Here is a 110452-nt window from a genome sequence, read left to right as displayed (position 1 = left end):
ACTCTTACCACCGGAGTTTTCTCAAGTTCGTGACCGGCCTCACCAACGACCGTCCGGAGAACCTCGCCGACCTGCTCGGACGCTGGGACGAGCCGGAAATGGGCCCGGTCCCGCCGGTCGCCGACGAGGATTTTCCCGAGGTGTGCGCCTTCCTGGACCGCTGGATCGAGGTCATCGACGCGCCCGGCGAGGCGGACCGCGTCCGGCTGCTGAACGCCCTGCTGGCCGAGGCCGCCGCGTACCCGAGGATCACCGAGCACGACGGATACGGCTGGCACCTGCACTACCGGGACGACGGGACGCGCCTGCCCGCGGTGCTGCGAGCGGTCACCTCGGTGGCGGCGGCCGAGTACCTGACCGCGACCAGCCTGCACCGCCTCGGCCGCTGCGCCGCGACGGAATGCCGCCGCGCGTTCATCGACTTCACACGCAGCGGGACGCAGCGCTACTGCACGCACGCCTGTGTCAACCGCGATGCGGTCCGGCGGCACCGTGCCCGGAAGAAGGAAATCCAAGCGCGGTAACGGGTTGTTAGCGGGCTCGCCAAGGTGATCCAGGGAGTCCAGCCGCTCGACTGGCAAGAAAGGCACCATGGCCGGTGCGTTTACGCGGTCTCGGGCTCGCCATTCCCTTCGCCGGGCCGCGCGAGCGCGAACAAGGCAACAGCCGCCACGAGCGCGAAACTCAGCACCACGACCGCGGTGGACAGCGCGGTGGTCGTTCCGGCCGCGCCGGGCAGCGGGGCCGCTACCGCGCCGATCAAGAACTGCGCACCGCCGATCAGGCCGGACGCCGCGCCGGGGGCGTTGCCGCCGATCGCGAGGATGATCGTCGTCGAAGCGGGCAGCACGATGCCGAAGCCGAACGTCGCGCCGAACAGGCAGAGCCAGGTCGTCGGCACGGTGCTGACGCCGGCGAGCAGCAACAGCACCAGCGTCCCCGCCGCGACCGCCATGACGAGCACGCCGCTGGTGAGCAGGGTGTTCAGCCGCACGCGTCCGGCGAGCCGGGCGAATAGCGCACCCGCCAGGACGGTGCCGACGGCGTTCGTCGCGAAGACGAGGCTGTAGGTAGCGGGCGACAAGCCGTAGCCGTCCTGGAAGACGAACGGCGAGCCGCCGATGTAGGCGAACAACGCGCCGATCCCGCAGCCAGCCACGAGAAGATGCCCGATCAGTGCGCGACGCCGGAGCAAGCCGCCCATCGCGACGGCCGCCCTCCGCGCACCTCCGGGCAGCCGCCGCTCGGCAGACAGCGATTCCGGCACCCACCAACCGATCCCGGCGAGCAGCAGCATCCCGGTCACGGCGAGCACCGCGAACACCAGCCGCCAGGAACCCAGCCCGACGACCGCCCCGCCGAGCACCGGGGCCAGCACCGGCGCGGTCGATCCGAGCACGCTCAGCGCGGTCAGTCGCCGAGCCGCGTCCGCGCCGGTGAACAGATCGCTGACCACCGCCCGCCCGAGCACGATTCCCGCGCCGCCGGCCACCCCTTGGCACAGCCGGGCGAGGTCGAACACGGCGAGGTTCGGGGCGAGTGCGCATCCCACGGAGAACGCCGCGAACAACGCGGCCCCGGCGAGCAGCAGACGACGCCGGCCGAACGTGTCGCTGACCGGGCCGAGCACGAGCTGCCCGATCGCGAACCCGACGAGACACGAGGTGAGCGAGAACTGCACCGCCGCGGTGGTGGTCCCGAACGAGGAAACGATCTGCGGGAATCCCGGCGCGTACATGTCGACCGCGAACGGCGACACCGCGGAGAGACCGCCCAGGACGAGAACGAGCCGCCCGGCACGCGGGGGCGCGGTGTCGATGCCGCCGTTCATGAACCTCCATCCCCGTCAGGGCGCGGCCGAGGTGGCCGCCACCCACATCGACGGCCACTCGATCCAGCCCCGGTGACCAAAACGAGCCGCCCAGTACACGGGACCGCGGTGTCACTGCCGCCGCTCATGAACCTCCGCCCGAGTCAGGACACGGCCGAGGTGACCGCTTCCCGCATCGTCGGCGGAGCAACATGACCGTGGTGTGGAGAGCGGTGCGCAGTGTTGTGGAGAGCGTTGCCGGAATGGCGTCAGGTTCGCGCGCGCCGGAAGCGGGCGGGCGAACTTCCGCGATCCCGGCGGAACGCGTAACCGAAATTGCTCGCCGACGCGTACCCGACCTCGGACGCGATTCGCGCGATCGGCCAGTCGGTCTCCACCAGCAGGGTCGCCGCCCGGTCGAGGCAGCGGCGCCGGTGGTGCTCCATTACCGGAATCCCGTACAGGGCCCGGAATCCGGTGGTGAGCCGACGCACCGACATCGCGGACATGCGGGCCAGCTGAGCGAGCGTCGGCGGGTCGTGGCGATGTTGCCACAGCAGGTCCGGCACGCGGCGCAAAGCCGCCGCCTCATGGGCTGCCAGCTCGGGTTCGGCTGGCTTGGCGGCCAGACCGTCGGTCACTGCGGCCAGCGCGGCCAGCAGGCGGGATTCCAGAAACAGCAGGCGGCCCGCGGAATCTCGGCGCTGCGCGAAGATTTCCCGCAGCGGGTCGGCGGCCGGGAGCAACGCCGTCGAGCGGCCCAGATAGCGTTCGCGCGCGACTGGTTCCGGTCCGATCGCGGGCAGCGAGTACGCGCCGAGGTCGCGGAGGTAGGACTCCACCCCGGTCCAGGTCCCGGTCACCGAAACCGCGCGATAGCGCTCCCCCGGCTCGTATTCGACCACTCCATCGAGGGCGCCGCGCGGGCTCAGCGACACCGCGCTGGCGCGCATTTCGCCGGTGCTGCCGGACTCGCGGATGCGCATCCGGCCGTCGAGGCAGTGCTCCAGCTCGAAATGGTCGCCGGGGAACCGGTAGGCGAGCCGGTGCGTTCGGGAGAACTCGACGTCGTAGCGGACGAGCGACAGCCCGCGGCGCAGCGTCGTGACCTCGATCGTGCCGTCCCCGATCTCCGGCCGCAGCTGGTGCCGGACCGTCCCGTCGTGGCCCGGCTCGGCGTGCGCGATCGACGACAGATAGGCGGACTGGCTTTCCTCCGCCTCGGCGGAGCCGGTCTGGCCGCAGAGCTGGTGAGTGTGGACCACAACGGAAATTGTCGCGGTTCCGGTTACCGACGCCGCTGCGGACGCCGCCGGGCCCGCGCCTCCCAGCACGGCCGGTGCCAGTGCCTGCGGTCGGCGACGCCGCCGGTCTCGTCGGCGGGCCAGACGACCAGGTGCGGGACGCCGGGCCGGATCTCGTGGTCGCAGCCAGGGCATCGGTAGGTCTTGCCCGCGTGCGCGCCGGGAACGGTGCGCACCAGCCAGTCCCCGTCCGGGCCGGACTCGGCGCGCGCCCACCCGCTGACCGCGCCGGCGTCCGCACGCACAGCCGGACCGGGACGGCCTTTGCCGGGTCGATTGCGTCGAGGCACGCCGACACGGTAGCCGGAGCCGATCCGGCCGTGCCGCGGTGCTCGGTTCGGGGCGCGGGCAGGCCAGGCGGGCGGTCAGGCAACGCAGCTGCGGTCCGATGTCGTTCCGCGCGGTGAAGCAGCGCAGCCGGCCGGTCAGCCTTGCGCGATCGCCAGCGGGACCAGCTGTTCGGCGGACGTCAGCGAGCCGTGCTGGCCCACCAGGTTCGTCTCCACGGCCTCCGCCAGTTCGCGGACCATGCCGAACGTTCCGGTCGCGGCCGCGACCACGTCGCCGATGCGCGGACGCACCCGGTCGCTCACCGAGGGGCCGAACCAGCCCGCTTCGATGGCCTCGTCGCGGGGCAGCACCCAGGCTCGCGAGCCCAGCACCGAACGCCACGCCGCGGCCACGTCCGCCGTCGCGCCGGGTTCGGTGTACACGTGCCGGGCGCGGACCTCGCCGCCGAAGGCACGCACCCCCTCCAGCAGCTCCGGCGTGTCCTCCAGGTTCAGTTTTTCCTCGACGGTCACCATTCCGTGGTCGGCCACGACGGCGAGCAGGGCACCGGGCGGCAGACCCTCCACAATGGACTCCACGAGCCGGTCGACGTGCCGCAGCTGCATGCGCCAGGCGGCCGAGCCCGGGCCGTACAGGTGCCCCATCAGGTCCAGTTCGCTGTGGTAGGCATAGCAAAACGTCCGCGACGCCAGTGCGGCCAAGGTGCGCGCGGCCAGATCTCCGAGCGCGTGCACCCCGGCATATCGGGCACCGCGCTGGGTCGCCTGGGTGAGCGCGGTGTTGGCGAACTGCGCGGACGACACCACGACCGCCTCGATGCCGGCCGCGGCGGCGCGTTCGAAGGTCGTCGGCAGCGGCTGGACGTCGCACGGGGGCAGGGCGCCGCGCAGGTCGCTGCCGTCGTCGTGGGAGCGCCAGCGGAGCGCGTTCAGCACCCCGGCCCCCGGCATTTCGAAGGTGTAGCCGACCATGCCGTGCTCCCCGGACGCCAACCCGGTGCCTACCGCGGCGAGGCCGGCCGCGGTGGTCGACGGGTAGCCGACCCGCAGCTGGCGGGCCGCGAGTTCGGCGAGGACGGGGGCGTCGGCGGCGTGCTCGGACAGCAATTCCCGGCCGAGGCCGTCGACGAGCAGGACGCAGGCGCTGTGTGCTTCCGGCAGGTCCAAGCCGCCGGATTCGCCGGGCACGCCCAGCGAGCCCAGCACGGACGGGACGATCTGGCTGAGGTGCGGGACATCCGCGTACTGAGGCACATCCACCGGCACAGCTTCCCACCGTTTGGCGAGCCGAGCGATAATCAGTGCCATGCCGACCTACGCCTACCGCTGCCGCGACTGCACGGAAACCTTCGAGCTTCAGCGCCCGATGAGCGAGTCCTCGGCCCCGGCTCCGTGCCCCGAGGGACACACCGACACGGTCAAACTGCTGACGACCGTCGCGCTCACCGGCTCGGCCTCCGCTCCCGCCCCGTCCGGCGGGGGTTGCTGCGGGGGCGGCTGCTGCGGCTGAACGGGAAACCGTGCTGCCCGGCTCGCCGCCGGGCAGCCCGAAGCATTCAGCAGGACTTCAACGCCTGATCCAGGTCAAGCCACAAGTCCTCGACGTCCTCCAGCCCAGCCGAAAGCCGGAGCAGCCCGTGCGTGATGCCGGAGCCAGTGCGGTCGTCCTCGGCGACGATCCGGTGCGTCAGCGACGCCGGGTGCTGGATCAGCGTGTCGACGCTGCCCAGGCTCACCGCGGGCGTGATCAGCCGGACCGCGCCCACCACTGCGTGCGGGTCGCCAGTTACCTCAAAGGCCACCAAAGGGCCGCCCAGCTTCGGGTAGTGCACCGTGCGCACCGAGGGATGCGAAGCGAGCCGCTCGGCCAAGACAGCCGCGGTCTCCGAAGCAGCCTTCACTCGCAGCGGGAGCGTCGAGAGGCCGCGCAGCAGCAGGTATCCGGCGAGCGGGTGCAGCACGCCGCCGGTAGCGAAGCGCAGGGAGCGCAGGCGGGCGGCTTCCTCGGCGTCGCAGGCCACGATGCCGCCCATGACGTCGCCGTGACCGCCCAGGAACTTCGTCGCGCTGTGCAGGACCATTCGGGCGCCTAGCCGGCCGGGGCGCTGCAGGACGGGCGTCGCGAAGGTGTTGTCGACCAGCACCGGGACCTCACCGCACGCGGCGGTCAGGGCGGCGATGTCCAGTTCGCTCAAGGTCGGGTTCGCGGGCGTCTCCACGAAAACCAGGCCGGTGTCGGGGCGCAGAGCGTCGGCGACGTTCTCCGGCTCGGTCCAGGTGACCTCGGTGCCCAGCAGGCCGGTGGTCAGCAGGTGATCGGTGCAGCCGTACAGCGGGCGGACGCCGACGATGTGCCGTTTTCCTTGCGACACCGCGGAAAGCAGGCAAGCCGAAACCGCCGCCATACCGCTGGCGAAAGCCACGGCGTGGTCGAAGCCCTCGAGTTCCGCCAGGGCCTGCTCGAACCGTTCGACGGTCGGGTTGCCGATCCGGCCGTAGATGCCGGTGACGTTCCCGCCCGCGGCGAACTCGTCGATCCGGCGGGCCTCCTCGGCGCTGTCGCGCGCGGGGTAGGTCGTGGAGAAGTCGAGCGGGGCGGCATGCAGGCCGAGGTCGGCGAGATCGTCGCGACCGGCGTGGACGGCTCGGGTGCGCAAGGCGGAAGTCATGGCAGTCACGTTCGGATACGACACGGCCTTGAAGCAACAACATCAGATAAAATTCAGTGATGAGCGAAACTGTCGAACTGAGTCCGGTTGATCTAGAGATTCTGCGAGTACTGCAGAACGATGCCCGGACGTCGAACAAGGAACTCGCGGCGGCGGTCGGGCTCGCGCCGTCGACCTGCCTGGACCGGGTCGCCCGGCTCCGGGAGACCGGGGTGATCACCGGCCAGCACGCCACGGTCGACGCGGCGAAGCTGGGCCGTCCGCTGGAGGCGTTCCTGTTCGTGCAGGTCCGGCCGCATCGCCGGCCGCTGGTCGAGCAGTTCGTGGAACATCTCCTCGCGCTGCCGGAAATCCGCGCGGTCTACCACCTGACCGGGCCGGACGACTTCCTCGCGCACGTCGCCACCACGTCCGCCGCCGAGCTGCAGCGGCTGGTGCTGGACGAACTCACCTCCCGCGACGAGGTCGCCCGCGTGCACACCAACCTCGTCTTCCAGCAGTGGCAGGGCGGCCCGCTGTTGCCGCCGGACGGAGAACCCGCCGAGGGCGCACGCATCCGGCGGCGCAACCGGTGATCAGCGCAAGATAGCCCGGTGGAGATCAACTACCTGAGCGAAACCGACCGCGCCGACTGGGAAATCCTCGCCCGCGGCAAAGACGCCTATTTCGAGGTCGAGCGCACCGCCGACAGTTACGACCGGACCTGGCGGCGGCTGCTCGACGACGACCGGATCCGCGGGGTCGCCGCGCGAATCGACGGCACGATGGTCGGCATCGCGCACTATTTGTTCCACGCCAGCATCTGGTACTCCGGGAAGTGCTACCTCGCCGATCTGTACGTGGCCGAAAACGTCCGGCGAAAGGGCGTCGCGACGGCATTGATCGAGTGGGTCGCACGCGACGCCGAGGAGCAGGGTTTCCCTTCGCTGTATTGGAACACGCTCGAAGACGCCCCGGCCCGCGCACTTTACGACCGCGTGGGCAAATACCACGACGGCTTCATTCTCTACACGTACAAGCGTCAGTAGTCCTTGAAGCCCTTGCCGGTCTTGCGGCCCAATCGTCCTGCCGTCACGAGGTGTTCCAACAACGGCGCCGGCGCGAAGCCTTCTTCGCGGAACTCGTTGAACAGCGTCCGCTCGATCGCCAGCGACACGTCCAGCCCGACTACGTCCAGCAATTCGAACGGCCCCATCGGCAGACCGCAGCCGACCTTCATCGCGGTGTCGATGTCGTCCGCCGACGCATAATGCGCCTCCAGCATTTTCACCGCGTCGTTGAGATACGGGAACAGCAACGCGTTCACGATGAATCCGGCTCGGTCGCCGCACTGCACCGGGTGTTTGCCGACTGCCGCGCACACTGCCGTCGCGGTCGCGGTGACGTCCGGGGCGGTGGCGATCGTCGACACCACTTCCACCAGTTTCATCACCGGCGCGGGATTGAAAAAGTGCAGGCCGACCACGTCGCCGGGGCGCGAAGTCGCCGCCGCGCATTCGATGACCGGCAGCGAGGAGGTCGTGGTCGCGAGCACCGCGCCCGGCCGGACGACCTCGTCCAAAGCCGAAAACACCGCCTGCTTAACGGAAAGCTCCTCCGCCACCGCCTCGACCACCAGGTCGACGTCGGCCAATTCCTCGAATTCCGTGACCGGCCGGATCCGGCCGAGCGCGGCCGCCGCGTCCTCTTCGGACAGTTTGCCCTTCACCACGGCCTTGTCGAGCGACTTCTTCACCTTCGCCACCGACGCTTCGGCTTTCTCCATGCTGCGCGCCCGCAAGACGACGGCAAACCCGCGCTTGGCGAACACTTCCGCGATGCCGGTGGCCATGGTTCCGGTGCCGATCACGCCGACGGAACGTACCTCGCGAGCCGCCGAAGAGTCCACAGTAGACGAAGCGACCGAATCGACCACCACCGGCGAATCCGGTGCGTCGTAAGTGTAAAAGCCGTGCCCGCTCTTGCGGCCCAGCTGACCTGCGGTGATCATTTGCTTCAGCAGCGGAGCGGGCGCGTGCAGCCGGTTCCGGGATTGGTGGTACATCGTGTCGAGGATTTCGTACGCGGTGTCCAGCCCGATCAAATCGAGCAGCGCGAGCGGGCCCATCGGGTAGCCGCAGCCGAACCGCATTGCCGCGTCGAGGTCTTCGCGGGTGGCATAGCGTTGTTCGTACATCCGCACCGCGTGGTTGAGATACCCGAACAGCAGCGCGTTCGCGATGAACCCGGCCCGGTCGCCGATCACCACCGGCGATTTGCCCAGCCGCTGCGCGAATTCCACCACGTCGGACACCACGTCCGGTTCGGTGACCACCGTGCGCACGACCTCGACCAGCTTCAGCACCGGAGCCGGGTTGAAGAAGTGCATCCCGACGACCTTGCCCGGCCGCGCGGTGTGCACGCCGATCTCGGTGATCGACAGCGAGGACGTGTTGGACGCGAACACCACGTCCGGCCGCGTCACCTGGTCCAGCTGGGCGAACACCTCGGCCTTCGCCGCGAGGTTCTCCGGGATCGCCTCGATCACCAAGTCCACTTCGGACAGATCGGAGAGCGAGGTCGTGGTGCGGATCCGGCCCAGCAGCGCCTCCCGGCCCGCCTCGTCGAGCTTCCCGCCGGCGAGCGCCCGTCCGGTCGAATGCCGCACGTGGCCGAGGCCGCGTTCGACCCCGGCCTCGTCGAGTTCCACCCCGACCACGTCGAGCCCGCTGCGGGCGAGCACCTCGGCGATGCCCGCGCCCATCGTGCCCAGACCGACCACACCGACCGTCGAGATTTCCCGTGCCACAGGGCCTCCAGAGGTTACCCGCTGGTAATTGCCGCTCACTGTGCCATGCGGGCCCCTCGAAAGCACATCGGAATCGAGTCAGTCCGGGCGAAGTCACCCGGACGGAATCCGGCGTCACTCCCCGAAGTTCGACTCCACCAGCTCGGCCACCTTCGCCACCGCCTCGGACGCCCGCGGCCCGCGAGCGCGCACCACGATCCGGTCGCCTTGCCGCGCGCCGAGCGACATCAGCGCCAGCACGCTGTGCGCGTCCGCCTCCTGCTCGCCCAGCCGGATCGACACCTCGGCCTCGAATTCCGCCAGGCTGCGCACCACGACCGCGGCCGGGCGCGCGTGCAGCCCGACGTCGTTGGTCAGCGTGAACTCCTTCTCCACCACGCCTTCCTCGCCCGGCCCGGAAAGCTCGACCGCGGCCAGATCGGGGGCGACCCCGGCACTCGCCGCCGCCTCGCCCACCGCCTTGGCGCTCGCGCCGCCCTGCGCCGCGACGGCCGCGGCCACCGCGCCCTCCACCAGCGGCGCGTCGACCACCACCGCGGCGGACGGGCCGGCCAGCGATTCCACCGCCAGCTCAGCGGTCATCTGCGCGCTGCCGAGGTCGTACAGCAGCACCACGCCGTCGCCGGAATCCGCGCGCTGGACGGCCGCGACGACCTCGTCGTAGTCGGTGCCGATGCCGCCGCCGTCGGGCAGTCCGCCCGCCGGGACGATCCGGACGTCCGGGGCCATCTGGGCGGCCAGCTCGGCCAGGCCTTCGGCCAGTTTCGCGCTGTGCGACACGAGAACGATTCCGACGCTCACCGGGCCGCCTCCGCGAACGCACGCAGCAGCAACGCCGTCGAACGGGCACCCGGATCCAGATGTCCGACCGCGCGTTCTCCGAGGTACGAGGCACGTCCCTTGCGCGGGATCAAGTCCACAGTGGACTCCGCGCCGCGGTCGGCTCCGTCCGCCGCCGCGGCGAGCACGTCCGCGATCGTGCCGTCCGCGGCGCCTTCGGCCGCGGAGACAGCCGGGATCAGCGCGTCGACCATCGTCGCGTCGCCGCCCACCGCCTTGCCGCGCGCCTGCACGCCCTCCAGCGCAGCCCGCAGCGCGTCCAGCAGCAGCGGCACGTCCAGCTCCGCCGCGTCGCCCAGCTTCGCCGACGCACGCAGGAAAGCCGTGCCGTAAAGCGGTCCAGCCGCGCCGCCGACCTTGGAAATCAGCGTGGTGGCAGCGAGTTTCACCACCCCGGCCGGCGTTTCCGGCACCGCGGTTTCCAGCGCGGACACAATCGCGGTGAAGCCCCGGCTCAGGTTTTCGCCGTGGTCGGCGTCGCCGATCGCGCGGTCGAGGTCCACCAGTTCAGTGCGGTGTTCGGCGATCACTTCGGCGGCGGCGCGCAACGCGGCCGCGACCCCTTCGGCAGTGCAGGCCATCAGATCCCCCACCGCAGCGCGGGCGTACGCACCGGCGCGTCCCACAGCTGCGTAAGCTCGTCGTCCAATTTCAGCAGGGTCAGGCTGATGCCCTGCATTTCCAGGCTGGTGATGTACGGGCCGACCAGCCTGCGTTCGACCAGGATCCCGCGCTCGGCCAGCAACCGCTCGGCGATGCCGTGCGCGAGGTACAGCTCCAGCTGCGGCGTGCCGCCCATCGAGTTGGTGAACAGCAGCACCTTGTCGCCGGGCGCGAACGGCAGGTCGGACACCACTGCCTCGACCATCCGGGCGACCAGCGCGTCCGCCGGTTCGGCCGGGATCCGCTCGCGGCCCGGCTCGCCGTGGATGCCGATGCCGAACTCGATCTCGTCCGGGCCGAGGTCGAAACTCGGCTCGCCAGCGTGCGGCACGGTCGGCGCGGACAGCGCCACGCCGATCGACCGGACCTGCCCGATCACCTTGCGCGCCAACGCTTCCACCGCGTCCAGCGAATCGCCGCGCTCGGCCGCCGCGCCGGCGATCTTCTCCAGCAGCACGGTGCCGCCGACGCCGCGCCGCCCGGCGGTGAACGTGGAGTCCTTGACCGCCACGTCGTCGTCGATGACCACGGTGCGCACGTCCAGGTCCTCGGCCGCGGCCAGTTCGGCGGCGGTTTCGAAGTTCAGCACGTCGCCGGTGTAGTTCTTCACGATCAGCAGCGCGCCGGCCGGGCCGGTGGCCGCCGCGATCGCGCCCTGCACCGCGTCCGGGGTCGGCGAGGTGAACACCGGCCCGGGCACCGCGGCGTCGAGCATCCCGGGCCCGACGAACCCGCCGTGCAGCGGCTCGTGCCCGGACCCGCCGCCGGACACCACCGCGACCTTGCCCGCCACCGGCGCGTCCGCGCGCACGACCAGCGCCGGATCGTCGCGCACCCGCAGCAGGTCCGCGTGCGCGACCGCGAGCCCTCTCAGCGATTCGGCGACCACGGCCGCCGGATCGTTGATGATCTTCTTCATGGCGGACCTCCGGCACCTCGGCGTCGTGGACGGCCCCCAACCTATGAGGTCGCCGGGCGCGCCGCAAAGCGCCCCACGGGTCACGCCGCGGGCAGTTTCCCGGCCAGCTGCTTGGCCAGCCCGACGGTCTTGCCGCACGGGTCGTCCTTGTCCGCCTGCGCGTCGGAGTTCGAGTACTCCAGCTGGACAACCTCGACGTGGTCTTCCTTCCACTGCCGGTGCTGCCACTTGACCTGGCAGCTCGACCCGGTGCCGCCCTGTTTCGAGTACGCCTGGTTCGGGGTGCCGACGTCGGCCTTCAGCCAGCCGTCGCCCTCGCTCGGCGCGACGCCGGGGAACATCGTCACCCGGACGCTCGGGATGAGGCCCCACTCGCACGAGTGCAGTCCGGACGGCCGCGGCTTCGCGCCCTTCACGACGCCCTCCACGGCGGCCGGGTCGAGCACCGTGCACGGATCGACGGCGAGCAGCGTGCCCGGGCCGGGCGTGTACTTCTGCGGGTTGTTGTGCAGTTTCTCGACCGCCGTCGCGACGAGCTTGCGGCCGGCGGCGCAGGCGTCGCCGCCGGTGTAGTCGATCCGGAACGACACGCCGAAGGACGGGTTCCGCGCGGTGAGCGCGCTGACCACGCAGCCGGATCCGCCGCCGAGGTCGGGCACCTCGACCTGCGGCAGCCCGCCGACCACGCCGGTGGTCTTGTCCGACGCGAACGTCACGATGCCGCCGACCTCGACGCTCGCCCGGATTTCCTTGCCGCCCGGGTCGGTCGCCTTCGCGACGCAGGAGTCGAACTGCGTGCTCGACGCCCTCGCCTCGCCCTGCAAGGCGCCGAGCGGGCTCATCGCGGTCTTGTCCACGAACTGGCACGGCAGCAGGTCGCGCAGGACCGCGGGGGCGACCGCGGGATCGGTGATCGGGCCGGAGGTCGCGGCGCTGTCCCCGGCGGCGGGGACGGTCGTGCGCGCGAAGTTCTCCTTGCCCAGATTCGGGCCGCCGCACGCGGACATCGCGACCGCACCCGCCGCGGCCAGGGCGGACAACTTCAGGAACCGGCCGAACCGGAGATCGTGCACCACGTCCGGCAACCTAGCGGGCCAGGCTGCCGGACGGGGGAACAACCCGGTTATTCGGCGGGTGAGCTTTCCGTCGTTTCAGTGCTCGGCGGCACGACCAGCGGCCGCAGCACCGCCCACAGCACGAACATCGCGGTGACTACCAGCAGGCCGATGCCCGACCAGAGGTTGATGTTCACGTCGGCGGCTTTCTTCAGATCGTCGTCGCTGGTGAACCCGGCACCCATGATCGTGAGGATCACGCCGTAGACGCCGAGCAGCAACGCGATGATCAGCCGGATGTCGAAGGCGCCCGCCTTGTGCGGCCGCGAGGTTTTCTCGGTCATGCGGGCCTCCTCAGAAGATGATGTTCAGCGCGATGGTGAGCACGAGCACGATGCCGGCCAGCAGGCCCGGCTTGCGGTACCAGCCCGCGTTCTCGCCGGTGTTGTCGTGCTTGAGCGCGTCGCGCGGCGTGAGCGAGTAAACCAGCCCGACCAGCTGTTCGTCCGGCTTCGGCTGGGTGGCCAGCGAAACCCCGACGCTCACCACGATGTCGACCACGAACGCGGTGCCCGCGGCCACGAAGCTGGTGCCCTGCCCGGCGAGCGAAAGCACCTCGAACTGCGACAGCAGCCAGATCGTGACCGCCGACGCGGTGCCGGCCACCAAGCCGATCCACCCGGCCGCCGCGGTCATCCGCTTCCAGAACATGCCGAGGATGAACGTGGCGAACAGCGGCGCGTTGAAGAAGGAGAACAGGTCCTGCAGGTAAGTCAGGATGTTCGCGGACTGCATGGCGACGAACGCGGTGCCGATGGCCAGCACGGTCGCGCCGACCGTGGTCTTGCGGCCGAGGTTCAGGTAGTAGCCGTCCGGCTTGTCCTTCTTCACGTACGTCTGCCAGATGTCGTACGTGAAGACGGTGTTGAACGAGCTGAGGTTCGCCGCCATGCCCGCCATGAACGACGCGAGCAGACCGGCGATCGCGATGCCGAGGATGCCGTTGGGCAGCAGGTCGCGCATCAGCAGCAGGAGCGCGTTGTTCGCGGTGACCCCGCTCTTGGCCGGTTCGCCGGCGAGCAGAAGTCCCTTGTCCTGCAGGTACTCCGGCACCACGACGCCGGCGATCATGCCGGGGATGATCACGATGAACGGGACCAGCATCTTCGGGAACGCGCCGATGATCGGCGTCCGCCGCGCGGCGGACATGCTCTTCGACGCCATCGCGCGCTGGACCTCGACGAAGTTCGTCGTCCAGTACCCGAACGACAGCACGAAGCCGAGACCGAACACGATGCCGAGGACGGACAGGAAGTTGTTGCCGAAGCCGGTCAGGTTGTCGCCCGGCCAGGAGTGCAGCTGCGCGGTGCCGCCCGGGCCGTGCGTGATCTTGTCGACCAGGCCCTGCCAGCCGCCGACCTTGACCAGGCCGACGATGGTGAGCGGCAGCAGCGCCACGACGATCACGAAGAACTGCAGCACCTCGTTGTAGATCGCGGCGGACAGCCCGCCCAGCGCGGTGTAGCCGAGCACGATGGCGGCCGCGACGACGATCGACACCCACAGCGGCCAGCCCAGCAGCAGGTTCACGACGCTGGCCAGCAGGAACAGGTTCGCGCCCGCGATCAGGATCTGCGCCGCGGCGAAGCTGATGCCGTTGACGAGGTGCGCGGTCGGGCCGAACCGGCGGCGCATGAACTCGGGCACGCTGCGGACCTTGGAGCCGTAGTAGAACGGCATCATCACCAGGCCGAGGAACAGCATCGCCGGGATGGCGCCGATCCAGAAGTAGTGGACGGTCGGCAGGCCGTAGAGGACGCCGTTGGCGGACATGCCCATGACCTCGACCGCGCCGAGGTTCGCGGAAATGAACGCGAGGCCGGTGACCCACGCCGGCAGCGACCGGCCCGACAGCAGGAAGTCGAGACTGCTCGACACCTGCCTTCGCGCGAGATAGCCGATGCCGAGCACCAGGACGAAATAGAACGCCAACTCGATGTAGTCGATCGGACTCGCGTCGAGCCGCAAGTTCGCGTCGGCGAGGAACGGCACCCCTGCCACCTCCGAATCAAACATTCTCGCACAGGAAACACCATCGTTCCTGTCAGACCGGCACAGTACTGCATGGATTCCGAAGAGGCACCCCGACACCGCGGTTTTTCACCAACCTGCCGCTGACCTGTGCATTCCGCGTGCCCGGAAGCCCCGGTGTTGAGTCCTGTCGCTTCACCCGGCAACTTCTCGACCAGGTCACAGATTCACCCGTTCCGGGGCGGTGCGCGGTCTCTGGCCCCTAAGCTCCCGGCACCTTCGACGCCCCGGAAAGGACCCGCCGCGATGACCGGTCCCGCGCTGCCCATGCCCGGGCGGCTGCGTGCCGCGCTCGCGTTCGCGGCCCTGCACGCGCTCCTGAACGGCGTGTTCGGCGTCTTTGCCCGGCAGCAGATCGACAAGCAACGAGGCGGCGGCGAACAGCCGTTTTCGATTCTGTACGGGCTCGAATACCTGTCGTACGCCTTCGCCGCCGGTCTGCTCGCGGCCGGGATCGCGGTCCTGCTCGGTTACGGCTGGGGCCGGTGGGCGCTGCTGACGTTCGAGGTGCTGTCCGCGCTCGACGGTCTGGTCATCCCGGCGGGCGGCATTGCGGCGTCGATAGGACTGGCGCTGGCCGGGTTGGTGGGGAGGGCGTTGTTGCACGCGGAGACGAGGGCGTGGTTCGCTGCGAAGGCGGCTCAGCGCCGAAGCCCGATCCCGCGCGCAGCGAACTGAGGGCCGGCTGCTCAGAACAGGCGGAACTCGTCGGAATCCGTGCCGCGCAACGCGTCGTAGTCCAGGACCACGCAGCGGATCCCGCGGTCCTCGGCGAGGACGCGCGCCTGCGGCTTGATCACCTGCGCCGCGAACACGCCCTGCACCGGGGCCAGCAGCGGGTCGCGGTTGAGGAGTTCGAGGTACCGGGTCAGCTGCTCGACGCCGTCGATCTCGCCGCGGCGCTTGATCTCCACCGCGACCGAGCCGCCGTCGGCGTCGCGGGCCATGATGTCGACCGGGCCGATCGCGGTCGGGTACTCGCGGCGGACCAGCGTGTAGCCCTCGCCGAGGGTTTTGATGTGCTCGGCGAGCAGTTCCTGCAGGTGCGCTTCCACGCCGTCCTTCTGCAGGCCCGGGTCGACGCCGAGGTCGTGCTTCGAATCGTGCATGACCTCGTCGATGGTGATGACGAGTTTCTCGCCGGCCTTGTTCTGGACCGTCCAGATGTCCGGGTCCTCGATCAGCCAGCACGGCGGCGACATCCAGTTCAGCGGCTTGTACGAGCCGCCGTCGGAGTGCACGAGCACCGAACCGTCGGCCTTCACCATCAGGACGCGGTTGGCCATCGGGAGATGCGCGGTCAGCCTGCCGACGTAGTCGACCTGGCACCGGGCGACGACGAGCCTCATCGGACCCGCCCCGCACGGAGCGGGCTGGCTTGCTGGGAAGGGAGCACGAGACGCACCCGCCGAGGGTAGGACAGGCTCGGCGATACTGGCGAGGTGGACCCCATTCAGCGTGTCGCGACCCGCGAGGTGTACCGGAACAACTGGATGACGGTGCGCGAGGACGCCGTCCGCCGCGCCGACGGCAGCGACGGCATCTACGGCGTGGTCGACAAACCGACCTACGCCCTGGTCATCCCGCTCGACGGCGACCGGCTGCACCTGGTCGAGCAGTTCCGGTACCCGCTCGGGATGCGCCGGTGGGAGTTCCCGCAGGGCACCGCGCCCGACCTCGCCGAGACCCCGCCCGCCGAACTGGCCCGGCGGGAATTGCGGGAGGAGACCGGATTGCGGGCGACGGCGCTCACGGAACTGGGGATGCTCGACGTCGCGCCCGGGATGGCCAGCCAGCGCGGGCACGTGTATCTCGCGACCGGCCTCACCGAGGGCGAGCCGGAGCGCGAACTGGAGGAACAGGACATGCGGACGGCGTGGTTCAGCCGGACGGAGGTGGAGAAGATGATCTCCACCGGGGAGATCTCGGACGCGCAATCGGTGGCCGCGTACACGTTGCTGCTGCTGCACGAACGCCGCTGACCTGCGGCTGCTCTCGCACGAACGCCGCGGACCCGCGACCGTTCATCCGCGAACCCCGCTGACCTGTGGCTGCTCACCCGCGAACCCCGCGGACCCGCGACCACTCACCCGCCAACCCGCGGCCGCTCTCGCGCAAACCCCGCCAACCCGCGACCACTCACCCGCAAACCCCGCTGATCTGTGGCTGCTCACCCGCAAACCCCGCCGACCTGCGACCACTCCCGCGCGAACGTCCAGGCCAGTCGAAGCGTTAATCCGTCCACTCGGGTTTGCGCTTCTCCAAGAACGCCGCCATCCCTTCCCGCGCGCCGGGCAGCTGCGAAGCCGACGCCATCACCTCGACGGCGATCGCGTACGCGTCCGCTTCCGGCCGGTCCAGCTGGGCGTACAGGGTCTGCTTGCCCATCGCCTTGCTGGCGCGGCTGCCGCGGGTCGCGCGGCCGAGCAGGTCGGCGACCGCCTCGTCCAGGGAATCGTCGGGGACTACGCGGTTGACCAAGCCCCAGTCCAGCGCCGTCGCCGCGTCGATCACGTCGCCGGTCAAGGCCAGTTCCATCAGACGTTTCCGGCCGATCGCGCGCGCCACCGGCACCGCGGGCGTGTGGCAGAACCAGCCGCCCTTGCCGCCGGGCAGGGCGAAGCCCGCCGATTCCGCCGCGACCGCCAGGTCGCACGACGCCACCAGCTGGCAGCCCGCGGCTGTCGCCAGGCCGTGCACCCGGGCGAGCACCACCTGCGGCACGGATTCCATCGTCCGCATCAGCGTCGTGCACAGGGTGAGCAGCTCGCGCACGCCCATGAGGTCGCGGGAGGCGACGTCGCCGAAGTCGTGTCCGGCCGAGAACACCGGCCCCGCGCCGGCGAGCACGATGCCGGTCGCGTCGGACTCGCCCGCCTCCCGGAACGCGGCGAGCAATTCGCCGAGATGCTCGGCGGACAGCGAATTGCGCCGCGCCGCGCGGTTCATCGTGATGGTGATCGTGTCCCCGTCCCGCTTCACGAGGAGGTGCTCGTACTCGCCCATGCCCCGACCGTAACCCCGGCCGGCCGGATGCGGAAAGTGCGCCGATACGAATCCGGCCCGACCCCGACCTCCGCCCGCAGCCGGCGCCGCAGGTTCGCCGCGCTGCCGAGCCCCGCGCGTTCGGCCACCCGGGCGACCGGCAGATCCGTGGTCTCCAGCAGCCGCCGCGCGTGCCGCACCCGCTGACCGAGCAGCCACCGCCCCGGGGTGCTGCCGGTAGCGGCAGCGAACTCGCGGTGGAACGTCCGAGGGCTCATCCCCGCGTGCTCGACCAGGTCGGACACCCCGATCTCGTCCGCGAGCCGAGCCATCGCCCAGTCCATTGTGGACGCGATCCCCGGCCGGGAAGCGGTGCCGGGCAACGGAGATTCCGCGAACTGCCGCTGCCCGCCCTCCCGAACCGGAGGCATGACCAGCCGACGCGCGAGACGAGCGGCAACGTCCGCGCCGTGATCGCGGCGAACCAGATGCAGGCAAAGATCGAGGCCCCCGACCACCCCCGCCGACGTGAGTATGCGGTCCTGCTCGGTGTACAGGACGTCGCGCCGGAGATCGGCAGCGGGCGCGGCGGTCGCGAGTGCGTCCAGGTCGCGCCAATGCGTCGTAGCGGGCCGCCCGTCGAGCAGCCCGGCGGCAGCGAGCGTGAAGGCCCCGGAACACAGCCCAGCGACCACCGCCCCCGACCGATGAACCCGCCGAAGCGCGGCGCGGGCCGCGACCGGGACTTCAGCGAGGGGGTCGTCCCGCCCCGGCGCGAGAACCAGGTCGCATCCGTCCAGCCCGGAAAGCCCATGCGTCGCAACGACTTCCCCAAACGGCGACACCCGGATACGCCCTCGCCCAGGCGCGCAAACCCGCACGGTGAACGGCCCGATGGCACTCTCGGTGCGGTCCTGCGCCCACACCTCCGCGATCACCGCCAGGTCGAACATCCGGCTGCCCGGCAGGAGCAGCACCCCGATCGTGCGCATGGCAGAAAAGTACCGCAACGCGCCTCTTCTGCCACTCCCCGCGGAGCACGGTCTCCCGCGAGACTCGAGGTCATGACTACCGCGCTACTGCTGATCGACGTCCAGCAAGGCTTCGACGACGCCAAGTTCTGGGGCCCGCGCAACAACCCCGGCGCGGAAGCGAACATCCAGGCCCTGCTGGAAGCCTGGCAAGCCCGCCGGGCCCCAGTCGTGCTGGTCCACCACGACTCTGTCAAACCGGATTCGCCCCTGCGCCCAGGCCAGCAAGGCAACGACTTCAAACCGGAACTGGCCAACGCCCGCCCAGACCTGGTCTTCGGAAAAAAGGTGAACTCGGCATTCCTAGGCGACATAGACCTGCATGCCTGGTTCACAACCCGAGGAATAACGAGCTTCGTACTGGCCGGAATCCAAACCAACTTCTGCTGCGAAACCACCGCCCGCATGGGTGGAAACCTGGGCTACGACGTGACTTTCGCACTGGACGCCACCTTCACCTTCGACCTGACCGGCCCAGACGGCACCACCCTGACCGCGGAAGAGCTGGCAAAAGCAACCGCCACAAACCTCCACGGCGGCGGCTTCGCCACAGTAAAAAACACCAAGGAAATCCTGGCCTGACTGCCTACCCCCTCACGGCACCCAGCCCCCAACCGCAACCGCCGCACCCACGAGCGAACCACCCAACCCGCGAAAAAACCGCCACCGCTGCACCCAAACATCGAGGCACCCAGCCCCAACCCGCAGCCAGTGCACCTAACGAGCGAGGCACCCAGCCCCTCCCCCAACCCCGATACAAAGCCGCCCTGCGGTTCGGGGGTGCTTGTCAAGGCATCTTTCCCGCCTTGACAAGCACCCCCGAACCGTCAGCACAATGAAAAATCGGGGTGCCCCACGCAACCCAAGACTCGGCAATGTCGCCCGCCAGGGCGACGAGCCGAACCCTCACAACCCATGCCTCTCCCGAACCAACTCCACAATCCCAGCCATAATGTCAGTCAGCTCATAATCCTTAGGCGTAAACACCCGAGCAATCCCCCGCTCAGTCAACAACGCCGCATCATCCGGCGGAATAATCCCGCCCACAATAACCGGAATATCCCCGGCCCCAGCCGCCCTAAGCCCGTCCACTACCAACGGCACGACCTCAAGATGCGACCCGGACAACACCGACAACCCGACCACGTGCACCCCTTCCTGCACCGCGGCCGCGACAATCTGCTCCGGAGTCAGCCGGATCCCCTGATAAACAACCTCGAACCCGACATCGCGAGCCCGCACCGCGACCTGCTCCGCCCCGTTGGAATGCCCGTCCAGCCCAGGCTTCCCCACGAGAATCCGCAGCCGCTCCCCCATCTCGGCCTCAGTCCGGCGAACCAGCTCCCGAACCCGCTCCAGCCCAGGATCCCCCTGCCCAGCAGCAGCCGCGGCGGAAACCCCGGTCGGCGCCCGGTATTCCCCGAACACCTCCCGCAACGCCCCGGACCATTCGCCGGTCGTCACCCCGGCCCGGGCACACGCCAAAGTAGCCTCGAACAAATTGTCCGAAGTCCCCGCAGCTTCCTTCAAAGCCGCGAGAGAAGCAGCGACCGCGTCGTTATCCCGCTCCTCTCGCCATTTCTCCACGGAAGCGACCGCGGCCTTCTCCACCGCCGGGTCGATAGTCTCGATCGCCTTGGCCCCCTCCGCCTGCAACGGCGACGGCTCGGTCGTCTCGAACTTGTTCACCCCGACCAGAATCCGCTCCCCGCTCTCCACCCCGCGCCGGTATTCCGCGAGCGAAGAAACGAGCTGCGACTTCATATACCCGCTCTCGACGGCAGCCACCGCCCCGCCGAGATCCTGCACCCGCGCGATTTCCTCGCGAGCCCCGGAAACAATTTCGTCGACCTTGGCCTGCACCACGTGCGACCCGTCGAAAATGTCCTCGTACTCCAGCAAATCCGTCTCGAACGCGAGCACCTGCTGCATCCGCAACGCCCACTGCTGGTCCCACGGCCGAGGCAACCCGAGCGCCTCGTTCCACGCGGGCAACTGGATCGCCCGCGCCCGCGAACCCCGCGACAGCGACACGGCCAGCATCTCCAGCACGATCCGCTGGACGTTGTTCTCCGGCTGCGCCTCGGTGAGCCCGAGCGAGTTCACCTGAACGCCGTACCGCAGCCGCCGCGCCTTCGGGTTCTCCACGCCGTAGCGCTCGCGCGTCAGCTCGTCCCACAGTTGCGTGAACGCGCGCATCTTGCACATCTCTTCGACGAACCGGACACCCGCGTTGACGAAGAACGAAATCCGCGCGACGACCTTCTCCATGTCGGCCTGGTCGACCTGGCCGGAGTCGCGCACCGCGTCCAGCACGGCGATCGCGGTGCACAGCGCGTACGCGACCTCCTGCGTCGGCGTCGCGCCCGCTTCCTGCAGGTGGTAGCTGCAGATGTTGATCGGGTTCCACTTCGGCACGTGGTGCACGGTCCACGCGATCATGTCGGTGATCAGCCGGAGGCTCGGCCCGGGCGGGAAAATGTAGGTGCCGCGGGAGAGGTACTCCTTGATGATGTCGTTCTGCGTGGTGCCGGTGAGCTTGGCCAGCACCTCGTCGACGTCGCGGCCCTCGGCTTCGGCCTGCTCGCGGGCCACCGAGACGTAGAGCGCGAGCAGCCACATCGCGGGCGCGTTGATGGTCATCGAGGTGTTCGCCTCGGCGAGCGGGATGCCGTCGAACAGCTGCCGCATGTCGCCGATGTGCGAGACCGGCACGCCGACCTTCCCGACCTCTCCGCGCGCGAGCACGTGGTCCGGGTCGTAGCCGGTCTGCGTCGGAAGGTCGAAGGCGACCGACAAACCGGTCTGGCCCTTGGCGAGGTTCCGCCGATACAGCTCGTTGGACGCGGCGGCGGACGAATGACCCGCATAGGTGCGCATCACCCAGGGCCGGTCGCGCTCGTGGTCGGTGGGGTACGGCACGGTGCACCTCTCTTCGCCGAGACGACCGCCCGAGTGTACCCGCCGGTAACTTAATCGGCGGAGTGGATTCGGCCACGCCCGGGTGACGCGCCGGGCCGGACGACCACGACCCCGCGGTCCAGGTCGACGGTACCCAGCGGCGGCGCTCCCTGCGCTTCCTCCTCGAGAGTCATCTCCACCGAATCCCGGTGTTCGAGCTCGTTGCACTTGGTGCCGTAGAGGAACGCGGTGACCTCGTCGAGGTAGGTCGAGGACAGTCGCGCCTTGAGCCGGGACGGCTTCTTCTTCCGCCGCAGCTCCCATCCGCCGACGACCAGCAGCACGATGGTGGCGACCGGCAGCGAAAGACCCAGCAAGGTCAGCAGCATGTTTCACCCAACGACCGGACCGCGCGGAACGTTCCGGAGACCAGCTCGGCGACGTGCTCGGGATCGTCGATCGCGAGCAGTCCGGCACCGGTCCCGGCACCGTGGTCGCGGACCCGCGCGGCCCGCCCAGGCCTGGAGCCACGCCAGCGGACCTCGATGCCGCCCAGTCCGCCCGGGGCGAACCATTGTGACGGAAATCCGCGAGACTACGGCCGGTCCGGGATCTACCGTGGTCAGACGTGACGTGGAGCGGGTACGGCAGTTATCTGGTGATCGTGGTCCTCATCGTGCTCGCGCCGGGGCCGGACACGATGGTGATGCTGAAGAACGCACTGTCCGGCGGGGCGCGCGGCGGGTTGCTGGCCACGGCGGGCATCTTCGCCGGCAACGCGGTGCAGGGCACTGCCGCGGCGCTGGGGCTCGGTGTCGTCATCGCTCGTTCGCAGCCGGTGTTTCTCGCGCTCAAGTGGCTTGGTGCGGCGTACCTCCTCTACCTCGGTTTCCAGGCGCTGCGCGGCGCCTGGCGCGGCAACTACGACGCGGTCGCCGACACCCAGCGCAAGCGCGCCAGCGGTTTCCGGCGGTGGCGCGAGGGGTTCCTGTCGAACATCACGAACCCCAAGGTGCTGGTGCTGTACCTGTCGGTGCTGCCGCAGTTCCTCGACCCGGTCCGCACGACGACCTGGGACGCGCTGGTGCTCGCCTACACGGTCGCCGTGCTGGGCACGATCTGGCTGCTGGTCCTCCTGTTCTTCGTGCACCGCGTCCGCGCGTGGCTCAGCCGGCGCAAGGTCCGCCGCGCGCTGGACGGGGTGACCGGCACCGCGCTGGTCGGGTTCGGCGCGGCGCTGGCCCTGGAATCCTCGTGAGTGCGCACGCCGATTAGAACCGGCATAGACACTCACAAGACCTCACAGCACGTCGTCCAGCCAGTCGTAAATGCGGCCGCTCGCCAACCGCATCGCGCCGACGTGACAATGGGCGTCCGCGCCCTCCTCCGCGGTGAAGTTCAGCAGCTTCTTCGGGCCGCTGATCCGGTCGTACAACTGCCGCGGCTGGCCGGTGAAGAACAGGTCCTCCGGAGCGTCGCAGATCAGCGCCGGACACGTGATGCGCTCGGCCACGCCGTCATACAGGTGGTACTCGAGGTACTTCGCCAAGAACTCGCGATCGCTCGCACCGCCCATCACGTAGCGGCCGTGGCTCAGCGCCCAGCGGACGGTCGGGCTCTGCTCCCGCGCGGCGGCCAGAAAGGCGTCCAGTTCCGGGTCCTCCGGCGCGTTCGCCCGGCGGACGATCTCGTCGCGGTCCCACGGGAGCTGCTGCACGAACGCCGCGCCGGCGTCGAGGAGCCCGTCCACCGCGACGACGGCCGACAGCCTCGGCTCGAACGCGGCGGCACGCGGCGCGAGCATCCCGCCGAGGCTCCAGCCGATCAGGGCGACCTTGTCCGGCAGCACCTCCGGGCGAGCGAGGGCGTAGTCGAGCACCTGGCTCACGACGTGCTCCCAGTCCGGGCGGAACAGCATTCCGTCGCGATGCACGGCGCTGGGCTGGCCGGGGCCGTCGAAGGTCAGCACGTGGTAGCCGCGTTCCTGGCCCGCCGTCGCGCCCATGAAGTGCAGGTCTTCGGCGCTGCCGTCGAAACCGTTGTGCACCACCAGAAGCGGCTTCGGACCATCACCAGGTGCGCGGTAGAAGTAGCCGCGCAGGACGTGGCCGTCGTAGGGGATTTCGATCCGCTCGACATTGTCGATCGTCTCGATCGCGCGCTGGAAGCACTCGACGTTGCGCTCGTAGGCGTAGTTGATTCGCGGGTCGTCCGGGTTGCCGTGCAAGAAAAACTCCGCGCGGCGGTAGTACGTCGAGGCACGCAGGTACGCGTCGCGCGCGCTGACCGGGTGCATGGTGGCCGCTTCGGCGTAGAGCCGTTCGGCCGCGGCGAGCCACGCGTCGTGCCAGCTGTCGTAGTCACCGGACTTGATATTCGACGCGATCGCGACGACCTCGCCGAAATCCGCGCCCCCGTAGGCGATCTGGCCGAGGGCGACCAGGGTTTCGAACCAGAATTGCGGGTCGTCTTCGAACAACAGCGGCTTCATCGGATCTCCTCGTTCGCGAAGGTGCGGAAGTCACGAGCGGGTCGTCCGGCGACCCGCTCGACGGTGTCGGTCACGCGGTCCTCGGAGCCGCCGCGGATCGCCTCGTCCAGCAAGGCGAGCATTTCGGCGTACGACTCGGGCAGGCCTTCGCGGACCAGGAATTGCTGGTATTCCTCAGTGGAAACCGGGGCGTGCCCGACCGGATGGCCGAGCCGTTTCCCGACGATCTCGGCGGCCTCGGCGTAGCTGAGCGCGCGCGGACCGGTGATCAGGTGATCGGTGTTGTGCGGTCGCGGATCGAGCAGCGCGCGGACCGCGACCGCGGCGATGTCGCCCGCGTCCACGAACGCCACCCGGGCGTCGCCGGTCGCGGTCACGATCCGGCCCGCGCGGGCGCTGTCGCCGACCAAGTGCCCGGGCAGGAAGTTCTGCATGAACCACGACGGCCGCAGCACCGCCCAGCCCGGCTGGCGGCGGACCAGGCCGGGCAACTCGCCCACCACCGGCGTGTGCTCGTCCACCGCGGACGAACTCAGCAACACCACGCGGGCTTCCGGCGCGTGCTTGAGGAAGGCTTCGACGAGCGGCCGCGGCTCGGCCGCGACCGGGGCGATCAGGTAGACCGCCGAGACCCCGTGCAGCGCCGGGCCGTACGTCGCGGGATCGTCCCAGTCGAACCGGATCTGGCCGGGCCCGACGGGATTCCGGGTCGCCGCCCGGGCCCGCACCCCGGCGTCGCGCAGCCCGCGCACGACGCGGCTGCCGGTGGTGCCGGTCGAGCCGAGCACGAGAACCTCAGACACCGGGCACCCCGAGAACCTCGGTGACGGCGAGCGGGCTCCAGTAGTCGCGGTAGCGGCGGATCAGGCCGTCGCGGACCGTCAGGACCACGACGTAGCGCAGGCGGTAGGGCTTCTGGGTGGCGACCGCGAGGCCGGCCAGCTCGAACTCCGCGATCGTGACCTCCGGGTCGGTGGTCTGGTGCACGGTCTTCGCGACGATCTCGCGGTGGTCGAGCAGGTTCGGATAGTCGCGCAGGTACTCGGCCAGCGCGGCACGGCCTTCGACGCGCTCCGGCCGTCCCGGCGCGGCGAACGGGAACTCGGTCACGGCGTCCTCGGCGAACAACTGCAGGAAACCGGCCATATCGTGCCGGATCAGCAGGTCCAGCGCGTGATCTATGAGTGTCATCGAGCCCCTCCTCAGGAATGGACGAGACGGTACCGTCTCGTCGTCAACGTACACGGGACGGGACCGTCTCGTCCACCCGTTATGCTGACCGGCATGACGAACCGCCGGACGCCGACCGGAGCTGCCGTGCTGCAGCCCGACGTCACCTACGCCATCACCGAAGCCGTGATCGACGAACTGGCCGACCACGGCTTCGGCAGGCTGTCGATGGAAGCGGTAGCGAAACGCGCGGGAGTCGGGAAAAGCGCGCTGTACCGGCGCTGGCGATCGAAAGACGAAATGATCGGCGCGGTCATCGCGGAATTCAGCCTGGCGCGCGCGGTGGACCCGGACACCGGCAGCCTGCGCGGCGATATCCGGGCCTCACTGGAAGCGCTTTACGGATGGATCACGCACCCGCGGTTTTCGCGGATTTTCCCCGGGCTGATCGCGGAGGGCCGCCGCAATCCGGCCATGGCCGAATTCGCCCGCGAGACCATCGGCGAGCCGCGCCGGGCGATCAGCCGAGCGGTGTTCACCAGGGCGATCGAGCGCGGGGAAATCCCGGCGGACACCGATCTCGAGATGGCTCTGGACATCGGGGCCGGAATTGTTTACTGGCGGCTGATCGTGCGCGGGGCTCCGGCGGAGGAAGGGTATTTGGACAAGGTGACGGATTTAGTGGTGCGCGCGTTGAAAAGCTAACGCGCATCGCTCACCAGAGCGTCGCCAGCTTCAAAGAAACCAGAATCGCGGCGGCCGCGTATTCGGCGGGTTCGTCGATCTGGTCCACGGTAATCGACCCCTGGCGACCTCACCTCGGCGACGAGGACGCGGCCGGACCGGCGGCGTGAACCACCAGGTCCGGCCACCGCTCAAGCCCGCTCCGGCTCCCCGGTCACCCGTTCGATCCGTGCGCCCAGCCGGTTCAGGTTCTCCACGAAATGCGGATACCCGCGGTCGATGTGGAACACGTCCCACACCTCGGTCACCCCGTCCGCGCACAGCCCGGCCAGCACCAACCCGGCCCCGGCGCGGATGTCCGACGCCCACACCGGCGCGCTCGACAGCTTCTCCACTCCTCGGACCACCGCGTGGTGGCCGTCCGTGCGGGCGTCTCCGGAGAGCCGGATCATTTCCTCGATGAAGCGGAACCTCGCCTCGTACACGTTTTCCGTGATCATCGACGTTCCCTCGGACACCGCCGACAGCGCGACCGCGAACGGCTGCAGGTCGGTGGCGAAACCGGGGTACGGCAGGGTCACCCAGTCGACCGCCTTCGGGCGTTCCGGCTGGACCACCCGGAAACCCTTGTCGTCGTAGGTGGTCACCTCCGCGCCGGCCAGCCGTAGTTTGTCCAGGACCAGGTCGAGGTGGTGCGGGTTCACGCCGCGCACGGTCAGGTCGCCGCGGGTCATCGCGGCGGCGAACGCCCAGGTCGCGCCGACGATGCGGTCGCCGATCACGCGGTGCTCGGTCGGGTGCAGCTGCTCGACGCCGTGCACGGTGAGCGTCGAGGTGCCCGCGCCCTCGATTTTCGCGCCCATTTCGGTCAGCATCGTGCAGATGTCCGCGATTTCCGGTTCGCGGGCGGCGTTGTCGATCACCGTCGTGCCCTCGGCCAGCACGGCCGCCATCAGGATGTTCTCGGTCGCCCCGACGCTCGGGAAATCCAGCCAGATCTGGGTGCCCACCAGCGTTTCGGCCTTCGCGACGACGCAGCCGTGCTCGATGGTGCTCGTCGCGCCGAGCTTGCGCAGGCCGGCCTGGTGCATGTCCAGCGGGCGCTGGCCGATCGCGTCGCCGCCGGGCAGCGCCACGACCGCCTGCTTCAACCGGCCGACCAGCGGGCCCAGCACGCACACCGAGGCGCGCAGCTTGCCCATCGCGGCCGAATCGGCGCGGTGCGACAGCTCCGCGGGCGTCGTGATGCGCGCCGTGTCGCCCTCGATCTCCACCTCGCAGCCGACGCTGCGCAGAACGTCGCCCATCAGCGGGACGTCCAGGATCTGCGGGCAGTTCGTGATGGTCGTGGTGCCTTCGGCCAGCAGTGCCGCGGCCATCAGTTTCAGCACGCTGTTCTTGGCGCCGACCACGTCGACCTCGCCGACCAGCCGCGCTCCGCCATGCACGTCGAAGTGCTCGCTCATGGCCGCCAATCATGCCCTCTCGCCCAGTTTTGCCCGAACCCGGGCCGGTAGAGTCGGGCACATGGTGGTTCGCATCAACCGGGTCTACACGAAGGTCGGCGACAACGGCACGACCGCGCTCGGCGACGGCTCCCGGGTGCCCAAGACCTCGGCCCGGCTGTCCGCCTACGCCGACACCGACGAGGCCAATTCCGTGCTCGGCCTGGCGATCGCGCTCGGCGGGCTGCCCGACGAGATCACCGGCGTGCTGCGCCGGATCCAGAACGACCTTTTCGACGTCGGCGCGGACCTGTGCCTGCCGATCCAGGAAGACCCGCCGTACGAGCCGCTACGCATCACCGAGGCGTACCTGGAACGGCTCGAGGGCTGGTGCGACGAGTTCAACGAACGCCTGCCGAAGCTCACGTCCTTCATCCTTCCGGGCGGCACCCCGGGCGCGGCGTTCCTGCACCAGGCGCGCACAGTCTCCCGCCGCGCGGAACGGTCGGCGTGGGCGCTGATGGAGGCCGAGCCGGACACGTCGAACCCGATCGCGGCCAAGTACCTGAACCGGCTCTCGGACCTGCTGTTCATCCTGGCCCGGCTGGCGAATCCCGACGGCGACGTGCTGTGGCAGCCGGGCGGCTGAGGCAGCCGCCCTCCTCCACGGCGAGCTAGCGGGCTACCGGCCCCAGCTCGCCTCCTGAGCGGCCCAATAGCGCTCGTAATCGACGTCCCACGTCGAATCCCGCCCCGGCTCGACGGCCTGGGCGGCACTGAGGTCCTCGAGCCGCACCGGCTCCGGCAGGCGCTGCCAGCGGCGGGCCCGGTCTTCCCGTTCTCGGGCGTCCATCTGCCCAGCGTAGCGCCGCCGAACCCGCGGCACGAGCAGCAAAAAAGCCCGCCACCGCGAACGGTGACGGGCCTTGCCGGAAAACTCACGAAGCTCGCGGCAGCCTTCGCCCCGGCGGAGCCGATTCGAGCCACGACAGGAACCCGGTCAGCGCACCCGGACCCATCGCGATCTCGATCGGTTCCTGGTCCGAGGACTCGCAGCGCAGCACCGTCGAGCCCTCAGGAACCGCGTACGCCTCGGTTCCGGACGGGTCCCGCCGGTCCGCGATCTGCATGCTTTCCCGCTGGAACACGCGATCCGGGCCGGTGCGCAGGCTCCACACGCGATACCAGACGAACTTCTCGCCCTCGTACCGGCCGAGGCCGAGGTGCCAGCTCGACCGCGGGCTGTCCGGACGCCACCGCAGCGCCACGCTGACGCCGCCGCCGCGGCGCATCCGGATCCACCGCTGGCCGTACCAGCCGACCACGACGACGAGCACGATCAGGAGCACTAGCACCACTACAGCGATCTGCACGGCCCGGCTCCTGCCCGTCTACTTCGCTCAGACCGACTGCCCGGCCGCGCGGAGCTGGGCCGTGGCCCTCGTCCGCTCCGCCTCGTCGCCGGTGCTGAGGGCTGCCTTCGCGGCGGCCACGTCGATTTCGTCGGACAGCTCGGCACTCTCCGCGAGCACGCTCACCCCGGTCGCGGTCACGGACAGGAACCCGCCGTGCACCGCGGCGGTCAGCACGTCGCCGTCCGTCGTGTTCACCTTCACCACGCCACCCTCGACGAGCTGGCCCAGCACCGGCTCGTGTCCGGGCATGATGCCGATCTCGCCCTCGGTGGTCTGCGCCACCACGAAGGTGGCGGTACCCGACCAGAGCCGGCGCTCGACGGCAACCAGCTCCACGGACATCTCAGCCACGTAGCACTCCTTCGCTCGGGGTGTCACCACCGAGTGTAATAGGTCTTGCTTCGGTTACGAGAACGGCGGGGGCCGTTGTCCATTGTGGACAGTGCCCCCGCCGGTCTCACGCACTCACTTGCCGGTGATCTCGTGGTACTTCTTCTCGAGGTCCTCGAGCCCGCCGATGCCCAGGAACGCCTGCTCCGGGTAGTGGTCGAAGTCGCCCTTGGTGATCCGGTCGAACGACTCGATCGTCTCGGCCAGCGGCACCGTGGAGCCCGGGATCTGCGTGAAGGCCTCGGCCACCAGCATGTTCTGGGACAGGAACCGCTCGATCCGGCGCGCCCGCTGCACGGTCAGCTTGTCCTCTTCGGAAAGCTCGTCCATGCCGAGGATCGCGATGATGTCCTGCAGCTCCTTGTACTTCTGCAGGATCCGGATGACCTCGGAGGCGACGCGGTAGTGGTCCTCGCCGACGATCGCCGGGTCGAGGATCGTCGAGGTCGACGCCAGCGGGTCCACCGCCGGGAAGATGCCCTTCTGGAACACCGACCGGGAAAGCTCGGTGGTGGCGTCCAGGTGGGCGAACGTCGTCGCCGGCGCCGGGTCGGTGTAGTCGTCCGCGGGCACGTAGATCGCCTGCATCGAGGTGATCGAACGGCCCCGGGTCGAGGTGATCCGCTCCTGCAGCTGGCCCATCTCGTCCGCCAGCGTCGGCTGGTAGCCCACGGCCGAAGGCATGCGGCCCAGCAGGGTCGACACCTCGGAACCGGCCTGGGTGAACCGGAAGATGTTGTCGATGAACAGCAGCACGTCCTGGTTCTGGACGTCGCGGAAGTACTCCGCCATGGTCAGCGCGGACAGCGCGACGCGCATACGCGTGCCCGGCGGCTCGTCCATCTGGCCGAACACGAGGGCGGTGTCGTTGATGACGCCGTCCTCGGACATCTCCAGGAAGAGGTCGTTGCCCTCGCGGGTGCGCTCGCCGACGCCGGCGAACACCGAGGTGCCGCCGAAGTTCCGGGCGACACGGGTGATCATTTCCTTGATCAGCACCGTCTTGCCCACGCCCGCGCCGCCGAACAGGCCGATCTTGCCGCCCTGCACGTACGGGGTCAGCAGGTCGACGACCTTCAGGCCGGTCTCCAGCATCTCCGTCTTGCCCTCGAGCTGGTCGAAGGCGGGCGGGTTGCGGTGGATGCCCCAGCGCTCGAGGTCGTCGCCGTAGCCGGGCTCGTCCAGGCACTCGCCGAGCGCGTTGTAGACGTGGCCCTTGACCTTGTCGCCCACCGGGACGGTGATCGGGCCGCCGGTGTCGGTGACCTCCGCGCCGCGGACGAGGCCGTCCTGCGGCTGCAGCGAAATCGTGCGCACGAGGTTGTCGCCCAGGTGCGCGGCCACCTCGAGGGTGACCGTCTTGCGCAGCTGCTCGAACTCGATCTCGACCTTGAGCGCGTTGAACTGCTCGGGAACGGAACCGCGCGGGAACTCGACGTCGACGACCGGCCCGGTCACCGAGACGATGCGCCCCTTGGCGCGCGGGGCTTCAGTACTGGTCATCAGTCATCACTTCCTGCTGCGGTGAGCGCGTTCGCGCCACCGACGATTTCGGAGATCTCCTGGGTGATCTGCGCCTGCCGGGCCTGGTTCGCCTCCCGCGTCAGCGTGTTCACCAGTTCGTTCGCGTTGTCCGACGCGGCCTTCATCGCCGTCCGGCGGGCGGCCAGCTCGGACGCAGCGGACTCGAGCAGCGCCGCGTACAGCCGGGTGTTGATGTACTTCGGCAGCAGCGCGGCCAGCAGCTTGTCGGCACTGGGCTCGAACTCGTAGCTCGGCAGCAGACCGGCCGGCTTCTCGTCCTCGCCCTCGGAGTACTCGACCTCGAGCGGCGCGACCCGCTTGGCGACCGGGCGCTGCGTCAGCATCGACACGAACTCGGTGTAGACGACGTGGATCTCGTCCACGCCGGTGATGCCGTCCGCATTGCCCGAAGCGTCGTCGACCCCGGCGTTGAAGGACTTCACCAGCGTCTCGGCCGCCGCGACCGCGTCCGGGTAGGCCGGCTGGTCGGAGAAGCCCGTCCAGCTGCCGGCCACCGGGCGGTTGCGGAACCGGTAGTAGTTCAGGCCCTTGCTGCCGGTGGTGTAGACGTCGACCTCCTTGTCCTCGCTCTTGAGGAGGGCAAGCAGCTCTTCGGTCGCCTTCAGCACATTGGAGTTGTAACCGCCGCACTGGCCCTTGTCACTGGTGACGACCAGGACGGCGGCGCGCTTCGGGTTCGGGCGCTCGACCAGGAGCGGGTGGTCGAGGTTGGCCGCCGCGCCGGCCAGCGCCGAGAGCACCTTGGTGATCTCGTCCGCGTACGGCCGGGAAGCGGCGACCTTCGCGCGCGCCTTGGTGATGCGCGCGGTGGCGATGAGCTCCATCGCCTTGGTGATCTTGCCGATCGACTTCGTCGCCTTGATGCGCGAGCGAAGCTCCCGGAGTTGTGCGGCCATGGGCTACCAGCTCACTTCTTCGGGGCGGGCTTGTTGACCTTGACGGTCTCCTGCCCGACCTTCTCGGCGGCCATCGCGTCGGCGTTCGACTCGAGCGGCTTGCCCTCGGAGGTGGTGAACTCCTTCTTGAACTCGTTCACCGCCGCGATCAGCGCGTCGCGGGTGTCGTCCTCGAACTTGCCGGTGTCGCGGATCGCGCCCAGCACCTCGGCGTGCTTGCGCCGCGCCGAGTCGAGGAACTCCTGGTTGAAGCGGCGCACGTCCTCGGTCGGGACCGAGTCGAAGTAGCCGTTCGTGCCCAGGTACACCGTGGCGACCTGCTCCTCGACCGGAACCGGGGAGTACTGCGGCTGCTTGAGCACCTCGTACAGCCGGGCGCCGCGCTCCAGCTGCGCCTTCGACGCGTCGTCCAGGTCCGAGGCGAAGGCGGCGAACGCCTCCAGCTCGCGGTACTGGGACAGGTCGATGCGCAGCGAGCCCGCGACGTTCTTCATCGCCTTGACCTGCGCGGCACCACCCACGCGGGACACCGAGATGCCCACGTCGATGGCCGGGCGCTGACCGGCGTTGAAGAGGTCCGACTGGAAGAAGCACTGGCCGTCGGTGATCGAGATGACGTTCGTCGGGATGTAGGCCGACACGTCGTTGGCCTTGGTCTCGATGATCGGCAGCCCGGTCAGCGAGCCCGCGCCCAGCTCGTCCGAGAGCTTCGCGCAGCGCTCGAGGAGACGGGAGTGCAAGTAGAAGACGTCGCCGGGGAACGCCTCGCGGCCCGGCGGGCGGCGCAGCAGCAGCGAGATCGCGCGGTAGGCGTCGGCCTGCTTGGTCAGGTCGTCGAACACGATCAGGACGTGCTTGCCCTCGTACATCCAGTGCTGGCCGATGGCCGAGCCGGTGTAGGGGGCGATCCACTTGAAGCCCGCCGAGTCGGACGCCGGGGCCGCGACGATGGTGGTGTACTCCATCGCGCCTGCCTCTTCGAGCGCCGACTTCACCGAGGCGATCGTGGAGCCCTTCTGGCCGACCGCGACGTAGATGCAGCGGACCTGCTTCTTCGGGTCGCCGGTCTCCCAGTTGGCCTTCTGGTTGATGATCGTGTCCACCGCGACCGCGGTCTTGCCGGTCTTGCGGTCGCCGATGATCAGCTGGCGCTGGCCGCGGCCGATCGGGGTCATCGCGTCGATCGCGGTGATGCCCGTCTGCAGCGGCTCGGACACCGGCTGGCGCTCGACCACCGAGGCGGCCTTGAGCTCCAGCGCGCGGCGGCCGGTGGTCTCGATCTCGCCGAGGCCGTCGATGGCCTGGCCGAGCGGGTTGACGACCCGGCCGAGGTAGCCGTCGCCGACCGGCACCGAGAGGACCTGGCCGGTCCGCTTGACCTGCTGGCCTTCTTCGATGCTTTCGAAGTCGCCGAGGATCGCCGCGCCGATGGAGCGCGCGTCCAGGTTCAGCGCCACGCCAAGGACGCCGCCCGGGAACTCGAGCAGCTCGTTGGCCATGGCCGAGGGCAGCCCTTCGACGTGGGCGATGCCGTCACCGGCGTCGGCGACGACGCCGACCTCTTCCCGCTCCACCGAAGGGGCGTAACTCGAGACGTAATTCTCGATCGCGTGGGCGATCTCGTCCGAGGAGATCGTCAGCTCCGCCATTTCGTTCCCGCTCTCGCTTCTCTTCTGTCCAGTGTGCAAAGTCTGTGGTGCCGCTCAGGCCCGGCTCAGCGTGCGGCGCACCGCCGCCAGCTGCCCGGACGTGCTGCCGTCGATGACCTCGTCCCCGACGCGGACGACGAGCCCGCCGCCGAGTGCCGGGTCGATCTCGACGTGCAGCGCGATCGGCCGCCCGTAGATGCCGTCGAGCTTGGTCCCGAGAAGGGCCCGCTGCTCGTCGGTGAGCGCGTTCGCCGAGGTCACGTACGCGACCGAGCGTTCGCGCCGCTCGGCGGCCAGCGTGACCAGCTTGTCGAGCGCGTTGCCGATGCCGCGCCCCTTGGCGCGCTGCACGGCCTGCTCGACCAGGGTCTCGACGACCGCGTCGACCTTGTCCGCGAACAGCCCGCGGACCAGGGTCCGCTTCGCGTCGGCGGGAGCGGCCAGGTCGGACAGCGCCGCCTCGAGTTCCGGGGCGCCCGCGACGATCCGCGCGACCTGGAACAGCTGAGACTCGACGGTTTCGATGTTCCCGGCCTTTTCGGCGGCGGTGAGCAGCGCCGAACGGCCGATCGACTCGAGCCCGTCCACCAGCTCGCGGGGACTGGACCAGCGGCTGCCCGCCACGGTGTCGAGCACCTTCAGGGCCTGCTCGCTCAGCTTTCCGTCGAACAGGCGGCGGACCAGGCCCTGGCGGCTCTCCGGAGCGACCGAAGAATCGCCGACCGCGCGGCGCAGGCCGATTTCGCGGTCAAGGAGGTCGACGACCGAGAGCAGCTCGTCCCCGACCTTCGCGGGATCGGCGCCCGCTCCGGCCAGCACCTCGCCGAGCGTGCGCTCGGCGAGGTCGAGCGCTTCACGGCTCGCAGCATGCAGCGTCATCTCTGGTTACTTCCCCGCTCCGTTAGTGGCCCCGGCGGTGTCCAGCTCCGCGAGGAACCGGTCGACGGTGCCGCGACGGCGCGCCTCGTCCTCGAGCGACTCGCCGACGATGCGGCCGGCCAGCTCGACCGCGTTGCGGCCCATTTCGGCCCGCAGCTCGGCGACGATCTGCGCCTTCTGCGCCTGCAGCTGGGCGTGGCCCTGCGCCACGATCCGCTGGGATTCGGCCTCGGCCTGCTCCCGCAGCTCCGCCTTGATCTGCTCGGCTTCGAGCCGGGCGTCGTCGCGGATCTTCGCGGCCTCGGAACGAGCGTCCGCCAGCTGCGCCTTGTACTCCGACAGCGCCTTCTCGGCCTCCGCCTGAGCCTTCTCGGCCTTCTCGATCCCGCCTTCGATCTTCTGCGCCCGCTCCTCGTACGCCTTCTCGAAACGAGGGACGACGTACTTCTTGAGGATGAACAGCAGGATCAGGAAGGCGACGATGCCGAGGATCAGTTCCGACCACTCCGGAACGATCGGATTGTGGGCTTCTGCTGCCAGCGCCACTTGGTTCTTCAGCACAACGTCTCCTTAAGCGAGAGCGGACGACTCAGGCGGAGGCGATGAAGTAGATGACGATACCGATCAGAGCCAGCACCTCGGTGAGCACGAAGGTGGCGTAACCGATGCCCTGCAGCTTGCTCTGGGCCTCCGGCTGACGCGCGGTGCCGTTGATCACCGCGGCGAAGATCAGGCCCACACCGATGCCGGGGCCGATCGCGCCCAGGCCGTAGCCGATCGCGGCGAGGCCCTTGTTGAGGTTGATGGTCTCGGCGGCGGCCTGGGCCAGAACGATGTTGCTCACGTGCGTTTCCCTTCACTTCGGTCCGCGCACTCACGCGGATCGGGGTCTGTGTGTGTTCTCAGTGCTCCGACGCCAGCGCGGCGCCGATGTACCCCGCGGAAAGCAGGGCGAAGATGTACGCCTGGAGGCACTGGATGAACGCCTCCAGGAACGTCAGGCCGATGGCGAAGATCCACGCCACCAGCGACACCGGCTTCAGCGCGATGCTCGAGGTCTCGGTCAGCAGGAAAGTGCCGCCGAGGGTGAAGACCGCCAGGATCAGGTGTCCCGCGAACATGGCGGCGAAAACCCGGATGGCGAGCGTGAGCGGGTTGAGGAAGAACTTCTCCGCGAACTCGATCAGCGCGTACAGCGGCAGCACCGGACCGGGCACGCCGGCCGGGGCGAGCTCCTTCTTGAAGTACCCGCCGAGGCCGTGCTTCTTGATCCCGACGTAGTGGTAGACCGGGTAGACCACGAGCACCGACAACGCGATCGGGAACCCGAACCGCGCCATGGTGGGGAACTGCAGGAACGGGATGACCCCGTACAGGTTGTTCAGCAGGATGAAGGTGAACAACGCGAAGATGACCGGCACGAAGCGCTTGAAGTCCTTCGAGCCGATCTGCTCGCGGGCGATGTTGTTGCGCGCGAAGTCGTAGATGCCCTCGGCCACGAACTGGCCTTTGCTCGGAACGACCTTCAGCTTGCGCGTCGCCAGCAGGAAGTACCCCGCGATGATGATCACCGAGAGCACCACCAGAAGCATCGGCTTCGTGACGAAGCCGAACAACGGCGGCAGCTCAAAGCTTTCGGCGCCAGGGGGCGCGAAGGTCGCACCCTCGGTCAGTACCAGCGCGGCCACTGGGCTCCTCCCGGTTCTCCCGGCCGGCGTTCACTCCGCCGGGGGAATCGTCACGATCTGGACTTAACGTACCCGATACGCATCGGGACGCCGGAGGCGGCGGTACCCACCGTGCGCGGAGCCAATTCGCCGGTCTGCGCCCGAGGGATGTCTCGCGTGAACACTGCCCTGCGGTCTACTTCGGACCAGCTGTCGGGAGAGGCGGAACCATCCGGTCGCCACACTGCTGATCGCGGTTCGTCGTCGGGAGTGCGCGGCCGAGGCCGCCACCCATGACGCGGACCATACCAGCAGGTCAATCACTGCCGTACAGGCGTACTCCTTACCAGCCGAACGGTCCAGGACCTAGGTCCCGGATCCGGCTGGGACCCTTGTCCCGAACCCGTCAATTCGAGGCGGGAATGATGGTCGGAATACGCGCTTTGCGGAATGCCGCGAACTCCGCGGCGGCGGCCACGAGAATGGCGACGATCATCGTGATACCCAGCGAAAGCGGGTGCAGCACGGTGACGCCCTTGAGCAGAGTGAGGGCGAGGAACAGCAGGATGACCTTCGCCGCGTAACCGCCGAGAGCGATGAGCATCACCAGCGACGGGTCCTGTCCGGCGGATACCTTCATCATGCCCAGCGTCGACAGCGAGGCGACCATCGCGAGCACGCCGCCGACCACCGCGCCGAGGAAGCCGTGCAGTCCGTTGAGGACGGTGAAAAGCACAATGCAGACCAGGATGAACGGCGGCGTGAACAGCAGCGAGGCACGCGTCATCGAGCGCGCGAGCTGGCGCACCGGAGCGGCGTGCGGGTTCTCCGGAGCTGCGGCCTGAGCCGTCTCGGGCGTCTCGGTGTCGCTCACTGCATTCGCTCCTCGTTCGGTTCGACCCGCCAGTATAGACCGGCCGCGGTTTCAGACGCCGTGCCGGTGCCGGGAACGCAGCCGGGGCACCAGCGAAACCAGCACCGCGACCGCCAATGCCGCGCCGATCGCCCAGAACACCACCGGGCTGTCGAAAATCGTGATGGACACCGCGCCGAAAGAAAGAATCCCGGCCCACAAATAGATCAACAGCACCGCGCGCCGTTGCGAATGGCCGATTTCCAGCAACCGGTGGTGCAGATGCATTTTGTCGGCGGCGAACGGGCTCTGCCCGCGCCGCGTGCGCCGGACGACGGCCATCACCAGGTCGAGCACCGGCACGAAAAGCACCGCCACGACGACCACCAGCGGCGACAGCAGGGCCAGCGCGTCCGAGGCGGAGAACCGGGTGTAGTTGACCCGTCCGCTCGCCGAGGTGGTGGCCCCGGCGAGCATCAGCCCGATCATCATCGATCCGGAGTCGCCCATGAAAATTTTGGCCGGCTGGAAGTTGTACGGAAGGAAACCGAGACAGGCCCCGGCGAGCGCGGCGGCGATGAGCGCGGGCGGGTACGAGCCGAAGTCACCGCCCGCGCTGTCGAGAAGGCCGAGGGAGAACACGCAGGTGGCCGCCGCGGCGATGAAGCCGAGCCCGCCGGCCAGCCCGTCGAGGCCGTCGACGAAGTTCATCGCGTTGACCATCACCACGACCATCACGACGGTCAGCAGCGCGCCCTGATTCTTGTCCAGCACCAGCACCGAGCCGATGGAATCGCCGTTGCCGCCCCACGGCACCCAGAACGACACCCACTGCACGCCGAAGATGACGAGGATCCCGGCGCACATGACCTGTCCGGCGAGCTTCGTCCACGCGTCGAGTTCGAACCGGTCGTCCAGGATGCCGATGAGCGAGATGACGCCCGCCGCGAGCAGCACGCCGACCGCGTCGTAGGAGACGTCGAAACCGTGGCTGAGCGCGGGAAGCTGGTGTGCGAGCCCCATCGCCGCGGCGATCCCGAGGTAGATGCCGACGCCGCCCATCCGCGGGATCGGCTTGACGTGCACGTCGCGCGCGCGGGGGTTGGCGATCGCGCCGATCCGGATGGCCACCCGCCGCACGACGCCGGTCAGCAGATAGGTCACGGCGGTCGCGGTCAGCGCGACGAGCAGGTACTCCCGGATCGGGAGAAGTCCTTGGACTACAGGCATGACCGCGTCACGCCCGCCGGGAGGTCGGAGTCACCGCGCCACGCTACCGCGCCCGCGTGCGGTCCCGGTGAACGGCAGTCACTTCCCCGGCTCAGTCCAGCGTCTCCTCGGCGACGCCGAGCACCTCGGCGATGGCGGCCTTGGTGACCGTGCCCTCGCGCAGCACCAGCGGCTTGTCGCCGGTCAGGTCCACGATGGACGACGCCACCGTTTCCCCGCTCGAACCGCCGTCGAGATACACCGACACCGCGTCGCCGAGCTGCTCCTTCGCGTCCTCGACGGTCGAGGCCGGCGAACGCCCGGAGACGTTCGCGCTCGACACCGCCATCGGGCCGACGTCGCGCAGCAGTTCGAGCGCGACCGGATGCAGCGGCATCCGCAGCATCACCGTGCCGCGGGAGTTGCCGAGATTCCACTGCAGACTCGGCGCGTGCGGCAGCACGATCGACAGGTCGCCCGGCCAGAACGCCTCGATGAGCGCCCGCGCCTGCGGCGGAACGCCGAGCACCAGACCGTCCACAGTGGACCAGGAGCCGACGAGAACGCCGACCGGCATGTCCGGGCCGCGGTTCTTCGCCCGCAGCAACGCTTGGACGGCTCCGGAATCGAACGCGTCGGCGCCGATGCCGTACACCGTGTCCGTCGGCAGGACGACCAGCCGGCTCGACCGCACCGCGGCGGCCGCCGCGGACAGGCCTTCGGCTCGGGATTCGCGCTTGCCGCAGTCGTAGACCGCACTCATGACCGGAAGCCTATCCCCCGGCGCCCCGGGCAGGCGCTGCCGAGGTGCGTGAGGGGAACCCTGAAGGAATCAGAGTCGATGAGGGTTCCCCTCCACGGACAGTCGGCGGTCAGGCGCCGTAACTGGCCTGCTTGACCGCGAACACGTTCCGGTTCCCCTTGCCCTCCTGCAGGGACCACAGCAGATCCGCGCCCGCCGGGTCCTCCCAGTACGAAATGCTCTCGCCGCTGCTCACCCAGGCGTGCGTGGCCGGGCCCGCGGCCGGGGTCCAGTAGTAGAGCTGCTTCGCGGCGGAGGAGTTGAACCACCAGCGGCCGTTGTGCGAGGCGACGCCGTTGAGGTTGTACCAAGGCAGTTGCAGCGCCTGGCTCGCCGTCGTGGAGGCGGCGAACGTCGTCGCTCCCGAGGCGAACGGGAAGCGCACCGCGCGGGGGGCGCGGTTCGGGTAGTCGGTGCAGTCGGCCTTGCAGGTGTACTCGGTCATCACGATCGATTTGCTCACCCGGTCCAGCGAGATGCTCGACCAGGCCAGGTTGGTGCCGGACGTCGTGTGCGCGGCGACCGTGCCGACCTGCGGCAGGACGTAGCGGTAGTTGTGCGCGTAGTACTGGCCGCCGGAAAGGCCGATCTGGTCCGCCGTGCCGCCCGAGTTGACCTCGAGGATCTTGCGCATGTCGAAGACCCGCATGCCGCCGCCGGTGTCGGCGACGTACAGGTAGTCGCCGTACCAGGAGACGCCGCCGGCGTGGATCGGGATGTCTTTGTAGTTCGGCGAAGCGCTCGTGCCGGTCGGTTCGACCAGCAGGATCTTGCGGTACTTGTTCGGGTATGTCGCGTCCCAGTCGGCGAGCGTGATCCGGCTGCGGACCTGTTTGCCGCCGCACGCGTCGCGGGTGTACCAGCTGACCGCGACGAGCTGGTGCCCGTCGTAGTTCCCGCCGTTGCCGCCGCCGACCGCGTCGCGGCTGGTGGTGATGCCCTGCGGGTAGTTGGTGCAGTCGTCGTTGTCGCCGTCGTCGAACCGGAAGCCGCCGGTGAGCCCGGCCGGGGTGAAGGTGGACGGCAGCGGTTGGCGGTCGTGGTTCGCGTTGTCCATGACGGTGTGCACCGGCACGGTGTGCAGCTTGGCCGAAAGGCCGGAGTAGACCGCGTCGTATTTGTGGTAGTCCGAGGTCAGCGTGTATTGGCTGGCCGGGAGGGTGGTCGGGCCGGCCGCGGCGGACGCGCTGGCCGCGCTCGCGGTGAGCGCGCCGGCGGCGATGAGCACCGCGCAGCAGGCCGCGGTGATGCGTTGACGCAAGAACATGACTCCCCCAGAAGTCTGATTGTTCGGCTGCCCCACGGTAGGGGGTGGCTCGATAGCGGGCAACCCAGTCAAAAGGCGCCATCCGCCGCCGCGGGCGGATGGCGCCTTTACTGGCTTCAGAACCCGATCGCGGTGCAGGCGGTCGTCGTGGTCTTCGCCGGGTCGGCGATCGACGTCGCGGTCAGCCGCACGCGAGCGGTGTGCGGTGCGCCCGCCGACCGTTTCGCGTACGCCTGGATTCGCGTCGAGCCGCCGAATTTCGCGGTGGCCAGCGCGTTCGGGAGCCGGACCTCCCAGCCGCGGGTGTCGGTGGACGCGGTCAGCCGGTAGGTGTCCTGGTCGTACGGGGCGGTCGCGCCGCGGGCCGAGCCCTGGTTCGAAAGGCGGAAATCGCAGGTAGCGAGACCGCCGTTGGCGAACGCGGGCAGTGCGGGCCACAACCACGCGCCGCGCGTCTGCGGTCCGGCACCGTCGAGCGACGCGACAGTGACCGTGTACGACAGCACGCCACGGCTGTCCCGGTCGAGGTCGGTGACGAGGAACCGCAGCCGGTTGGCCTCGTCGGTGTACTCGTAGCCGCTGGACGCGCCGGTGCCCGCCTTGAACGTGGCGTCGTTGAGCTGCCGGTAGTCGCCGACGGTGATCTTGACCGGTGTGCCGTCCGGGCGGACGTAATCGGTCAGGTTGATGTCCTGCGGGTTCGCGTCCACGATCCATTCGAACGGTGCGGCGTCGCGGTTTTTGGTCTTGGCCAGCAGAACTCCGGAGTCCGGGGCGAACGAGTCCGAGCCCATCCGGTCGACCACCTCGACGCTGTAGTGGTCGTACCCGCCGCCGTCGCACTTCGGGTCCTTCGCCGGATCGCACTTGGGCGAACGGTCACCGCCGGTGAGCGCGATCGTGATGCCCGCGTACGCGCCTTGCTGCGGCTCCGCTTCCCGCGCGGTCACGCGTGCGGTGACCGGACCCGTCGTGGCGAGCTGGTTCCGGTCGAGGCTCAGCACGGACTTCGGATCGACGATGCCGAGCTTGAGTTTGTTGCGCAGCATGTGGTGCGCGCCCATCGAACCGCCTTCGGTGGCCGGGATCTGCCACCGCGTGTGCGGGCCGCCGGGGCCGTTGAAACTGCCGCGCGACAACATTTCCCACGGTCCGGTGTAGGACCGCCGGGGCGGGTTGCCGAACGGGTTGTTGTAGTTGTCGCCGATGCCGAGGATGTGGCTGAACTCGTGCGCGAACACGCCCTGGCCGGAGCTTTCCGCCTGGGTCGAGGATCCGTTGGCCGCGTTGGGCCAGATGCTCGCCGCCGAGGCCCACGACGTCCACGGCACGTACCGCGTGTGCGCCCAGTTCTGGTCGCCGGGTTTGCTGCCCGGCGGACCGAATTCGGCGGGCACGTTCTCCTTCGCGCCGAACTTCATCTCGCCGAATTCCTGCCACGTCGAGCTTTCGTCCTGGCCCGCGGAAAGGAAGAAAATGAAGTCGAACTGGCCGGCCACCGGCCCGACGTCGGCCCGCCACGCGTCGCCCGCGTCCTTGCGCAGGTCCCGGGTGCAGTCGGCGTCCGCCGGGCAGTCCTGCGGCTGCATTTCCATGCCGTACTCGAAGGATTTGCCCGGCATCCGGTAGGGGCCGAACGCGGTGAGGTCGACGCCGAACCGGCCGCCGGAGTCCTCCATCCAGTACTCGTTGATGGTGTGGCCGTGGTTGAGCGGTTCGGGTTTGTTGAGGAAATCCTGGTAGTGCTGGGCGACTTTTTCCCGCGGCAGATTGCTCGCCGACGGCGACGGATTGCCGAAAACGGTCGAATGCGGCGATTTGGTGACCACGAAATCCGCGTCCGGGTAGTCGGCCAGCACGACGGCGCCCTTGAACTTGCGCACGGTCGGTTTCAACGACGGGTCGGCCCAGTTGGTGCCGGGCACCTGGCGGTAGTCCTGCCAGGTCATGCTCGCCTGGTCGGCCCAGTGCGCGGAGTCCAGCGGCGCGGGCCAGCCCCGGGTGAGCGGATCGGCGGCGGCGCTCCCGGCGAGCAACGCGGGAGCCAGCGCCGCCACCGCCACGACGACGGCGGCCCGGGTGGTCCGGCTTCGGGTGATCCGGGTGCGGTGATCCCGGCGGGGTAAGGGGGATCTCATCTCGCTCCTCGCTTCTCCGCCGGTCCGCCCGGCGGTCCCGAGGCCCGACGCTAACGGTGATCGTTAGGCGAGCGAACGAAAGCCACCCCGCTGCCGCACGACGAAAGTCGGGCAGGATCAACGCAAAGGTGCGAATGGCGCAGCGCGAATCCTCAGCCGAGACGGCGAGCGGTGACGAACCGCGGCCGCCCGCTGTAGTCGGGGTGGTCCTCCACCCCGGTCAGCACCCGCCGCGCCCGCACCAGCGCGGGGACCGCCGAACCGTGCGTGTCGTCGTGTTCGATGGCCAGTCCGCCGCCTGGTCGCAGCAATCGGGCGCCGGCCGCGATCGCGTGCCGGATCACCGCCAAGCCGCTCTCTTCGGCGAAGACCGCGCGTGCCGGGTCGTGTTCGCCGACCTCCGGCGGGACCGGCGTGCCCTCCGGCACGTACGGCGGGTTGCAGAGAACCAGGTCCACGAGACCGTCGAGTTCGGCGAACATCGTCGGGTCGGCGATGTCGCCGGAGTAGAGCCGGATCGGGGTGTTGCCTGCCGCGCTGTGCACGTCGGCGTTGTGCCGGGCCCAGGCGAGCGCCTGCGGGTCGACGTCCACCGCGTAGACCACCGCGTCCGGGCGTTCGTGCGCGAGCGCCAGCGCCAGCGCGCCGGAGCCGGTGCACAGGTCGACCACCACCGGGTATTCGCGGCCCTGCAGGAATTTCACGCCCCATTCGAGCAGCAGCTCGGTTTCCGGACGGGGGACGAACACGCCCGCGCCGACGTTGACCGTGATGTTGCCGAGCGCGGCCCATCCGGTCAGGTACTGCAGCGGGATCCGCTTGGCGCGCTGCGCGACCAGCTGGCCGATCGCGTCGATCACCGGCGGGTCGACCAGCGGCACCATCGGCAGCCTGCCCCGGTCGACGCCGAGCACGTGCGCGGCGATGAGATCCGCGTCCGACCGCGGCGATTCCACGCCCGCCTCGGTGAGGATCCGGGTGGCCTCCATGATGGCCAGGCGCAGCGGCTGCCGATTCACTGGTCGTCCTTCACTCGTCGAAACTCCCCCGGAGGGGGTGCTGCTTAGCGTATCGACCCCCGGCCGCCCGGGCCTCACGCCTGGCCGAGATACCCGGACAGGACTTCGCGCCGCTGAGCGAGATCCCCGATCCGGCGCTCCACTTCGGCCAGTTCCCCGCGCAGCCTGCGCACCAGATCGGGGCACAGGTCGAGGTGCGCGGCGGGACCGCTCGCGCAGTCGAGCATTCCGGCGATCATCTCCGTGGTCAGGCCCGCGGCCAGCAGTTTCCGGATCTGCGCCACCCGGACGACGGCCTCCTCGTCGTACACCCGGTACCCGCTCGAATTGCGCGCCGAGGGCAGCAGGCCCTGTTCGCCGTAGTACCGCAGCAGCCGCGGCGCGACGCCGGTGCGCTGCGCGAGTTCGCCGATCAGCATCCGATTTTCCCCCGCTTCTGGCCTTCACACTGGTGTCAATCCTTAACGTCGCGACCATGACAGAACATTTCGATCCCCTGGTCGCCGGAAAGGGCCCCGGCCTGCTGCTCGCGCACGGCGCGGGCGGCGGGGTGACCGCCAACTTCGGCCCGCTCCTGGACGACCTCGCCCGCACGCACACCGTGGTCGGGGCCGATTACCCGGTCGCCGGCGGCACCCTCGACGAACTGGCCGACGGACTGGTCGCGACCGCCGTCGACGCCGGGGTCGAGAAGTTCACCGTGCTCGGCTACTCGCTCGGCACGGCCGTCGCGGTCCGCGTGGCCACCCGGCATCCCGAACGCGTGACCGGACTCATCCTCACCGCTGGTCTCGCCCGGCCGGACGCGCGGATGGAGCTGGCGCTGGACCTGTGGGCGCACCTGCTGGACGGCGACCGCACCCTGCTCGCCAAGTACCTGCTGCTCGTCGCCGCCAGCGAGCCGTTCCTCGATTCGCTCACGCCGGACCAGCTCGCCGCGGCGGTCGACGGGCTGGCCGCGTCGGTGCCCGCGGGCACGGCGAAGCAGGTCGAGCTGGTCCGCTCGGTCGACACCCGGGCGGAACTGGCGTCGATCGCGGTCCCGACGCTGGTGATCGCCACGACGCTGGACTCTCTCGTTCCGCCGAGGCATTCGCGCGAGCTGGCCGAGGGCATTCCGGGAGCGGACCTGGTCGAGATCGCTTCCGGGCACGGCATCGCCGACGAAGCGCCGGAAGCCTGGCTCGCCGCGATCCGGAAGGCGCTGGGATGAGCCGCCAGGCGGTCCTGCCGAACGAATCGCCGGACCTGACCCCGCGCCGGCTCGCCGACCTCGCCCGGCTGGCCGAGGAGCTGGGCTACGAATCCGTCTGGCTGCCCGACCACGTGCTGCCGCCGGAACCGTTCGGCGAGGTCTTCGGCGGCGTGTACGAACCGCTCGCCACGCTCGCCTACCTGGCCGCCGCGACCGAACGCGTCCAGCTGGGCGTCTCGGTGATCATCGTGCCGCTGCGCGAACCGCACCTGCTGGCCAAACAGGCCGCGACGATCGACCGGCTGTCCGGGCACCGGCTGGTCCTGGGCGTCGGCGCGGGGTGGAACGAGCCGGAGTTCGCCGAGATCGGCGCGGATTTCTCCCGGCGCGGGGTGACGCTGGACGACACGCTTTCCCTGCTGGACCAGCTGTTCACCACCGGACGGGGCCGCGCTGGCGGGTACTTCGAACCGCGGCCGGAGGGGCGGATCCCGATCCTGGTCGGCGGGAACTCGCCGGTCGCGCTCCGCCGGGCGGTCCGGGCCGGGGACCAGTGGCTCAGCGCGGGACTCTCGCCGGAGGCGTTCGCGGAACGGGTCGCGAAGCTGGATCAGCTCGATCCGGAGCGGCGGGTGCGGCGGATCGCCCGGCAGCAGTTCGACGAAACAACCGCCGTCGAGACCTACCGCGCGTATCGGGCGGCGGGAGCGGACGCGGTGGCGGTGCACTTCGGTGCGCACGAGGGCTACGAGGAGCGGATGGCGGCGTTCGCGGCCGCGACCGAGTGAAGCGGACCGGGCCTGGTGCGCGTTCCCGCCGGTGAGAACGCTCACGAGGCCCGCCGCCCCGCCCCCTCGCCCGCGGCGGGGTCCCCTCTAGACTCCGCCCGGTGAGATCCAGGGACCTGCGCTTCGGCCTCGGGGTATTCGTCGCCTCGCTCGGACTGTTGCTGCTGCGGTTCCTGGTGCCCCGGCCGGTCGGGATGGCCGACAACGGCGACGGCTGGCGGTTGCTGTGCCAGCTCGGCGGGCGGCAGCTGGACCGGCCGTCGGAAGGGTTCGTCCGGTTCAGTTACGGGTCCGCGCCGCCGTGCGATTCCGCCTACGTCTCGAGCCAGGCGTGGCTCGACTGGGCGGCGGGCAAGATCGGCGCGCTGTTCGGGGCGTCCGGCGTGCTGAACCTGCTGGTGCTCGGCGTGCTCACCAGCGTGCTGGTCGCGGCGGCGATCACGGTCACCGTGCTCGGCCTCGACCTGAACCGGCGAAACCGGCTGCTCGCCACGGCGTTGCTGCTGCTGGTGATGGCCGACTCGGCGTTCTTCGGCTACTTCGCTTCGGTGCTCAGCGAAGGCGCCGCCTTCCTCGGCATTCTGCTGATCTGCGGCGGACTGTTCCTGGTGCACCGTCCCGGAAAACTGCGCTGGGCCGGTGCCGCGGTGACTGTCCTCGGCGGACTGATCGGGATCAACGCCAAATCGCAAACCCTGTTGCTCATCCCGCTTTTCGCGCTCGCGCTGCTGCTGACCCGGCCGTCCGGCGCGCGCGGGCGGAACCGCTGGGCGCTGCCGCTCGCCGTGCTCGCGCTCGTGGGCGCGGGCACCCTGGCGGTCCAGTCGCAGGGCGATCCGGCCAACGCGGAATACCGCGAGGCCAACATGTACCACGCGATCTTCGATTCCATTGTGGACGGAAAGCACGACACGAAGGCCGACCTCGCCGCACTCGGGCTGCCGGAATCGTTCGAGCAGTACGTCGGCACCGGCTGGTGGGGCGAGCGCGCGGCCTGGCACGACCCGCTTTACCCGCAATACAAGGACAAAATCAGCCGCCGCAACGTGCTGCACTACTACGCCACGCACCCGGGCCGGACGGCCGAAATCCTGCAGCAGGGCGGCGTCGACGCGCTCACCGCGCGTCCGGCGAACCTCGGCAGCTTCGGCGAACTGTCCGGACAGCCGCGGCTTTCGAAGGAATACCGGGTGCCGGTGTTCTCCGGGCTCGCCGCGCTGGTCGCGCCGCTCGGCCTGTTCGTGCTGATCCCGATTTGGCTGCTCGTCGGCTGGGCCGGGGTGCGCGCGTTCCGCCGGGGCAGGCGCGAGTACGGGATTGTCGCGTTCCTGCTGGTGTTCTTCGCCGCGGGACAGCTGGGGCTGTCCGCGCTGGGCGAAGGCATCGAAGGCGTGAAACACCAGCTGCTGACGCTGTTCCCGACCGTGCTGGCCGTGGTGTTCGCCGTCCTCAGCCTGCTCCCCCGCGCGGACAACGCGCCGGAACAGACCGAGGACCGAAGCGTCGAGGAACTCCCCGCCGCCGTGTGAGAAGCCGGGTGCGGCTCAGCCCGACTGCGCGGCGAGCCGCTCCTCGCGGTCGGCCGCGGCCAGCGCGTCCAGCACGCCGTCGAGTTCGCCGTCGAGCACCTGGTCCAGGTTGTACGCCTTGTAGTTGACCCGGTGGTCCGAAATCCGGTTCTCCGGGAAGTTGTACGTCCGCACCCGCTCGGAACGGTCGACCGTCCGCACCTGCGAACGACGCGCGTCCGACGCCTTGGCCGCCGCCTCTTCCTCGGCGATCGCCTGCAGCCGGGCCTGCAGCACCTGCAGCGCCCGCGCGCGGTTCTGGATCTGCGACTTCTCGTTCTGGCACGACACGACGATCCCAGTCGGCAGGTGCGTGATCCGCACCGCCGAGTCGGTGGTGTTGACGCTCTGCCCGCCAGGGCCGGACGACCGGAACACGTCGATGCGCAGGTCGTTCGGGTCGATTTCGACCTCGACCTCCTCCGGTTCCGGGTAGATCAGCACGCCGGAGGCGGACGTGTGGATGCGGCCCTGCGATTCGGTCGCGGGCACGCGCTGCACGCGGTGCACGCCGCCCTCGAACTTCAGCCGGGCCCACACGCCTTCGACGTCCGCGGTCTTGCTCTTCAGCGACAGCGTGACGTCCTTGTAGCCGCCGAGGTCCGACTCGGTCGCGTCGAGCACCTCGGCCTTCCAGTTGTGCCGCTCGGCGTAGCGCAGGTACATCCGCAGCAGGTCGCCCGCGAACAGCGCGGATTCCTCGCCGCCCTCGCCGGATTTGATCTCCATGACGACGTCGGAACCGTCGTACGGGTCGCGCGGCAGCAGCAGTTCGGTGAGTTTCGCTTCGAGCTGCGGGATTTTCGCCGTCAGCTCGTCGGCCTCGGCGGCGAACGTCGCGTCCTCGGCCGCGAGTTCCTTGGCCGCGGAAAGGTCGTCGCGGGCCTGGTCCAGCTCGCGCACCGCGCGCACGACCGGGCTCAGCTCGGCGTAGCGGCGGCCCAGTTTGCGGGCCCGGGCCTGGTCGGCGTGCACCGCCGGGTCCGCCAGCTCCTGTTCCAGCCGGGCGTGCTCGTCGAGCAGCCCCTTGAGCGAACTCGAATCCACTTCGCCGTCTCCCTCTCGCGAACAGGCCCGGACAGAACGACGGCGCCCACCCGGGCGTGCGGGTGGGCGCCGTCGGACAAGCTACTTGGCGTCGGTCTTCTGCTGACGCTTGCCGTAGCGCTTCTCGAACCGGGCGACCCGGCCACCGGTGTCCATGATCTTCTGCTTGCCGGTGTAGAAGGGGTGGCAGTTCGAGCAGATCTCGACGTGGATCTGACCCGACTCCTTCGTGCTGCGGGTGACGAAGCTGTTCCCGCAGTTGCACGTGACGGTCGTGGTCACGTATTCGGGGTGAATACCGCTCTTCATGGTGTCCTCTCTCGTTGGCCCCGGGTCCCCAGTGCGGGGTGAACCGGTGCCGGACTTCAGCGGGTCATTCTGCCAGACGCGCTGGCAAGGACTTCAACACACCCCGATGACCAGGTATTCCGCCGCACGCCGCGACGGTGGGTAGTGAAGAACCTTCGCATTGTACGGATTTTGTACCCGCTGACGGGAACCTGGCCGAGTTCGTGAATCGCTCACTTACTGGAGGTCCGGACATGCGCACGACCGACCTGCTCACCCGGCTCGCGAAGCCGGCCGCGGTGCTCGCACTGGCCGCTTCCGCCGCGGTCTTCGCACCCGCCGCGAACGCCGCCGACGGCATCACGGCCGCGGACGTCAACCCCGCCGCGGGCACGTTCACCGAGCTGTCCGAGGCAAACCTGACCGGGGCCGGCGACGGCACCCCGGCCGGCGCGGTCGCCTGGTACAAGGCGCACGCCGGAAGCACCGGATGGGAGCACTACTGCGAGAAGGCCGCCGAGAACTCCTACGGCGTCACCGGGGTCTGGGCGTCGGCCAACGCGCATTGGAACGGGGCCAGCCCGAAGCACACCAGCGGCAAGCCGCCCGCCGGTTCGTTCGTGTACTGGAACATCAGCGCCTACGGCCACGTGGGCATCGCGGACGGCAACGGCGGGTTCTACGCCACCAGCGTCGGCGGCAAGATCGGCCACGGCAGCTCCACGAGCTACTTCAACAACTACCGCGGCTGGACGCCGGCCGCTGTCCCCCGCCACTGAGCCGGTGCTCGTGCCCGCCATCCCCCGGCACGAGCATCTGAAACCGGCGGAGCGTTCCTGGTCGCGCCTGGGGTCGGCGAGGAACGCTCCGCCGGTGCGAGAAACCCTTACTGCAACGCAATTACCGTGAAGCGGTCACGCGGCGGTAGCCGTCCGCGGACATGCGGCCGACATCGTGCGGGACATGCGCATTCGATCTTCCGCGCTGCTGCTCGGTACCGTGCTGGCCGCCACTGTGGTCCAGGCCAGCCCGGCCTCCGCGATCGTCGGCGGCACCGAGTCTTCGCAGCCTTACTCGTTCCTGGTTTCGCTCCACTACGACGCACCCCGGCCGGACGGCCACCGGTGCACCGGAGTGCTCATCGGCGCGCAATGGGCGTTGACCGCCGGACATTGCGCCAACACGCCCACCGGCGCGACCACCGCGGTCCCGCGCGGCTGGAACGTCCGGGTCGGGTCGCTGGACACGAAATCCGGCGGCGAACTGGTCGCGGTCGACAAGTTCTATCGCCGCCACGCCAGTTACAACCCGCCGGGCGAGGACCTGACCGTGCTGCATCTGGCCCGGCCGGTCCGGGCGAAACCGGTCCGGCTGACGACCAGCACCCCAGCCGTCGGCAGTTCAGTCCGGATTCTCGGCTGGGGCGCTACTTCCCTGTCGTGCGGGGACTTCGCCGATCCAGTCTGCTTTCCCCGGAAGCTGCACGAAGCCGACACCGTGGTGCAGCCGTTGGCGCAATGCTGGGACGACAACGGAATCTCGCCGCCGCTGTGCATCGGGAGTCTGCGAGACGGCGTCGGGCCGGGAGTGACCGACTCCGGCGGACCGGCGCTGGTCCGGGACGGTGCCGGATGGGCGTTGGCCGGAACGGTGGTCGGCTCGGGCATCCGCGGCGCCGACCTGCCAGACCTGTACGTCGACGTGACGCGGAATGCCGGATGGATCAACGGGATCGTGTCCGGCACCGCGGTTCCACCGGACACGGTCATTCCCAACGTGGAGGGCACCGCGAAGATCGGCGAATGCATGGGTTCGGTGATTCGGCCCCGTACTGCGCGGGATTCGGATCCGGCGCTGGCGTTGACGAACGGGCATTGCGTGCCGGGTAACCGGCCGGAACCGGGGAAAGCGTTGGTGGACCAGCCTGCCGGGCTGGATAAGGCAATCGCCATCGCCGACCGGCAGGGCTATCCGAAGACCACGGCCCGCGCCACTCGGCTGGCGTACGCGACGATGACCGGCACCGATATCGCGCTGTACCGGCTGGACCGGACCTACGCGCAACTCGCGGCCGCCGGGGCCAAGGTGTTCCGGCTGTCGTCCTCCCCGATGCGCGCCGGGGACCGGCTGCAGATGGCCTACCAAAGCCACCGGCCGCAGTGCGAAGTCGCGGCGGTCGTGCCGCATCTGCGGGAAGGCGATTGGCAACAGGACCAGTCGGTGCGATACGCGGACAGCAACGAATGCGTCAGCCTGCCCGGCTACTCCGGGACGGCGCTGCTGTCGCCGGACGGGAACACCGTGGTGGGAATCAACAACACCCACAACCGCGACGGCGAGTCGTGCACCGAGGGCAACCCGTGCGAGGTCGCGGCGGACGGGACGGTCACCGCGGTCAAGGGCCGCAGTTACGGGCAGCAGGTGTCGGCGATCGGCGGATGCCTCGCTCCGGGGAACCGGATCGACCTGGACCGGCCGGGATGCCGGTTGACCGGAAGCCGCGCCGGAGCCGCGTGAAACGACAACGGCCCGCCCCGGAAAACCCGGGGCGGGCCGTTTCGCGCGCAGCGGCTCAGTCGTCGTCTCCGCCGCCGAGGGCCGTCTTCGAGACCTGCATCAGGAACTCGATGTTGGTCTTCGTCTTGCGCAGGCGCGAGATCAGCAGGTCGATGGCCTGCTGGGAGTCCAGCGCGTGCAGCACGCGGTGCAGCTTGTGCGTGACGGCCAGCTCGTCCGGCGAGAGCAGCAGCTCCTCCTTGCGGGTGCCGGACGGGTTGACGTCGACCGCCGGGAACACGCGGCGCTCGGAGATCTTGCGGTCGAGCTTGAGCTCCGCGTTGCCGGTGCCCTTGAACTCCTCGAAAATCACCGTGTCCATCGTGGACCCGGTCTCCACCATCGCGGTCGCGAAGATGGTGAGCGAGCCGCCGTTCTCGATGTTGCGCGCGGCGCCGAGGAAACGCTTCGGCGGGTACAGCGCGGTCGAGTCGACACCACCGGACAGGATCCGGCCGGACGCCGGCGCGGCCAGGTTGTACGCGCGGCCCAGCCGGGTGATCGAGTCCAGCAGGACGACCACGTCGTGGCCCATTTCGACCAGGCGCTTGGCCCGTTCGATGGACAGCTCGGCGACCGAGGTGTGGTCGGACGGCGGGCGGTCGAAGGTCGAGGCGATGACCTCGCCCTTCACCGACCGCTGCATGTCGGTGACCTCTTCCGGACGCTCGTCGACCAGCACGACCATGAGGTGGGCCTCGGGGTTGTTGGTCGTGATCGCGTTCGCGATGTCCTGCATGATCGTGGTCTTGCCTGCCTTCGGCGGGGACACGATCAGCGCTCGCTGGCCCTTGCCGACCGGCATGATCAGGTCGATCACGCGGGTGGTGAGCTTGTGCGGCTCGGTCTCCAGCCGTAGTCGCTCGTTCGGGTACAGCGGGGTCAGCTTGGTGAAGTCGGGACGGCGCTTGGCCTCGTCCGGCTCCAGGCCGTTGATCGAGTCGACGCGCACCAGCGGGTTGAACTTCTGCCGCTGCTGCTCGCCCTCGCGCGGCTGGCGCACCACACCGGTGATCGCGTCGCCGCGGCGCAGGCCGAACTTGCGGACCAGCGACAGCGACACGTACACGTCGTTCGGCCCGGCCAGGTAGCCCGAGGTGCGGACGAACGCGTAGTTGTCGAGCACGTCCAGGATGCCGGCGACCGGCAGCAGGACGTCGTCCTCGCGGATCTCGGTGTCCGGCGCGCCGCCCTCGGCGCGGCCGCCCCCGCTGCCCCGGCGGCGGCGGTCGCGGAAGCGGCGCCCGCGGCGGCCGCCTTCCTCGTCGTCGTCCTGCGGGCCGTTGTTCCGGTTGTCGCGGTTGTCCTGCTGGTTCCGCTGCCGGTTGTCCTGGCGGTCCTGCCGGTCCTGGCGGTTGTCCTGGCCGCCGCGGTTGTCCCGGTTGCCGTCGCGGTTGTCGCGGTTGCCCTCGCGGTTGTCGCGGCCGTTGTCCCGGTTCTCGCGGTTGCCGCCCTGGCGGTCGCCGCGCTGGTCGCGCTGGCCGTCGCCCCGGTTCGCGCCGCCGCGGCGGCGGCGGTTGCGGCCGCCCTCCTCGGACTGGCCGTCGGACTGGCCCTCGGACCGGTCGGCGCGCTCGGTGCGCTCCTGCGCGGCGGGCTTGCCGTCCTGCGCGGTCTCCGCCTTCGGAGCCTCCGCCGGGGCCGCTTCCGCCTGGACCGGCTCGGCCTTCGGCTCCGCCTTGGGCGTCTCGGCCTTGGGAGCCTCGGCCTTCGGCGCGTCGGCCTTGGCCCGGCGGGCGGGCTTCTCGGCCTTCTCCGCCTTGACCGGCTCGACGCCGTCGAGCGGCAGCGTGTCGGCGGCCGCGGCGGCGCGCTTCTTGCTCTTGCCCTGGCGCTCGCGGATCGCGGCGATCAGGTCCCCCTTGCGCATGCCGGTGGTCTCGCCCACACCCAGTTCGCCCGCCAGCTGGCGGAGCTCGGCGATGACCATCCCGGACAGGCCCCCGGTGCGGCGCTTCGGAGCGGCCGCGGCCCCATTGGTCTCAGCGGCCGCGGCGGGGGTCTCCACGTCGCCGCTCAACAGATCGGTGTTGCTCACACATGTCCTTCCTGACCGATCCACGTTCCAGGTGGATCAGCGGACTGCCGCCGGTAGCGAGACGGCTTCTGCCTCCGATGCGGACGGCTCGCGCCCAGCCGTGCGAGACACACAGCGAAGCGCCGCCAGCACAGGGTGTTTGCCCCCTCCGGACGGAGAAAGCGGAATTCGGCACCGCCGGAACCGGAAACCCGCCTGCGTCCCTCCGCGTCCCGCGTGCCGGGCGGTGCGGAATCGGCGGATCGACGAAGGATGCGGACCGGAGCCGCCGCTAGGGGCGAACAGGCCCGGCATCGGGTGCGGAAACGCACGGTGATCGAACGCCCCCGAGGGTAGACCGCGCCCTGTCCGGGTGCAACAACCACCCCCCGCGTGGCGCACGCTGCCGTCCAGCCTGTGACCAGGTCGTCACCTGGCCACCACCTGCACGCCATCGCGGTCCGCGGGCAATTCGGCGACGTCGAAGCCCGTAACGTCGACGCCCGCGGGGAGTATTCCCGTCAGCGTGAGAGCGAGCACAGTCGGCCCGGCCCCGGAGATCGCGGCGGGCACGCCGTGGGCACGCAGCGTGCGCACGAGTTCGGTGCTCGCCGGGTACGCCTCGGCGCGGTAATCCTGGTGCAACCGGTCCTCGGTGGCCGCCATCAGCAGGTCGGGCCGCTCGGTGACGGCCAGCACGGCGAGCGCCGCCCGTCCCGCGCTGTGCGCCGCGTCGGCGTGCGGAACCTGCGCCGGAAGCAGCCCGCGCGTGGTGTGGGTGGACGATTTCTCCGCCGGCACCGCGACCACCGGCCGGATCGCCGGGTTCGGCTCCACCCGCTCCGCTCGGAACCGGCCGTCCTCGGCCCACGCCACCACGAACCCGCCGAACAGGCTCGCCGCCGCGTTGTCCGCGTGGCCCTCGAACTCGGCCGCGAGCTGGAGCGCGTCGGCGTCGAGCGGACGCTCCGCCAGCGCGTAGCCCAGCGCCACGCCGGTCACCACCGCGGCCGCCGACGACCCCAGGCCGCGCGCGTGCGGAATGCTGTTGTGGCATCGAAGATGCAGCCCGGGCGGCCGCACGTCCAGGTGTTCGCAGGCTCGCCGGAGCGCGCGGACCACCAGATGGGATTCGTCGGTCGGCACGTCCTCGACGCCACCTGCCCCCGCGTCGAGCACCTCGATCTTCAGCCCGCCCTCGGTGACCTGCAGGTCGACCACGTCGTAGCGGGACAGCGCGAGGCCGAGCGCGTCGAATCCCGGGCCGAGGTTCGCGCTCGACGCCGGGACCGTCGCGCGGAACGCGGGCAGCGCCGTCATGACCGAGCCCCCGCCAGGTCGGTCGCGTTGTGCGCGGGCGGGGCCAGGAGGGTCCCCGGCGAGCGGCGGCTCATCGCAGGTCCAGCGCCGCCGCGACGGCCGTCGGGTCGACCGCGAGCGGTTCCACCTCGACGTTGCCCTCCAACGCCGTGGCCGGGTCCTTCAGGCCGTGCCCGGTGACCGTGCAGACCACCGTCGCGCCCTTCGGCAGCCGTCCGTCAGCGGCGGTGGCCAGCAGGCCGGCCACGCTCGTCGCGGACGCGGGCTCCACGAACACGCCCTCGCGGCGGGCCAGCAGCCGGTACGCCTCAAGGATCTTCTCGTCGGTGATCGCCTCGAACAGCCCGTCCGACTCGTCGCGCGCGGAGACCGCGCCCGCCCACGAAGCCGGGCTGCCGATGCGGATCGCGGTCGCGATGGTGTCCGGGTCGGAAACCGGTTCGCCGTGCACCAGCGGCGCGGCGCCGGCCGCCTGGAACCCGAACATCCGCGGGGTGTTCTTGACCACACCGTCGGCCGCGTACTCCGAATAGCCCTTCCAGTACGCGGTGATGTTGCCCGCGTTGCCCACCGGGAGGCAGTGCACGTCCGGGGCCTCGCCGAGCACGTCGCAGATCTCGAACGCCGCGGTCTTCTGCCCGGCGATGCGCACCGGGTTGACCGAGTTGACCAGCGTGACCGGATAGTCCGCCGCGGTCTTGCGGGCGAGTTCGAGGCAATCGTCGAAGTTGCCGTCGACCTGCAGGATCCGCGCGCCGTGCAGCACCGCCTGGGCGAGCTTGCCCATCGCGATCTTGCCTTGCGGCACCAGCACCGCGCAGGTGAGCCCGGCCCGCGCGGCGTACGCGGCGGCCGAGGCCGACGTGTTGCCGGTGGACGCGCAGATCACCGCTTGGAGCCCGCTGGCGAGCGCGTGCGTGATCGCCACGGTCATCCCGCGGTCCTTGAACGAGCCGGTCGGGTTCGCGCCCTCGACCTTCAGGTAGACCGTGCAGCCGGTCAGCTCGGACAGGTGCGCGGCGGGCAGCAGCGGGGTGTTGCCCTCGCCGAGCGTGACCACGCGCGCCCCGTCGGGGACCGGAATCCGGTCGCGGTACGCCTCGATAATCCCCGGCCAGGAACTCATGCTGCCGCCTCGATTCGGAGTTTCACCATGCTGATCGACGAGGCGGGAGCATGAATATCCACGATTCGCTCGCAAGCTGCGCTCATGCGTCTTCGCCTTCCACGCGCATCACGCTGACCACCTCGTGCACCACGTCGAGTTTCGCGATTTCGTCCACAGTGGACTGCAAAGCCGCGTCGGGTGCGAGATGAGTGACCACGACGAGGCTCGCCGTGTCGTTCGCGTCGCGCTGGCGCACCGCGGCGATGCTCACGCCGTGCGCGGCGAACGCTTGCGCCACCTGGGCGAGCACGCCCGCGCGGTCCGCGACGTCGAGGCTCACGTGGTAGCGCGTCGGCGTCTGGCCCATCGGCCGCACCGGCAGCGCGGCGTGCGCCGATTCGCGCGGGCCGCGTCCGCCGAGCACCTGGTTGCGCGCCACCGCGACGAGGTCGCCGAGCACCGCGCTGGCCGTCGGCGCGCCGCCGGCGCCCTGCCCGTAGAACATCAATTCGCCGGCCGCGTCCGCCTCGACGTAGACCGCGTTGAACGCGCCGCCGACGCCAGCCAGCTGGTGGCTGCGCGGAATCATCACCGGATGCACGCGGGCGGACACCGATTCCGTGCCGTCGTCTGCCGTCACGCGTTCGCAGATCGCCAGCAGCTTCACCGTGCGGCCGAGCGTGCGCGCCGCGGCGAGGTCGGACGCCGTGACGTCGGCGATGCCTTCTCGGTGCACGTCTTTCGCGGTCACCCGGGAGTGGAATGCCAGCGAGGCAAGGATCGCCGCCTTCGACGCGGCGTCGTACCCGTCGACGTCCGCTGTCGGGTCCGCCTCCGCGTAGCCGAGGCGGCTCGCCTCGTCGAGCGTTTCGGCGTAGCCCGCGCCGGTGGCGTCCATCGCGGAGAGGATGTAGTTGGTGGTGCCGTTGACGATCCCCATCACGCGGGTGATCCGGTCGCCCGCCAGCGATTCGCGCAGCGGGCGCAGGAGCGGGATGGCCCCGGCGACGGCGGCCTCGAAGTACAGGTCCGCGCCGCTGGCGTCGGCCGCCTCGAACAACTCGGCCGAATGCTCGGCGAGCAGCGCCTTGTTGGCGGTGACCACGGATTTGCCCGCGTTCAGCGCGGCGAGCAGCCAGCTGCGCACCGGGTCGATCCCGCCGACCAGCTCGACCACCACGTCGACGTCGTCGCGGGCCACCAGCGCCGCGGCGTCGTCGGTCAGCAGTTCGGCGGGCAGTTCCGGGTGCTTGTCCGGACGCCGCACCGCGATGCCGACCAGCTCCACCGGCGCGCCCGCGCGGGCCGCCAGCTCGCCGGCCTGTTCGGTGAGCAGCCGGGCGACCTCGCTGCCGACCGTGCCGCAGCCGAGCATCGCGACCCGGATGGGCGCCCGATCGGCGGGAGACGGGCTTTTCGGAGACACAGTGGACACTTCTCAAACCTCCAGGCGCAGCATGTCGTCCGTCGTCTCCCTGCGCAGCAGCAGCCGGGCGGCGCCGTTGCGCACGGCGACCACCGCGGGCCGCGGCAGCCGGTTGTAACCGCTGGCCATCGCGTAGCAGTAGGCGCCGGTCGCCGCGACGGCCAGCAGGTCGCCGGGAGCCAGCGTGTCGGGCAGCCAGCAGTCTCGGACGACGATGTCGCCGGACTCACAGTGTTTTCCCACCACGCGAGACAACGTCGGGGTCACCGGCTCGTCGCCGTCCGCGGCGGAACGGGAAACCACCCGGCAGTCGTACACCGCGTCGTAGAGCGCCGTGCGGATGTTGTCGCTCATGCCGCCGTCGACGCTGACGTACCGGCGGGCGGTCTCGTCGCCGAGCGCGACGTCCTTGATCGTGCCCACTTCGTACAGGGTGAACGTGCCCGGACCGGCGATCGCGCGGCCGGGTTCGCCCGCGATGCGCGGCACCGGGAGATCGGCGTACGCGCATTCCTTGCGGACGATCTCGCGGATCTGCGTGATCATCTGCGAGGGCGGCGGCGGGTTGTCCTTTTCGGTGTAGGCGATGCCGAAACCGCCGCCGAGGTCGACGACGTTCATCTGGTCCAGCAGCTCCCGGCCGTGCTCCTTGGCCAGGTCCGCGAGCAGTCCGACGACGCGGCGCGCGGCGACCTCGAACCCGTCGGCGTCGAAGATCTGCGAACCGATGTGGCTGTGCAGGCCGACCAGCTTCAGCGACGGCGCGTTCAGCACCCGGCGGACCGCTTCGGCGGCGTCGCCGGAAGCCAGCGAGAACCCGAATTTCTGGTCCTCGTGCGCGGTCGCGATGAATTCGTGGGTGTGCGCCTCGACGCCGACCGTCACCCGGACGAGCACCTTCTGCTCGATCTCGTGCGCGGCGGCGATTTCGGCGAGCCGGGCGATCTCGTAGTACGAGTCGACCACCACGGTGCCGACGCCTGCCTCGACGGCCGCGTCGAGTTCGGCGACGGATTTGTTGTTGCCGTGGAACGTGATCCGCTCCACCGGGAAGTTCGCGCGCAGCGCGACGGCCAGTTCGCCGCCGCTGCAGACGTCGAGGCTCAGTCCCTGTTCGGCCACCCACCGGGCGACCTCGACGGACAGGAACGCCTTCGACGCGTAGTGCACGAGCGCCGGGTCGTCGAACGCCTCGGCGTAGTCGGCGCAGCGGGACTTGAAGTCCGCCTCGTCGACCACGAACAGCGGCGTGCCGTACGTCTGGGCGAGGTCGCGCACGTCGACTCCGGCGATCCGGACGACCCCGTCCGCGGCGCGGTAAACGTTGCGCGGCCACACTTTCGCGGGCAGCTGGTCGAGTTCGCCCGCACTCGCGGGCGGGAACCCGGAGGCGTCGGCATGGGGGTAGACGTCGGCGTGGCGGGGGCCCGCGGGGTGCGCCATGGTTTACATCCGTTCCGGAGCGGAGACACCGAGCAGCGACAGGCCGTTCGCCAGCACCTGGCGCGCGGCTTCGCACAGGGCGAGCCGGGCGTACGTGAGGGGAGTGGCCTCCTCGTCGCCCTGCGGGAGGACCCGGCCCACGGTGTAGAACTTGTGGTACGCGCCGGCCAGTTCCTCGAGGTAGCGGGCCACGCGATGCGGTTCGCGCATCTCCGCCGCCCGCCGCACCACGGACGGGAATTCGCCGATGGTGCGGATCAGGTCGCCTTCAGCAGGCAGGGTGAGCAGTCCGAAGTCGACGTCCGAATCGGCCTTGAGCCCCAGGTCCGCCGCGCCGCGCCGCAGCGACGACAGCCGGGCGTGCGCGTACTGCACGTAGTAGACCGGGTTGTCGTTGGAATGCTTGCGCAGCAAGTCCAAATCGATGTCCAAAGAGGAATCGACGGAGTACCGGATCAGCTCGTAGCGGGCCGGGTCGACGCCGACCGCCTCCACGAGGTCCTCGAGCGTGATCACGGTGCCCGCGCGCTTGGACATCCGCACCGGCTTGCCCTCGCTGACCAGGTTCACCATCTGGCCGATCAGCACCTCGACCGTCGCCGGGTCGTCGCCGAACGCCGCGGCGGCCGCCTTGAGCCGCGCGATGTAGCCGTGGTGGTCCGCGCCGAGCATGTAGATGCACAGGTCGAAACCGCGGTTGCGCTTGTCCTTGAAATAGGCCAGGTCGCCCGCGATGTAGGCCGGGTTGCCGTCCTTTTTGAGGACGACCCGGTCCTTGTCGTCGCCGTACTCGCTGGAGCGCAGCCACCAGGCGCCGTCGGCGAAGTAGAGGTTGCCGGAGTCCTTGAGCTGCCGCACCGCCGCGTCGACCGCGCCGGATTCGTGCAGCGAGTTCTCGTGGAAGTAGACGTCGAAATCGGTGCCGAACTCGTGCAGGCTCTGCTTGATCTGGCTGAACATCAGCTCGATGCCGATGCGCCGGAAGGTTTCGTGCCGCTCGTCCTCGGGCAGGCTCAGCGCGCTCGGCTCGGCCTTGAGCACCTCGGCCGCGATGTCGCTGATGTATCCGCCGGAGTAGCCGTCCTCCGGCGCGGGCTCGCCCTTCGCGGCGGCGATCAGCGAACGCACGAACCGGTCGATCTGCGCGCCGGCGTCGTTGAAGTAGTACTCGCGGGTGACGTCCGCGCCCTGCGCGCCGAGCACCCGGCCCAGCGCGTCGCCGACCGCCGCCCAGCGCGTGCCGCCGAGGTGGATCGGGCCGGTCGGGTTCGCGGAGACGAACTCCAGGTTGATCCGCCGTCCGGCCAGCGCGTCGCCGCGGCCGTACTCCGCGCCCGCGGCCAGCACCTGGCGCACGACCTCGCCCTGCGCGTCCGCGGCCAGCCGGAAGTTGAGGAAGCCCGGCCCGGCGACCTCGGCCGCGGCCACGCCGTCCGCCCCCGCGACGACCTCGGCGAGCGCCTCGGCGAACTCGCGCGGCTTCAGCCCGGCCTTCTTGGCGACCTGCAGCGCGAGGTTGGTCGCGTAGTCTCCGTGGTCCGGGTTGCGCGGGCGTTCGATGGTCACGGTCTCCGGCAGCACGGCGGCGTCGACGCCCCGTGCGGCGAGGACCTGCACGGCGGAGCTGCGGACCAGATCGGCGAGAGCGGCGGGAGTCACTCGCCGAATTCTAGGTGCGCTTCGGCCGCGCGCTTCCAGCGGTACGCGCTCGCGAGACGGCGGGCACACCGGAGGCGGATGTTCCGCTCGCCGGGGCGCCTCGCGGGTGTTCACGGTGATCGCACGCCCGGTCTCTACACTGGGCTACCGGCAGGGTCCGTCCGGATCCCTCCCCCGCTCTCACGAGGAGATCTCGGCAATCATGGCCAACGGGACCACCAAGAAGAAGGGCACGTCCGCGTCCGCGGTGAAGGCGGCGAAGAACCGCTCGGTCGTCGCGGGCAAGCGTACGCCCTGGGGCACCATCATCGGCGTCGTCGTGGTGGTCGCCCTGCTGGCCGGCGTCATCGTCTACTACCTGCAGGCCTCCGCGCCCAAGCGCGACCAGGCCTCCCGGGACGAGGCCGCCGCCTCCTTCGCGCCGACCGCGAGCAATCCGGACCCGTCGAAGAAGATCCCGGGCGTGGTCACCAAGCAGTACGCCGGATCGGTGCACATCCTGCCCACCGAACGGGTGGCCTACGACCAGAGCCCGCCGTTCGGCGGCCCGCACGACGGCTACTGGGCCGCGTGCACCGGCATCGTGTACCCGGAAGCGGTGCGCAACGAGAACATGGTGCACTCGCTCGAGCACGGCACGGTGTGGATCGCCTACAACCCGGACCAGATCAAGGGCGACCAGCTTCCGCTGCTCGAGGCGCGGGTCAAGGGCAAGCCGTACACGATGATGTCGCCCTACCCCGGCCTCGACAAGCCGATCTCGCTGCAGTCGTGGGGCCACCAGCTGAAGCTGGACAGCCCCGACGACCCGCGCATCGACCAGTTCATCGCCGCGCTGCGCACCAACCCGAACGGCGTGTACCCGGAGATCGGCGCCTCGTGCGACGCGCTCGGCAAGGGCATGTTCGACCCGGCCAACCCGCCGAAGTTCGACCCGAGCAAGCCGGGCAAGGACGCGAAGCCGATGGACTACAAGGGCAGCACCGGGGCGCAGAGCGAGCAGGGCGGCATGCCGGGGACCCCGCCGGCCGGGCGGTGACCGTGGGCCGCTCCGAGGACCAGGCCCCGGCCGATACGGGCGGTGCCCCGGCCGAAGCCGCCGAGTTCGCCGAGGAGTCCGCTCCGGCGGAACGGACCGGCTGGTCCCGGTGGGTGGTCATCGGCGGCGCGCTGATCGCGGTGCTGCTGGTCGGGGCCGCGATCGGGGTCTTCGCGACGCGGCTCACCGACGGCGGCGACGCGGTGCCCGCGACGCCGGGCGCGGGTTCGGTCGAGGTCGGGTTCGCCCAGGACATGTCGGTGCACCACCTGCAGGCGGTCACCATGTCCGGCTGGGCGCGCGACCATTCGACCGACCCGGAAATCCGCCAGCTCGCGTTCGACATCGAGCGCACGCAGACCGAGCAGGTCGGGCGGATGAAGGGCTGGCTCATGCTGTGGGACCAGCCGGAGCAGGCGACCGGCGCGTACATGACGTGGATGACCGAGCCGATGGGCCACGCGGGCATGCGAATGCCGACCAGCAGCCCGGCCGGCGGCGCGCCGATGCCCGGCATGGCCACCGACGCGGAACTCGCCAAGCTGCGCACGCTGTCCGGCCGTGAGCTGGACGTCGAGTTCCTGCAGCTTATGCTGCGGCATCACCAGGGCGGTGTCGCGATGGCCGAGTACGCGCAGGACCACACGGCGAACGACGCGGTGAAAGCGTTGTGCCGCAGCATGCTGGTGTCCCAGGGCGCGGAAATGGACCAGATGAAGATCATGCTGAAGGCACGGAACGCGCAGCCGCTGCCCGCTCCGTGACCAAGCTCGTGAGTGTTGATCCCGGTTCTAACCGTGATTAACACTCACGAGCTTTTGTACGCCGGCCGCGCCAGTTCCTTGATGTCGCCGAGCGTCCCCCACTCGTCGCGCCCGAGCCGGGACAACGGCCGCAGCCGCTCGATCATCGGGTGGTCGCCGTCGAGGACGTCCTCGTTGACCGCGAGGTGCACGACCCGGCCGAACACCACCGTCGAGCGGCCGAAACCGACCGTGCTGTGCAGTTCGCATTCGAACGCCACCGGCGATTCCGCGACCCGCGGCGGGCGGACCTTGAGACTCGGTTCGCGGGTCAGCCCGGCCTCGTCGAATTCGCTCAGTTCCGGCGGGAAATCCGCGCTGGTGGCGTTGATCTGCTCGAACAGCGGCTCGGGCGCGAGGTTGACGACGAACTGCCGCGTCGCCTCGACGTTGCGCAGGGTGTCCTTCCGCCCGACCGAGGTGAACTGCAGCACCGCGGGCGCGGCCGAGGCGACGGTGAAGAACGAATGCGGCGCGAGGTTGTCCACCCCGTCGCGGGAAACGCTCGACACCCAGGCGATGGGCCGCGGCACGACGGTCGCCGTCATCAGGTGGTAGAACGCGTTCGGGGCCAGCTGGGCGGGGTCGAAGTCCTTGCGCATAGCCCCCGGTCTACCAGGAGAGCTCAGCGCACCGGCGGGCGCATTGCGGTCCCTCGACCTGAAGCGTCGCGTGTTTGATCTCGTAGCGGACCGACAGCAGGTCCTGCGCCTTGGTGAGCACTGTGGACTGTTCGGCGTCGGCCTTCACCGTCAGGTGCGCCGAGGCGACTTCCATGCCCGAGGTGAGGGTCCAGACGTGCAGGTCGTGCACGTCCGCGACGCCCGGCAGCGCGGCGAGTTCGCTGCTGATCTCGCCGACGTCCACGCCGGCGGGTGCGTGCTGGAAGAGGATGCGCAGCGCGCGGCGGGCGAGCGTCCAGGTGCGCGGCAGCACGAACAGGCCGATCGCGACACCGATGATCGGGTCTGCGTAACGCCAGCCGGTGGTGAGCGTGATCGCGCCGCTGAGCAGCACGCCGACGGAACCGACGAGGTCAGCCAGCACTTCGAGGTAGGCGCCGCGGACGTTCAGGCTCTCCTTCGCGCCCGAGCGCAGCACCAGGAACGACACGACATTGGCCACGAGCCCCGCGGCCGCGGCGAGCAGCACCGGCAGGCCAGGCACCTCCGGCGGGTCGGTGATCCGCCCGATCGCCTCGACCGCCACGTACCCGGCGACGCCGAACAACAGCACCGCATTGGCAAGCGCGGCAAGGACTTCCGCGCGGTACATGCCGAACGTGCGGCTGGGCGTCGGCCCGCTGCGGCGCGCGAGCACGATCGCGGCGAGCGCCATTCCGACGCCGAGAACGTCGGTGAACATGTGCGCGGCGTCGGAGATCAGCGCGAGCGAGCCGGTGGCGAAGCCCACCGCGAACTCCAGCACCATGAACCCGGCACCGACCGCGAGAGCGATCAGCAGCGCGCGGACGTAGCGGCCGGACGCGCTCGCCGGAGCGGCGGTGTGCCCGTGGCCGTGCCCGTGTCCCATCGCTCGCCTCCCTGTCTCGGTGTCAGGAGAAATATATAGTGACATGCGCATATGTGCAATACAGGGTAGCCTAACTTCACTCTAACGCCTGGTGGCGAGTTTCTCCCAGCCCTGTTCCGCGAGGTGGGAAGGTCAGCGCACGAGCCGGAAGAACCCGCGGATCTGCTCGACGAGCGAGCCCGGTTGTTCCATCGCCGCGAAATGCCCGCCGCGCGGCAGCCGCTCGAACCAGCGCAGGTCGGTGTACTTCAGCTCCGCCTGCCGCCGCGACGGGCGGACGATGTCGCGCGGATAGACGGAGATGCCGGACGGCGCGGTGACGCGATCGCCGAAGCTGCGGTAGCTCTCCCAGTACAGCCGCGCGGACGACGTCGCCGACGCGGTGAACCAGTACACCGAGATCGCGTCGAGAAGCTGCTGCCGGGTGACCGCGTCCTCGGGGTGGCCGTTGTTGTCGGTCCAGGCCCAGAACTTCTCGGCGATCCAGGCCGCCTGCCCCGCCGGAGAGTCCGTGAGGCCGTAGCCGAGCGTCTGCGGACGCGTGCCCTGCTGCGCCGAATACCCCTGCCCGGTGCGCCGGAACTCGGCAGCGGCCTCCGCGCCTTCGCGCTCCTCGTCGGTCTCGTCCGGGAACTGGCCTTTAGGCGCGGGCGCCATGTTGACGTGCACCCCCGCGACCCGCTCCGGGGCCACCTCGCCGAGCGCCCCCGAGACCGCCGAACCCCAGTCGCCGCCCTGCGCGCCATAGCGTTCGTAGCCGAGCGAGACCATCAGCCGATCCCAAGCCGTCGCGATCCTCTGCACACCCCACCCGGTGCTGTCCGGCTTGTCGCTCCAGCCATACCCCGGCAACGAAGGCGCGACGACGTGAAACGCGTCCGCCGGATCGCCGCCGTGCGCCCGCGGGTCGGTCAGCGGACCGAGAATGTCGAGGAATTCGAGCACCGACCCCGGCCAGCCGTGCGTGATCACCAGCGGAAACGCGTCCGGCTCCGGCGAACGGAGGTGCACGAAGTGAATCCCGAGGCCGTCGATCTCCTGCCGGAACTGCGGGAAGACGTTGAGCCGCTCGCCGAACCCGAAGTCGTAGTCCTCCGCCCAGCTCCGGCACAGCTCCCGGGCGTACGCGAGAGGCACCCCTTGCCTCCAGCCGTCGACGGTCTCCGCCTCCGGCCACCGAGTGCGCCGCAACCGCGCCCGCAAGTCCTCGATGTCCGGCTCAACCACCCTGACCTGGAACGGCTCGGCGCCCACCGCCGCCTCCCTCCGCGTCGACAACCCGACGGTACCGCGCTTCCTACCCGCTGCGAGCGGTTCTCAAGGCATGCGCTAGGCTCTGTTCAGTCGCGCAAGCGAGCCCTCGTAGCTCAGGGGATAGAGCACTGCCCTCCGGAGGCAGGTGTCGCAGGTTCGAATCCTGCCGAGGGCACATCTTCTTCAATTTCAGCGTGCGTTGACCGGCCGCTGCGACTGCCTTTGCGTTCAAAGGCAATTTCCTTCGCCAAATCAATCTCGTCGTGCTCACGGACCCACTAGCATCCCCCACGCCACGTAGCGGACGGGGAGGATGCGCGTGCCAACGAAGATGCTGGTGTGCCTGGCGAATTCGTACAAGCACAGCGAGCGCTGTGTAGCGGGGATCGAAATCAGCTCGCGAAAGTGGATCCGGCCGGTCAGCAGTCGGCCGAGCCGGGGAGTCTCCGCCACTGAACGGCATTACGCCGGAGGCAGTGAACCGCGAGTGCTCGACATCGTCGACGTGCCGCTGCGCGGGCCTCAGCCCCTCGGATTTCAGCAGGAGAACTGGCTCCTGGATGCCACCCGGAAGTGGCGCAAGGTCGGCCGTCTCGGCTTGACCGCGCTCGCCGCGCTGGAGAGCCCGCGGGAAAGCTTGTGGCTGAACGGGGCCAGTACGTCGCGCGGCTCCAACGACCGCGTCCCTGACGCAGCCGCGCAGCCGATCCGGGACTCGCTCAGGCTCGTCGGAGTCGATCGCGCGACCGTACAGGTCATGCCGGACCCGTGGTCTCCAGGCGGCCATCCCTCCGTCCGCATTCAGTTCGCGTACGCGAGTTTCGCGTACAACTTGAAAGTCACGGACCCGGTTTACCGGGCCAAATTCCAGGCTAAGGGAGTCGGCAGCTATAAGCTGGGGAAGTCCTACCTGACGATCAGCCTCAGCGAGGCGTACGATGACGGCTCCTCCTACAAGCTTGTCGCGGCCATCGTCGAAGCTGCCGGACTAGACTCAAGGACCGCATGATGAGATCCGGAGCCGTCTTCACCATCGGCCATTCCACACATGACTTCGCGACCCTGGTCGATCTGCTTCGACAGCACGAAATCACCGCCGTAGCCGATGTCCGCTCGGTACCGGCCAGCCGTTTCACCCCGCAGTTCAATCAACGCTCGATCGCGCCTGGTCTGCGCGAGGCCGGAATAAAGTACGTGTTCATGGGCAATGAGCTCGGCGCTCGCACCGACGACGCCAGCTGCTATATCGACGACACCGTCCAGTATCGCCTGCTCGCGAAGACGCCGAAGTTCGCCGAAGGCATCGAAAGACTGGTAACCGGTGCCCGCACGGAACGAATAGCTGTCATGTGCACCGAAGGCGAACCGCTGGATTGCCATCGGACAATCCTCGTCGCCCGGGTGCTCAGCGAGCGCGACACCACAGTCGACCACATTCACGGCGACGGGTCGATCGAAAGCCATGCGGCAGCGATGGAACGACTCATGGAGAAATTCGGGTTGGCGGAGGACGATCTCTTCCACACGCGCGCAGAGCGCTTGGAAGCCGCCCTGCTTCGCCAGGAAAGGCGCATCGCCTACGTCCGGGAGAATCTTCACACCACCGAGGAACCAGGCACGTGAAAATATACACGGTTGGATTCACCAAAAAGTCGGCCGAGAAATTCTTCGGGTTCTTGCGAGCCACGGACGCGACAACCCTCGTCGACGTCCGGCTCAACAACGTCTCCCAGCTGGCGGGTTTCGCCAAGAGGGACGATTTGAAATACTTTCTCAACGAACTCTGCGGCATGCAGTACGCACACCGACCCGACCTGGCTCCGACGCAGCCGATGCTGGACGCCTACAAAAAGAAGCACATCGAGTGGCCGGAATATGAAGAACTATTTCTGGAGTTAATGCGGAGCCGGGCCATTGCGGACCACATCCCACCGGATCTCCTGGACAAGTCCGTCCTGCTGTGCAGCGAGGACAAACCGCACCATTGCCACCGTCGGCTGGTCGCAGAGCACCTTGCGCAGCATTGGGATGACGTCGTCATCGAGCATCTCTTCTGACGGCGCAGCCGGATTCCCCGGCTAAGAACGCCCCCCAGTGATGGTGGTGACGCTAGACGGTCACCCAGCCTTCCCGCCCTCAGCGACCCGCAGCAGCGCCTTCGCGATCACCGTCGCCTCCTCGTCGCTCACATGCGCTGAGAAGTGCCTCTCAATGCTCCGCAGGTACACCGGTGCTGTCTTGCGCAGCGCGCGGATTCCCTCGTCGGTGATCACCGCCCAGCTGACCCGGCGGTCTTCCGGTTCCGGACGCTTCGTCACCAGACCGGCGCGCACCATCTCGTCCACCAGCCTGCTCACCCGCGTTCGACTGAGTACCACCCGGTCGGCTACCTCCGCCATTCGCAGGCCCTTCTTGCCCGCCGCGTTCAGTTCCAGCAGGACGTCGTACCAGGCCAGCGGCACGGTGCCGCCGCGTTGCACGTCGGTTTCGATGGCTCGTACCGCGGCGCTGTGGGCCAGCAGCATCGCCCGCCACGCTTCCAGGCCGATCTTCGGGTCGCTCACGGGTTTCAGTCTAGGACATTGCGTGCGGGCGCACCTAATGAGTAGAGTGCGTGCGTACGCACTTAAATCCCGAAGGAGGCACTGATGGTCGAGCCCATCACACGCGACGAGGTCAAGAAGCGGATCGACGCGGGGTCGGCGATCGTCGTCGAGGCGCTGCCCGCCGAGTACTACGCGAAGGCGCACCTGCCGGGCGCGCTCAACTTGCCGGTCGATGAGGTCGAGCAGCTCGCGCCGAACCTGTTGCCGGACAAGGACTTCGCGGTGATCGTCTACTGCGCCGACTCGCCTTGCCAGAATTCGGCCACCGTCGCGAAGCATCTGGCTGAACTCGGGTACCGCCAGGTCTTCGACTACGACGAGGGCAAAGCCGACTGGATCGCGGCCGGGCTGCCGACCGAATCCGGCCGTTGAGAGCAAAGGACTCGTGATGACAGAAGCAACTCGGGTGGTCGGCGGAAGGGAACTGCCCGCCGCGGGGACCTGGAAGGTCGACCCCGGGCACGCCGAGGTCGGTTTCGTGGGCAGGCACTTTCTGCTCACGAAGGTCCGCGGCCGGTTCACCGGCGTGGACGCGACGGTGGAAATCGGCGAAAAGATCGAGGACACCACGGTGCGCGCGGTCATCGAGATGGCCACTGTGGACAGTGGGGACCAGACCCGGGACGACCATCTCCGTTCCGGCGATTTCTTCGACGTGGAACACCATCCGCGGGCCACGTTCGAATCGACATCGGTCACCGTGAACGGCAATGCGGCGACCATGGTCGGGAATCTGACCATCAAGGACGTTTCGCGTCCGGTCACCCTCGCCGTGGAGTATCTCGGGTACGCGCGCGATCCGTGGGGAAACGACCGCGCGGTGTTTTCCGCGCGCGGCAAGATCAACCGCGAGGATTGGGGGCTGGTCTGGAACATGGTGCTGGAGTCGGGCGGACTTCTCGTCTCCAAGGAAATCGAACTTGTCCTTGAGATCGAGGCGATCCGCGCGTCCTGAGTGGACAGTGGACGGCCGGGTTGCCCGCCGGGCCAACCCGGCCGCTCAGTTCGCTTCAGCCGGCACCGCGGCAGCGAGGTCGAACTGCTCCCGCGCCGCCTCTTCGTCGCCCCTGGCCTGATGACAGGCACCGAGCCGGTTCCGGACCTCGACCTCCGCCCACGGCGACATCTGGTCCGTCAACGCGTCCAGCGCCCGCAGGTGATACGAAAGCGCGAGATCCAGATTCCCCAATTCCTGCTCGGCCGTACCGAGCCGCGAAAGCGAACTCACCAGCAGCAGCCGGTCGTCGACCCGCTCGGCCAGCTCCACCGCCTCGCGCAAGGGTTCCGCCGCTTCCTCTGGCCGGCCCGCATGCAGCCGGACGCTGCCGATATGACTGGAAACCCGGCCCAGCATCGCCGGGTTTCCAGTCGAGACCGCGACTTCCCGCGATTCGGAGAACCGGGCGAGCGAGCGTTCGTATTCGCCCTGTTTAAAATGCACATAGCCGAGCCCGGAAACCGCCCGTTCGACCAGCCAGCTGTCGGCCACCTCGGCGGCCATGGCCCGGGCCTCGTTCAGCACCCGTTCCGCTTCGTCGAGCGGTCCGGCGAGCATGGTGACCATTCCCAGTCCGCACAGGCCCCGCGCGGTTTCCCGCCGGTCGCCGTTTTCGCGGCTGATCCGCAGCCCTTCCTCGCACCACTGCCGGGCTCGCGCGGAATCCCCCAGCGCGAGGTGCGCCCAGCCGAGCCCGAACCGCAACGCCGTCACCATCCGCCGGTCCGCCGCTTTGTCCACTTCGGACAACGCGAAGTCCAGCAGGGCAACACATTCGCGGTACCGGATGCGCCGCACGAGATAGTCGACGGCACCCTCGGCGATCCAGCACGCGTAGTCCGAATGGCCGGCGGCGACCGCGGAGGACACCACTTCCATCAGGTCGCCCGCTTGATCCAGCCACGCCGACGCGTCCACCAATCCGGCGAAGGGCGAATCGGTAGGCGTCGGCCCACTGGGAAAACCGGGTCCGTCCCATTCGCTCGCGGCGCGGCAGGCGTGCAGGTACACCCCGAGCCCGCTGGCGACGTCGGGTTCGTCCCCGGCGAGGCGGCGCGCGTACACCGCGACCAGGTCGTGCATCCGGTACCGGCCCGCGGCGGGCGCCTGCACCAGGTTCGCGTCGACCAGGTCCTCGAGCACGGTTTCCGCCTCGCTCCGGGAACAGCCGAGCATCGCGGCCAGCACCAGCTCGTCGGATTCCGGCGCGGGCGCGCGGCCCAGCGTGCGGAAGGCGCGTTGAGTTTTGGGCGGAAGCTGGTCGTAGGAGAGCCGGAACGCGGCCTCGACACTGCGTTCCTCCGCGGTCAGCTCGCCGAGCCGGCCGGTGTCGTCGGCGAGCCGGTCCGCCAGGTCGCGGAAAGTCCACATCGGACGGTTCTGCAGCCGGGCTCCCGCGATGCGCAGGGCGAGCGGAAGCCGTCCGCACAGGCTGGCCAATTCGCGGACGGCCTCGCGTTCGGTGTTCGCGCGCGCCGGGCCGACAATGCGGCTCAGCAATCCGGCCGCGGCGGCGGAAGTCAACGGGCCCAAGGAGATCCGGCGTTCAACGTCCAAACCGGGCAGTCGGCGTCGGCTGGTGATCAGCACCCGGTTTCCGGTCCCGCCGGGCAGCAGCGGGCGGACCTGTTCGGCGCTGACGGCGTCGTCCAGCACCAGGACCAGGCGCAGCGGCGCGGTGGCGGCCCGCCAGTTCGCGGACAGTTCGTCCAGGTCGTCCGGAATGTTCTGGTCGTTCACGCCCGCCGATCGCAGCAACCGGCGCAGCACCCGGACCGGAGCGAGCGGAGCCCGGCCAGTGCTGTGCCCGTGCAGGCCGACGAACAGGCAACCATCGGGATGTTCCTCGCGCAGCAGCTGGGCCGCGCGCACCGCCAGCGCCGTCTTGCCCGCCCCGGGCACCCCGTCCACCGCCGAGACCGCGCTCCCCGGCGCGACGAGCCGGGCCAGTTCGTCGTCGCGGCCGGCCAGCTCGCCGACGTCGTGCGGCAGCTCGTCCCGGATCCGGGGCGCCGCAGCTGGCCGGGGTGCGACGCCGAGCGTCCCGGCGTCGCCGCGCAGCACCGCCTCGTGCACCCGCCGCAGGTCCTCGCTGGGTTCGAGCCCCAGCTCATCGCGCATCCGGAGGCGGAACTCGCGCCAGGTGTCGAGCGCGTCGCTCTGCCGGCCGGCTCCATAGAGGGCCCGCATGAGCAGCCCGGTCAGCGATTCGCGATCGGGATGCTCGGCGAGCAGCGCCGTCACCTCGCTGATCGCCGACGCGTAGTCGCCCAGCCGGATCAACGCGTCCGTCCGGCCCTCGACCAGCCCGACCCGGCGTTCGACGAAGCGGCGCCGCTCCCGTTCGGCGAACGGACCGGGCAGTCCGGCCAGCGGAACGCCCTCGTAGAAGGCCAGCGCCTGGCCGTACCCGTCGGCCGCGGCGGCGAGCGCACCGGCCGCGGCGGCTTTCTTGGCCCGGGCGGCGAGCTGTTCGACCCGCACCGCGTCCACGCCGACGCCCGCCCCGGCGAACCGGTACCCGCCCGGGTCGGTCCGCAGCACCGATTTCGCGTCCGCGCCGGCCGCGGCCAGCGATTTCCGCAGCTGGTAGATGTAGCCGGGTACGCCGTCGCTCTCCGGCGGACGCTCGCCCCACACCCGGTCGACCAGCTCGGCCCGGCTGACCGTCACGTCCGGCCGCAGGAGCAGCGCGATCAGCATCGTCGTCCGCAGCACCGGCCCGAGTTGCAGCGGCTGCCCGCCGTACCAGCCGCGGACCGGCCCGAGCACCGCGAACTCCAGCCCGCGCGCCGCTCCTACCGCGTCCCCCGATGACATACCAGGAGTTTAAGCCAGCTCCCGCCGGTGTCCCCCGCGAGAGCTACGCACAGGTGTCCACCGCGCGGGGACGATTCCGCACCGCCGGATCAGTAGCTTTTTCCGGGCCCGGCACGGTCTTCGTGGCTCCGGGATTCAGTCGTAAGAGAGGTTGGGAATGCGCAAGGTAGCGGGGGCCGCGGCACTGGCGGCGTGTCTGGTGCTGACCGGATGCGACGAGGACTCGGACGGGGATTCGGGCAGCGCACCGGCCAGCCAGTCCGCGTTTACCGGGGTGAAGAAAATCACCGTCGACGGAAAAGCGGTGAATGTGTCCTGTGCCGGTGCTGCCGAAAAGGGGAAACCCGTCGTCATTCTGTTGCCGGGAGCCGGCGACGGACTGGACAAAATGGCCGGACTGCAGGAAACGCTCGGAAAGAAGAACCGCGTGTGCTCCTACGATCGGCTCGGCGCGGGCGCCAGCGATCAGCCGGACGGACCGCAGACCTTCGAGACCACCGGGAAGGTGCTCACCGGCGTCCTCGGCCAGCTCGCGGCGGACTCTCCGGCGGTACTGGCCGGGCACTCGCTCGGCGGCCTGATCGCCGCCCGCTACGCCCCCGGCCACCAGGACAAAGTCAAGGGGCTGGTGCTGATGGACGCCACCTCGCCGACGCAGAACGCCGATCTGGTCAAGGAGATCCCGGACACCGCAACCGGGGACGCGGCCGCCCTGCGCACCCAGAACCTGGCCGTTTTCAAGGGAGAAAACCCGGAAAAACTGGTCGTCGCCGACGCCGAGGTGAAATCGGCCGGGGACATTCCGGTCGAGGTGATCAAGCACGGCCAGCAATACCTCGCGCAACTGCCGCAGTACGGACCGGGTCTGGAGCGGGCATGGACCGAGGGTCAGCAAAAATGGCTCGCGCTGTCCAGCCGGGCGAAACTGGTCATCGCGCAGAACAGCGGCCATTACATTTATGTCGACCAGCCCGAAATCGCGGTGCGGGAAATCGAGGAGGTCGCCGCCCGGGTCTCGGGTTAATCGGCCAGCCCGTGCCGGTACGCGTAAACCACTGCTTGCACCCGGTCGCGGACGCCGAGTTTGGCGAGCATGCGCGAAACGTAGGTCTTGACCGTTTCCTGGCTGAGCACGAGCGTCGCGGCGATTTCGCTGTTGGACAGCCCTTCCGCGACCAGGCGGAGGACCTCCAGCTCGCGCGGGGCCAGCGGCAGTGCACCCGGATCCGCGGGAGCGGGGCGGATCCGGGTGGCGTACCGGCCGACCAGCTGGCGCGTCACCTCGGGGTCCAGCAGCGCCGCGCCGGACGCGACGGTCCGGATCCCGTGCAGCAGCTGCTCTGGCGGAGCGTCCTTGAGCAAGAACCCGGCGGCCCCGGCACGCAACGCCTGATAGACGTTCTCGTCGAGGTTGAAATTGGTCACCACCAGCACTTTCACCGGCCGGGCGACGTCGGCTCCGGCGAGCAGGCCCGTCGCGGTGATGCCGTCGAGCACCGGCATCCGCACGTCCATCACCACGACGTCGGGCTCCAGCTCGCGGGCCAGCTTGACCGCGGCCTGCCCGTCGCCGCATTCGCCGACGACTTCGAGATCCGGCTGCGCGTCGACGATCGTCACCAGGCCGGTGCGGACCAGCGCCTGGTCGTCGGCCACGAGAACCCGCAACGGCGCGCTCACGCCGGGATCCGTGCCCGGACGTAAAACCCGCCGTCTTCTGCCCGGCCGGCGCTGAACTCGCCGCCGGCGTCGTCCACCCGCTCGCGGAGGCCGGCCAGCCCGCGCCCGCTGCCGCCGATCGCCGCGTCCGCCCCGCTGCCGGTGCGCACTTCCACGGTGACGCCCTCCTCGCCGTGCCGGACCTGGACCGAGGTGGGGCTGCCGTGCGCGTGTTTGAGTGCGTTGGTCAGAGCCTCCCGCACGACGCCATATGCCACCGGCGCCGCACTGGAATCCGCCGGCGCGGGAGTGCCCTCCTCGGTGAACTCCACGGGCTGCCCGGCTCGCCGCGTCTGCTCGACCAGCGTGTCCAGTCCGAGGCCGGGCTGGGCGCCGGGGTTGAGCAGGTCGAGCAGATTCCGGAGTTCGGCGATGGCCTGCCGGCCGGTGCTGGTGACCGAGGAAAGGGTCTGCTCGAGCCGGTCGCCGGTGAGATATCGGGCCGCTTCGGTTTGCACGACCATCGCCGTCACGTGATGTGTCACGACGTCGTGCAGTTCACGGGCGATCCGCGACCGCTCGGCCGCGCGGGTTTCCTCGGCGACGCGGCGACGCCGTTCGGCTTCGGCCGCCCGGGTCGAGCGCAGCCACGCCCCGATCCCCCACACGACGACCAGCGAGAGGTAGAAGGCGATCACCCCGGCCGCTGATTCGCCGCCGCCGCGCAGCGGAAACGCCGCCACGAACGCCAGATACGCCGCGGTGAACCCGACCGCGGCGGCGCGGCGTCCCCGCTCCGCCCGCCAGCCGACGTTGAGCACCGCGACCGGCAACGCCGAGCCGGCGAACGAGTGGTAGCCGCACAGCTGGTCGATCGCGAACCCCGCGGACACCAGCGCGAGCACGCCGATCGGCCACCGGCGGCTTCCGGCGAGCGACAGCGACTGCAACGCGACCGCCACGACGGCCAACGCGTCGAACGGCCGGGAGGGCAGCCCGCCGAACTGCGTGCCGAACGTCTGCAGCGACGGCAGCAGCGACCCGGCGAAAACCAGCAGGCCGAGCAGGGGAAACCACACCGCGCGCCGCGTTTTCGAGACCCACCGGAGGTTGATCACCCGGTGAGTGTATTCCGGACGAAAAGGGTGCCGTACCGCCTCGCCCCGCTACTCTCCGGCGGCCCACCGGTCCCGGGTCAGCTCGTACTCGACCTCGCCGTGCTCGGTGCCCGGCAGCGGATCGTCGAAGTGCAGGTGGAACGTGCGGACGTAGGTCAGCCCGGCCCGCTCCATCACCCGGCGAGACGGAGTGTTCACCGCCATGGTCTGCGCCCACACCCGCTCGGTGCCCCACTCGGCAAATCCTTTGTGGATCGCCGCCCGGGCGCCTTCGGTCGCGTAGCCCCGGCCCCAGGCCTTCGCCATGAGCCGATAGCCGAGTTCCAGCTCCGTCGTGCTGCCGTCTTCCGGTGGTTGCAGGGAAATCCAGCCGAGGAACTCGCCGGTCAGCTTCTCGACCGCCGCCCACCGACCGGCCGGCCCGCGCGCGTAGTCGCCGAGGATGGCGGGCAGCACCTTCTGCTCGATCTCCGCACGAGGCGTCGGCTCGCCGGTGAGGAACCGCATCACGCGCGGGTCGCTGTCCAGCTGGACCAGATTGTCCAGGTCCGCTTCGGTGAAGCGCCGCAACAGCAATCGGTCCGTCTCGAGAATTTTCACCCTGCCCCCAATCCTGGCGCGATCCGGTCGCGCGATTCCGGCAACCGGCCGTTCCGCTTGACTGCCGACGCTAATACTTCCCGTCCGGCTTCCTCCGCCACAGGTCCGAGCACCGTCCACAGTGGCGGCCTCAAGCTATTTCGGCGCCGGGCGACCGGACGCTACCGTAGTCCGAAGATGACTACAGGTATCCGAAAGGTTGATGTCGGATGAGCGAATCCTCGGGCAAAGCAGCCTCGCCAGCCGCGGACCGGACGTTGACGGTACTGGAGGCGCTCGTGCGCGCCGAGGAACCGCTGACGCTGACCGCACTGGCGAAGGCCGCCGGGGTGCCGCTCGCGACCTGCGCGTCTATCGCGTACACGCTGGAGCAGCGGGGATATGCCGTGCGGCGGGTCGTCGGCCGAAGTCACTTCTGGCGGCCCACCTTGCGCCTCTACGGGCTGGCCATCGAACTGGTCCGAAAGGTCGACCTGCCGTCCCTGGTCCAAGCCGACCTGCGGCGGCTCGCGGAAAGCCTCGGAATGCCCGCACATGTGGGGATTCTGGAGGATGCTTCCGTTGTTTATGTCGCCAAGGCTTCTACGCCAGGGTTTGTGCAGTTTGATACTTACCGGGGGAAAGTCGCGCCGTTCGACCTGACTGCTTTGGGGCGGGCGATTGCCGCGCATCTGCCGGAGGCTGAGTTGAAGCCGTTGCTGTCCCGGCTTTCGCGCGGGGTGGGGCCTAAGGCCGCGGCTCCGGACGCGGGTCGGTTTTTGGCTTTGCTGGCCAAGGTGCGAGCTGATGGGTATGCGCTTGAGAGCGAGGAAGAGCAGGCGGAGATCGCTTGCCTTGCCGCGCCGTTCTTTGACGCCGAGGGGGCTGTCGCTGGGGCGGTTGGGGTGACCGGGTTTGCGCGGCAGTTGGTTGGCGAGAAGAGGAGGGCTGCGGCGCGCGGGGTGGTGCAGGTGGGGCAGGAGGTTTCGCGGCGGTTGGGTTTTGCGGGGTGAGCGTTCAGTTCGCCGCACCGCGCTCCCGTCACTTTCTCACCGGGGAATTTTCGCGCCGCCTTGCTTGCCAATGGAAGCGCTCTCCAGCCTTCTTCACCGATTCTCGACACCACGTATGCAGCCGACCTCGAGAACCCATGCTTGCGGTCACCTCGACCAGCAAGGCGCGAAGGTCCGGTTCCACCACGGGTCTGGTCGCGTCACTGACCAAGGACGCTGGCCCGCTCGCGCTCTTGCCGTCCGGGCAACGGCATTGCTTCTCCTCCTTCGATCGACTATCTTCCTGAATCAGGAAGACTTCTACGAAATACCGGAGGATAGGCCAACCGGAGTATCGGGGAGACGTCGTGGGCGCACTGGTGCGCTGGGCGGAGGCCGACCGCGCTGCTGTGCGTCGGGTGCTTGCTGAGGCGCTCGTCTTGGTGCCCATCGGGGCGACCGAGCAGCATGGGCCGCATTTGCCTGCTGGGACGGATGCGCTTCTCGCGGCTGCGGTGTGCGAGCGGGCGGCTGAGTTGGCCGCACCGGGCAGCGGACGGGACTTATTGCTCGCGCCGCCCGTTCCGTATGGGGCTTCCGACCATCATTTACCCTTCAACGGCACGCTTTCTCTTTCGCCGCAAACGTTGTTGCACGTGCTGGACGATCTGGCTCGCTCGATCGCGGTGCAGGGCGGACGGCGGATGGTCGTGGTCAACGGGCATGGGGGCAACGTCGGCGTCTGTCATGCGTTCGCGGGTGCGGCGTCGACTCGGCATGGGCTTGCGGTCGCGCATACCGACTATTGGCGGGTTCTCGAGCCGGACGACATTGTGCCTGGGCATGCTGGTGAGTTCGAGACCTCGCTGATGTTGGCGGTTCGCGGGGAGTTGGTTCAGGAGCGGACCTCGCGGGAGCAACCAGCACCGGCCAGTGTGTCTGATGTGGACATTCATTCTGCGCAGGTGTGGCGGAGCATTGACGGGTATACCGATCAGCCTGAATTAGCTACGGAGAGCCGGGGGCGCAGGTGGTTCGAGGAGATCGCCAGCGGGCTCGCGGATCGGTTCGGAGCCCTGGCGGAGGTGTTGTGAAGCCATGATCGTGGACGTGCACACTCATACTCCGACTCACCAGACTGCGGTGCCGGAGAACGAGCGGCGCGTTTACGACGGGTGGCGGACCGATCGTCCGGTGGTCACCACTAATTCCTGGGCGGACTACGACCGGGCTACCGAGACCGCGGATTTGTCCATTGTCTTCAATATCGCGGTCGAGAGCCCGGAGGAAGCGTCTGGGCTGCCGTATCGGGCGGAGGACACCAATACCGCTACCGCGGCGTTCGTGACTGCTGATCCTCAGCGGCGGATCGGGTTCATGTCGGTGAATCCGACTGCGCCCAATGTGTTCGAAGAGGCTGAGCGGTGCCGGGAACTGGGGTTGGTGGGGGTGAAGCTCGGGCCGAATTACCAGAACTTCGATCCGCTATCGCAGCCGGCGCTGGAGTTCTACCGGTATTGCGAGCGGCATGGGTTGCCGATCCTGTTCCACCAGGGTGCGTCGCCGATTCGGCAGGCACCGCTGCGGTACACGTATCCGCTGGTCACGGACGAGGTTGCGCTGCAGTTTCCGGAACTTCGGATCGTCATGGCGCACATGGGACATCCTTGGGGGCGCGAGACCGTGGTGACGATCCGCAAGCATCCGCACGTCTATGCCGACGTTTCCTCGATTTACCTCCGGCCTTGGGTCTGTTACGAATCGCTGCTCGCGGCGCAGGAGTGGGGCGTGCCGCACAAGCTGCTGCTTGGTTCGGACTTTCCGATCGCGACTACCGCGGAGGCGATCGCGGGGATACGGCGGGTCAACGACATCGTCGCGGGCACTGCGTTGCCGAAGATTTCCGCTGAGTTGATCGAGGGAATCATCCACGCCGACGCGGTTGGTGCGCTTGGCCTTCAGAAAGGCATGCGATGACGCCTGTTCGCGGAGTGTCTCCCGTTCTCGAAGTGCCTTTCACCGACGACGGCGAGGTCGATGTTTCCGGCTTTCGCCGGGTGATCCGGCACGTGCTCGGGACCGGGGTCGGGAGCGTCATGTTCCCTGGGTTTGCTTCGGAGTTCTACAAGCTCGCGGAGGACGAACGGCAGACGCTCACCGAGGTGTTGCTGGCCGAGACGACGCCGCGGGCGGATGTTTTGGCCATTGTCGCGGTTCAGGATCACGCGACTCGGCTCGCGGTGAAGCGGGCTGCCGAGGCGGTGGCGGCGGGGGCGGATTTGATCAATCTTCTGCCGCCGCATTATCTGCGGCCGTCGCGGAAGGCGTTGGTCAAGCATATCCGGGAGGTGCTGGACGCGGTCGCGCCGACTCCGGTGGTGTTGCAGTACGCGCCTGCGGAGACGGGGACGCGTCTGGACGCGGACGTGCTGCGCAAGATCGCGGCCAAGCATGCGAATCTGCGGCTGGTCAAGGTCGAGTCGAGTCCGCCGGGGCCGTTGATCGCCGAGCTGGCGGCTGGGGATCCCCCGCTTCCGGCGGTCGAGGGGTACGCGGGCGTGCAGTTGCCGGACGCGATCCGGCGGGGCGCGGTCGGGACGCAGCCGGGGTGTTCGTTCACCGAGATCTACGTGGAGATCTGGCGGCGTTTCGAGAACGGCGACGACGCGGGCGGCGACGAGCTGCACCGTCGCCTCCTCCCCTACATCTCCTACTGGATGCTCGACACGGAACGGATTATCGCGGCGGAGAAGCTGATTTCGGTCCGCCGGGGGTGGTTCGGGAGCCCGTACTGCCGCGCGCCCGCACACCGGCTCGATGCCGAGGACCTCCGGATGATCGACCGGTTTCTCGACGAGTTCCGCGAGTTCCTGTGAATACCGTCGAGGACCTCGAGGTCGTCGCGGTCAGTCCGGTCGTGCGGCCGGAACTCGTGGTAGCCGGGGCTCGCGGGACGCATGACCGTTCCGACTTCCTGCTGGTCCGGGTGACCACTTCGGACGGTGCGACCGGTCTGGGCGAGGTCAGCGCCACGCTTCAGTGGAGCGGTGAAGACGCTGGCACGGCGGAGTATCTCATCGAAAAAGCGCTTGCTCCGGCGGTGCTCGGGCAGCCGCTCATTCCCGTTGCCGACCTTGAACGGCGCATGGACGAGGCGGTAAATGGGACACCGTTCACCAAAGCGGGGATATCGACGGCGTTGTGGGACGCGTACGCGCGCACGCTCGGAGTCCCGCTCGCGGTGGCGCTCGGCGGTCCATTAAGGACTGAGATACCAGTCAAATGCTCGCTCAGCGGCAGTGGGCAACGGCTTCATGGGGTCTACCAGGCGGCCTACGAGGCGGGATTTCGCAGTTATAAGCTGAAAATCGGCTTCGAGCCGCAACAAGACGCACGTCGTCTCAAAGAGGCCCGGAAGCTCGTGGGAGCGGACACGTTCCTCGGCCTGGATGCGAACGGTGGCTACCGGCCTGCGGACGCTGCCAGGGCGATCGAGTTGATGCGCGACCAGGATCCGGCTTTTCTCGAGCAGCCGGTGGCATCCGGAGACCTGACCGGGATGCGGGCGCTGCGCGGGCGTGGATTGTCCATTGTGGCGGATGAAAGCGTGTTCGGCACCGACGATCTGGTCTCGGTAATCCGGGCTGAAGCGGCAGACGCGGTCAGTTTGTATATCGGCAAGGCGGGCGGTCCGGGACGGGCGGTGTCGATGGCGCATCTCGCGAACGCGTTCGGGGTGGACGTCGTGCTCGGGTCCAATGGGGAGCTGGGAATCGGTGCGGCGGCCCAGCTGCACGCGGCGTGCGCTGCGCCGGGGCTGTCGGCCCGGATCCCCTCCGACATCATTGGTGCGCATTACTACGAGCGCGACATCCTAAAGACGCCGTTGGACAGTGACGGCCGAACAATCCGGCTCGGCGACGCGCCAGGGCTTGGCATCGAGGTGGCCGACGACATCGCCGCTGGGTTCAGGAGCGTCCGGTGAACCGGTCGAGGACGTTCGCCGTCACCGCGGCGACGCCGTCGTCTACCAGCACCGCGGAGGGCCAGGCGATCGAACCGACCGAGAAGACCTCGCCGCCGCTTTCCGTGGAGTAGCAGGCGAGCTCGCCGCCGCCGTTGCCGGGGTTCAGGCCGCGGGCGAGTATACGAGTCCCTGGTGGACTGTGTGGTCCGGTCTTGTCGGTTTCGTGGCCGGAAGCGCCGCCTGGGCACCGTTCGTGCAGGCTCCGGACACCGAAGAGGTCTCCTTTGCGCAATCCGGTGCCGCGGAAAGCCCAGTGGCCGGGATCGACGACCTCGTACGGTGCGCCGGTCATCGCCCCGGCGCTGGTGAAGACCACGCCGAACAGTTCCGAGGTGGGGCGGAAGGTGCGGTGCATCCGGCTCTCGTGCGGACCCGATTCGACGGCCTGGGTACGGAATCGCAGGGCGCCGGCGGTGAAAACCACTTCGCAGTCGGCGACATTGCCACCGAAGTTGGCCAGCTTTCCGCCGCGATCGTGCACCCAGGAATAGACTGCCGAATACATCTCGCGGGACCAATACTCCGGATGCGTGCTCAGGACCAGCACGCGGTAGCTGTCCAGCGGCAGGGTTCCGTCGTGCAGGTGCGCGTCGGAGTAAAGATCGTATTCGTAACCGTTGCGTTCCAGCCAGCTGAGCAGTCGCCATTCCGCGGCGGCCAGGTGGCACGGCTGCCTGCCGCGGATCGGCTCCTCCGGCCGGGCGTCGGCGCTGAGCTGGTTCAGCGGTTCCGGGCGCTCGAAGGACAGCGGCGGGTACGCGTCGTCGGGCAGCGCGTGTTCGCTGAAGCTTGATTCCCGGTAGCGCGGCATTTCCAGGCGGGACACCAAAACCGGCGCGGCGGGCAGTCCGGAGGCGTTGAGGTAATTGCTGCGGCCTCCGAAATTGTTGTAGGCGTTCCAGGTGTTGGTGGACGCGATCACGGCGATCGGCGCGGTCGGCTGGCTCGGCGCGACCACCCATGGGAACGAGAAGCGGGCTCCGGATTCGCCTTCGACGTGGAAATAGTACAGGCCGCTGCGGTCCGGAGCGGTGGCGTACTGGCGGTGTGCCGGATCGGCGTAGCCCTTTTCGTTGAATCGCACGCCGGTTTGCGTGTAGTCGCCATCGGGTGTCACCTGCACGGTGGCGCGCGGCGCGTGTTCGTCGAACCAGCCGAGCAGCGCCGTTTCCTCGGCCGCCGCGCCGTGCCGCCACAGGCTCAGGCGGTACGGCTCGGGGCTGTGGATCCGGAACTCGCCCTCGTCGCCGCTGCGGGCCCATTTCGGCCAGACATAGCCGAAAATCCGGTCGGACAGCAGCCGGAACTGGTGTGGTTCGCCAGTGCCGAGTGTGACGTCGACGTGCTTGGCGCCGTAGCCGTCCTTGGCGAGGGTGACGCGGTATTCGCCGGGCGGGAGGTCGGCGTGGACCGCGCCGGACGCGGTGGAGCGGGCGGTCCAGTACGAGCCGGGCGCGCTGATCTCGACAGCGACGTCGGGCAGGGCGAGATAGCGTTCGTCGCTGACATATCCCAGCAAGGTCATACTGTCGCGGCTTTCGGTTCGGCGCTCGGTTCCGGCAGCGGTTTTCCGGCGCGTTCGGGCAACCGCAGCATCGCGAGCGCGCTGAGCACGCAGCCGGCGATCACGTAAATGCCGACGCCCCAGACCGCGCCGGTCGCGCCGACCAGCCACGCGCTGAGGTACGGCGCGAATCCGCCGCCGAGCACCGCGGTGAGTTGATATCCCAGGTTGACGCCGGTGACCCGGGAGCGGGTGTCGAACAATTCGGACAGAATCGTCTGGGACAGCGCGGACATCGCCATCACGAACACCGAGAAGCCCAGCACCATCGCGACCGCCACGAGGACCGGGTTCTTCGTCTCGAACAGCCAGAACACCGGGAAGATCACCACGGCCAGCCCGACGCAGCCGCCGAGGAAGACCGGTTTCCGGCCGATCCGGTCGGACAACGCGCCCCACGTCGGCGCGAGAACGATTTGCGCACCGGCGGCGACCATTGTCGCGGTAAGCGCCACCGAGGCAGGCATGCCGAGATCTTTTTTGACATACGACGCGCCGTAGGTGGTGATCACGTAACCGCCGATGCTGTTGGCGAAACCGAAAAGAACGCCGTAGATCACATTGCGCGGCCGGCGCAGCACGGCAACCAGCGGAATGCGCCCGCCGACGGCCTTCTCGCGGGCGCGTTCGAACTCCGGCGTCTCGCCTACTCGCAGCCGGATGACCAAACCCGCGACCAGCAGCACGACGCTCAGCAGGAACGGAATCCGCCAGCCCCAGGCCAGGAAATCCCGGTCGGGAAGCAACGCGAACAACGCCATCAGCCCGGAGGAAACGAGCAGCGCGACGCCCGCGCCGGAAAGGAGCAGGGCTCCGTAGAGACCGCGTTTGCGCGGCGCGGCATGCTCGACGGCCAGCGAGATCGCCCCGCCCATTTCGCCGCCGGTCGAGAAACCCTGCAGCAGCCGCAGAATCACCAGCAGAATCGGGGCCGCGACGCCGATCTGGCGGTACCCGGGCAGTGCGCCGATGAGAATCGTGGCGATCCCCATCAGCACAATGGTCAGGACCAACGCCTTCTTGCGGCCGAACCGGTCCGCGATGTGCCCGATCACGATGCCGCCGACCGGGCGCAGCACGAACCCGACGGCGAAGGTGGCGAACGACGACAGCTGGCCGCTGAGCGGGTCCGCGGACGGGAAGAACACGGCCGGGAACACGACGGCGGCGGCTAGGCCGAACAGGTAATAGTCGTAGTACTCGAGCAGGGTGCCGATACTGGAAGCCAGCACCGCGGACCGGCGCGCCGGGGCCGGGACGGGACCGCCAAGGTCGGAGCTGTCTGCACCCATGCCGCCCGCACCTCCTGATCCGATGGCGGATCAAGGCCGGTCGACCTCGACCCCGCGCCCCCCGAATCACGCATTTTCGAAATACCGAAGATACGTCTTCTATTTCGGAAAGATTAGTCTATGCTGGCGGCGTCGGACAAGGGGAATCTCGGGGCGGGCCGACGGGTTTCTTGCCATCCGCGCGGGCCGCCGAGCCGTGGAGGGGTCGTCCATGACGTTGAGCCGTCGTCGTCTTTTGCAGTGGTCCGCGGTCGCGGCGGGCGCGGCCGCGCTCGGCACCGGAACCGTTGCGGAGGCGGCGGAAAAGGACCCGGACTGGACGGCGTTGCGCAAGCGGCTGCACGGCGCGCTCCTGCTGCGAAACGACGCTGGCTACGAGGAAATCCGCCCTCCGTTCAACCTCCTTTACGATGATCGTTATCCACCGGCGATCGCCCGCTGCGTCGACGCAGACGACATCCGGAAATGCGTGGATTTCGCCGGGGCGAACCACCTCAGGTTCGCGGCGCGCAGCGGCGGGCACAGTTACGTCGCGTATTCCACTCCGGGCAACGGATTGGTCGCGGACCTCAAGCTGATGAACCGCGTGGAGGTCCGCCGGAACGGCACCGCGGTCGTCGGCCCGGGCGCCCGGTTGATCGACGTCTATCACGCGCTCGCCGCCGAAGGCCGCGCATTGCCGGGCGGCACGTGCGGTTCGGTCGGCATTTCCGGGCTGGCGCTCGGCGGCGGAATCGGCGTGCTGATGCGGAAATACGGACTGACCTGCGACCACCTCGTCGGCGCGAAAGTGGTGACGCCGCGCGATCTTCGGGTGCGTTCGGTCGATCCGGGTTCGGACCTCGGCTGGGCGCTCACCGGCGGAGGCGGCGGGAACTTCGGGATCACCGCGGAATTCACCTTCCGCACCGTACCCGCGCCGCCGCGGGTCACCGTGTTCGTGGTGAACTTCCCCGAGGGCTCCGGCGCCGACGTCTACGGGGCGTGGCAGGACTGGATCACCGCCGCGCCAAGGGAATTCTGGTCGAACATCTCGGTGCTCGGCGGCCCGAACCCGGCGGCGGGGGTGCCCGGCTGCCTCCTCGGCGGCGAACGGCGGGCCCGCGAACTCATCGCGGACCTGGAACGCCGGGCCGGGGTCAAGGGCGCCGTCAGCGGTTTCCAAGAGACGGACTATCCGGGCGCGATGGATTTCTGGTCCGGCAACCTCGGCCGCCGCCGGTTCATGGCCGCCTCCCGGGTGCTGACCCGCAAGGCGGACCCGGCGAAGCTGAGCGCGCTCGTCACCGGCGAGACCAAGGTCGCGCTGGAGGTGAATCCGCTCGACGCGGCGGTCTCGGACGTCCGGCCCACCGACACCGCGTTCGCCCACCGCGGCGTGTTCGGCGACGTGCAGGTCTACCTCTCCGCGGCCCCGGACGTCGACCGCGAGACCGCGAAACGCGAGGTGAACGACGTCCAGACGCGGCTGGCGGAATTCGCCACCGGCGGCGCTTACGTCAACTACCTCAACGACGACCAGAAGGACTGGGCCACGGCGTACTACGGGGTGAACCTTCCGACGCTCCGGGCGGTAGCGGCGAAGTACGACCCGAGTGGGGTGCTCGCGTTCGAGCAGGGTCTCTCGCCGTGCCCGGGGTGAAAGCCGGTCTGCGGCCGGCGCAGGACTCCGGCCGCAGACCGGTGGGCCACACGTCCGGTTCCCTTCCGGACCGGCCCGAAGACTAGGCGGCGACCTGCAGAATCCAGGTGACCCCGAACCGGTCCCGGAGCATTCCGAATCCCGGGGCCCACTGGGACGGGCCGAACGGCTCGATCACCGTCGCGTCCTCGGCCAGCTTCTTCCAGAACTCGCCGACCTCGTCGACGGAATCGCCGCCGACCGACAGGAAGAACCTCTCCGTCGTGATGGTCATCCCGTTCTCGCGGGTGGTCTCGCCGGCCGGTGCGGGCGCGGCGGCGCCGGGCACGTCGTAAGCCATCACCTGGAATCCGTTCTCCCCCACGACCTGGCCGAACACGACCTGGTCCGCACCCGGCGCGTCCTGGGGCATGCCGAAGTCGCCGTATGTGGCGATCTGGATTTCCCCGCCGAACACCGACCGGTAGAACTCGAGCGCCGCCCGGGCCTCGCCCCGGAAGTTCAAGTGGGCGACGGCGTGCACTGCCATGATTTCGACTCCTCGATTCCCGCGCCGAACCCGTTCCGGCGCTGGCACCGAGGTTCGCAGCAGTAGCGGTCAGGCAGTGGCCGCTACTTCCGGCATGATCGAAACCATGCGAAAGGTGACCGACGACGAGCGACGGGACCGGATCGGGCTGCGGCACGCCTTGGCGACCGCCGCGACCGGGGTGGAGGCGGCCGTCCGCGCGGTCACGTGCTTGCACGCCACTGAGGCCAGCAGCAGCTACCTCTCCGCGTACGCCCGCTCCCGTGCCGACCGAGAGTCCATTTCGGACGCATTGTTCGGCCAACGGACGGTGGTGCGGCAGTTGGCGATGCGCCGGACCGTGTTCGCGTTTCCGGTCGATTTGCTCGCTGCCGCAAGGGGAAGCGCCTCCGCCCGGGTGACGCGGCAGCTCACCGCGCGGCTGGCCAAGGACGCCGAACTCGCCGGAATCGACGACGGCCCGGCTTGGGTCGACAACCGGTGTGCGGAAGCGCTCGAAGCAATCCGCGAAGAACCCGGGACCACCGCGCAGCTGCGCGCCAGAGTCCCCGAGCTGAATACACGGATCGCCGCCGAGGGACGGCCTGCAGTCCTCGCCCCGGCGGGATCCCGGGTGCTTTCCGTGCTCGCCGCGAGCGGTTCGGTGGTTCGCGGGAACAACGCGGGCCGCTGGCAGGTGTCGCGTCCAGTGTGGACAGACATCCAACAGTGGCTCGGCGAGGATCCGGGCGTCCTGGACGAACGGGAGGGCTACCGGGAGCTGGTGCGGCGGTGGCTGTGGTCGTTCGGGCCGGGCACCGAGGACGACCTGGTGTGGTGGCTCGGCGCGACGAAAACCGCGGTCCGCCGGGCGCTGGACGACGTCGGCGCGGCGCCCGCCCTGCTGGAGGACGGGACCCCGGCGTGGCTGCATCCCGACGACGAGGAGGAGGTCCGCCTCGACCGGGATTGGGCGGCGCTGCTCCCCGCTCTCGACCCGACCACGATGGGCTGGCGCCACCGCGACTTCTACCTCGGCGGCCACGGACCGCAGCTTTTCGACGGCGCGGGCAACGCCGGTCCGACCGCGTGGTGGAACGGGCGGATCGTCGGGACCTGGACGCAGCAGCCGGACGGAACGGTGGAGGTCGTGCCGGTCGAACCGGTGCCGGTCGCTGCCGCGGCCGCGCTGGAAGAGGAGGCGGCGAAGCTGACGGCCTGGTTCGATGGGGACGTGGTCGCTACGGGTTACCTGCCGCCGGTCGTCCGCGGCCGGGTCAGCCGGGGGTCCGCGTGACCGGCGTCGTGCTGCCGCCGCGCCTTCGGCCGGGCGACCGGGTCCGGCTCGTCTCCCCGGCGAGCTGGCCCACCGAAGAACTGCTCGCGGAGTCCGTGCGGACGCTGGAAAGCTGGGGCCTGACCGTCGAGGTCGGCGACCACGCCCTCGACCGGCACGGGTACCTCGCCGGACTCGACGAGGACCGGCTCGCCGACCTCAACGACGCCTACCGCGACCCCGGCGTGCGCGCGGTCGTCGCGACCCGCGGCGGGGCCGGGGCGTACCGGATCGCCGACGGGATCGATTTCGCCGCCGTGCGCGCGGATCCCAAGCCGCTCATGGGGTTCAGCGACATCACCAACCTGCACCTCGCGCTGTGGCGGCACTGCCGGATCGCCGGGATCCACGGCTTCCTCGCCAGCGCGCGCTCCGCCGAATCGACCCGGCGGCTGCTGTTCGAGACCGAGCCCGCGACGCTGCGCCGGGACCCGGACGCGCTCACCGCCGCGGTCTCGTTTCCCGGCACGGCCACCGGGAACCTCGTCGGCGGCCACCTCGGCACCGTGATCGGGTTCATCGGGGCCGGGCTGCCCAGCCTCGACGGCGCGATCCTGTTCCTCGAAGCCCCGCGCGCGATCGGGCTGGGCCAGGTCGACCGGCAGCTGACGCACCTCATGCGGTCCGGTTCGCTGCGCGGTCTGCGCGGGGTCGCGCTCGGCCGGTTCCCCGGGTTCGAGGACTACACCGACCGGGGCTGGACCGTGCTCGACGTGCTGTGCGACCGGCTCGGCGCGCTGGACGTCCCGGTGCTCGGCGGCCTCGACGTCGGGCACGGCGACTCGCCGCTGTCGATCCCGCTCGGACCCCTCGCGACGCTCGACGGCGACACGCTCACCGTCGGGCCCGCGGTCAGCTAGGACCCCAGCTCAGGTGCCGGTAGTGCAGGCCGTTCTTCGACTCCTGCCATTCGCCGACGGTGTCCGGTTCCCGGCCGATCTCCGGCGCGTAGACGTCGCCCTCGAAGGACTCGCGGAGTTCGGTCACCTCGATCCGGTCGGCGAACGGCAGCGACTCCTGGTAAATCCGCGCGCCGCCCATCACCCACACGTCGCCGTGGGCGGCCGCGAACGCTTGCTCCAGGTCGGAAAACGTCTCCGCGCCGTCCTGCGGTGTGCGGGAAACCACGAGGTTCCGCCGTCCCGGAAGCGGCCGGAAGCGCTCCGGCAGCGACTCCCACGTGCGCCGTCCCATCAGCACCGTCGCGCCCGCGGTCACCGTGCGGAAGTGCTTCATGTCCTCCGGGATATGCCACGGCAACGCGTTGTCGCGGCCGATGACGCCGTTCGCCGCCTGCGCCCAGATGAGTCCGATCATGGTCACACCGCCACCGGGGCTTTGATGCCGGGATGCGGGTCGTAGCCCTCCAGCGAGATGTCCTCGTAGCGGTAGTCGAACAGGCTGTCCGCCGGCTTCAGGCTCAGCGTCGGGAACGGCCGCGCGTCCCGGGACAACTGCTTGCGCACCTGCTCGACGTGGTTGTCGTAGATGTGGCAGTCCCCGCCGGTCCAGATGAAATCGCCGACGCGCAGGCCGACCTGGTCGGCGATCATGTGCGTGAGCAGGGCGTAGCTGGCGATGTTGAACGGCACGCCGAGGAACAGGTCCGCGCTGCGCTGGTACAGCTGGCAGGACAGTTCGCCGTTGGCGACGTAGAACTGGAAGAACGCGTGGCACGGCGGCAGCGCCATCTGCGGGATGTCCCCGACGTTCCAGGCCGACACGATGATCCGGCGCGAATCCGGGTTCTCGCGCAGCGTGCGCAGGACCTCGCTGATCTGGTCGACGTGCCCGCCGCCGGGCGTCGGCCAGGACCGCCACTGCACGCCGTACACCGGGCCGAGGTCGCCGTCCTCGGCCGCCCATTCGTCCCAGATCGTGACGCCGTGGTCGCGCAGCCAGGTGACGTTCGAGTCGCCGCGCAGGAACCACAGCAGTTCGTACGCGATGGACCGGAAGTGCACTTTTTTCGTGGTGATCAGCGGGAATCCGTCGGCCAGCCGGTAGCGCAGCTGGTGCCCGAAGATCGACCGCGTGCCCGTGCCGGTGCGGTCCCCCTTCTCCGCCCCGGTGTCGAGCACGTGCTGAAGCAGGTCTTCGTACTGCGTATCCGGCATGCCCGAATGGTAGTCGAGCCAGCGGCGTGTCAGCGGGATATCAGCCGCCGCGGTGACGCTGGTCGCACCACCACGGAGAGGGGATCGAAGATGACCCGCCCACCCGGCCTGCCGCTCGAGCGCGACGCGGGACCGTTCGCGCCGCCGTCCGCCATCACCCGGCTGCGGGAGACCCGGCCGGTGAGCCCGCTGAAGTTCCCGGACGGGCACGACGGCTGGCTGGTCACCGGCTACGACGCGGTCCGCACGGCGCTCGCCGACCCGAGGTTCAGCTCGCGCCAGGACCTCGGGCAGGTGCACGTGCCCTACGAAACGCCGAGCATGCCCGAGGCGCAGGAGGAGTTCGGCCCGTCGCCGCAGGTGCCCGGCCTGTTCATCACGATGGACCCGCCGGACCACGCCCGGCTGCGCCGGAAGCTCACCGGCGCGTTCACGGTGAACCGGATGAAACGGCTCGAGGAGCACATCGGCGAAATCGCGCGGCGCCAGCTCGATCATCTCGCGGACTGCCCTAAGCCGGTCGATCTGGTGAAGGAATTCGCGCTTCCGATGCCGTCGCTGGTGATCTGCGAAATGCTCGGCGTCCCGTATTCCGACCGGGAGACGTTCCAGAGGAATTCCGCGCAGATGATGCTGCGGGACCAAACCCTCGAGGACAAGATGGCCGCGTGGAACGAGATCACGGCGTATCTCGGGAAGCTGGCGGCGGGCAAACGCGCGGATCCCGGCTCCGACATCCTGTCCGACCTGGCCCGAGACGAGGACCTGAGCATCGAGGAACTCGTCGGGATCGGGTTCCTGCTGCTGCTCGCCGGACACGAAACCACGGCGAACATGCTGGCACTGGGCACCTTCGCCCTGGTGGAGAACCCGGAGCAGATGGCCGCGCTGCGCGCCGATCCGGACCTGATTCCCGGTGCCGTCGAGGAACTGCTGCGCTATCTCACGGTAGTCGACATCCTGTTCCGGTACGCGTCCGAGGATCTCGAACTCGGCGGCGAAAAGATCAGCAAGGGTTCGACCGTTCTGCTTTCGCTGCTGGCCGCCAATCGCGATCCCGCGCATTTTCCCGGAGGCGGCACCATCGACGTCGAACGGAAAGCGCGCACGCATTTGTCGTTCGGGCACGGCGTGCACCAATGCCTCGGCCAGCAGCTCGCCCGGATCGAAATGCGCGTGGGATTCGCCGGGCTGCTGCGCCGCTTCCCGGCGCTCGCGCTCGCGGTCCCGCCGGAGGAGGTGCCGCTGCGGACCGGCATGAGCATCTACGGCGTCCACGAGCTGCCCGTCACCTGGTGAAGCCCAGACGTCAACCGATCAGTTGACGCATCCAGCGTCAACCTATACGTTGACGTTTATGACCGACCCTGTGCAAGCAATGGCCGCCCGGTACTTCCGGCACCGCGAGAACCCGTTCCTCGGCGAACTGGTGCGCGCGGCGAGATCCGGCCGCCAGCCGGGCGAGGACCTCAGCGCCGAAGACGCGGCCGGGGCGTTGCACCTGGTCCCGGACGTGCGAAGCGACCTGGACCGAGCCGAGGTCACGCTGATCGAATCGGTGCTCGACCGCGGCTGGACCTGGGAGCAGCTGGGGGCGGAGTACGGCAACCGGTCCAAGCAGGCGATGCAGCAGCACTACCGGCGGCGCGGCGGGAAACGTTCCTGGCCGGCCAAGGAACGCCCGCCGCGCACCGAATCGCCGCACCGGCTGACCGACGAGGACCTCGACCCGGCCGACGTGGCGAAGGTGCGCGAGGCGATCAGCGCCTTGCTCGCCACCGCGCACGACGTCGCCGAAACCCACACCGTCGACGGAACGTGGACCGCGGGCGAACCCGTCCTGGAGGAGATCTCGGCGATCGGGCTGGACCCGTTGCCGCGCTTGGAAGTCGCGTGCCGCACGGCGGCGAAGGCCATCGAAGACATGATCGTCGCGGGATGGGAACACCGGGATCCCGGACGCGAGGAGCGGCGGCGGCAGTCGTGGACGGTGCGGCTGGACGACGAGACGCGCGACCTGGCGTCCTGGCTCGACCGGGAACCGCAAGGGCGGCTTCTCCCCCGCGCCGACCGTCCGCTGGTCGTCGGCACGACCACCGCCGTACGGGCGGACCACGTCGAGATCGCCGCCGAGGACGTCGAACAGGTCCAGGAAGCGCTCAGCCTGACCCTCGCCCGGCTCGAAGCCCACCGCGCCGTGGTCGACCAGGTCATCGACGAACTGCGGCGACGGCAGGCGGAATTGTCCTGAGCGAAGGCACCGGGAGCGGAGTCACCGGGAGCGCAGCCACTTGTCCCACGGCCGTTCCTTGTCCTTCGCGAACGGCACCTCCGAGAGCAGTCCGCGCGGAATGAGCACCAGCGCTTCGCCGGCGAAGCTGACGCCGATCGCCAACTGGTGCGGCCTCGCCTGTTCGTGCATGCCGAATTTCACCGCCAGCATGGTGAATCCGACCGAGGCGGCGACGCCGAGCACGAACAGCGCGAGGCTCGATTTCCGGTAGCGCTGCCACAACTCGCCCTTCTTCGCATACAGCCGGATCGTCGCGCCGCGCGCCGCGCCGAAGGCGAGTCCGACCACGCAGCTGCCGGCGATCCACCACACGTCGGTACTGGTCAGCCCCGGGAAGCCGACCACCCCGGCGATGCCGATGGCGATCAGCACGACCGGCGGCGCGACGGTGTCCCGCCAGTTCAGCGGCTCCCCGAGCATCCGGAACACCAGCATCACCACGACGCCGACGACCAAGCCCGCCAGCACCCATCCGCTCATCGCGACCCCTCCCCCAGACCTCTTTTTAGCATCATCATGCTAAATCCATCGTGGCATCGTCGTGCTATAACCGCAACCATGCCGAAGATCGTGGTGCCGGAGGACCGGCGGAAGGCCGTGAGCGAGGCCGTGGTCCGCGTCGTGCGCCGCTCCGGGGTCGAGGGCGCGACGCTCGGCAACGTGGCCAAGGAAGCGGGCCTCGCGATCGGGTCGATCCGGCATTACTTCGCCGACCACGAAGCAATGATGATCTTCACCATGGACCAGCTCGGCCATCGGATCGGCGAGCGGGTCGCGGCGCGCGCGGACGCCCTGCTCGCCGCCGAAACCGGCCGCCGGACGCTGGTCGAAGACCTGCTCGCCGAATTCCTCCCGCTCGACGACGACCGCCGCGACGAAGCGGTCGCCTGGCTCGCGTTCACCGTCGCCGCCCGCACCCGCCCGGCGTTCCGCTCGAGCGCGGAGGCCCAGCACCGGTACCTGCGCGACCTGATCGCGCGGATCCTGCGCGAGGCCGTCGCGCTCGGCCGGCTACCCGAAGAACTGGACCTGACCGTCGAGGCGGTCCGGCTGTCCGCGGTGGTCGACGGACTGACCATGCAGGCGGTGCTGTATCCGGAATCGACGCCTCCGGAACTGCTCCGGGACGCGCTCCGGCGCAGCCTGCCGTAATCCCCCAGTCCCTTGTGGACCGACCTCCTCCGGCCCGGTTCATCGCCTGTGAACGCGCGGTGAATATTGCGAATTACCAGTCGCCGCGGTGAGCGAAACCGCGGCCGGGCCAGTCGTTTTCCCGCGAAACCGGCTGTGAACACTCACACCGCGTGCCGGAGCCGTTGCCCTGCGGGAGCGGGCAGCACACAGTGATGCTCGGCCGGGGCACCCCCGGCAAGCTCCCTTCCCCGTCTGGCACAAGGAGATTCGATGGATTACCGACCCACCCGGCGGACAGTCCGGATAACGGTGGCGACCGGGGCAGCCGCGCTTGCCGTGGCGCTGCTTCCGGGCACCGCGCTGGCCCAGTCGGCCAACGACGCGAACCAGCCGAACGGCCTCATCAAGACCGCCACGCACACCCAGGTGCAGGAAGTCCAGCCGCTCGGCGGACGCGTCGCGCATGCGCTGCCCGCCTCCAAGCAGCTCGAATACAACCAGCAGGTGCAGGAAAACGACCAGTGGTGCTGGGCCGCGGACGGCTCCAGCATCGAGCAGTCGCAGGGCGGCACCGCCACCCAGGAGGAATTCTGCGCGGCGGGCAAGGGCACGCAGGCCGGATACTGCCCGAACGAGGGCGGCCAGATCTACGAGATCGTGCAGGGCTTCCAGGGCACCGGGTTCTCCGCGCAGGACGCGAACGGGCCGATCAGCTACTCCTCGGTCCAGAACCAGGTCAACTCCGGAATCCTGAACCTGACCGGCATCTACTGGACCTCCGGCGGCGGGCACGCCGAGGTGATCTACGGGTACGACAGCTCGAACCAGTCGCTGATGGTCGGCGACCCGTGGCCGAGCTACGAGCGGTACCAGACCTGGGATTACAACCAATACCGCCGCAACGCCCAGTTCACCTGGAACGACACCATCGTCAACATCAAGAAGGGCTGACGAGCCGCCATGGGTGAGATCTGCCGGAAGTTCGCCGCCGGCGCGGCGATCGCGGTCGCGGCGCTCCTGTCCGCCGGTCCCGCCGAGGCCGCCGGGGCCTCGTGGGTCGCGCCGCCGTCGGAGCAGGACGTCGCGGCCGCGGTCAAAGCCGCGGAAACGGCACGCGCGATCAGTTTCGCCAAGTCGAACTTCCGGCAGGTCGGCCACGCCGATCCGGGCCGGATCACCCTCGGGAACCAGGGTTTCCCGGTCTACACGCTCAACCCCGACTTCGTCACCGCGAAACCGGGCGCGCCGGCCGGGGTGCTGCGGGCGATCGCGGTGACGGCCACCGCGGCCACCGGCGCGAAAGCCACCCTCCGCGCCGCGCCCGACCGCACCGCGCCGAACGGCTGGTCGGTCGGGAACGTGTTGTCCGGCAACGACGAGGAGACGCTCAGCGCCCGGCTGCGCCCGGGTTCGGTGCTGCTGAACGAACCGCAGATCAACGGCTGGTACGACCTCGGCCGCGACGGCGTCGTGCTGTTGCAGGCCAGCCTTCCGCAGTCGCCGGTCGGCCAGTTCACCCCGATCGCCGAGTACCAGCGGCAGGTGCATGCCCGCTACGCCGACAAACTGCCCGGTTCGGATTACCAGCGCAGCGGCGGGATCGGGTTCAAGCAGACCCTCCAGCGCGACACCGGACCGGCCGGTTCGCTGACCGTCGGGCTGATCGTGTTCGGTTCCGCAGTGGCCGCCGGCGGCGCGTTCCTGTTGTGGCGCTGGACGAAACGGCGGATCAGTCCCAAATGAGGTCGACCCCGGCGATGCCGACGCCGAGTTCCTCGAAGTAGGCGCTGATCGTGTTCCCCGGCCCGCAGAACAGCGGCTCGCGGACCAGCAGCTCCAGGTCCTCCCGCGGCCGGACGGTCCGCAGGCAGCGCGCGGGCAGCGCGGCCGGGTCGAAGCGCAGCCGCAGCAGGTACGCCGACATGCGGGAGCGCACGACCCGGTGGAAACTCCCCGGCCGGACCGAGGCGGCGGGACGCAGCGTGAAGCCGAACGTGTGGGTCTCCCCCTCGGCGAGGCCCCGGTCGAAGAGCACCTCGAACACCATCCCCGCCGACCGCGCGCTGCGGCGCACCCGCCCGACCCGGCAGCCGTCGACCGCGACGATCTCCGTCGCCGTGACGTCGCTGCCCTCCTCGTCCTGGTGCGTCACCAGGAAGCTGTCCGGACCGGATCTCCGGGCCCGCACCACCATGGTCGAGGAGATCTCCTCGGTCCTGCCTTGCGCGCCGAGCGTCAGCACGTCGACCACCGTCGCGACGTCGAGATCGGCGTTCTCCTCCACACCCGGCGTGCCGCTCAGCTCGTCGCGCAGCGCGAACGTTTCCGCCCAGCTCTGCTGGAGTTCCGGCAGCGACGGACGGCGGTCGGCGTCCGCGGTCCGGTGCGGTCCGATCAGCACGACCAGGCTGTCCGGCGGCAGGTTCAGCACCGACTCCAGAGCGCGCACGACGTCGAGCGAGCGGGGCGCGGACGGGCTGCGCAGACCGCGCTGCCAGTAACTCAGCGTGGACTCGGCGACCGAAACCCCGTGCGCGGCGAGATGGGCGCGCAGCCGCGAAAGGGACAGCCCGCGCCGGTCGACGGCCTCGGACAACGCGCGGTGGAACGGGCCGGACCGGACTGTTCGCGCCGACCACCGGACCGCCAAGCTCTGCTGCTGCATCTGGCTTCCCCTGCTCGTGCCGAATAGCTGTTCAGCATGAGCAGTTCGTGACCGGGCAACAACCGTCCATGGTCGAGAATCGGGCAAATCACCCCGCCTGGGGCGGCTCAGCCGTCCCCGAGATTCCGCCACACGGAGGCCAGAAGGCGCAGCTGCTCGTCGTCCAGCCGGTCGAAGAACAGCGTCCGGAGGTCCTCGTGATGGCGGCGGCGGGCTTTGCGCATCAGCGCCCGGCCCTGCGCGGTCAGCACCGCGTCGAAGCTGCGGGCGTCGACGGCCGATTGGCGGCGTTCGATCAGCCCCCGGCGGACGAGCCGGTCGGCCAGCCGGGTGAAGCCGCCGGTGGACATCAGCCGCCGCTGCGCGAGGTCGGTCATCCGCATGCCCGCGTCGCCCGCCTCGGCCAGCAGGGCCAGCACGCTGTACTCCGCCATGCTCACGTTCAGCGGCGCGAGCCCGTCGGCCAGCGCGCGCCACAGCCGCTCGTGCGTGCGCAGGAACCCGCTCCACGCCTCCTGTTCCAGGTCCCGCAGACCGTCGCTCGCCATGGCCACACGGTAACCGGGGCCCGGCAAACGGGTGATCGCGGCCACCACCGGAAATAGTTGTCTGCGCAGACAGGTTAATTCCGGCAGGCCCGTCCGCGACGCGGCGGCGGGCACCGGAAAGGAGCACCGACCATGGCTGAACCGCAGACCGCCGGGCCGCGGCCGTTCGAGCTCGGCGTCATGACCTTCGGCGAACTGACCCGGGACCCGGTTTCCGGGAAGCTCCCCTCGCCGCGGCAGCGGGTGCGCGAGACGATCGAGCAGGCGCAGGTCGCCGACCAGGTCGGGCTCGACGTGTTCGGCGTCGGCGAGCACCACCGCACCGACTTCGTCGGGTCCGCGCCCTCGATCCTGCTCGCCGCGGCCGCCGAGCGCACCGAACGCATCCGGCTGACCAGCGCGGTGACCGTGCTGAGTTCCGAGGACCCGGTGCGGGTGTGGGAGCAGTTCGCGACGCTCGACCTGCTGTCGGAAGGCCGGGCCGAAATCATCGCGGGCCGCGGGTCGTACACCGAATCCTTCCCGCTCTTCGGCTACGACCTCGCCGATTACGCCGAACTCTTCCGCGAGAAGCTCGACCTCCTGCTGGCGATCCGCGAGCAGAACCCGTTGACCTGGAAGGGAAAGTTCCGCGCGCCGCTCGACGAAGCGGACATCGCCCCGCGTGCGGACGGATTGCCGATCTGGGTGGGCGTCGGCGGGTCCGCGGCATCGGCGGTCAGCACCGGCCGGCGCGGGCTGCCGATGGCGTTGGCGCTGCTGCTGGGGCCGTTGACGCAGCACGAGCAGACCGCCGCGCTCTACCGGCAAGCGGCGCGGGAAGCCGGGCACGAGCCGGCGGCGATCAGCATCAACGTGCACGGGTATGCCGGGCGCACCAGCCAGGAGGCGCGCGAGACCATGTATCCCTATTTCGCGCAGGGCATGCTGGAGAACAACCATCAACGCGGCGAAGGCATGCGGATCTCGCGGGCCGCTTTCGAAGCACAGGCTTCGCCCGGGTCGGGGCTGCTGGTGGGCAGTTCGGCGGAGCTGATCGAGAAACTGCTTGCCTACCACGAGTTCTACGGGCTGAACCGGGTGCTGGTCCAGCTCGGTTTCGGCGGGGTGCCGCAGAAGGAGCATCTCGCCGCGATCGAGCGGTTCGGCGCCGAGGTCGCGCCGGTCGTGCGGCGGGAGATCGCGGCGTGAGCGGGCTGCGGGCGGTGGTCGTCAACGGGAGCCCGAGCCGGCCGTCCAAGACGATGGGGCTGGTGGACGTCATTCTGGACACGCTCGGCGGGCTGGTTCCCGTGGAAGCGTCGCGGATCGACGTCTACCGGCTGGGGCTCGGCGGAATCATCGAACGGCCGGACGCGCCGCCGGAGGTCGAGGCGGCGTTGCGGAGAGCCGAAGAGGCGGACCTGCTGATCGCGGCGACGCCGGTGTTCCGCGGTTCGTATCCCGGGATGTTCAAGCAGTTCTTCGACCTGGTCGACCAGTACGCGCTCGTCGACAAACCCGTCCTGCTGGCCGCGACCGGCGGCGGCGAGCACCACGCGCTCGTCCTGGAGCACGCGCTGCGGCCGTTGTTCGGGTTCTTCCAAGCCCTGACGCTGCCGGTCGCGATCTTCGCCTCCAGCGGGGATTTCGACGGCACCGTGCTGTTGAATCCGCGCGTGCACGGCCGGATCGAGATCGCGGTTTCGTCCGCGGCCCGGTTCCTTCCGGCGCTGACGGTTCAGGAGGCGAAGTAGGCCGTCGCGAATTCCGTCAACCGTTGTGCCGCCGCGGAAAGATACGCGTCCGCGCGCCGCACGACGGTCAACGTCCGAGAGCAATCCGGAACATCCAGCCGCAGCCCGACAGCCGCCTCGTCCTTGGCGGCCTGCCGGGCGACCTCCGGCACCAGGCCGACCCCCAGGCCGCTCGCGATCAGCTGGCCGGTCGCGCCGGGTTCGTCGCTCTCGCAGCAGTAGTTCGGTTCCAGCCCGGCCTCGGCGAAAAGGCGGTCCGCCAGCGTGCGCGGCCAGTAGCCGGGCCGGGTGGTCACCATCGGCTCGTTCGCGAGATCCGCCATCCGGACGCGTTTGCGGCGCGCCAGCCGATGCGTGCTGGGCACGGCGAGCAGCACTTCTTCGCGCAGCAGCTCTTTCGCCTGCAGGCCAGGCTGCCGCAGCGGCTGCGAGGCAAAGCACAGGTCGACCTCGCCCGCGCACAGCTGCTGCGCCATGGTTTCCGCCGACGATTGGTAAAGCCGCAGCTCGATGCCGGGGTACTCGGCGCGGAAGGCGCTCATCAGGCCGGTGAGCGTGAGCAGGGTTTCCGCCGCGACGGCGACCCGGCCGTGGTCCAGACCAGCCAGGTCGACGAGTTCCTGGCGGGCGTCGTCGAGTTCGCGCAGGGCCCGGTCGACGCGGCGCAGGAACGTGGTGCCGAAGTGGTTGAGCCGCAGCCCTCGCCCGGCGCGTTCGAACAGCGGGACGCCGAGATCCGCCTCCAGCCGCGCGATCGCCCGGCTCAGCGAAGGCTGGGCGATGTGCAGCTCGGCCGCCGCCTGGCTGAGGTGGCCGCGGTAGGCGACCGCCTGGAAGTAACGCAGCTGAAGCAGGTCCATTCATAGCTCCGAGGTCATGAATATATGCCGAATTTGGTCTTGGACGGCATGAGAACTTCAGCTTAGCGTCTGAACGGGGGAAGACTTACGCGCACAAGGGGGAACGGTGGCCGAAGCGGCCCTGACACGCGGGCGGACGTTGCTGGTGGTGCTGCGGGCGGTCGTGACGGTGCACGCCATCGCGATCCTCGGCCAGCCGGTGTTCGCCGGACGGTATCTGATCGGCGATTACGCCATGCTGGCGATGCACGAACTCGGCGCGAACATCGTGTCGACGGTCGCGCTGATACAGCTCGTACCCGCCGCGCTGTACTGGTGGCGCGGCGGCGTCCAGTGGCCGTTCTGGGCGAGCCTGCTGCTGGCCGGCGGCGAGACCGCGCAGTACTTCGCGGGCCAAGCCGGTGCGCTCGACCTGCACATTCCGCTCGGCGTCGCGCTGGTCGCGATCGCGCTCGGGACGTTGTTCGGCATCTGGCGGACCGGGGCGCGGCGATGAGCGGGATGTCGCGCCGCCGGTTTCTCGGGCTGGCCGGCGGCGCCGGGGTCGTGCTCACCGCCGGGTTCGTCACCCCGCGGCTGCTTCGCCCGGCCGCCGCCACCGGTGAACTGCTGACCAGCGAAGTGCCGCTGCCGCAACCGTTTCAGGTCCCGTTGCCGCTGCCGCCGGTGCTGAAGCCGGTGTCCCGAGACGGCGGCGTCGACCGGTACGAGATCGCACAACGGGCGAGCACCGCGGAGATCCTTCCCGGACTGCGCACGCCGATCTGGGGTTACGAAGGCATTTTCCCCGGTCCGACGATCGAGTCCCGCAGCGGCCGCACCACGATCGTCCGGCACCGCAACGAACTTCCGGTGCCGACTGTCGTGCACCTGCACGGCGGACGCACGCCACCAGAGTCCGACGGATACGCCACCGACCTCGTCCTGCCCGCCGACGGCCGGTATCTGGCCGGCGCCGGGCACGGCCACGCAGGGATGGCCGATCCGGACGCCGTCGTCACCACCGGCACCCGCGAGTACACGTATCCGTTGCGGCAGAAGGCCGCGATGCTCTGGTACCACGACCACCGGATGGATTTCACCGGTCCGGCCGTCTACCGCGGCCTCGCCGGGTTGCACATCGTCCGCGACGACGAGGAAGACGCCTTGCCGCTGCCGCGCGGGGAGCGCGAACTGCCGCTGGTGATCACCGACCGCGCTTTCGCCGAAGACGGAGCGATGCGGTATCCGTCGCTGGATCCGTCCCTCCGGTCGGTGCCCGGGGTCGAAGACGCTTACGCGGCAGGCGTTCTCGGTGACGTATTGCTGGTGAACGGAGCCCCGTGGCCGGTCGCGGAAGTGTCGGCGACCCGGTATCGGCTTCGCTTCCTCAACGGTTCCAATGCCCGCCGGTACGACCTCGCCCTCGATCCGCCGCCGCCGAGCGGACCGGCGTTCACGCAAATCGGCTCGGACCAAGGCTTGCTCGACGCCCCGCGCGGCCACGAGCATCTGCCGATCGCGCCCGCCGAACGGTACGACGTGGTGGTCGATTTCGGCGCTTATCCGGTGGGTACCGAGGTAACGCTGGTCAACCGGCTCGGCACCGGGTCCACCGCACGGGTAATGCGTTTTCGCGTCGCTCGCCGGGCCAAAGAGGACAGCCGCATCCCGGCGCGACTGTCCGAAGTGGAGCGACTCGACCGGGCACAAGCGACGGTGACGCGCGAGTTCGCGTTCCGAAGTGGACAGTTCAACGGCAGGCACGGCTGGACCATCGGCGGCGAGGCTTTCACTCCGACGCGCATCGCGGCCCAGCCGAGACTCGGCGACGTCGAGATCTGGCGGTTCGTGGCGGACCTGCACCATCCGATCCACCTGCACCTGGTGCACTTCCAGGTGCTTTCCCGCGGAGGCAAGGCTCCCGCGCCGCACGACGCGGGCCGAAAGGACACTGTGGACCTTCAGCCTGGCGAAGCGGTCGAGGTGATCGCGCGATTCGACGGGTACCGCGGGCGGTACATGTTCCATTGCCACAACGCCGAGCACGAGGACATGGGAATGATGGCCACGTTCAAGACGGTCTAACGGGGCCGCACCCAGGATTTCGCGCGCCGCCCCGTCGCGAACGCGCATACCAGCAGCGGTAGCACCCAATCCGCGTCGATCAGGAAGAAACGCACGAGAGACCCGCCGCCGACGCCGTCCAGGTCGAGCACGCGGCTGCCGTCGATCGGCACGAACGCGACCACCAGGGCGACCGCGACTACCAGCAGCCTGCTGCCCGCACCGAGCAGGACGAGCGTGCGGCCGAGCGGGTTGCGCAGGGCCAGCAGCATCGCGCCGGCCAAGCAGCACACCCCGCAGAGGACCTGGCTGACCAGGCCGCCGAGCATGCTGCTCGAGAGGGTGCCGTCGTCGGCGGGCACGTACCCGGAGATCAGCGACCACGCGTCGACCGGGTCCCAGCGGCCGTTCGGCTGAGCCGAAGGGACCGTGGCGGACGGCCAGATCAGGAACGCCGTCTCCCGAACGGCCGCTAGCACCGCGAAGCCGATCGCGAGTGCCGCGCCGGCTGGCAGCCGCCTGGTCCGCTCGACCGTTCGTTCCGCCACCAGACCCCTCCTCCATCGCCAGAAGGCGGCCAAGCTAGCGCGGCGCGGCGGGACCGGTCCCGGATGTCCTGGCTCAAGCTGCGCGAACGCCATCCGGTCGTGCGGGCAAGTACCAGCACTGGACTGCCGTCTAGTGCTATCGTGCAACTAGGGTTACAAGTACTAACGTTCGATTACGTCCTTAACTACGCTGGGCCGCGTCTGTGAGCTGACATGAGCGCATTGCCGGAACGAGTGGCGATCATCGCCCACGACCCGATCAGCGGCGAGGGCGCGGCCGCCTACCTGCGCGGCACGCCCCGCTACGCCGTGCTGGCCCCCGCCGAGGCGCCGCGCGCGGACGTCCTGCTCGTGATCGTGCCGGAGGTCCGCGAGAAAACCCTGCTCGACCTGGCGCGCATCCGCCGGGGCGCGCTGATGCCGGACGTGCGCGCGGTGCTGGTCGCGGACCGGATCGAAAAGGCGGAACTGCCGAGGCTCGGCGGATTCGGCCTGTCCGCGGTGCTGTACCGCGGTTCGGCGACGCGCGAGAAGCTGCTGGAGGCACTGGCCGCCCGGGTGCCGGTGGCGGAACCGGAGGAGTCCCGCGCGACCAGGCTGACCGACGAATTCCGCACCAGCGAGGCCGAGGCCCGGTACCCGCGAGGGTTCCTCGACCGGCACCGGCTGCAAACCCGCGAGGTGCAAATCCTCGGCCTGCTCGCGGACGGTCTCGGCACGGTCGAAATCGCCGACCGGATGGCGTATTCGGAGCGGACGATCAAGAACATCATCAGCACGCTGCTGGTGCGGTTCGACCTGCGGAATCGCTCGCACGCGGTCGCGTATGCGCTGAGGACCGGCATCATCTGAACCGCCTCGCCCGGATTGCCTGGCGCGGTCGCGGGGTGGCTCGGCTTGGCTCGCGCCCGTTCCGGAATACGCAGGCGGCCGCACGCCCGATTGCCGCCTCCGCGATCAACCAGAGCCCCCACCTCAAATCGCGCCATTCCGAAGCGCATACGCCACCGCGTGCGTCCGATTGCGCAAGTCCAGCCGTTGCGACAAATCGTGGATGACCTTCTTCACCGCGCGTTCCGAAAAGTTGATTTTCTCCGCGGTTTCCGCCGTGTCGAGGCCTTCGGCCAGCAGGCGCAGCACGTCGATTTCCCGCTGCGTCAGGCCGGAACTGTGCGTCGGGCGAGGGTCCATCGGGCGGCGGAAATGGCTGAGGAGCGTGCCCAGCGCCGCCGGGGGCAGGATTCCGCCGCCGCGGGACGCCGTCAGCACCGCGGCGGCCAGTTGCTCGCTCGACGTGCGTTCGCGGTTCAGCAGAGCGACCACGTTGCATTCCACCGCGGTCAGCACCGCGGCCCCGGCGGCCTCCTCGTCGACGAGCAGGACCACCGGAGCGTCCACAGTGGCCTTCAGTCCGCGCAACGTCGACGTCACCTCCACTGAGAGCAGCTCGGCCGCGACGACGAGCACGTCCGCCTCGGCGGTCACCACGGAAAACTCCGGCCGCGTCTGCAACCAGCTCCGGATCCCGGTCTCGGTAAGGGGATCCGAGGCTCGAATCAGCACCCGGACCGCTTCGTTCCGCACCGCCGCCCCGTTCATCCCGTTCCCCCTCCCCTTCCGGTCCTCCCGCAACCTAGGGCCCCGGCGGGACGACCGGCGATCCCGCGCGGGGTAAAGATCAGGTACAGCCAGCTGTACCGCCCATGGTCCCGCGATACTGGGGAGGACGAAAGGACGCCGATGGCACGGACGGGACGTCGGCCCGGGCAGACCGAAACGCGGGAGGCCATTCTGGCCGCCGCGCGGGACCTGTTCGGCCGGAACGGGTACGAGGGCGCGACGATCCGCGCGATCGCCGCGGAGGCGGGCGTGAATCCCGCGCTCGTGCACCATTTCTTCGGCAGCAAGGACCAGGTTTTCGCGACCGCGCTGCACCTTCCGGCCGACCCGGGCGTCGTGGTGGCCGCGATTCTGGACGGCCCGCGCTCAGGCGTCGGCGAACGGCTCGTCCGGCTGTTTCTGACCCTGTGGGAAACCCCGGCCTCGCGCGACGCGTTCTTCGGCGTGCTGCGTTCGGTGTCCACGACCGAACAGGCCGCGGACATGCTGCGCGGCTTCATCCAGGGCGCGCTGCTCGACAAGATCGCCACCGCCCTCGACATCCCGCCCTTGCGGGTCACCGGCATCGCCGCCCAGCTCGTCGGACTCGCCATGATCCGCTACGTCATCCAGGTCGACCCCCTCGCCAAGGCCTCCCACGACGACGTCATCGCACTGATCGCCCCCGCCGTCCAGCAGTACCTCGACCACACCTGACCTCGGCCGATCCACCCCGCCCGGCCTTGACAGGGAAATTCCGCGCGCGCAGAATTAACCGCATGATTAATTCCGCGGTGGTCATCGACGGCCTGCGGGTCGTCCGCGGTGGCCGGGAGGTGCTGCGCGACGTGAGCTTCCGCGTCGAGGCCGGTTCGGTCACCGGGCTGCTCGGGCCTAGCGGCTGCGGGAAGACCACGCTGATGCGCGCGGTCGTCGGCGTGCAGGTGACCCACGGCGGCACCGTCACCGTGCTCGGCGAACCCGCCGGGAGCCGCTGGCTGCGCAAGCGGATCGGGTATGCCACGCAAGCACCGGCGGTCTACGCCGATCTCACCGTCACCGAATCCCTGCGCTATTTCGCCTCCGTGCTCGGCGCGCCTGCGCGTTCGGTGACCGACGCGATCGAGCAGGTCGGCCTCGGTTCGCACGCCGACGCGCTGGTCGGGCGGCTCTCCGGCGGCCAGCGCAGCCGGGCGAGCCTCGCCGTCGCGCTGCTCGGCAAACCCGAGCTGCTCGTGCTCGACGAACCGACTGTCGGGCTGGATCCGTTGCTGCGCGAGCATTTGTGGAACGTTTTCCATCGGCTCGCCGCCGACGGCACCACGCTTCTGGTGTCCAGCCACGTCATGGACGAAGCCGCCCGATGCACCCGGTTGCTGCTGATGCGCGACGGCGCGCTGCTCGCCGACGATTCGCCGGACGCCCTGCGCGCGGCCACCGGTGAACAAGACCTCGAACGCGCGTTCCTGCACCTGGTGAAGGCCCAGCGATGACTGTCTCGATCACCCTCGCCACCACTCGCCGCATCCTGACCCAGCTGCGCCACGATCCGCGCACCGTCGTGATGCTCGTTCTCGTGCCGACGCTGCTGATGTTGTTGCTGCGCTTCGTGTTCGACTCGGCCGCGACGTTCAGCCGGATCGCCCCCGCGCTGCTCGGCGTGTTCCCGTTCGTGATCATGTTCCTGATCGCGTCGATCACCACCCTGCGCGAACGCACCGCGGGCACCCTGGAGCGGCTGATGACGTTGCCGCTGCGGAAATTCGACCTGCTCGCCGGGTACGCGCTGGCGTTCGGGCTGGTCGCGGTGCTGCAGGTGGCGGTCGCGACGGCGGTCAGCCTGTGGTGGCTCGGGCTGTCGGTGGCCGGTTCGGTGTGGTCGCTGCTGCTGATCACCGTGCTCGACGCGTTGCTCGGCATGGCGCTGGGCCTGTTCGTGAGCGCGTTCGCGACGAGCGAGTTCCAGGCCGTGCAGTTCATGCCGCTGTTCGTGCTGCCGCAAACGTTGCTGTGCGGGCTTTTCCAGCCGCGCGACCAGATGGGCTGGGTGCTGCACTGGCTGTCGGACGTGATGCCGCTGTCCTACGCCGTCGAAGCACTCACCCAGGTGACGCACAGCGCGGACTGGACGACGACGTTGACCCGCAACATTCTCATCGTGCTCGGCTGCGCGGTACTCGCGCTGGGACTTGGTGCGGCGACGCTCCGCCGTCGCACGCCTTAAAGCCGCCGAGCCGCTGCCTCGTAAGCCGCGCGGTTGCGGTCGAGCCATTTCGCGAAGTACTGGTCGGACTGCGCGTAAACGTATCCCGGCGGGACGAACAAAACGGCGAAGACCGCGAACGTGCCGAGCCCGATGATCGCCAGCTTCAGCTCCGGGTCCGACGGTGGAGAGGACATAAAGGACAGTCCACAGACGACAGCCGCCAAACAACCCATCCCTGCCGCAGCAAAGAAAGCTCCCCGCACGTTCCCCGGTGTTCGGCCAGCAGGCGGATGCGAACCCGGCCGCAACGCCCGTTCGGTCGCGGGCCGACTACGCCAGCTCAAGACCCCGCCGAGCCACAGCACCGCGAAGAACACCCCGCCGCCCGCCAGGCCGAACCCGCCCGCGGCGGAGTGGGCCAGCATGCCGACCAGAAGCCCGCTGACTCCGAACAGCCCGGCGAGGCTGGCCGTCATCACCCGATAAACCCGGCGCGTGGTGACGATCGCCTGCAGCCGCGCGGTGTAGTCGCGCAGTCGTTGCTCCGGCGTGTCCGCGACCGCGCGGACCTGGTATCCACTCACGGCTTCCGGAGGAATCCGGCCGCGCGGAGCCGTTCGGTCTCGCGGACGTCGATGCTCGTGCGCACCCCGTTGGTCACGGTGACATCGCCGTTGAGCACACCGAGCGCGATGATCACGAAGCCGAGCGTGCGGATCAGCATCGCCCAGCCCGCCTTCCAGAGCCCGATCCGGCCGCCGTCGCGGAGCCGGACCAGGCGGATGCCGTTGAACAGCGCGCCGAGGCCGCGTCCGTTGCCGTAGAACCAGCCGTACAGCAGCGGCAGGACAAAGAGTCCAGCCACCCCGATCACGCTCGCCCCGACCGCGGCGTCGACGGCGTTCGACTTGAAGTAGTACGCCACCGCCGCGGCCGCGGAGAGACCGGTGACCAGCAGGAAGTCGACCAGCCAGGCCCAGATCGTGGAAGCGGTGCGCGCCTCGACGTACAACTCGCCGTTCTCGAACGCGCGAATCCGCGCCGCGGCGTCCTTGCCGAGGACGGGTTCGGCCTGCGTGCGGAGGCTGACCAGCACGTCTTGCTGAGTGTTCACGCCCTTCCCGACGCTGATCGGGGGCCGGAGGTTCCCCCGGCCGGCGAACCTCACCCGGATTCGGCGAAGCGGTAATCCTCCAGCGGGAACCGCACGGCCTCCCGGTGCGCGCTGATCGTCGACGTCGGGCGCAGCAGGGTCGCCTCGCCGTGCTGGTTGAAGTAGTAGCTGTTGGCGGTCGCGCACTGACCGAGCGCGAACACCGAGTGCCCGACCTTGTGTTTCATCCGCTCGAGGAACTCGTCGTTCGCCCGCTGGGTCACCTCGAACACGTCCGAACCGCGGGCGCGCATCCCGGTGAACAGCCGGTCGATGTGCTTCATCTGGCATTCGATGGTCGTGAAGTACGACAGCCCGCTGTAGGAATACGGGCTGTTGAGCGAAACCAGGTTCGGGAACCCGGGCACGGTCACGCCCTCGTACGCCTGGAACCGGTTGTCCCGCCACCACTTCCCGAGGTTCCTGCCGTCCCGGCCGATGATCTCGATCGCCGGGAAGTTCGTGTCCCACAGGTTGAAGCCGGTGGCCAGCACGAGCGTGTCGATCTCGGTGCGCTTGCCGTCCGCGGTGACGATCCCGGTCTCGTCGATCCGTTCGATGCTGGTGGTTTCCAGATGCACGTGCCGACGGGTGAAGGCCGGGAAGTAGTCGTTGGAGAAGGTCGGCCGCTTGCAGCCGAACGAGTAGTCCGGCGTCAGCTTGCGGCGCAGCTCCGGGTCGCGGACCTGGCGGTGCAGATGCGCGCGGCACCAGCGTTCGGCGATCCGGTTGGCGCCGCGGAACTGCCGGTACTGCACGACGCCGGAGATCATCATCAGCTCCAGGATCGAACTGCCCGCCAGCCGCACCGCGCGCTGCGCCAGCGGCAGCTTCGCGAACGCCTGCTGCAGCGGCTTCGGCACGGCGTAGTCCGGCTTCGGGCTGACCCAGATCGGCGTGCGCTGGTAGACGGTCAGTTCCGCGGCGACCTTGGCGATCTCCGGGATGAGCTGGACGGCCGTCGCGCCGGTGCCGATCACCGCGGCGCGTTTGCCGGCGAGGTCGTAGCTGTCGTCCCACTGGGTGGTGTGGATGACCTTGCCGGCGAACTTCTCGATGCCCTCGATGTCCGGCATCTTCGGCTGCGACAGGAACCCGGTGGCGGTGAGCAGGTACTTCGCGGTGACCGTCTCGCCGCCTTCGATGCTGACCCGCCAGCCGGAGCCGTCCCAGGTCGCGCCGGTCACCACGGTGCCGAATCGCATCGAGGCGCGCAGGCCGTACTTGTCGGCGACGTGCTCGGCGTACTTCTTCAGCTCCGCGCCCGGCGCGAACAGCCGAGACCAGTACGGATTGGGTTCGAACGAGTAGGAGTAGGTGGACGACGGGATGTCGACGGCCAGCCCCGGGTACCGGTTCACGTGCCAGGTCCCGCCGAGGTCGTCCTCGCGGTCGAGAATCAGCAGGTCGCGGTAGCCGAGGCGGCGCAGCTGGATGGCCGCTCCCATGCCGCCGAAGCCGGCGCCGACGATGACTGCGTCGTAGGGGGAGTCCATGTCCGACCTCTCGTCCGGAACTACTTGTCAGTAACGGAACCGTATGTCACTTCGCCGGGCTTGGCAATACACTGCAGTGCGTGACAGCCCAGGAGAGCCCCCGCACCACGCGCGCCGAGCGCAAGAAGCAGGAACTGCGCCGCGAGATCATCGACGCGGCGTTCGACTGCTTCGCCGACCTCGGCTACCACGCCACCGGCATCTCCGACATCGCCACCAAGCTCGGCATCGGGCACGGCACCTTCTACCGCTACTTCCAGAACAAGCGCGACATCGTCGACCACGTCATCGACGATCTGGTCGCCCGCATCGTCACCGCGCTCACCGCGGAGAACGCGCCGGACGCGGTGTCCACTTTGGACGCCTACCGCGAGCAGACCGCCCGGATCGGCGACGCGCTGGCGCAGATCTTCGGCGAGGACCCGCGCGTCCCGCGGCTGCTGCTCTTCGAAGCCGCCGGCATCGACAAAGCGATGGCGGCGCGGGTGCTCGACTTCTTCGAGCTGGCCACCGAGCTGACCGCGGCGTACCTCTCGCACGGCGTGGAACTCGGGTACCTGCGCGCGGATCTCGACATCGAGAACAGCGCGCGAGCGATCAACGGGATGATCCTGGCGTCGGCGATCGCCTCGCTGCGCAACCCGGATCCCGCCGAACAACGCTGGCTGAGCGAGGCCGTGCGGCGGATGATGTACGACGGGATCGCGGCTAGCCGAGAGTGACCGCGGCCAGCTTGTCGGGATTGCGCACGAAACACAGCGTCGACACGCCCGCTTCGCCCGCACGCACGGTCGCGGTCATCGTCACCGCACCCTCCCGCAGGAAAACCGCGCCGGCTCCGCCGTTGATGACCGCGGGGACGATTGCCACTTCCTCCATAGTGGATATTCCGATGAGGAACTGCGCGATCCGGTCCGGGCCGAACAACGGCTTGCGCGCGGCGAGAACCTTGCCGCCGCCGTCGGAGTACAGGACCGCGTCCGGGGCCAGCAGCGCGGCGACTCTCCCGATCTCGCCGGACAACACCGCGTCGGCCAGCTTCGCCAGCGCCTGGGCGTCATGATTCCCCTGATCTGGCAAGGAATCGCCGATCGCCGAGGTCACCGCCCGTTGCGCGCGCGAGACGAGCTGGCGGGCCGCGGCGGGCGTCGTCTCCAGCACCTCGGCGACCGACGGGTAGTCGACGTCGAGCACCTTGCGCAGGACATACGCGGCTGCCTGCTCCGGGGTCAACGTACTCAGCACGAAGTCGAGCGCCTGGCCCAGACCGTCGCGATGCAGCACCTCCCACTCGGGCGAATCCCCCGCGACGACCGGATCCGGCAGCCAGGGGCCGGGGTAGTGCTCGCGCCGGCGCCGCTGCGCGCGGACCGCATTGAGCGCCAGCCGTGACACCATCACGGACAGAAACGCGTGCGGCTTGCGGACCGTCGCGAGGTCCACCCGGGACCAGGCTTCCCACGCGTCCTGCACGACGTCCTCCGCGTCGTGACGAGAACCAGTGATGTGAAACGCGGCGGCGAGCATCGTCGACCGGTGCGCGGTGAAGACGGCACCATGCTCCATGCTGGCCAACTCTAGGCGCCGGCCGGCCACGAGTAGCGGCCCGCGCGCTCCCGCTCCTGGGTCAGCCAGCGCACGCTCATCCTGCAGATCGTCTCCTTCACCAGCCCGCCGGCGCGCCCGTCGATCGCGATTGCCCGCTCGGTGTCGTCCGGGTGCAGAAACTGGACGCGCCCGCGTCCGCTGCCGAGGTCCGTGCACTGGAGCACGTAGCCCATCCCGAACGCTTCCCCGGGCTTCCCTTGCCGACGCGCGGTGATGACGTCGGCGGCGTGCGCGCCCATCGGCAACGCGGTCGCGCACGCGGCGCGGAGGTAACTGGGCGACTCGAGGTGCACGGCGTCGCCCGCGCCGAGGATGTTCGGATGGCCGGAGACGGTGAGCCGCTCGTCCACCAGCAACCGGCCGAACTCGTCGACCGGCAGCCCCGAATCGGCGGCGAGACCCGGCACGGTGAACCCCGTGGTGTCCACGACGAGCCCGTCGAGCTCGGCTGGATCGACGCGTCGGCCGAGCTCGATCTCGACCCCTTGTTTGGCGAGAAACCGCAGGTGCGCTCGAATCGCGCGGCGGTTCGGGGCGGTGGAGACCAGCTTGACCGCGCGTCCGGCTTCACGGAGCGCACCGGCCAGCTCGACCCCGGTCAGGCCCGCGCCGACGATGGTGACCGGAGCGTCCGGCGCCTCGGCGAGGGCGGCGCGGAGCCGTTCGGCCTCCGGCTCGGAGACGACCCGATAGCCGCGGTTTTCGTTGCTGGCCCCGGATCCGACGGCGTAGACGAGGGTGTCGTAGGGCAGGTTCTCCCCGGAGGCCAGCTGGATCTGGTCGTCGCCGATCTTGGTCACCGCACTGGGGACGACCTCGACGGCCGGATTCAGGACGGTTTCCAGGTCGAGCCGGGCGTTTTCCCGAAGCCGGTCGCGACGCGGTGCAGCCGAATCCGCTCGACAAACCACGGATTCGGGGTGACCAGCACTACCTCCTCGCCGCGTCCGGCCAGCCGGTTCGCGGCCATGACCCCGGCGTATCCCGCGCCGAGCACTGTCGTCGTCATGCTGTCCTCCTCCGCTTTCGGGTGTTCAGCGGATGGACACCGGCCGGGGGAAATCTGTGACAGCTCAGATCTGGCGAGTGAGGTAGGTGCTGTTCGGGTCGTCTCGGTAGCTGCCGAACGGTGCGCACGGGGTGAAGCCCGCTCGCGTGTACAGGGCGCGGGCCGGGGCGAAGAACTCCATGCTGCCGGTCTCCAGGGAGATTCGTTCGATGCCGCGGTTTTTGGCGTCCTGGAGCAGGTGGTCCAGGAGCGTGCGGGCGATGCCTTCCCCACGTCGGGCGGGATCGGTGCGCATGCTTTTCAACTCCTCGTGCCGTGGTTCCAGCGCTGCCAAGGCTGCGGTGCCGACGATGTGCTCACCGTCCTGGACGGTCCAGAGCCGGACGTCCGGACGCTGGAGTGCGGCCAAGTCGAGGGCGTGGCGGCTCTCCGGCGGTGCGGTTGGGGCTAGGTCGTCCAGGTGAGCTTGCAGGAAGGCTCGCAGTCGCGGGTTCGCGAAGTCGGCGCGGTCGATCAGCAGCGGCATGTCCCCCAGTCTGCCGTGCTGATGCGGGGTCCGGCGGTACCCAGGTCCGTGAGGGGAACCCTGAGGGAATCAGCTTCCCTCAGGGTGGCCCTCACGGGCCTACAGCGACAACCTCGGCCAGGACGCCGTGTCGCGCAACAACTGCCGGTCGTGAGTGGCCACCACCACCGCGGCCGGGGTCGTCTGCAGGGCAGCGGTCAGCTCGTCGACCAGCGTCGCGGACAGGTGGTTGGTCGGCTCGTCCAGCAGGAGCACCTGCGGCCGGGCGGCCAGGACCAGTGCCAGATCCAGCCGCCGCCGAGCGCCGGTGGACAGCTCGCCGATCGGGCGGTGCCGGTCGTAGCCGCTGAGCAAGCCGAGGTCAGCCGAGCCCGGGAACCGTTGCTCCAGCAGTTCGGTCGCGGTGCGCCGGGCGGGCAGGTCGGATTCTTGGCCCAGCCACCCGATCCGCACCGATCGGGCGCGCGTGACCGTGCCCGAGGTCGGCTCCAGCGCCCCGGCGAGCACGGTCAGCAAGGTCGATTTCCCCGCGCCGTTCCGGCCGGTGACGACGAGCCGGTCCGCGCCGCCGAGGGTCAGGTCGACCGGCTGGTCCAGCCGTCCGGCGACACTCACCCCAGCGGCCCGCAGCGCGACAGTTCCTTGGTGCCGCGGCAATTCCGGCATGACGAACTTCGCTGGCGGCGGCGGAACAGCCACCACGTGCGCGTTCAACTCCTCCTGCCGCCGGTGTACGGCGCGGACCAACCCGGGCGCACGGGTCGCGCGGGTGTGCTTGCCGTGGCCCTTTTCCGGACGCCAGTTGTCGCGCAACCGGTTCTGTGCGGCGGAAAGGTCGTCCGCCAACCGCTGGCGTTCGGCCAGTTGCTCGGCGTGCAGTGCCTCCCAGCGGGCCCGTTCGGCTTGCCGGGCCTCGACGTACGCCGAGTAGCCACCTCCGTAGCCGCGCGGGCGGCCGTCGCTCGACGGGTCGAGGTCCAGCACAAACGTGGCGACGTCGGCGAGCAACGCGCGGTCGTGGCTCACCAGCACGACCACGCCCGGGTACGCACGCAGCCGCTCGGTGAGGTGTGCGAGACCGGAGGCGTCGAGGTGGTTGGTCGGCTCGTCCAGCAGCAGCACGGAATGGCCCGCGCCGAGCAGGCAAGCCAGCCGGACGCGATGCCGCTGCCCGACCGACAGCGTCCCCAGCGGACGGGTTCGGTCGTCGACCGCGTTCAGCGCGGCGAGCGACACCTCGACCCGCCGGTCCGCGTCCCAGGCGTCGAGGGCTTCGGCGTCCGCGAGCGCGGCGGCGAAGGCGTCGTCCGCGCCGGGTTGTTCTTCGGCGAGCGCGGTGGTCGCAGCTTCCAACTTGGCCAGCGCGGTGCGTACGGCGGTCAGTTCGAGATCGATCAGATCACCAACGGTTTCCTTTCCTCCCAACGGAATCTGCTGGTCGGCGACGCCGATCGTGCCCGCCCGGCGGACCTCGCCGCGGTCGGCAGGCTGGGTTCCGGCGAGCACGCGCAACAGGGTGGTCTTGCCGCGCCCGTTCTCGCCGACGACGGCGATCCGGTCGCCGGCCGCCGCGACCAGATCGACCCCGGCGAGCACCGGACGGCCGCCGAAGGCGACGTGAACGTCGGACAGCCGGACGTGCGCCGCGCGAACGCGCGCGGGCGAAAGCGAAGATGTCATGAGGGAATGCCTCCGAGGAAAAGTGACAGCAGCAAAGGACGAGGGCCGGTGCCGCGAACGCGCGCGGTACCGGTGGAGGCGGTGATCCCTCAGAGGTAGAGCTGGTGCTGTATCACGATCGACAGGATAGGCGCCCGCGAGAAGGCGCGCATCCGCATTTCACGCCGTCAGCAACGGGA

Annotated in this window: 119 protein-coding genes and 1 tRNA gene (1 of these 120 cut by a window edge); 46 read left to right on the top strand and 74 right to left on the bottom strand. The window is 69.4% G+C overall.

Translation table 11 applies throughout. The features are described from left to right. Positions 1-29: 29 nt before the first annotated feature. Positions 30-524 (top strand): CGNR zinc finger domain-containing protein, encoded by a 495-nt coding sequence (locus tag F9C11_RS15055; RefSeq protein ID WP_409185487.1) that lies wholly within the window; start codon positions 30-32, stop codon positions 522-524. 80 nt (positions 525-604) lie between these two features. Here F9C11_RS15055 and F9C11_RS15050 read toward each other — a convergent pair whose 3' ends face one another. The 4 genes from F9C11_RS15050 to F9C11_RS15035 form a co-directional block, all read right to left on the bottom strand. Next, positions 605-1831 carry a multidrug effflux MFS transporter gene (locus F9C11_RS15050; protein ID WP_409185486.1) on the bottom strand — a complete coding sequence of 409 codons (1227 nt, stop codon included), beginning with the start codon at positions 1829-1831 and terminating at the stop codon, positions 605-607. A 248-nt stretch (positions 1832-2079) separates the two neighbouring features. Then, positions 2080-3075 carry a helix-turn-helix transcriptional regulator gene (locus F9C11_RS15045; protein ID WP_409185485.1) on the bottom strand — a complete coding sequence of 332 codons (996 nt, stop codon included), beginning with the start codon at positions 3073-3075 and terminating at the stop codon, positions 2080-2082. A 23-nt stretch (positions 3076-3098) separates the two neighbouring features. Continuing rightward, positions 3099-3404, bottom strand: coding sequence for a hypothetical protein (locus F9C11_RS15040; RefSeq protein ID WP_409185484.1), 306 nt, complete (start codon positions 3402-3404; stop codon positions 3099-3101). A gap of 135 nt (positions 3405-3539) precedes the next feature. After that, complete coding sequence (locus F9C11_RS15035; RefSeq protein WP_409185483.1) at positions 3540-4664, bottom strand: alkaline phosphatase family protein; 1125 nt, start codon at positions 4662-4664, stop codon at positions 3540-3542. A gap of 46 nt (positions 4665-4710) precedes the next feature. On the opposite strand from F9C11_RS15035, the gene F9C11_RS15030 reads away from it, so the two are divergent. Further along, on the top strand, positions 4711-4914 hold the full coding sequence (locus F9C11_RS15030) for an FmdB family zinc ribbon protein (protein WP_409185482.1): 204 nt from the start codon (positions 4711-4713) through the stop codon (positions 4912-4914). Between the two features lie 46 nt (positions 4915-4960). Here the strand turns inward: F9C11_RS15030 and F9C11_RS15025 are convergent, their stop codons facing one another. Further along, positions 4961-6073, bottom strand: coding sequence for a trans-sulfuration enzyme family protein (locus tag F9C11_RS15025; protein WP_409185481.1), 1113 nt, complete (start codon positions 6071-6073; stop codon positions 4961-4963). Positions 6074-6132: 59 nt separating this feature from the next. Between F9C11_RS15025 and F9C11_RS15020 the strand changes: the two genes are divergently transcribed. Together F9C11_RS15020 and F9C11_RS15015 are read left to right on the top strand one after the other, a co-directional pair. Continuing rightward, on the top strand, positions 6133-6648 hold the full coding sequence (locus F9C11_RS15020) for an Lrp/AsnC family transcriptional regulator (protein ID WP_409185480.1): 516 nt from the start codon (positions 6133-6135) through the stop codon (positions 6646-6648). A gap of 18 nt (positions 6649-6666) precedes the next feature. Continuing rightward, complete coding sequence (locus F9C11_RS15015) at positions 6667-7101, top strand: GNAT family N-acetyltransferase (RefSeq protein WP_409185479.1); 435 nt, start codon at positions 6667-6669, stop codon at positions 7099-7101. On the opposite strand, the gene F9C11_RS15010 is transcribed toward F9C11_RS15015, so the two are convergent. From F9C11_RS15010 to F9C11_RS14980, 7 genes are all read right to left on the bottom strand, one after another. Then, entirely contained in the window at positions 7095-8861 is a 1767-nt protein-coding gene (locus F9C11_RS15010) for a 3-hydroxyacyl-CoA dehydrogenase family protein (RefSeq protein ID WP_409185478.1), read from the bottom strand. The genes F9C11_RS15015 and F9C11_RS15010 overlap by 7 nt on opposite strands. A gap of 114 nt (positions 8862-8975) precedes the next feature. Next, positions 8976-9662, bottom strand: a complete 687-nt coding sequence (gene dhaM, locus F9C11_RS15005; RefSeq protein ID WP_409185477.1) for a dihydroxyacetone kinase phosphoryl donor subunit DhaM — start codon at positions 9660-9662, stop codon at positions 8976-8978. Beyond that, positions 9659-10282 (bottom strand): dihydroxyacetone kinase subunit DhaL, encoded by a 624-nt coding sequence (gene dhaL, locus F9C11_RS15000; RefSeq protein ID WP_409185476.1) that lies wholly within the window; start codon positions 10280-10282, stop codon positions 9659-9661. Before dhaL ends, dhaM begins: the two co-directional genes overlap by 4 nt. Continuing rightward, positions 10282-11283 carry a dihydroxyacetone kinase subunit DhaK gene (dhaK, locus tag F9C11_RS14995; protein ID WP_409185475.1) on the bottom strand — a complete coding sequence of 334 codons (1002 nt, stop codon included), beginning with the start codon at positions 11281-11283 and terminating at the stop codon, positions 10282-10284. The genes dhaL and dhaK overlap by 1 nt, the downstream gene beginning before the upstream one ends. 80 nt (positions 11284-11363) lie before the next feature. Further along, positions 11364-12359: a hypothetical protein gene (locus F9C11_RS14990; RefSeq protein ID WP_409185474.1), complete on the bottom strand. Its 996-nt coding sequence runs from the start codon at positions 12357-12359 to the stop codon at positions 11364-11366. Positions 12360-12406: 47 nt separating this feature from the next. Then, complete coding sequence (locus F9C11_RS14985) at positions 12407-12682, bottom strand: hypothetical protein (RefSeq protein WP_409185473.1); 276 nt, start codon at positions 12680-12682, stop codon at positions 12407-12409. A gap of 10 nt (positions 12683-12692) precedes the next feature. Continuing rightward, positions 12693-14390 carry a sodium:solute symporter family protein gene (locus F9C11_RS14980; protein WP_409186911.1) on the bottom strand — a complete coding sequence of 566 codons (1698 nt, stop codon included), beginning with the start codon at positions 14388-14390 and terminating at the stop codon, positions 12693-12695. A 285-nt stretch (positions 14391-14675) separates the two neighbouring features. Between F9C11_RS14980 and F9C11_RS14975 the strand changes: the two genes are divergently transcribed. Beyond that, entirely contained in the window at positions 14676-15107 is a 432-nt protein-coding gene (locus F9C11_RS14975; RefSeq protein WP_409185472.1) for a hypothetical protein, read from the top strand. 11 nt (positions 15108-15118) lie between these two features. Here the strand turns inward: F9C11_RS14975 and nucS are convergent, their stop codons facing one another. Then, on the bottom strand, positions 15119-15778 hold the full coding sequence (nucS, locus tag F9C11_RS14970; RefSeq protein WP_409185471.1) for an endonuclease NucS: 660 nt from the start codon (positions 15776-15778) through the stop codon (positions 15119-15121). A gap of 93 nt (positions 15779-15871) precedes the next feature. Here nucS and F9C11_RS14965 point away from each other — a divergent pair, with 93 nt between their 5' ends. Continuing rightward, positions 15872-16411, top strand: a complete 540-nt coding sequence (locus F9C11_RS14965; RefSeq protein WP_409185470.1) for an NUDIX domain-containing protein — start codon at positions 15872-15874, stop codon at positions 16409-16411. A 250-nt stretch (positions 16412-16661) separates the two neighbouring features. On the opposite strand, the gene F9C11_RS14960 is transcribed toward F9C11_RS14965, so the two are convergent. Continuing rightward, positions 16662-17435, bottom strand: a complete 774-nt coding sequence (locus F9C11_RS14960) for an enoyl-CoA hydratase-related protein (RefSeq protein ID WP_409185469.1) — start codon at positions 17433-17435, stop codon at positions 16662-16664. After that, a complete protein-coding gene (locus tag F9C11_RS14955) occupies positions 17408-18406 on the bottom strand; it encodes a GlxA family transcriptional regulator (protein ID WP_409185468.1) in 999 nt (332 codons plus the stop codon). Before F9C11_RS14955 ends, F9C11_RS14960 begins: the two co-directional genes overlap by 28 nt. A gap of 72 nt (positions 18407-18478) precedes the next feature. Between F9C11_RS14955 and F9C11_RS14950 the strand changes: the two genes are divergently transcribed. Beyond that, complete coding sequence (locus tag F9C11_RS14950; protein ID WP_409185467.1) at positions 18479-19027, top strand: cysteine hydrolase family protein; 549 nt, start codon at positions 18479-18481, stop codon at positions 19025-19027. 324 nt (positions 19028-19351) lie between these two features. Here F9C11_RS14950 and F9C11_RS14945 read toward each other — a convergent pair whose 3' ends face one another. Next, positions 19352-21367: a protein meaA gene (locus tag F9C11_RS14945; RefSeq protein WP_409185466.1), complete on the bottom strand. Its 2016-nt coding sequence runs from the start codon at positions 21365-21367 to the stop codon at positions 19352-19354. A 50-nt stretch (positions 21368-21417) separates the two neighbouring features. Further along, positions 21418-21735: a DUF6191 domain-containing protein gene (locus F9C11_RS14940; RefSeq protein WP_409185465.1), complete on the bottom strand. Its 318-nt coding sequence runs from the start codon at positions 21733-21735 to the stop codon at positions 21418-21420. A 239-nt stretch (positions 21736-21974) separates the two neighbouring features. Here F9C11_RS14940 and F9C11_RS14935 point away from each other — a divergent pair, with 239 nt between their 5' ends. Further along, entirely contained in the window at positions 21975-22604 is a 630-nt protein-coding gene (locus F9C11_RS14935) for a LysE family translocator (RefSeq protein WP_409185464.1), read from the top strand. Between the two features lie 42 nt (positions 22605-22646). On the opposite strand, the gene F9C11_RS14930 is transcribed toward F9C11_RS14935, so the two are convergent. The 3 genes from F9C11_RS14930 to F9C11_RS14920 are packed head-to-tail and all read right to left on the bottom strand — an operon-like array spanning position 22647 to position 25028. After that, complete coding sequence (locus F9C11_RS14930; RefSeq protein ID WP_409185463.1) at positions 22647-23837, bottom strand: alpha/beta hydrolase family protein; 1191 nt, start codon at positions 23835-23837, stop codon at positions 22647-22649. Next, positions 23834-24640: an NmrA family NAD(P)-binding protein gene (locus tag F9C11_RS14925; RefSeq protein WP_409185462.1), complete on the bottom strand. Its 807-nt coding sequence runs from the start codon at positions 24638-24640 to the stop codon at positions 23834-23836. Before F9C11_RS14925 ends, F9C11_RS14930 begins: the two co-directional genes overlap by 4 nt. Continuing rightward, positions 24633-25028, bottom strand: coding sequence for a nuclear transport factor 2 family protein (locus F9C11_RS14920; RefSeq protein ID WP_409185461.1), 396 nt, complete (start codon positions 25026-25028; stop codon positions 24633-24635). Before F9C11_RS14920 ends, F9C11_RS14925 begins: the two co-directional genes overlap by 8 nt. Positions 25029-25121: 93 nt before the next feature. Between F9C11_RS14920 and F9C11_RS14915 the strand changes: the two genes are divergently transcribed. Then, positions 25122-25712: a TetR/AcrR family transcriptional regulator gene (locus F9C11_RS14915; RefSeq protein WP_409185460.1), complete on the top strand. Its 591-nt coding sequence runs from the start codon at positions 25122-25124 to the stop codon at positions 25710-25712. Positions 25713-25882: 170 nt separating this feature from the next. Here F9C11_RS14915 and murA read toward each other — a convergent pair whose 3' ends face one another. After that, complete coding sequence (gene murA, locus F9C11_RS14910) at positions 25883-27157, bottom strand: UDP-N-acetylglucosamine 1-carboxyvinyltransferase (RefSeq protein ID WP_409185459.1); 1275 nt, start codon at positions 27155-27157, stop codon at positions 25883-25885. A 61-nt stretch (positions 27158-27218) separates the two neighbouring features. Between murA and F9C11_RS14905 the strand changes: the two genes are divergently transcribed. Continuing rightward, positions 27219-27785 (top strand): cob(I)yrinic acid a,c-diamide adenosyltransferase, encoded by a 567-nt coding sequence (locus tag F9C11_RS14905; RefSeq protein WP_409185458.1) that lies wholly within the window; start codon positions 27219-27221, stop codon positions 27783-27785. Positions 27786-27818: 33 nt separating this feature from the next. Here the strand turns inward: F9C11_RS14905 and F9C11_RS14900 are convergent, their stop codons facing one another. The 17 genes from F9C11_RS14900 to F9C11_RS14820 all read right to left on the bottom strand — a co-directional run bounded on the left by F9C11_RS14900 (position 27819) and on the right by F9C11_RS14820 (position 43284). Continuing rightward, positions 27819-27989: a hypothetical protein gene (locus F9C11_RS14900; protein ID WP_409185457.1), complete on the bottom strand. Its 171-nt coding sequence runs from the start codon at positions 27987-27989 to the stop codon at positions 27819-27821. An 85-nt stretch (positions 27990-28074) separates the two neighbouring features. Next, the gene (locus tag F9C11_RS14895; RefSeq protein ID WP_409185456.1) at positions 28075-28509 is read right to left on the bottom strand and encodes a DUF2550 domain-containing protein; all 435 of its coding nucleotides are present in this window, start codon (positions 28507-28509) and stop codon (positions 28075-28077) included. A 27-nt stretch (positions 28510-28536) separates the two neighbouring features. After that, positions 28537-28902, bottom strand: a complete 366-nt coding sequence (locus F9C11_RS14890) for a F0F1 ATP synthase subunit epsilon (protein WP_009082582.1) — start codon at positions 28900-28902, stop codon at positions 28537-28539. Positions 28903-29016: 114 nt separating this feature from the next. Next, entirely contained in the window at positions 29017-30444 is a 1428-nt protein-coding gene (gene atpD / locus F9C11_RS14885) for a F0F1 ATP synthase subunit beta (protein ID WP_409185455.1), read from the bottom strand. Further along, positions 30444-31382 carry a F0F1 ATP synthase subunit gamma gene (locus tag F9C11_RS14880; protein ID WP_409185454.1) on the bottom strand — a complete coding sequence of 313 codons (939 nt, stop codon included), beginning with the start codon at positions 31380-31382 and terminating at the stop codon, positions 30444-30446. The genes atpD and F9C11_RS14880 overlap by 1 nt, the downstream gene beginning before the upstream one ends. 11 nt (positions 31383-31393) lie before the next feature. Further along, a complete protein-coding gene (gene atpA / locus F9C11_RS14875; protein WP_409185453.1) occupies positions 31394-33031 on the bottom strand; it encodes a F0F1 ATP synthase subunit alpha in 1638 nt (545 codons plus the stop codon). A gap of 54 nt (positions 33032-33085) precedes the next feature. Next, positions 33086-33910 (bottom strand): F0F1 ATP synthase subunit delta, encoded by an 825-nt coding sequence (locus F9C11_RS14870; protein WP_409185452.1) that lies wholly within the window; start codon positions 33908-33910, stop codon positions 33086-33088. A gap of 6 nt (positions 33911-33916) precedes the next feature. Beyond that, on the bottom strand, positions 33917-34471 hold the full coding sequence (locus F9C11_RS14865) for a F0F1 ATP synthase subunit B (RefSeq protein ID WP_409185451.1): 555 nt from the start codon (positions 34469-34471) through the stop codon (positions 33917-33919). Between the two features lie 28 nt (positions 34472-34499). Next, complete coding sequence (locus tag F9C11_RS14860; protein WP_009082593.1) at positions 34500-34754, bottom strand: hypothetical protein; 255 nt, start codon at positions 34752-34754, stop codon at positions 34500-34502. A 58-nt stretch (positions 34755-34812) separates the two neighbouring features. Then, positions 34813-35598, bottom strand: a complete 786-nt coding sequence (atpB, locus tag F9C11_RS14855) for a F0F1 ATP synthase subunit A (protein ID WP_409185450.1) — start codon at positions 35596-35598, stop codon at positions 34813-34815. 385 nt (positions 35599-35983) lie between these two features. Further along, the gene (locus tag F9C11_RS14850) at positions 35984-36451 is read right to left on the bottom strand and encodes a hypothetical protein (protein WP_409185449.1); all 468 of its coding nucleotides are present in this window, start codon (positions 36449-36451) and stop codon (positions 35984-35986) included. Positions 36452-36502: 51 nt separating this feature from the next. Then, complete coding sequence (locus F9C11_RS14845; RefSeq protein WP_409185448.1) at positions 36503-37660, bottom strand: glycosyltransferase family 4 protein; 1158 nt, start codon at positions 37658-37660, stop codon at positions 36503-36505. Between the two features lie 91 nt (positions 37661-37751). After that, on the bottom strand, positions 37752-38402 hold the full coding sequence (locus F9C11_RS14840) for an L-threonylcarbamoyladenylate synthase (protein ID WP_409185447.1): 651 nt from the start codon (positions 38400-38402) through the stop codon (positions 37752-37754). Between the two features lie 109 nt (positions 38403-38511). Continuing rightward, on the bottom strand, positions 38512-39708 hold the full coding sequence (locus tag F9C11_RS14835; protein WP_409185446.1) for a hypothetical protein: 1197 nt from the start codon (positions 39706-39708) through the stop codon (positions 38512-38514). Positions 39709-39824: 116 nt separating this feature from the next. Next, complete coding sequence (locus tag F9C11_RS14830) at positions 39825-41846, bottom strand: M6 family metalloprotease domain-containing protein (protein WP_409185445.1); 2022 nt, start codon at positions 41844-41846, stop codon at positions 39825-39827. Between the two features lie 152 nt (positions 41847-41998). Further along, positions 41999-42865 carry a peptide chain release factor N(5)-glutamine methyltransferase gene (gene prmC, locus F9C11_RS14825; protein ID WP_409185444.1) on the bottom strand — a complete coding sequence of 289 codons (867 nt, stop codon included), beginning with the start codon at positions 42863-42865 and terminating at the stop codon, positions 41999-42001. Positions 42866-42939: 74 nt separating this feature from the next. After that, the gene (locus tag F9C11_RS14820; RefSeq protein ID WP_409185443.1) at positions 42940-43284 is read right to left on the bottom strand and encodes a MerR family transcriptional regulator; all 345 of its coding nucleotides are present in this window, start codon (positions 43282-43284) and stop codon (positions 42940-42942) included. Positions 43285-43340: 56 nt separating this feature from the next. On the opposite strand from F9C11_RS14820, the gene F9C11_RS14815 reads away from it, so the two are divergent. From F9C11_RS14815 to F9C11_RS14805, 3 genes are all read left to right on the top strand, one after another. Then, on the top strand, positions 43341-44078 hold the full coding sequence (locus F9C11_RS14815) for an alpha/beta fold hydrolase (RefSeq protein ID WP_409185442.1): 738 nt from the start codon (positions 43341-43343) through the stop codon (positions 44076-44078). Further along, on the top strand, positions 44075-44848 hold the full coding sequence (locus F9C11_RS14810) for a TIGR03619 family F420-dependent LLM class oxidoreductase (RefSeq protein WP_409185441.1): 774 nt from the start codon (positions 44075-44077) through the stop codon (positions 44846-44848). The genes F9C11_RS14815 and F9C11_RS14810 overlap by 4 nt, the downstream gene beginning before the upstream one ends. 101 nt (positions 44849-44949) lie before the next feature. Continuing rightward, entirely contained in the window at positions 44950-46377 is a 1428-nt protein-coding gene (locus F9C11_RS14805; protein WP_409185440.1) for a hypothetical protein, read from the top strand. 15 nt (positions 46378-46392) lie between these two features. Here the strand turns inward: F9C11_RS14805 and prfA are convergent, their stop codons facing one another. Continuing rightward, the gene (prfA, locus tag F9C11_RS14800) at positions 46393-47463 is read right to left on the bottom strand and encodes a peptide chain release factor 1 (RefSeq protein WP_409185439.1); all 1071 of its coding nucleotides are present in this window, start codon (positions 47461-47463) and stop codon (positions 46393-46395) included. A gap of 81 nt (positions 47464-47544) precedes the next feature. Further along, complete coding sequence (gene rpmE, locus F9C11_RS14795; protein WP_009082617.1) at positions 47545-47772, bottom strand: 50S ribosomal protein L31; 228 nt, start codon at positions 47770-47772, stop codon at positions 47545-47547. Between the two features lie 233 nt (positions 47773-48005). Here rpmE and F9C11_RS14790 point away from each other — a divergent pair, with 233 nt between their 5' ends. Both F9C11_RS14790 and F9C11_RS14785 read left to right on the top strand, forming a co-directional pair. After that, positions 48006-48530, top strand: a complete 525-nt coding sequence (locus F9C11_RS14790; RefSeq protein ID WP_409185438.1) for a CHAP domain-containing protein — start codon at positions 48006-48008, stop codon at positions 48528-48530. Between the two features lie 184 nt (positions 48531-48714). Next, entirely contained in the window at positions 48715-50268 is a 1554-nt protein-coding gene (locus tag F9C11_RS14785; protein WP_409185437.1) for a S1 family peptidase, read from the top strand. 55 nt (positions 50269-50323) lie between these two features. On the opposite strand, the gene rho is transcribed toward F9C11_RS14785, so the two are convergent. The 6 genes from rho to argS all read right to left on the bottom strand — a co-directional run bounded on the left by rho (position 50324) and on the right by argS (position 59280). After that, on the bottom strand, positions 50324-52345 hold the full coding sequence (gene rho / locus F9C11_RS14780; RefSeq protein WP_409185436.1) for a transcription termination factor Rho: 2022 nt from the start codon (positions 52343-52345) through the stop codon (positions 50324-50326). A 408-nt stretch (positions 52346-52753) separates the two neighbouring features. After that, complete coding sequence (thrB, locus tag F9C11_RS14775; RefSeq protein WP_409185435.1) at positions 52754-53644, bottom strand: homoserine kinase; 891 nt, start codon at positions 53642-53644, stop codon at positions 52754-52756. Positions 53645-53714: 70 nt separating this feature from the next. Beyond that, the gene (thrC, locus tag F9C11_RS14770; protein WP_409185434.1) at positions 53715-54770 is read right to left on the bottom strand and encodes a threonine synthase; all 1056 of its coding nucleotides are present in this window, start codon (positions 54768-54770) and stop codon (positions 53715-53717) included. A gap of 82 nt (positions 54771-54852) precedes the next feature. Then, positions 54853-56178: a homoserine dehydrogenase gene (locus F9C11_RS14765; protein WP_409186910.1), complete on the bottom strand. Its 1326-nt coding sequence runs from the start codon at positions 56176-56178 to the stop codon at positions 54853-54855. A gap of 12 nt (positions 56179-56190) precedes the next feature. Beyond that, positions 56191-57621: a diaminopimelate decarboxylase gene (gene lysA / locus F9C11_RS14760; protein ID WP_409185433.1), complete on the bottom strand. Its 1431-nt coding sequence runs from the start codon at positions 57619-57621 to the stop codon at positions 56191-56193. A gap of 3 nt (positions 57622-57624) precedes the next feature. Then, positions 57625-59280, bottom strand: a complete 1656-nt coding sequence (argS, locus tag F9C11_RS14755) for an arginine--tRNA ligase (RefSeq protein WP_409185432.1) — start codon at positions 59278-59280, stop codon at positions 57625-57627. A 202-nt stretch (positions 59281-59482) separates the two neighbouring features. Between argS and F9C11_RS14750 the strand changes: the two genes are divergently transcribed. After that, a complete protein-coding gene (locus F9C11_RS14750; protein WP_409185431.1) occupies positions 59483-60319 on the top strand; it encodes a DUF3105 domain-containing protein in 837 nt (278 codons plus the stop codon). A 113-nt stretch (positions 60320-60432) separates the two neighbouring features. After that, on the top strand, positions 60433-61083 hold the full coding sequence (locus F9C11_RS14745; RefSeq protein WP_409186909.1) for a DUF305 domain-containing protein: 651 nt from the start codon (positions 60433-60435) through the stop codon (positions 61081-61083). Positions 61084-61127: 44 nt separating this feature from the next. Here the strand turns inward: F9C11_RS14745 and F9C11_RS14740 are convergent, their stop codons facing one another. The 3 genes from F9C11_RS14740 to F9C11_RS14730 form a co-directional block, all read right to left on the bottom strand. Then, a complete protein-coding gene (locus F9C11_RS14740; RefSeq protein WP_409185430.1) occupies positions 61128-61724 on the bottom strand; it encodes a flavin reductase family protein in 597 nt (198 codons plus the stop codon). A gap of 10 nt (positions 61725-61734) precedes the next feature. Then, a complete protein-coding gene (locus tag F9C11_RS14735; protein ID WP_409185429.1) occupies positions 61735-62655 on the bottom strand; it encodes a cation diffusion facilitator family transporter in 921 nt (306 codons plus the stop codon). 132 nt (positions 62656-62787) lie between these two features. Further along, entirely contained in the window at positions 62788-63909 is a 1122-nt protein-coding gene (locus F9C11_RS14730) for an epoxide hydrolase family protein (RefSeq protein ID WP_409185428.1), read from the bottom strand. A gap of 102 nt (positions 63910-64011) precedes the next feature. On the opposite strand from F9C11_RS14730, the gene F9C11_RS14725 reads away from it, so the two are divergent. The 4 genes from F9C11_RS14725 (at position 64012) to F9C11_RS14710 (ending at position 65966) form a co-directional block, all read left to right on the top strand. Continuing rightward, positions 64012-64084 (top strand) — tRNA-Arg (locus F9C11_RS14725). A gap of 138 nt (positions 64085-64222) precedes the next feature. Continuing rightward, entirely contained in the window at positions 64223-64918 is a 696-nt protein-coding gene (locus F9C11_RS14720; RefSeq protein ID WP_409185427.1) for a dual OB domain-containing protein, read from the top strand. Beyond that, the gene (locus F9C11_RS14715) at positions 64918-65532 is read left to right on the top strand and encodes a DUF488 family protein (RefSeq protein ID WP_409185426.1); all 615 of its coding nucleotides are present in this window, start codon (positions 64918-64920) and stop codon (positions 65530-65532) included. Before F9C11_RS14720 ends, F9C11_RS14715 begins: the two co-directional genes overlap by 1 nt. Continuing rightward, positions 65529-65966: a DUF488 family protein gene (locus tag F9C11_RS14710; RefSeq protein WP_409185425.1), complete on the top strand. Its 438-nt coding sequence runs from the start codon at positions 65529-65531 to the stop codon at positions 65964-65966. Before F9C11_RS14715 ends, F9C11_RS14710 begins: the two co-directional genes overlap by 4 nt. 60 nt (positions 65967-66026) lie before the next feature. Here the strand turns inward: F9C11_RS14710 and F9C11_RS14705 are convergent, their stop codons facing one another. Further along, positions 66027-66473, bottom strand: coding sequence for a MarR family winged helix-turn-helix transcriptional regulator (locus tag F9C11_RS14705; protein ID WP_409185424.1), 447 nt, complete (start codon positions 66471-66473; stop codon positions 66027-66029). An 84-nt stretch (positions 66474-66557) separates the two neighbouring features. On the opposite strand from F9C11_RS14705, the gene F9C11_RS14700 reads away from it, so the two are divergent. Both F9C11_RS14700 and F9C11_RS14695 read left to right on the top strand, forming a co-directional pair. Beyond that, positions 66558-66887 carry a rhodanese-like domain-containing protein gene (locus F9C11_RS14700; RefSeq protein ID WP_409185423.1) on the top strand — a complete coding sequence of 110 codons (330 nt, stop codon included), beginning with the start codon at positions 66558-66560 and terminating at the stop codon, positions 66885-66887. Positions 66888-66903: 16 nt separating this feature from the next. Further along, complete coding sequence (locus F9C11_RS14695) at positions 66904-67470, top strand: YceI family protein (RefSeq protein ID WP_409185422.1); 567 nt, start codon at positions 66904-66906, stop codon at positions 67468-67470. A 45-nt stretch (positions 67471-67515) separates the two neighbouring features. On the opposite strand, the gene F9C11_RS14690 is transcribed toward F9C11_RS14695, so the two are convergent. Further along, positions 67516-70332, bottom strand: coding sequence for an AfsR/SARP family transcriptional regulator (locus tag F9C11_RS14690; protein ID WP_409185421.1), 2817 nt, complete (start codon positions 70330-70332; stop codon positions 67516-67518). Between the two features lie 157 nt (positions 70333-70489). Here F9C11_RS14690 and F9C11_RS14685 point away from each other — a divergent pair, with 157 nt between their 5' ends. Further along, entirely contained in the window at positions 70490-71356 is an 867-nt protein-coding gene (locus F9C11_RS14685; protein ID WP_409185420.1) for an alpha/beta fold hydrolase, read from the top strand. Here the strand turns inward: F9C11_RS14685 and F9C11_RS14680 are convergent. The 3 genes from F9C11_RS14680 to F9C11_RS14670 are packed head-to-tail and all read right to left on the bottom strand — an operon-like array spanning position 71353 to position 73709. Beyond that, positions 71353-72012 carry a response regulator gene (locus F9C11_RS14680; RefSeq protein WP_409185419.1) on the bottom strand — a complete coding sequence of 220 codons (660 nt, stop codon included), beginning with the start codon at positions 72010-72012 and terminating at the stop codon, positions 71353-71355. The two genes, F9C11_RS14685 and F9C11_RS14680, sit on opposite strands and share 4 nt — an antisense overlap. Next, a complete protein-coding gene (locus F9C11_RS14675) occupies positions 72009-73109 on the bottom strand; it encodes a sensor histidine kinase (RefSeq protein WP_409185418.1) in 1101 nt (366 codons plus the stop codon). The genes F9C11_RS14680 and F9C11_RS14675 overlap by 4 nt, the downstream gene beginning before the upstream one ends. 48 nt (positions 73110-73157) lie before the next feature. Beyond that, positions 73158-73709, bottom strand: a complete 552-nt coding sequence (locus F9C11_RS14670; protein WP_409185417.1) for a GNAT family N-acetyltransferase — start codon at positions 73707-73709, stop codon at positions 73158-73160. A 209-nt stretch (positions 73710-73918) separates the two neighbouring features. Between F9C11_RS14670 and F9C11_RS14665 the strand changes: the two genes are divergently transcribed. The 5 genes from F9C11_RS14665 (at position 73919) to F9C11_RS14645 (ending at position 78665) form a co-directional block, all read left to right on the top strand. Beyond that, positions 73919-74701 carry an IclR family transcriptional regulator gene (locus F9C11_RS14665; RefSeq protein ID WP_409185416.1) on the top strand — a complete coding sequence of 261 codons (783 nt, stop codon included), beginning with the start codon at positions 73919-73921 and terminating at the stop codon, positions 74699-74701. 347 nt (positions 74702-75048) lie between these two features. Beyond that, on the top strand, positions 75049-75774 hold the full coding sequence (locus F9C11_RS14660; protein ID WP_409185415.1) for a creatininase family protein: 726 nt from the start codon (positions 75049-75051) through the stop codon (positions 75772-75774). A gap of 4 nt (positions 75775-75778) precedes the next feature. After that, positions 75779-76657 carry an amidohydrolase family protein gene (locus F9C11_RS14655; protein ID WP_409185414.1) on the top strand — a complete coding sequence of 293 codons (879 nt, stop codon included), beginning with the start codon at positions 75779-75781 and terminating at the stop codon, positions 76655-76657. Beyond that, positions 76654-77556: a dihydrodipicolinate synthase family protein gene (locus F9C11_RS14650; protein ID WP_409185413.1), complete on the top strand. Its 903-nt coding sequence runs from the start codon at positions 76654-76656 to the stop codon at positions 77554-77556. Before F9C11_RS14655 ends, F9C11_RS14650 begins: the two co-directional genes overlap by 4 nt. Continuing rightward, on the top strand, positions 77553-78665 hold the full coding sequence (locus F9C11_RS14645) for a mandelate racemase/muconate lactonizing enzyme family protein (RefSeq protein WP_409185412.1): 1113 nt from the start codon (positions 77553-77555) through the stop codon (positions 78663-78665). Before F9C11_RS14650 ends, F9C11_RS14645 begins: the two co-directional genes overlap by 4 nt. Here the strand turns inward: F9C11_RS14645 and F9C11_RS14640 are convergent. Further along, the gene (locus F9C11_RS14640; protein WP_409185411.1) at positions 78649-80232 is read right to left on the bottom strand and encodes a N,N-dimethylformamidase beta subunit family domain-containing protein; all 1584 of its coding nucleotides are present in this window, start codon (positions 80230-80232) and stop codon (positions 78649-78651) included. The genes F9C11_RS14645 and F9C11_RS14640 overlap by 17 nt on opposite strands. Beyond that, the gene (locus F9C11_RS14635) at positions 80229-81563 is read right to left on the bottom strand and encodes an MFS transporter (protein ID WP_409185410.1); all 1335 of its coding nucleotides are present in this window, start codon (positions 81561-81563) and stop codon (positions 80229-80231) included. Before F9C11_RS14635 ends, F9C11_RS14640 begins: the two co-directional genes overlap by 4 nt. Positions 81564-81774: 211 nt before the next feature. Between F9C11_RS14635 and F9C11_RS14630 the strand changes: the two genes are divergently transcribed. Then, on the top strand, positions 81775-83205 hold the full coding sequence (locus F9C11_RS14630; RefSeq protein WP_409185409.1) for an FAD-binding oxidoreductase: 1431 nt from the start codon (positions 81775-81777) through the stop codon (positions 83203-83205). An 82-nt stretch (positions 83206-83287) separates the two neighbouring features. Here F9C11_RS14630 and F9C11_RS14625 read toward each other — a convergent pair whose 3' ends face one another. Beyond that, complete coding sequence (locus tag F9C11_RS14625) at positions 83288-83734, bottom strand: VOC family protein (RefSeq protein ID WP_409185408.1); 447 nt, start codon at positions 83732-83734, stop codon at positions 83288-83290. Positions 83735-83840: 106 nt separating this feature from the next. On the opposite strand from F9C11_RS14625, the gene F9C11_RS14620 reads away from it, so the two are divergent. Continuing rightward, entirely contained in the window at positions 83841-85010 is a 1170-nt protein-coding gene (locus F9C11_RS14620; RefSeq protein ID WP_409185407.1) for a winged helix DNA-binding domain-containing protein, read from the top strand. Continuing rightward, on the top strand, positions 85007-85909 hold the full coding sequence (locus F9C11_RS14615) for an LD-carboxypeptidase (RefSeq protein ID WP_409185406.1): 903 nt from the start codon (positions 85007-85009) through the stop codon (positions 85907-85909). Before F9C11_RS14620 ends, F9C11_RS14615 begins: the two co-directional genes overlap by 4 nt. Here F9C11_RS14615 and F9C11_RS14610 read toward each other — a convergent pair. Both F9C11_RS14610 and F9C11_RS14605 read right to left on the bottom strand, forming a co-directional pair. Continuing rightward, entirely contained in the window at positions 85902-86366 is a 465-nt protein-coding gene (locus F9C11_RS14610; RefSeq protein ID WP_409185405.1) for a dihydrofolate reductase, read from the bottom strand. The two genes, F9C11_RS14615 and F9C11_RS14610, sit on opposite strands and share 8 nt — an antisense overlap. A gap of 2 nt (positions 86367-86368) precedes the next feature. After that, the gene (locus F9C11_RS14605; RefSeq protein ID WP_409185404.1) at positions 86369-87166 is read right to left on the bottom strand and encodes a thymidylate synthase; all 798 of its coding nucleotides are present in this window, start codon (positions 87164-87166) and stop codon (positions 86369-86371) included. Between the two features lie 90 nt (positions 87167-87256). On the opposite strand from F9C11_RS14605, the gene F9C11_RS14600 reads away from it, so the two are divergent. Together F9C11_RS14600 and F9C11_RS14595 are read left to right on the top strand one after the other, a co-directional pair. Then, a complete protein-coding gene (locus F9C11_RS14600) occupies positions 87257-88465 on the top strand; it encodes a cytochrome P450 (protein WP_409185403.1) in 1209 nt (402 codons plus the stop codon). 58 nt (positions 88466-88523) lie between these two features. Beyond that, positions 88524-89417, top strand: a complete 894-nt coding sequence (locus F9C11_RS14595; RefSeq protein ID WP_409185402.1) for a hypothetical protein — start codon at positions 88524-88526, stop codon at positions 89415-89417. 21 nt (positions 89418-89438) lie between these two features. Here F9C11_RS14595 and F9C11_RS14590 read toward each other — a convergent pair whose 3' ends face one another. Further along, positions 89439-89939 carry a DUF1453 domain-containing protein gene (locus F9C11_RS14590; protein ID WP_409185401.1) on the bottom strand — a complete coding sequence of 167 codons (501 nt, stop codon included), beginning with the start codon at positions 89937-89939 and terminating at the stop codon, positions 89439-89441. 78 nt (positions 89940-90017) lie between these two features. On the opposite strand from F9C11_RS14590, the gene F9C11_RS14585 reads away from it, so the two are divergent. From F9C11_RS14585 to F9C11_RS14575, 3 genes are all read left to right on the top strand, one after another. Next, on the top strand, positions 90018-90611 hold the full coding sequence (locus tag F9C11_RS14585) for a TetR/AcrR family transcriptional regulator (protein ID WP_409185400.1): 594 nt from the start codon (positions 90018-90020) through the stop codon (positions 90609-90611). Between the two features lie 252 nt (positions 90612-90863). Then, positions 90864-91544 (top strand): papain-like cysteine protease family protein, encoded by a 681-nt coding sequence (locus tag F9C11_RS14580; RefSeq protein ID WP_409185399.1) that lies wholly within the window; start codon positions 90864-90866, stop codon positions 91542-91544. Between the two features lie 9 nt (positions 91545-91553). Then, positions 91554-92336 (top strand): hypothetical protein, encoded by a 783-nt coding sequence (locus F9C11_RS14575; RefSeq protein WP_409185398.1) that lies wholly within the window; start codon positions 91554-91556, stop codon positions 92334-92336. Here the strand turns inward: F9C11_RS14575 and F9C11_RS14570 are convergent. Together F9C11_RS14570 and F9C11_RS14565 are read right to left on the bottom strand one after the other, a co-directional pair. Then, on the bottom strand, positions 92323-93258 hold the full coding sequence (locus tag F9C11_RS14570; RefSeq protein WP_409185397.1) for an XRE family transcriptional regulator: 936 nt from the start codon (positions 93256-93258) through the stop codon (positions 92323-92325). The genes F9C11_RS14575 and F9C11_RS14570 overlap by 14 nt on opposite strands. 107 nt (positions 93259-93365) lie before the next feature. Beyond that, positions 93366-93806 (bottom strand): MarR family winged helix-turn-helix transcriptional regulator, encoded by a 441-nt coding sequence (locus tag F9C11_RS14565; RefSeq protein WP_409185396.1) that lies wholly within the window; start codon positions 93804-93806, stop codon positions 93366-93368. Positions 93807-93938: 132 nt separating this feature from the next. Between F9C11_RS14565 and F9C11_RS14560 the strand changes: the two genes are divergently transcribed. Further along, complete coding sequence (locus F9C11_RS14560; RefSeq protein WP_409185395.1) at positions 93939-94997, top strand: LLM class flavin-dependent oxidoreductase; 1059 nt, start codon at positions 93939-93941, stop codon at positions 94995-94997. Next, entirely contained in the window at positions 94994-95542 is a 549-nt protein-coding gene (locus F9C11_RS14555) for an NAD(P)H-dependent oxidoreductase (protein WP_409185394.1), read from the top strand. Before F9C11_RS14560 ends, F9C11_RS14555 begins: the two co-directional genes overlap by 4 nt. On the opposite strand, the gene F9C11_RS14550 is transcribed toward F9C11_RS14555, so the two are convergent. Next, a complete protein-coding gene (locus F9C11_RS14550; protein ID WP_409185393.1) occupies positions 95527-96402 on the bottom strand; it encodes a LysR family transcriptional regulator in 876 nt (291 codons plus the stop codon). The genes F9C11_RS14555 and F9C11_RS14550 overlap by 16 nt on opposite strands. A gap of 106 nt (positions 96403-96508) precedes the next feature. Between F9C11_RS14550 and F9C11_RS14545 the strand changes: the two genes are divergently transcribed. After that, entirely contained in the window at positions 96509-96898 is a 390-nt protein-coding gene (locus F9C11_RS14545) for a hypothetical protein (protein WP_409185392.1), read from the top strand. Next, complete coding sequence (locus tag F9C11_RS14540; RefSeq protein WP_409185391.1) at positions 96895-98469, top strand: multicopper oxidase family protein; 1575 nt, start codon at positions 96895-96897, stop codon at positions 98467-98469. Before F9C11_RS14545 ends, F9C11_RS14540 begins: the two co-directional genes overlap by 4 nt. Here F9C11_RS14540 and F9C11_RS14535 read toward each other — a convergent pair. Continuing rightward, on the bottom strand, positions 98466-98996 hold the full coding sequence (locus F9C11_RS14535) for a hypothetical protein (protein WP_409185390.1): 531 nt from the start codon (positions 98994-98996) through the stop codon (positions 98466-98468). The two genes, F9C11_RS14540 and F9C11_RS14535, sit on opposite strands and share 4 nt — an antisense overlap. Positions 98997-99209: 213 nt before the next feature. Between F9C11_RS14535 and F9C11_RS14530 the strand changes: the two genes are divergently transcribed. Further along, a complete protein-coding gene (locus F9C11_RS14530; RefSeq protein WP_409185389.1) occupies positions 99210-99848 on the top strand; it encodes a response regulator transcription factor in 639 nt (212 codons plus the stop codon). Between the two features lie 123 nt (positions 99849-99971). Here the strand turns inward: F9C11_RS14530 and F9C11_RS14525 are convergent, their stop codons facing one another. Next, positions 99972-100595 carry a response regulator transcription factor gene (locus F9C11_RS14525; RefSeq protein WP_409185388.1) on the bottom strand — a complete coding sequence of 208 codons (624 nt, stop codon included), beginning with the start codon at positions 100593-100595 and terminating at the stop codon, positions 99972-99974. Positions 100596-100736: 141 nt separating this feature from the next. Between F9C11_RS14525 and F9C11_RS14520 the strand changes: the two genes are divergently transcribed. The 3 genes from F9C11_RS14520 to F9C11_RS14510 all read left to right on the top strand — a co-directional run bounded on the left by F9C11_RS14520 (position 100737) and on the right by F9C11_RS14510 (position 102819). Beyond that, the gene (locus F9C11_RS14520; RefSeq protein ID WP_409185387.1) at positions 100737-101312 is read left to right on the top strand and encodes a TetR family transcriptional regulator; all 576 of its coding nucleotides are present in this window, start codon (positions 100737-100739) and stop codon (positions 101310-101312) included. A gap of 62 nt (positions 101313-101374) precedes the next feature. Then, the gene (locus tag F9C11_RS14515) at positions 101375-102088 is read left to right on the top strand and encodes an ABC transporter ATP-binding protein (protein ID WP_409185386.1); all 714 of its coding nucleotides are present in this window, start codon (positions 101375-101377) and stop codon (positions 102086-102088) included. After that, complete coding sequence (locus tag F9C11_RS14510) at positions 102085-102819, top strand: ABC transporter permease (protein WP_409185385.1); 735 nt, start codon at positions 102085-102087, stop codon at positions 102817-102819. Before F9C11_RS14515 ends, F9C11_RS14510 begins: the two co-directional genes overlap by 4 nt. Here the strand turns inward: F9C11_RS14510 and F9C11_RS14505 are convergent. From F9C11_RS14505 to F9C11_RS14495, 3 genes are read right to left on the bottom strand one after another with little or no spacing between them, the layout of a single operon-like run. Further along, positions 102816-103385, bottom strand: coding sequence for a hypothetical protein (locus tag F9C11_RS14505; RefSeq protein ID WP_409185384.1), 570 nt, complete (start codon positions 103383-103385; stop codon positions 102816-102818). The genes F9C11_RS14510 and F9C11_RS14505 overlap by 4 nt on opposite strands. Continuing rightward, positions 103382-103915: a hypothetical protein gene (locus F9C11_RS14500; protein ID WP_409185383.1), complete on the bottom strand. Its 534-nt coding sequence runs from the start codon at positions 103913-103915 to the stop codon at positions 103382-103384. The genes F9C11_RS14505 and F9C11_RS14500 overlap by 4 nt, the downstream gene beginning before the upstream one ends. 50 nt (positions 103916-103965) lie before the next feature. After that, positions 103966-105450 (bottom strand): flavin-containing monooxygenase, encoded by a 1485-nt coding sequence (locus F9C11_RS14495; RefSeq protein WP_409185382.1) that lies wholly within the window; start codon positions 105448-105450, stop codon positions 103966-103968. Between the two features lie 80 nt (positions 105451-105530). Between F9C11_RS14495 and F9C11_RS14490 the strand changes: the two genes are divergently transcribed. Then, entirely contained in the window at positions 105531-106172 is a 642-nt protein-coding gene (locus F9C11_RS14490) for a TetR/AcrR family transcriptional regulator (protein ID WP_409185381.1), read from the top strand. Here F9C11_RS14490 and F9C11_RS14485 read toward each other — a convergent pair. From F9C11_RS14485 to F9C11_RS14460, 6 genes are all read right to left on the bottom strand, one after another. Next, on the bottom strand, positions 106159-107016 hold the full coding sequence (locus F9C11_RS14485) for a sigma factor (RefSeq protein ID WP_409185380.1): 858 nt from the start codon (positions 107014-107016) through the stop codon (positions 106159-106161). The two genes, F9C11_RS14490 and F9C11_RS14485, sit on opposite strands and share 14 nt — an antisense overlap. Before the next feature lie 11 nt (positions 107017-107027). Continuing rightward, positions 107028-107858 (bottom strand): FAD-dependent oxidoreductase, encoded by an 831-nt coding sequence (locus F9C11_RS14480; protein ID WP_409185379.1) that lies wholly within the window; start codon positions 107856-107858, stop codon positions 107028-107030. A 29-nt stretch (positions 107859-107887) separates the two neighbouring features. Further along, positions 107888-108067, bottom strand: a complete 180-nt coding sequence (locus F9C11_RS14475; RefSeq protein WP_409185378.1) for a hypothetical protein — start codon at positions 108065-108067, stop codon at positions 107888-107890. A 64-nt stretch (positions 108068-108131) separates the two neighbouring features. Then, positions 108132-108593: a GNAT family N-acetyltransferase gene (locus F9C11_RS14470; RefSeq protein ID WP_409185377.1), complete on the bottom strand. Its 462-nt coding sequence runs from the start codon at positions 108591-108593 to the stop codon at positions 108132-108134. Positions 108594-108692: 99 nt separating this feature from the next. Beyond that, positions 108693-110273, bottom strand: a complete 1581-nt coding sequence (locus F9C11_RS14465; RefSeq protein ID WP_409185376.1) for an ABC-F family ATP-binding cassette domain-containing protein — start codon at positions 110271-110273, stop codon at positions 108693-108695. Positions 110274-110432: 159 nt separating this feature from the next. Continuing rightward, positions 110433-110452, bottom strand: partial view of a helix-turn-helix transcriptional regulator gene (locus tag F9C11_RS14460; protein WP_409185375.1) — the final stretch only. Its footprint extends 793 nt past the window's final position; the window shows 20 of its 813 coding nt (coding positions 794-813); its start codon lies off the right edge, out of view; it ends in the stop codon at positions 110433-110435.

Source organism: Amycolatopsis sp. VS8301801F10, from assembly GCF_046195355.1.
Taxonomy (GTDB): Bacteria; Actinomycetota; Actinomycetes; order Mycobacteriales; family Pseudonocardiaceae; genus Amycolatopsis.
The sequence above is the reverse complement of the archived record's forward strand: the minus strand, read 5'-3'. Positions and strand labels throughout refer to the sequence as shown.

Bases quoted from the DNA above. Each gene is read 5' to 3' on its own strand.
- F9C11_RS15050 (WP_409185486.1), bottom strand. From the start codon at position 1,831: ATGAACGGCGGCATCGACACCGCGCCCCCGCGTGCCGGGCGGCTCGTT.
- F9C11_RS15030 (WP_409185482.1), top strand. From the start codon at position 4,711: ATGCCGACCTACGCCTACCGCTGCCGCGACTGCACGGAAACCTTCGAG.
- F9C11_RS15025 (WP_409185481.1), bottom strand. From the start codon at position 6,073: ATGACTTCCGCCTTGCGCACCCGAGCCGTCCACGCCGGTCGCGACGAT.
- F9C11_RS15020 (WP_409185480.1), top strand. From the start codon at position 6,133: ATGAGCGAAACTGTCGAACTGAGTCCGGTTGATCTAGAGATTCTGCGA.
- dhaL (WP_409185476.1), bottom strand. From the start codon at position 10,282: ATGGCCTGCACTGCCGAAGGGGTCGCGGCCGCGTTGCGCGCCGCCGCC.
- dhaK (WP_409185475.1), bottom strand. From the start codon at position 11,283: ATGAAGAAGATCATCAACGATCCGGCGGCCGTGGTCGCCGAATCGCTG.
- F9C11_RS14985 (WP_409185473.1), bottom strand. From the start codon at position 12,682: ATGACCGAGAAAACCTCGCGGCCGCACAAGGCGGGCGCCTTCGACATC.
- F9C11_RS14975 (WP_409185472.1), top strand. From the start codon at position 14,676: ATGACCGGTCCCGCGCTGCCCATGCCCGGGCGGCTGCGTGCCGCGCTC.
- nucS (WP_409185471.1), bottom strand. From the start codon at position 15,778: ATGAGGCTCGTCGTCGCCCGGTGCCAGGTCGACTACGTCGGCAGGCTG.
- F9C11_RS14960 (WP_409185469.1), bottom strand. From the start codon at position 17,435: ATGGGCGAGTACGAGCACCTCCTCGTGAAGCGGGACGGGGACACGATC.
- F9C11_RS14955 (WP_409185468.1), bottom strand. From the start codon at position 18,406: ATGCGCACGATCGGGGTGCTGCTCCTGCCGGGCAGCCGGATGTTCGAC.
- F9C11_RS14950 (WP_409185467.1), top strand. From the start codon at position 18,479: ATGACTACCGCGCTACTGCTGATCGACGTCCAGCAAGGCTTCGACGAC.
- F9C11_RS14940 (WP_409185465.1), bottom strand. From the start codon at position 21,735: ATGCTGCTGACCTTGCTGGGTCTTTCGCTGCCGGTCGCCACCATCGTG.
- F9C11_RS14930 (WP_409185463.1), bottom strand. From the start codon at position 23,837: ATGAAGCCGCTGTTGTTCGAAGACGACCCGCAATTCTGGTTCGAAACC.
- F9C11_RS14920 (WP_409185461.1), bottom strand. From the start codon at position 25,028: ATGACACTCATAGATCACGCGCTGGACCTGCTGATCCGGCACGATATG.
- F9C11_RS14915 (WP_409185460.1), top strand. From the start codon at position 25,122: ATGACGAACCGCCGGACGCCGACCGGAGCTGCCGTGCTGCAGCCCGAC.
- murA (WP_409185459.1), bottom strand. From the start codon at position 27,157: ATGAGCGAGCACTTCGACGTGCATGGCGGAGCGCGGCTGGTCGGCGAG.
- F9C11_RS14905 (WP_409185458.1), top strand. From the start codon at position 27,219: ATGGTGGTTCGCATCAACCGGGTCTACACGAAGGTCGGCGACAACGGC.
- F9C11_RS14900 (WP_409185457.1), bottom strand. From the start codon at position 27,989: ATGGACGCCCGAGAACGGGAAGACCGGGCCCGCCGCTGGCAGCGCCTG.
- atpD (WP_409185455.1), bottom strand. From the start codon at position 30,444: ATGACCAGTACTGAAGCCCCGCGCGCCAAGGGGCGCATCGTCTCGGTG.
- F9C11_RS14880 (WP_409185454.1), bottom strand. From the start codon at position 31,382: ATGGCCGCACAACTCCGGGAGCTTCGCTCGCGCATCAAGGCGACGAAG.
- atpA (WP_409185453.1), bottom strand. From the start codon at position 33,031: ATGGCGGAGCTGACGATCTCCTCGGACGAGATCGCCCACGCGATCGAG.
- F9C11_RS14870 (WP_409185452.1), bottom strand. From the start codon at position 33,910: ATGACGCTGCATGCTGCGAGCCGTGAAGCGCTCGACCTCGCCGAGCGC.
- F9C11_RS14845 (WP_409185448.1), bottom strand. From the start codon at position 37,660: ATGCCTGTAGTCCAAGGACTTCTCCCGATCCGGGAGTACCTGCTCGTC.
- F9C11_RS14840 (WP_409185447.1), bottom strand. From the start codon at position 38,402: ATGAGTGCGGTCTACGACTGCGGCAAGCGCGAATCCCGAGCCGAAGGC.
- F9C11_RS14835 (WP_409185446.1), bottom strand. From the start codon at position 39,708: ATGTTCTTGCGTCAACGCATCACCGCGGCCTGCTGCGCGGTGCTCATC.
- F9C11_RS14830 (WP_409185445.1), bottom strand. From the start codon at position 41,846: ATGAGATCCCCCTTACCCCGCCGGGATCACCGCACCCGGATCACCCGA.
- F9C11_RS14820 (WP_409185443.1), bottom strand. From the start codon at position 43,284: ATGCTGATCGGCGAACTCGCGCAGCGCACCGGCGTCGCGCCGCGGCTG.
- F9C11_RS14815 (WP_409185442.1), top strand. From the start codon at position 43,341: ATGACAGAACATTTCGATCCCCTGGTCGCCGGAAAGGGCCCCGGCCTG.
- F9C11_RS14810 (WP_409185441.1), top strand. From the start codon at position 44,075: ATGAGCCGCCAGGCGGTCCTGCCGAACGAATCGCCGGACCTGACCCCG.
- rpmE (WP_009082617.1), bottom strand. From the start codon at position 47,772: ATGAAGAGCGGTATTCACCCCGAATACGTGACCACGACCGTCACGTGC.
- F9C11_RS14790 (WP_409185438.1), top strand. From the start codon at position 48,006: ATGCGCACGACCGACCTGCTCACCCGGCTCGCGAAGCCGGCCGCGGTG.
- F9C11_RS14785 (WP_409185437.1), top strand. From the start codon at position 48,715: ATGCGCATTCGATCTTCCGCGCTGCTGCTCGGTACCGTGCTGGCCGCC.
- thrB (WP_409185435.1), bottom strand. From the start codon at position 53,644: ATGACGGCGCTGCCCGCGTTCCGCGCGACGGTCCCGGCGTCGAGCGCG.
- thrC (WP_409185434.1), bottom strand. From the start codon at position 54,770: ATGAGTTCCTGGCCGGGGATTATCGAGGCGTACCGCGACCGGATTCCG.
- lysA (WP_409185433.1), bottom strand. From the start codon at position 57,621: ATGGCGCACCCCGCGGGCCCCCGCCACGCCGACGTCTACCCCCATGCC.
- F9C11_RS14750 (WP_409185431.1), top strand. From the start codon at position 59,483: ATGGCCAACGGGACCACCAAGAAGAAGGGCACGTCCGCGTCCGCGGTG.
- F9C11_RS14740 (WP_409185430.1), bottom strand. From the start codon at position 61,724: ATGCGCAAGGACTTCGACCCCGCCCAGCTGGCCCCGAACGCGTTCTAC.
- F9C11_RS14735 (WP_409185429.1), bottom strand. From the start codon at position 62,655: ATGGGACACGGGCACGGCCACGGGCACACCGCCGCTCCGGCGAGCGCG.
- F9C11_RS14720 (WP_409185427.1), top strand. From the start codon at position 64,223: ATGCGCGTGCCAACGAAGATGCTGGTGTGCCTGGCGAATTCGTACAAG.
- F9C11_RS14715 (WP_409185426.1), top strand. From the start codon at position 64,918: ATGAGATCCGGAGCCGTCTTCACCATCGGCCATTCCACACATGACTTC.
- F9C11_RS14700 (WP_409185423.1), top strand. From the start codon at position 66,558: ATGGTCGAGCCCATCACACGCGACGAGGTCAAGAAGCGGATCGACGCG.
- F9C11_RS14695 (WP_409185422.1), top strand. From the start codon at position 66,904: ATGACAGAAGCAACTCGGGTGGTCGGCGGAAGGGAACTGCCCGCCGCG.
- F9C11_RS14690 (WP_409185421.1), bottom strand. From the start codon at position 70,332: ATGTCATCGGGGGACGCGGTAGGAGCGGCGCGCGGGCTGGAGTTCGCG.
- F9C11_RS14685 (WP_409185420.1), top strand. From the start codon at position 70,490: ATGCGCAAGGTAGCGGGGGCCGCGGCACTGGCGGCGTGTCTGGTGCTG.
- F9C11_RS14665 (WP_409185416.1), top strand. From the start codon at position 73,919: ATGAGCGAATCCTCGGGCAAAGCAGCCTCGCCAGCCGCGGACCGGACG.
- F9C11_RS14655 (WP_409185414.1), top strand. From the start codon at position 75,779: ATGATCGTGGACGTGCACACTCATACTCCGACTCACCAGACTGCGGTG.
- F9C11_RS14650 (WP_409185413.1), top strand. From the start codon at position 76,654: ATGACGCCTGTTCGCGGAGTGTCTCCCGTTCTCGAAGTGCCTTTCACC.
- F9C11_RS14640 (WP_409185411.1), bottom strand. From the start codon at position 80,232: ATGACCTTGCTGGGATATGTCAGCGACGAACGCTATCTCGCCCTGCCC.
- F9C11_RS14635 (WP_409185410.1), bottom strand. From the start codon at position 81,563: ATGGGTGCAGACAGCTCCGACCTTGGCGGTCCCGTCCCGGCCCCGGCG.
- F9C11_RS14630 (WP_409185409.1), top strand. From the start codon at position 81,775: ATGACGTTGAGCCGTCGTCGTCTTTTGCAGTGGTCCGCGGTCGCGGCG.
- F9C11_RS14625 (WP_409185408.1), bottom strand. From the start codon at position 83,734: ATGGCAGTGCACGCCGTCGCCCACTTGAACTTCCGGGGCGAGGCCCGG.
- F9C11_RS14620 (WP_409185407.1), top strand. From the start codon at position 83,841: ATGCGAAAGGTGACCGACGACGAGCGACGGGACCGGATCGGGCTGCGG.
- F9C11_RS14610 (WP_409185405.1), bottom strand. From the start codon at position 86,366: ATGATCGGACTCATCTGGGCGCAGGCGGCGAACGGCGTCATCGGCCGC.
- F9C11_RS14605 (WP_409185404.1), bottom strand. From the start codon at position 87,166: ATGCCGGATACGCAGTACGAAGACCTGCTTCAGCACGTGCTCGACACC.
- F9C11_RS14600 (WP_409185403.1), top strand. From the start codon at position 87,257: ATGACCCGCCCACCCGGCCTGCCGCTCGAGCGCGACGCGGGACCGTTC.
- F9C11_RS14595 (WP_409185402.1), top strand. From the start codon at position 88,524: ATGACCGACCCTGTGCAAGCAATGGCCGCCCGGTACTTCCGGCACCGC.
- F9C11_RS14590 (WP_409185401.1), bottom strand. From the start codon at position 89,939: ATGAGCGGATGGGTGCTGGCGGGCTTGGTCGTCGGCGTCGTGGTGATG.
- F9C11_RS14585 (WP_409185400.1), top strand. From the start codon at position 90,018: ATGCCGAAGATCGTGGTGCCGGAGGACCGGCGGAAGGCCGTGAGCGAG.
- F9C11_RS14580 (WP_409185399.1), top strand. From the start codon at position 90,864: ATGGATTACCGACCCACCCGGCGGACAGTCCGGATAACGGTGGCGACC.
- F9C11_RS14575 (WP_409185398.1), top strand. From the start codon at position 91,554: ATGGGTGAGATCTGCCGGAAGTTCGCCGCCGGCGCGGCGATCGCGGTC.
- F9C11_RS14570 (WP_409185397.1), bottom strand. From the start codon at position 93,258: ATGCAGCAGCAGAGCTTGGCGGTCCGGTGGTCGGCGCGAACAGTCCGG.
- F9C11_RS14565 (WP_409185396.1), bottom strand. From the start codon at position 93,806: ATGGCGAGCGACGGTCTGCGGGACCTGGAACAGGAGGCGTGGAGCGGG.
- F9C11_RS14560 (WP_409185395.1), top strand. From the start codon at position 93,939: ATGGCTGAACCGCAGACCGCCGGGCCGCGGCCGTTCGAGCTCGGCGTC.
- F9C11_RS14550 (WP_409185393.1), bottom strand. From the start codon at position 96,402: ATGGACCTGCTTCAGCTGCGTTACTTCCAGGCGGTCGCCTACCGCGGC.
- F9C11_RS14540 (WP_409185391.1), top strand. From the start codon at position 96,895: ATGAGCGGGATGTCGCGCCGCCGGTTTCTCGGGCTGGCCGGCGGCGCC.
- F9C11_RS14530 (WP_409185389.1), top strand. From the start codon at position 99,210: ATGAGCGCATTGCCGGAACGAGTGGCGATCATCGCCCACGACCCGATC.
- F9C11_RS14525 (WP_409185388.1), bottom strand. From the start codon at position 100,595: ATGAACGGGGCGGCGGTGCGGAACGAAGCGGTCCGGGTGCTGATTCGA.
- F9C11_RS14520 (WP_409185387.1), top strand. From the start codon at position 100,737: ATGGCACGGACGGGACGTCGGCCCGGGCAGACCGAAACGCGGGAGGCC.
- F9C11_RS14515 (WP_409185386.1), top strand. From the start codon at position 101,375: ATGATTAATTCCGCGGTGGTCATCGACGGCCTGCGGGTCGTCCGCGGT.
- F9C11_RS14510 (WP_409185385.1), top strand. From the start codon at position 102,085: ATGACTGTCTCGATCACCCTCGCCACCACTCGCCGCATCCTGACCCAG.
- F9C11_RS14495 (WP_409185382.1), bottom strand. From the start codon at position 105,450: ATGGACTCCCCCTACGACGCAGTCATCGTCGGCGCCGGCTTCGGCGGC.
- F9C11_RS14485 (WP_409185380.1), bottom strand. From the start codon at position 107,016: ATGGAGCATGGTGCCGTCTTCACCGCGCACCGGTCGACGATGCTCGCC.
- F9C11_RS14475 (WP_409185378.1), bottom strand. From the start codon at position 108,067: ATGACGACGACAGTGCTCGGCGCGGGATACGCCGGGGTCATGGCCGCG.
- F9C11_RS14470 (WP_409185377.1), bottom strand. From the start codon at position 108,593: ATGCCGCTGCTGATCGACCGCGCCGACTTCGCGAACCCGCGACTGCGA.
- F9C11_RS14465 (WP_409185376.1), bottom strand. From the start codon at position 110,273: ATGACATCTTCGCTTTCGCCCGCGCGCGTTCGCGCGGCGCACGTCCGG.